The sequence below is a fragment of the Spirillospora sp. NPDC047279 genome (genome assembly GCF_040643285.1).
Taxonomy (GTDB): Bacteria; Actinomycetota; Actinomycetes; order Streptosporangiales; family Streptosporangiaceae; genus Spirillospora.
Genome location: NZ_JBEYUA010000022.1, coordinates 57,672 through 159,172 on the forward strand (window position 1 = coordinate 57,672; position 101,501 = coordinate 159,172).

Consider the following 101,501-nt stretch of genomic DNA (forward strand, 5'->3'; position numbering starts at 1 on the left):
CGTTGTTCATCGTCGCCTCCAAGACGTTCGGCACGCTGGAGACGCTCACCAACGCCAAGGTCGCCCGGCAGTGGCTCGTCGGCGCGCTCGGTGACGAGAAGGCGGTGTCCAGGCACTTCGTCGCGGTCTCCACCAACGCCGAGCGGGTCGCCGGGTTCGGCATCGACACCGACAACATGTTCGGGTTCTGGGACTGGGTGGGCGGCCGGTACTCCTTCGACGGCGCGATCGGGCTGTCGATCATGATCACGGCGGGGGACGAACGTTTCCGCGAGATGCTCGCCGGGTTCCACGCGATCGACGAGCACTTCCGCACCGCGCCGTTCGAGCGGAACATGCCGGTCCTGATGGGCCTGCTCAACATCTGGTACAACGACTTCTTCGGCGCCCAGACCCACGCGGTGCTGCCCTACAGCCAGCGGCTGGCGCGCTTCCCGGCCTACCTGCAGCAGCTGACGATGGAGTCGAACGGCAAGTCGGTGCGCGCGGACGGCGCGCCGGTGGTCGCGCAGACCGGCGAGATCTTCTGGGGCGAGCCGGGCACCAACGGCCAGCACGCGTTCTACCAGCTGCTCCACCAGGGCACCCGGCTGGTGCCGGCCGACTTCATCGGGTTCGCCGAACCGTTCGAGGACCACGCGGCCGACGGCCCCGGCATGCACGACCTGCTCGTCGCCAACCTGCTCGCGCAGACCTCGGCGCTGGCGTTCGGCAAGACCGCCGAGGAGATCGCCGCCGAGGGCGCCCCGGCCGAGGTCGTCTCGCACAAGGTCATGCCGGGCAACCGGCCGACCAGCACGATCCTGGTGCCAAGGCTGACCCCGTCGACGCTGGGCCAGCTGGTCGCGCTGTACGAGCACATCGTGTTCGTCGAGGGCACGGTCTGGGGCATCGACTCCTTCGACCAGTGGGGCGTCGAGCTGGGCAAGGTGATGGCCAACGACCTCACGCCCGCGCTCACCTCGCCGGAGCCGCCCGCCTCGGCCCCCGACCCGTCCACGGCCGCGCTGGTGCGCCGTTACCGGGAGCTGCGGGGCCGCGCGGTCTGACGCTTAAGGGGCACATGACAAGGCCCGCCGGATCGGGTCAGGATCCGGCGGGCCTCGTCTCTGTCATCAGGCGCCGATGAGACCCCGTGTCGTGAGCAGTTCCCGGAGCTCGGGGAAGGAGATGAAACCGTCCCGATCCGTGTCGGCCTTTTCGAAGTAGTCCTGCACTTCATGCCGTGCCCACGACAGTCCCAGGCTCTCCAGGACCATCGTGAACTCCATCAGATCGAGCTTGTCATCACCGCCGAGGTCCGCGCGCGTGAACACGGTTTGAAGATCGTCCTCGGACGGAGTGGTGGTCATCGCGCTCCTCAATTCAGTGCATTCTGTCCGCATCATGACATAAATGCGGGACGCGATCCGGTGAGAAACGCCACGTACCGTCCAGGGAACGAAATCATCCTTCGGTCTCGCCCGCCGCCGCTTCGTTCTCCCTGTCAGACGGTCGGCGGCCGCAGGTCGAGTTCGAGCCGGTAGCGGTCGCCGCGGTAGAGCGAGCGGACGTACTCCAGTGGCCGGCCCCGCTCGTCCCGGGTGACGCGCTCGAAGAGGAACGCGGGCGTGTGCACCGGCACGCCGAGTTCGGCGGCCTCCTCATCGGTGGTGACGGTCGGCTCGATCGTCTCCGTGCCGGCGGCGATGACGACCCCGCGGGCGCGCAGCAGGTCGTAGAACGAGCTGCCCTCGAGGTCCTCCTTCCGCAGGCCTGGCAGCAGGTCGGCGGGGGTGTAGAGGGTCTCGATGGCCATGGACGAGCCGTCCGCCAGCCGGAGCCGGCGAATGGTAAATACCTCTTGGATCGGCGAGACGGCCAGCCTGCGGCCGATCCTCGCGCCCGCCGAGCCGGTGCGGAACGACAACACCCGGCCGCCCGGCTTCATGCCGCGCCGGATCATGTCCTCGCTGAACGAGGTCATGGTGAGCGGCACCGCGATCCGCGGCTCGGCGACGTAGGTGCCGCTGCCGTGCCGCCGGTCGAGGAGCCCCTCGGTGACCAGTCCGTCGATCGCCGCGCGCAGGGTCGGCCGGGAGACGCCGAGCGTCTCGGCGAGCCTGCGCTCCGACGGCAGCGCGTCGCCGACGTCGAGCCCGTCCAGCATCGCGAGAAGCTCCCGGCGGACGGCCCGCCGTTTGGTGTTCGCAGCGCCATCGTCACCAGCGGATGTCATGCCGTTCACCTCCCGCGACGCCGTCCGGTCGGCGCAACGCTAGAGCCAGAGGGAGCCACTGGTCAATACCACTTTGTGAAGATCTGTTCTGGTGCGATCGGGGGCGCGTGGGTTAGCGTCGCGAACGATTCTTCTTGATCTTCGCAGCGCCACCTGAGGAGATGACGGAGAGATGACAGTGCTGACGCGAGGCGTCGCGGCGCTCGCCCTGCCGCTGGTCCTGGTCGCCGCCCCGGCCGCCGCGCAGGCGGCCCCCGGCCCAGGCCGGGACGGCTGGCGGCTGGTCGCCGCGGAACCCTTCAACCGGCACGTGGACGACCGGCACACCCCCTGGTCCAGGGACGACGACGGCCCGTCCAGCCCCTACGACGTGGACGTCTACGACAACGACGGCGCGTTCTTCGAGACGGTCGGCGGGCCCGCGTTCCGCGAGCAGCTGGCCAGGACGCGCACCTACCGCAAGTCGTTCGGCTTCGGCGCCGGCGGCTGGCTGACGGCCGAGCTCGCGGCCCGCGACGAGGACGGCGACGGCAGGCCGGACGCGCCGCCGACCCTCACCACGGGCAAGGGCGTCGCGCGGATGGACGAGCCGAGCCACAAGGGCGGCGTCATCGTCCGGTCGACCAGGGCGCTCCCGGCCGAGTACCGCGTCGAGATGACCCTGCGCGGCCTGGACTTCGGCGGGCAGCGCGGCGGCGCGTGGGACTACCCGGACGGGAGGATCAACGGGTACTCGCCGGAGGGCTGCAAGACCAACCATCCCTGGGCGTCCGGCGGCGACTTCGCCAGGCCCGAGTGCGAGTGGTTCGACGTCCGCACCGACGCCAACGGGTTCTACTACCTGGGCATCATGGACTACGACCGTCCCGCGCCGCACAACAACGTGTTCATCCACACCCACCGCAAGGTGGCGATGGACTCCTACAACCGCTACAAGTACACCGGCACCGGACTGCGCGTGTGCAACCCGATGACCGGGCAGTACGAGGGGTACGGCGCGAGCACCGGCAACGGCGTCAACGCCATCTTCATGACCGACGACCGGCGCTACGCCAACCAGCCCGGCACCGAGTACCTCATGGAGAGCGAATGCGGCTTCGCCAAGGGCAAGGCGATCGTCTCCCAGGTCGACCTGAAGCCCGAGCTTCTGCCTGACGAGCCCTACAGGTTCGCGGTCGAACGCCGCGACGGCGCGTACACCATGGAGATGTCGGGCGATTTCGCCCACGTGGGGCAGGCGACGTTCCGCTACACCCGGGCGTTCGTGCAGGACGGCGAGCCGATCTGGCACTACAACCAGAAGCCGGAGGAGTACGACGGCCGCTTCAACGGTGAGTGGACGTGGACCGGGCCCGGGGGAACGCTCGTCGACAAGGACGTGTGGCCCGCCGGCTCCGCCTATCCCGACCACTTCATCATCGGCGACCCGCACATGAACTTCTACGAAGGGAACGCGCGGATCGACGACGTGCGCCTCTACGTCCCGCGCGGGTAGCGCGCCGGGACGATCCTCACGGCGGCGCCGCGGCGGCGCGCTCGCGGAACTCCTGCGGGCTGACGCCGCGGACCCGCTTGAACGCGGTGCTGAGCGCGAACGCGTTGCTGTAGCCCACCTTCCGGGCCACCGCCTCCAGGGTGCTGTCGGTCTCGCGCAGCATGTCGGCCGCCTGCGCGAGCCGCAGCCCCGTCAGGTAGGCCATCGGCGGCTCGCCGACGAGCTTGCCGAACCGCTGCGACAACGCGGCCCGGGACACGCCGATCTTGGTCGCGAGCGCGGCGACGGTCCACGGGTGCGCCAGGTCGTCGTGCAGCAGTTGCAGGGCGGGGCCGACGACCGGGTCGCCGTGCGCCCTGAACCAGCCCGGCGCGTTCGCCCCCGGCCGGTTGAACCAGGCGCGCAGCGACGAGATGATCAGCAGGTCGAGCAGCCGGTCGAGCACGACCTCCTGGCCCGGGTCGTCCTTCACGATCTCCTGGGCCAGGAACGGGATCAGGGCGTTGTCCCAGGAGTCGGAGGGGATCACCAGCAGTGGCGGCAGGGCGGCCAGGAGCCGCTGGGTGACCTCGCCGCGCAGCTGGTAGGTGCCGACGAGCATGACGTCGCGGCCGTCGGCGCTGTTGCCCCACGTCCGCACGCCGAGCGACATCTTCTCCTCGAGCGGCTCCCCGTACAGCGTGGTGCAGCGGTTGCCCGGGTGGATGACCACCTGGGGCTCGGTCTCGCGCGCGTCGGCGAACGTGTAGTGGTGGGGCCCGCGGAAGATCGCGACGTCCCCGGCCGCCAGCCGCACCGCGTCGCCCTCGGCCGGGACGACCCAGGTGTGGCCCCTGACGATCGCGACCAGGCACAGCGGGGCCTCGTCCTGGATGCGCATCGCCCACGGCGGGTCGAGCATCGTCCGCAGCATGAAGGCCCCGCGGGCCCGGGGCCCGTCAAGAAGATCGGTGAGCGCGTCCATGAGCACAGGTTAAGCGCAGACCGGGCCGTCGCGCCGACCGTGGACGCCCGCGTATGCGGTCGAGCGTCCCGGCCATGCCCCCGGCGCCCGCGGCCCGGTTGACTCGGGAGCATGGAGATCACACGCAACCTCGTCCTGATCGCGAGCACCGTCACCCTCGGCATGATGTGCGGGCTGTTCACGAGTTTCTCGTACGCCATCATGCCCGCGCTGAAGCGGACCGACGACCGTACCTTCGTGCACGCCATGCAGCGGATCAGCGTGGCGATCCTGAACGGCTGGTTCGCCGTCGGCTTCGGCGGCGCGCTGGTCTTCACCGCGATCGCCGCCGTACTGCACCTGGGCGACCCGGCGCTGCCGTGGATCGTCGCGGCGCTCGTCCTCTACGCCGCGACGCTGGCGGTGACCTTCGTGCTGCACGTCCCGCTCAACAACGCGCTGGTGGCCGCCGGGGACCCGGACGGCATCGCCGACCTGGCGGCGGTCCGGGCCGGGTTCGAGCCGGTCTGGGTGCGCTACAACGTCGTCCGCTCGCTGACCAGCACCGCCGCGCTGGCCTGCGCCGCCGTCGCCCTGATCCAGGCGGGATGACGCCGCCTCAGTCGCAGCCGAGGGTCGACGCGGCGTGCAGGACGTCGGCCACGACGGCGGGGTCGCCGTCGGACTCGTGCGCGAAGGTCGCCGGGGTGCGGCGCCCGGCGAGCAGGCGGCAGAAGTCCTCGGCGTCCGCGGTGATCGTGATGTCGGGCGAGCCCGGCTCGCCGCCGAACGCCAGTGGCACCGACCACACGCCCGCCCCGGGGCCGGTGAGCACCAGCCGGGCGGTCAGGCCCGGCCGTTCACGGCCGAGGAACCGCAGCGCGCGGGGCAGCAGCCCGGTGCCCAGGTCGACGATCAGCCGAAGGTGCTCGGGCGGCGGGGGCACCGCGGGGCGTCCCGCGATCGCGCGGATGTCGTCGGCGTGCGTCCACGTCTCGAACGTGCGCTGGACCAGGGCCGACCGGCCGGGCGCGCGCACCTCGCGGGCGCCCGCCAGCGACGCGTCCCGCTCCAGCAGGGCCACGCCGCCGGTGGAGACGCCCTCGACGATGGCGCGGGCCTGGGTGTTCCACGCGATGTGCGGCCCGTACTGGGCGATCGCGGGCCGCGGCAGGCCGACGTCGGCCGCGAAGACCACGTCGTTGCCGGTCAGGTGCGTGACGAGGTCGAGCACGGAGCCGTAGCTCTTCAGCGGCGCGCGCCACAGGTCGAGGGTGAGCGACATGAGCAGGTCGTCCATGAGGTCGACCTGCGCGGCGTAGGCCGCGGCCGGCTCGGTGACCGGCCCGGCCAGGGCCCCCGGCGCACGGCGGCGCCGGGCGGCGGCCAGCACCTTGGAACGCAGGGCGGGCGGAGGCGGTGCCGCGGTGGCGGTGGCCAGCAGGGACGTGGTGTCCTGCAGGCGGGCGGCCTCCCGCGCGCACCGCGCGCACTCGGCCAGGTGCGCGGCGACGCGGGCCGCCTCGTCCGCCGGGCAGGCGTCGAGCGCCCATGCGGCGAGAGACCCGTTCACGTCGAGATGCCCTTCCTCGCTCATCCCCTCAGACGGTACGCCCGAGAGGTCCCGGGCAAAAGCCCGCTAATCATTCGTCCGCGAGGGCGCCGTGGATGGCCGAAGGCGCGGTTCGTTCTCCGTTTCCCTCACCGTTCCCTCGAGCCGGTCGGCGGGGTAGTGCGGGTAGGACTGCTTGAAGACGCCCTGGTGCAGGAGCACCTCGGCGACCTTGGCGCCGGTGGACTCGGCCGTGACCGTGGTCAGGATCCAGGCGGACTCGGTGCGGCGGCTCTCGCCCAGCGCGACGACGCGGCGTTCGAGCACGTACGGCTCGTCGACGAAGACCGGCCCGGCGATCATCTTGATCTCCAGGTCGAGGAAGAGGCCCACCGACGGCTCGGCCTTCCGCAGGCCGGACTCGCCGAACGTGGCCATGGCCAGCACGCTGACCATCTCGACCGGCACGACCGGCCGGCCCCACGGCGTCTCCGCCGACTCGTACCAGGGGCTCGGCTCGGTGATCGAGCCGAGCTTCCGGCGGAGCGTGAACGGATAGAGGTCGCCCATGTGGGTGTCGAAGCCCATCCGCACGTGCTCGGGGGCGGCGCCGGTGCGGCCGGGCTCCCAGCCCGCGTAGATCACCGGCTCGCCGGCCGGCGGCCTGGCCCTGGCGAGGCGTTCGTCCAGCGCCGTCGGCCCGGCGTCCGCGCCGAGCGTGGCGGTGCCCGACAGGACGACGGTGGCGTCCGGCTTCTCGGTGCGCAGGTGCACGCGGACGGGCTCGGGCCCGTCCATCGTCACCAGCGCGCGGGTCTCCTCGCCCTCCACGCAGATCGCCTGGAAGTGGGCGCTGAGGCAGCCCTCCTCGAACCAGCGCCGCCCCCACAACGCGGCGAGCAGCGGGTCGAACTGGCTGAAGTGCGTCGGCCCCTCGATGGCCGCGCCCGCGACGCCGAGCCGCTGGGCGGTCGTCTCGTCGTGGATGCTCGCGTGGTCGCCGTAGGTCTGCTCGGCGAGCAGGTTGCGCGGCGCGCGCGACGGCCCGGACAGCTCGATCGGGGTCCCGAACAAATTGACACCTCCATGTGATCGTGGTCATGCTAAGCGAGCGCTTAGTAACCTCACAAGTGCCGAACTCCCCGAAGGACGAGCCCGTGACCCATTACCGCAGCAACCTGCGCGACCTGCACTTCAACCTCTTCGAGGTGCTCGGCGTCGACCGCCGCCTCGGCACGGGCGAGTACGCCGACCTGGACGCCGGCACCGTGCGGGACATGCTCGGCGAGGTCGAGCGGCTGGCCTCCGGGCCGGTCGCCGAGTCGTACGAGGAGTGCGACCGCGTCCCGCCCGTCTACGACCCGGCCACGCACGGCGTCACGATGCCCGCCGCGTTCCACCGGTCCTACCGGGCCTACGCCGAGGCCGAGTGGTGGCGCCTGGACCTGCCGGTCGAGATGGGCGGCACGGCGGCGCCGCGCACGCTCTGGTGGTCGATCATCGAGATGATCCAGGGCGCGCACGCGCCGGTCTACATGTTCGGCAGCGGCCCCGGCTTCGCCGGCCTGCTGCACGGGCTGGGCACCGACGAGCAGCGCCGGATCGCGCAGATCATGCTGGACCGCCGCTGGGGCGCCACCATGGTGCTCACCGAGCCGGACGCCGGGTCCGACGTCGGCGCGGGGACGACCAGGGCGGTCGAGCAGGCCGACGGCTCGTGGCACATCGAAGGCGTCAAGCGCTTCATCACCTCCGCCGAGCACGACCTGGAGGAGAACATCATGCACTTCGTGCTGGCCCGGCCCGAGGGCGCCGGACCCGGCACCAAGGGCCTGTCGATGTTCCTGGTGCCCAAGTTCCGGTTCGACCCCGAGACCGGCGAGCCCACCGCGCGCAACGGCGTCCACGCCACCAACGTCGAGAAGAAGATGGGCCTCAAGGTCTCCACCACGTGCGAGCTGACGTTCGGCCAGCGGGAGCCCGCCGTCGGCTGGCTGGTCGGCGGCGTGCACGACGGCATCGCGCAGATGTTCAAGGTCATCGAGTCGGCGCGGATGCAGGTCGGCGTCAAGGCCATCGCCACGTTGTCGACCGGCTACCTCAACGCGCTGGAGTACGCGCGCACCCGCGTCCAGGGCGCCGACCTCACCCGGGCGGCCGACAAGACCGCGCCGCGCGTCACCATCGACCGGCACCCCGACGTGCGCCGCATGCTGATGCTGCAGAAGGCCTACGCCGAGGGGCTGCGGGCCACCTACCTCTACACGGCCGACTGGCTGGACGCCGCCACCGAGGCGCGCGCGGCCGGCGACGAGGCGGGGGCGCGGCTGGCCGAGAGCGTCAACGACCTGCTGCTCCCGATCGTCAAGGGCGTGGGGTCCGAACGCGCGTACGAGCAGCTCACCCTGTCGCTGCAGACGTTCGGCGGCTCCGGCTACCTCCAGGACTACCCGCTGGAGCAGTACATCCGGGACACCAAGATCGACTCGCTGTACGAGGGCACCACCGGCATCCAGGGGCAGGACTTCTTCTTCCGCAAGATCGCCCGGGACCGCGGGCAGGCGTTCGGCGTGGTGACCGGCGCGATCGAGGAGTTCCTCGCCGGGGTCGAGGGCGAGCCGCGGCTGAAGGCCGAGCGGGTGGCGCTGGCCGCCGCGCTCGCCGACGTGCGCGGCATGGCCGCACGGCTGAACGGCTGGCTGCGCGACTCCGCCGGCGACCCGGCCGAGGTCTACAAGGTCGGCCAGAACACCACGCGGCTGCTGATGAGCGTCGGCGACCTGGTGATCGGCTGGCTTCTCGCCCGGCAGGCGGCCGTCGCGCTGGCGGCCCTGGACGCCGGCGCGAGCGGCGCCGACGCGGAGTTCTACGAGGGGAAGGCGGCGGTCGCGCGCTTCTTCGCGGCCACCGTCCTGCCCGAGATCGGGGCGCGGCGCGCCGTCCTCGACGCCACCGACAACGCCCTCATGGAGATCCCGGACGGCGCCTTCTGAGGGACGTGCCCAGGGAACGTGGCTCAGGGAACGCGGCTCAGGGAACGCGGCGGACCAGGCGCCAGGCGAGGTCGGCATAGAGGCCGCCGATCTCCTCTGGCGCCCACCGGCCGGACGCCCGGTACCAGCGCGCGACGTCGATGGCCAGCGACAGGACCGCCAGCGTGGTGCCCGGGACGTCGGGGACGTCGAACACGCCCTGCCGCGCCCCGTCCTCGATGACGTCCTGCACGATGGCGGAGATCTCGTGGCGCATGGCGGCGACCTCGGCCCGGTGGCCGTCCTCCAGCGAGCCCAGCTCGTACTCGATGACGCGCCCGGTGGTGTGGTAGCGCGCGCCGCGCACGACCAGCGAGCCGACCACCGCGCGCAGGCGCGACTCCGGGTCGCCGGGCGCGCCCGCCACCGCGCGCCGGACGTGCTCGAGGCTGTCGCGGGTGCCGGTCAGCGCGATCCGGTAGAGCAGCTCTTCCTTGGACCGGTAGTGCACGTAGAGCCCGCCCGGGCTCAGCCCGGCGTGCTCGGCGATGTCGCGGGTGGTCGTCGCGTGGTAGCCCTTGGCCGCGAACGCCGTGACGCCCGCGATGAGCAGCCGCCGCGCGGTGGCGGGCTCGACGTCGGACCAGGCCTCCTCGAGGTCGCGGAGCTCCTGGTCGTCCGCCGCGGCGCGGGGGATCTGCGTGGTCCGGCCGGCCATGTGCCCCCTCTCGGCGCCCGGGTGGAGGCGGTCCCTCCGTCCGCGCCCAGCATACTGAGTGAGCGCTTAGTCAGCACGCTCCGGGCCGGTCCGGAGACCGTCCAGGAACAGGTCGGCGTAGTGGCGCCCGATCGCCTCCGCCTCCAGCCGGCCGGCGGCGTTGTACCAGGCCGGGATGGCGTGCACCGCGCCGAAGAAGAAGTGCACGGCCAGGTCGGCCGGCTGCGAGGCGCGCAGCGCGCCGGCCCGCTGGCCTTCCTCGACCAGCGAGCGGAAACGGTCGTGGTAGCGCCGCCGTTCCTCGCGCACGGCCTGCTGCCGCGCGGGCGAGAGCATGTGCATCGACCGCCAGAACACGGTGAAGTCGTCGAGGTGCAGGAAGCTGGTGGCGAGCACGTCCAGCGCCGCCGCGCGCAGCCGCTCCTCCGGCGAGCCGGGGCCGTCGGCGATGCGCTCCAGCCGGCCCATCTGCATCGCGAGCAGCCGGTGGTAGATCTCGTAGAGCAGGTCGTCCTTGGCGCCGAAGTAGTGGTACATCGCGCCCTTGGTGACGCCCGCGGCCTCGACGATCTCCTGGACGGACGTGCCGGCGTAGCCCTTGCCGGCGAACATCCGGGTCGCGACGGCGAGCAGCCGGTCGGGGATCGGCAGCCCCGCCACCGGCCCCGTCTGTGTCCCCGTCACAACCAACCTCCGCCGCCTTTGGGCGATCAGCCTACCGGGGGCGGTCCCCGATTGACGCTGTCCGGGGCCCGGCCTACTGTACCGACCAGTCGGTATGTGCTGTTGAAGACGACGTCACCCCCGGAGAACGGTCATGATTTCCAGCACCATGCAGGATTTCCCCCTGTCGATCGCCGCGATCCTGCGCCACGGTTCACGCGTGCACGGCGGGAGCGAATGCGTCACCTGGACGGGTGAGGAAGCCCGGCGCGTCACCTACGCGCGGACCGCGGAGAACGCCGAGCGCCTCGCCGCCGCGCTGACCCGCCTGGGCGTGCGCACCGGAACGCCGGTGGCGACCTTCTGCTGGAACCACCAGGAACACCTGGAGACCTACTTCGCCGTGCCGTCCATGGGCGCGGTCCTGCACACCCTCAACATCCGCCTCTTCCCCGACCAGCTCACGCACATCGTCAACCACGCCGAGGACGAGGTCGTCATCGTCGACGACAGCCTGGTGCCGCTTCTGGCCCGCGTGGCCGACGACCTGCAGACCGTCGAGGCGTTCGTCGTGGTGGGAGACGGGGACGCGTCGCCGCTTGAGGCCAACCGCCGGGGCGTCCCGGTGCTGCGGTACGACGACCTGCTCGCCGCCGAGGAGCCCGGCTACGCGTGGCCCGAGATCGACGAACGCGCCGCGGCGTCCATGTGCTACACCAGCGGGACCACCGGGGACCCGAAGGGCGTGGTGTACTCGCACCGCTCGACCTTCCTGCACGCGCTGGCCGTCCAGTCGGCGTCCCTGGAGGGCATCACCGCCGCCGACCGCGTCCTGGCCATCGTCCCGATGTTCCATGTGAACGCGTGGGGGCTCCCGTACGCGGCGTTCCTGTCCGGGGCCACCCTGCACATGCCCGGGCGGTTCCTGCAGCCCGACCACCTGACCGCGTTCATCGCGGCGGAGCGCACGACGTTCGCCTCCGCCGTGCCCACCATCTGGAGCGCGATCTACGAGTACGGCGCCGCGCACGAGATCGACCTGTCCTCGCTGCGGGCCGGCACCTCCGGCGGCGCCGCCGCGCCGCGCGCGCTGCTGGAGCGGTTCGAGGAGCGGCACGGCCTCCGCATCGTCCAGGGCTGGGGCATGACCGAGACCAGCCCGCTGGGCGGCATGGCGATCCCGCCGCCCGAGGTCGAGCAGGGCACGCCGGCCGACCTGGACTGGCGGCTCAAGTCGGGCCGCGTCGCGGCCGGCGTCGAGATGCGCATCGTCGGAGACACCGACGAGGAGCTGCCGTGGGACGGCACGTCCGTCGGCGAGATCGAGGTCCGCGGCCCCTGGATCACCGGTGCGTACCACCGGGACCCCGCGCCGGAGAAGTTCCACGACGGCTGGTTGCGGACCGGCGACGTCGGCACCATCGACGAGCGCGGCTTCTTCCAGATCACTGACCGGGCCAAGGACGTCATCAAGTCCGGCGGCGAGTGGATCTCCTCCGTCGAGCTGGAGAACCACCTGATGGCGCACCCCGCCGTCCTGGAGGCCGCCGTCATCGGCATCCCCGACGAGCGCTGGGACGAGCGGCCGCTGGCCTGCGTCGTGCTGCGCCCGGACGCGGCCCCCGTCACGGCCGGCGACCTGGCGGCGTTCCTCGACGGGAAGGTCGCCCGCTGGCAGGTCCCCGACAGCTGGGCCTTCCTCCCCGAGATCCCCAAGACGACCACCGGCAAGTTCGACAAGAAGCCGCTGCGGGCGGAGCATCGGGAGGCCGCCCTGGAGATCGAACGCGTCGAACGGGCGGAACGCGCCGCGCGCTGAGCGCGCCTCGCCGGCGCCCCCACAACTCCATCCACCCTCCGGAGACTGATCTCCCACCCCAAGGAGAGCGTCATGCCCCGACGCCGACGCAGGTTCCTCGTTCTCCTCGCCGGACTCGCGCTCGCGGCCGGCACGGCCGTGGCTCCGGCCGCCGCGCCCGCGGTGGCGGCCGGCGACCGGGTACCGGACGACCAGCCGCTGCCCGGCTACACGATCGTCAACCCGCCGCTGGCGCCCGCCCTGGTGGACGGGCGGCCGTCCCGGGTGCTGCAGGGCGTCCACCGCCACGCCGCGTACGACATCGAGATCCCGCCCCGATGGAACGGCGAGCTCGTCATGTACGCGCACGGCTACGCCGGCCAGGGCAAGGTGCTCACCGTCCAGCCGCCGGGGTTCGGGCTGCGCCAGCGGCTCCTCGACCAGGGCTACGCGTGGGCGGCCTCGTCGTACTACGCCAACGGCTACGACGTGCGCGCCGGGGTCACCGGCACCCACGACCTGGCCGTGCGATTCGGCGACCTCGTGCGCGAGCCGCGCCGGACGTACATCGTCGGCGTCTCGATGGGCGGCCACGTCACCGGCCGCTCGCTGGAGGAGTACCCGCGCTTCTACGCCGGCGGCCTGCCGATGTGCGGGGTGCTGGGCGACAACACGCTGTTCGACTTCTTCCTCGACTTCCACCTGGTGTCCCAGGGCCTGTCGGGCGTGCGCGCCTACCCGCCCGGCGACGACTACCTGGGCGTCACCGTCCCCAAGATCCAGGAGGCCCTCGGCATCGACGGCCTGACCCCCGGCTCGACCGAGATCTCCAGCCCGCTGGGCAAGCAGTTCCGCGCGGTCACGGTGAACCGCAGCGGCGGCCCGCGCCCAGGCGCCGACAGCGCGTTCTCGGTCTGGAAGGACTTCCTGTTCTCGCAGGGCGGCCCGGCAACGGGCACGGTGGCCGAGGACCCCGGCCAGGTGGCGGCCAACGCGGGCACCCGCTACACGCCCAACACCCCGGTCGCCATCGACCGCGTGGTCCAGCGCGTCCGGCCCGAGAACCCGCGGGCGCGCTACTCCCCGTTCCTCACGCAGTCGCCGCAGATCTTCGGCGTGCCCCGGGTGCCGGTGCTGAGCCTGCACAACCTCGGCGACCTCTTCGTGCCGTTCTCCATGGAGCAGGCCTACCGCGACGACGTCGCCCGGCACGGCCGGACCCGCCTGCTGGTGCAGCGCGCGATCCGCGCCACGCAGCACTGCGAGTTCTCCGCGGCCGAGGTGGGCGCCGCGTGGGACGACCTGAGCCGCTGGGTGCGCGACGGGAGGCGCCCGGCCGGTGACGACGTGCGCGACCCGGCGACCGTCGCCGCGGCCGGTTACGGCTGCCGTTTCAGCGATCGCGCAGCGTATGCGGCCGGAAGCGGAACCCGCCGGCTGTACGCGCCATGTGAGTAACCGGGCGGTGGCCCAATGTGGCCGATGACGCTTTGGGCCACCGTATTGCCCTGTAACAGTGCTTTGCATTGAAATGTTGCCCCATTCGGAGCGTGACGCGTCGCTCACCTTGAGCTCGCCGAGCGCGCGCGTCCCGCCGCCTTCAGGCCCCGCAGGGAGCAACGCATGCAGACATCTGTACAGCTCCGGCTCCACCGTCCGGGTGAGGGCCCGGGCACGCTCGCCAAGGCCGCCCGGGCCGGCGCGGTCACGGTCCTGACCGCCGGCACGGTCGGCCTCGGCGCCGCACCGGGCTCGGCCGCCCCGTCTCAGGGATACGTCCGCCTCGCCCACCTGTCCCCGGACACCCCCGCCGTCGACGTCTACCTCTACTCGGGCAAGGGCGCGCTCGACCGGCGCCACCAGCGGCTCGTCCTCCGGCACGTCGCCTACGGCGCGCTCTCCCCCTACCAGCGCCTCAACGGCGGCACCTACACGGTCGCGATGCGGCCGGCCAACGCGGCGGCGTCGAGCAAGCCGGTGTTGTCGGCCGAGGTGCGGGTGCGCGACGGCGCGGCCTACACCGTCGCCGGGATGGGCCCCTACAAGGGCATCAAGCTGCAGGTGGTCGACGACTCGGTCGACCTGCCCGCCGGGTGCGCGGCGGTACGGGTCATCGCCGCCTCGCTCAAGGTCCCGAGCGTCGACGTCAGCCTCGGGGGCACGCGGCTCGCCAGCGACCTGCGGTTCGCCTCCGTCGCCCCGTACGAGATCGTGCCCGCCCGGACGGCGCAGGTGCGCGTGCGCGGCGAGTCGGGGCAGCGGGCGGGCACGCGGGTCGCGTTCGGCGCGGGCTCGGTGCACACGGTGGTCGTCCTGGACGGCAAACCCGGCCTCAAGCTGCTGTCGCTCGTCGACGTCGCGCAGGGTTCGCAGACGCCGACCGGCGGCGTGAACGCCGGGCTCGGCGGCATGGCCGGACGCGCCGGAACGAGCGGCACCGGCGGGGCGGGGGAGACCGGCGACGGCGGCCGGACGGCCTGGACCCTGGCGGGGCTCACGGTCGTGGCCGCGGGCGCCGGCGCGGTGGTGCTGGTCAGATCGCGCCGCCGTGCCTGACCTGCCCCGTGCCGGAGCCGTGCCTGACCTGCCCCGTGCCGGAGCCGTGCCTGACGTGCTCCGTGCCGGAGCCGTGCCTGACGTGCTCCGTGCCGGAGCCGTGCGCACGCTCTCGTTGTGCCTGGTCCTGGCCGCCTCGGCCGCGGGTTGCGGGGGCGGCGGCCCGGAGCGGCCGGCGTCCGGGCCCACGCCGGGCTGGTCCGCGGTACCCGGCCAGGCCGCGCGGGAGTCGGCCCGGCCGAGGTACGCGGGCATCGGCGACCCGGTCGAGCTGCGCGTCCCGTCCATCGGCGTCCGGACCTCGCTGGAACGGCTGCGGATGGGGCCGGACGGCGAGCTGCGGTCGCCGGTGGACCCGGCCCGGGCGGGCTGGTTCGCCGGCGGCGTGCGGCCCGGCCGGCCGGGCCCGGCCGTCGTCGTCGGGCACGTCGACTCCACGACGGGTCCGGCGGTCTTCGCCGGGCTCGGCGGGCTGCGCCGCGGCGCGACCGCGCAGCTCTCCGATGCGCGCGGCAGGAGGGCGGTCTTCCGGGTGGAAGAGGTGCGCTCGTACGCGAAGGCGGGCTTTCCGACCAGGGAGGTGTACGGCCCGACGCCCGATCCGCAACTACGGCTCATCACCTGTGGCGGCGGTTTCGACCATGCGACGGGGCACTACAAGACCAACGTCGTGATTTATGCCGTCTTGGACCATTGAGTCAGCTCACCAGAATGCGTGATCCTTGAGGCACTCGCATTCGATGGGTCGCGCGTCACCGGAAGGCGGGCTTCCCCATGACCGAGAAACCCGGTCAGCTGGTCGCCGGTCAATACCAGCTCGTCGCGGAGATAGGCCGCGGCGGGTTCGGCGTCGTGTGGCGGGCCCGGCACGAGCGCCTCGGCCGGGACGTCGCGGCCAAGAAGCTCTTCCTGGTCATGCACACCGGCGTGCTGCCCGCCGACCAGTGGCAGGAGCGCAGCCGCCGCACGTTCCGGGAGGCCAGGTCGGCGGCGCGGATCGTCCATCCCGCGGCGGTCCGGATCTACGACGTGGTGGAGCACGAGGGCGACCCGTGGATCATCATGGAGCTCGTCGACGGCCGGTCGCTCAACGCCATCGTGCGAGGCGAGGGGCCGCTGCCGCCGCGCCGGGTCGCCGAGGTCGGGCTCCAGATCGTGGGCGCCCTGAACGCGGCGCACAAGGCGGGCGTGGTGCACCGCGACGTCAACCCCGCCAACGTGCTGATCGGCCGGCGCGGCGCCGTGCTGACCGACTTCGGCATCGCCGTCATCCAGGGCGACCCGTCCCTGACGCACACCGGCGTCGTGATGGGCGCCCCCGCCTACACCGCGCCCGAACGGGCCCGCGGCGAGCAGGCGGTGCCCGCCTCGGACCTGTGGTCGCTGGGCGCCACCCTCTTCTACGCGGCCGAGGGCGGCCGTCCCTTCCCGGGGCCCAACGCCAACGCCGTCCTCTACTCGATCCTCACCAGCGAACCGCCGGCGCCGCGCCTCGCCGGCCCGCTGAGCCCGATCATCAGCGGGCTGCTCCACCGGGACGCGGCCGAACGGCTCACCGCCGACCAGACGTCCGCCATGCTCGAGAACCTGCTCCAGGACGACGCCGTGTGGGACGCCGCCCCGCCGCCCGCGATGGACCGGAGCGGCACCGGTGGCGACCAGCGCGTCATCGTGACCGACCCGATCCGCGACGAGGGACCGCCGCCCGCGCGGCACCGGCTCCTTCCCGCCCGTGCCGCGGGAGGGCGGCGCCGCGTCCTCGCGCTGTCGCTCGTCCCCGCCGTGCTCCTCGCCCTGCTCATCGGCCTGTCTCAGCGCGACGGCCCTCCGGCCGCAGGGCAGGACCCGCAGGGCGCCACCTCCGGTCCGGGCACCGCGCAGACGCCGCGGATGCTGGCGGCCCTGGCGGGCCGGCGCGTCTACACGCTCGCGTTCAGCCACGACGGGCGCACGCTGGCCGCCGGGGGAGACGGGCAGGCCGTCCGCCTCGTGGACGTCGCGGGCCACCGGCAGCGCGGCGAGCTGCGCGGGCAGAAGTTCGCGGTGTTCAGCGCCGTGTTCAGCCCGGACGACCGCACCCTCGCGGCGGGCGCCTACGACGGCGAGGTGATCCTCTGGAACGTCGCCGACCGGCGCCGCAAGACCACCTTCGAGGCGGCGGGCACCAGTGTCGGGTCGCTGGCGTTCAGCCCCGACGGCAGGCTGCTGGCGTGCGCCGACACCGACCAGGTGCGGCTGTGGAACACCGCCGACAAGGACTGGAGCACGCTCAGGAGCGCGGAGGAGGGCACGTTCACCGTCGCGTTCAGCGGGCACGGGCAGCTGGCGGTGGCGGGCAAGGAGACGATCCGGCTGGTGAACGCCAGGTCGGCCGCGGCCAGGAGCGTGACCCTCACCCGGATCGAGTCGCTGGTGTCGAGCCTGGCGTTCGACCGGGCCGGCACCACCCTCGCCGCGGGCGGCTACGACGGGCGGGTGCGGCTCTACGACACGGTGAGGCGGCGGGCGATCCGCACGCTCGGCGGCCACGTCGAGAGCGTCAACGCCGTCGTCTACAACCCGCGCGCCCCGACGGTCGCCTCGGCGGGCGGCGACACGGTCCGGCTGTGGGACGCGGCGACCGGCAGGCTCACCGCGACGCTGCGCAACGACGGCTCCGTGGTCAACGCCCTGGCGTTCAGCCCCGACGGGCGCACGCTGGCCTCCGGCGGCGAGGACGGCACCGTCCGGCTGTGGGCGATCACGCCCTAGTTATCCTGGGGCGCATGAGCCGTTACGGTGCGCAGTTCGGCCCGGACATCACGTTCCTCGGCGTCGGGCGCTGCGACTGGGCCGAGCCGTCCACCTACGCCGGCGCCGACGTGGTCATCCTCGGCGCGCCGTTCGACGGCGGCACCTCGCACCGCGCGGGCACCCGGTTCGGGCCGCAGTACATCAGGCAGGCGTGCTACCTCCCGCAGGACGGGTCGCGGCCCTCGCTCGCGCTGCGCGTCGACGCGCTCGGCGACCTGAAGGTCTACGACGCCGGCGACGTCGAGATGTTCTCCGGCGACGCCGAACGTTCCGTCCGCGACCTCCAGGAGGCCGTCCACGCGGTCACCGCGGCGGGCGCGATCCCGCTGGTCCTCGGCGGCGACCACACCATCGCCTGGCCCGACCACGCCGGCGTGGCGCGGCACCTGGGGCAGGGGCGCGTCTCGATGATCCACTTCGACGCGCACGCGGACACCGGCGACACCGAGTTCGGCTCGCTGGTCGGGCACGGCACGCCCATGCGCCGCCTCATCGAGTCGGGCGCGCTGCGCGGCGACCGGTTCCTGCAGATCGGGCTGCGCGGCTACTGGCCCGGCCCCGAGATCCTCGCCTGGATGGCCGAGCGGGGCATCCGCTCGTACGAGATGACCGAGATCGTGGCCCGTGGCCTCGACGCATGCCTCACCGAGGCGTTCGCCACCGCCACCGACGACTGCGACGGCGTCTTCCTGTCGGTCGACATCGACGTCTGCGACCCCGGCCACGCGCCCGGCACCGGCACGCCCGAGCCCGGCGGCCTGAGCGCCCGGCAGCTGCTCGACTCCGTGCGCCGCGTCGCCTACGAGCTCCCCGTGGTGGGCATCGACGTCGTGGAGGTCTCGCCGCCCTACGACCACGCCGACATCACCTCGCTGCTCGCCAACCGCGTCGTCCTGGAGGCGCTGTCGGGCATCGCCCGCCGCCGCCGCGACGCCGCCGGGGGCACCGCCTGGGACCCCCCGGCGGCCGCTGCTCGACGGCCGCTGACCCGCCCGCGCCGGCTCAGGCGACCGACTCGCCCGATCCCGCCGGCGCCTGGGTGAGCAGCCCGTCGCGCTGGACCGCGTCCAGCGACAGGGTCTTGTAGCCCTCGTCCTCGAAGAGGACGGTGATCCGGTCCGGCTCGGTGCGCATGACCGTGCCCGGGCCCCACGAGACGTGGACGACCTCGGAGTGCAGGGGGAACGGGCCGCGCTCCTCGGCCGCGACCTCGACGGTGCCCGCGCCGCAGTTGTCGCAGGCGCCGCAGGAGGGCGGGCACGCCTCGCCGAAGTACTCCAGCAGGTAGCGGCGACGGCAGCCGGTTGTCTCGGCGTAGCCGCGCATCATGTCGATGCGCGTGTCGTCCACCCGGCGCCGGCTCTCGTCGAGCTCCACCGCGCCGGCCACGGCCTTGTCCGGTTCGGGCCCGTTCTCGGCGTAGCGCAGGCCGCCCCGCTCGTCGATCTCGATCGCCTCGGCGTACTCCAGCAGGTTCACCAGCCCGGTGAGCTTGGACGGGCCGATGCCGAGCGTCGTGCGCAGCTCCTTGGGCTCGACGGTGCCCCGGTGGGCGTGCACGAGCACGGCCACCCGGTGCAGCATCTCCTCGTCGGCCTTGCCGGCCGCGAAGAAGCGGCGCAGGCCGAGATCCTCCGACCGGTAGTACAGGACCGCCTCGGCCGGCTCGCCGTCACGCCCGGCGCGCCCGATCTCCTGGTAGTAGGAGTCCGGCGACTCCGGGGGCGCGGTGTGCAGGACGTACCGCACGTTGGGCTTGTCGATCCCCATGCCGAACGCGGACGTGGCGACCACGACGTCGAGCCCGTCGCCGGTGAACAGCCCGTGCACCCGTTCCCGGGCGGACGCCTTCATGCCCGCGTGATAGGCCTCCGCGCGCATCCCCAGGCCCGCGAGCTCCGCCGCGTAGGTCTCCGCGTCACGCCGCGTCGCCACGTACACCAGGCCGAGCCCCTCGCGGGAGGCCGCGTCCTGCGCGAGCGCCCGCCGCTTGGCCCCGTCGTCGGCGAAGCGGCGGACCTTCAGCGAGATGTTGGGCCGGTCGAACCCCCGGATGACCTGCCGGACGTCGCGCAGCCCGAGCGCCGCGACGATGTCCTCGCGGACCGGCGGCGACGCGGTGGCGGTCAGCGCGATGACCGGAGGGTGGCCGAGCCGTTCGATGACCCGGCCCAGCTGGAGGTAGTCGGGCCGGAAGTCGTGGCCCCAGGCCGAGACGCAGTGCGCCTCGTCGACCGCGATCAGCGACGGCCTCGCCGCCAGGAGCCGGTCCACGACCTCGGGTTTGGCCAGTTGCTCGGGAGCGAGGAAGACGTACTCGGCCTTGCCCGCCCGCACCTGCTCCAGCGAGTCCGCGCTGGAACCGGCCGGCTGGGCCGAGTTGACGGCGACCGCGCCGCCGGCGTTCCGCCGGGCGAGCACGAGCATCTGGTCGCGTTGCAGCGCGATCAGCGGAGAGATCACGATCGTCGGGCCGTCCAGCAACTGGGCCGGCACCTGGTAGGCCGCCGACTTGCCGCTGCCGGTCGGCATCACCACCAGGACGTCGCGCCCCCGGAGCAGGTGCTCCATCGCCTCGCCCTGGCCCGGCCGCAGCTCCCGCCAGTCGAAGACCTCCCTGGCGACGCGGCGGATCCGCCGCCGGCCGGTGAACCTGCCCCATCCATCTCGAACGCCCATCGATCACCTCCGTGGTGCGCGCTGTGTTACCCCGAGGCCGTGGACTTAGTCCGTCAGCCGTCGGCGGGCGCGACGGGAAGGTAGACCGTGCCGCCGGAGGCCTGGAACTCGGCCGATTTCTCGCGCATTCCGGCGGCGAGCGCGTCGGCGCCGGTGAGGCCGTTCTCGTCCGCGTACCTGCGCACGTCCTGGGTGATCTTCATCGAGCAGAAGTGCGGACCGCACATCGAGCAGAAGTGCGCGGTCTTGGCCGGGGCCGCGGGCAGCGTCTCGTCGTGGAACGAGCGGGCGGTGTCCGGGTCGAGGGAGAGGTTGAACTGGTCCTCCCAGCGGAACTCGAACCGGGCGTCCGACAACGCGTCGTCCCACGCCTGGGCGCCCGGATGCCCCTTGGCGAGGTCGGCGGCGTGCGCGGCGATCTTGTACGCGATCACGCCGGCCTTGACGTCGTCGCGGTCGGGCAGGCCCAGGTGCTCCTTGGGCGTGACGTAGCAGAGCATCGCGGTGCCGTACCAGCCGATCATCGCGGCGCCGATGGCCGAGGTGATGTGGTCGTAGCCGGGCGCGATGTCGGTGGTCAGCGGCCCGAGCGTGTAGAAGGGCGCCCCGCCGCACCAGTCCTGCTGGAGGTCGACGTTCTCCTTGATCTTGTGCATCGGGACGTGCCCCGGGCCCTCGTTCATGACCTGGTTGCCGTACTCGGCGGCGATCGCGGTCAGCTCGCCCTGCGTGCGCAGCTCGGCGAACTGCGCCTCGTCGTTGGCGTCGTGGATCGACCCGGGGCGCAGGCCGTCGCCCAGCGACCAGGTGATGTCGTACGCGGCGAAGATCTCGCACAGCTCGCGGAACCGGGTGTAGAGGAAGTTCTCCTGGTGGTGGGCCAGGCACCAGGCCGCCATGATCGAGCCGCCCCGGGAGACGATGCCGGTCTTGCGGCGGGCGGTGAGCGGCACGTACGGCAGCAGCACGCCCGCGTGGACCGTCATGTAGTCGACGCCCTGCTCGGCCTGCTCGATCACGGTGTCGCGGAAGACGTCGAACGTGAGCGCGGCGGGGTCGCCGCCGACCTTCTCCAGCGCCTGGTAGAGCGGGACGGTGCCTACCGGGACGGGGGAGTTGCGCAGGATCCACTCCCGGGTGGTGTGGATGTCGCGGCCGGTCGACAGATCCATGATCGTGTCGGCGCCCCAGCGGGTCGCCCAGGTCATCTTCTCCACCTCGTCCTCGATGGAGGACGCCACCGCCGAGTTGCCGATGTTGGCGTTGACCTTGACCAGGAAGTTCCGGCCGATGATCATCGGCTCGATCTCGGGGTGGTTGACGTTGGCGGGCAGCACGGCGTGCCCGGCCGCGAGCTCGGCGCGGACGAACTCCGGCGTCACGCCCTCGCGCAGCGCGACGTACTCCATCTCCGGCGTGATGTCACCCCGGAGCGCGTACGCGCGCTGGGTGACCGGCCCGCCGGACGCCCTGCGCGGGCGGCGCGCGGCGAACGCGGCCCGGTCGCGCAGCGGGTCGGCCGGCTTGCGGCCGTCGTCCTCGGGACGCGCGGGACGGCCCTCGTACTCGGCCGTGTCGCCCCGCTCGGCGATCCACCCGGCGCGCAGTGCGGGCAGCCCGCGCCGCACGTCGGTCTCGTACGCGGGGTCGGTGTACGGCCCCGAGGTGTCGTACAGGACCACGGCGTCCCCGTTGGTCAGCGGCACCTCGCGCATCGGCACCCGCAGGTCGGGGCGCGAGCCCTGGAGGTAGGTCTTGCGGGAATGTGAAACCACGGTGTCGTTCATGACGACTCGATCTCTCCCTACGCCGGCATTACCCGGTCAGGTTCCAGCGGTCAGCGGCCGTCCCAGCCGCTATCTCAGCCCGGTTCGCCGGGCCCCCGCGATCTGTCGTGCCCGACGTTAACCCGGCGGACCCCGGTTGCCGCAACCGCGTCCGGCGCGGTATTCGCGTGCGCGGCGACGGGGTATCAGCCGTCACGGGGGGTAATCAATGTCGACCGACGCAGTGGCCGGGCTGGACGAGATCCGGCCCGCCCTGACCGATCTCTACAAGGATCTCCACGCGCATCCGGAGCTCTCGTTCGCCGAGCACCGCACCGCCGGGGTGATCGCCGAACGGCTCACCGGGCTCGGGCTGGAGGTGACGACCGGCGTCGGCCGGACCGGGGTGGTGGGGGCCCTGCGCAACGGCGCCGGGCCGATGGTGCTGCTGCGCGCCGACTTCGACGCGCTGCCGGTCACCGAGCGCACCGGGCTGCCGTACGCGAGCGAGACCGACGGCGTGATGCACGCGTGCGGGCACGACATGCACGTGACCTGCCTGCTCGGCGCGCTCGACCTGCTGAACGGGGCGCGCGACTCCTGGTCGGGCACGGTGCTGGCGGTCTTCCAGCCCGCCGAGGAGATCGGCGCCGGTGCCCGCGCGATGGTCGACGACGGGCTCTACGACCGGTTCGGCCGGCCGGACGTCGTGCTGGGCCAGCACGTCGGGCCGTTCCCCGCGGGCTGGCTGGGCGCCCACGCCGGGCCGGCCTTCGCCGCGACGGACGCCCTGGACGTGCGGATGTACGGGCGGGGCGGGCACGGCTCGCGGCCGGAGACCACGATCGACCCGGTCGTCATGGCGGCCGCGACCGTCATGCGCCTGCAGACCGTGGTGTCGCGCGAGGTCTCGGGCAACGACACCGCCGTGGTGACGGTGGGGGCGATCCAGGCGGGCACCAAGGACAACATCATCCCGGACGAGGCCGAACTCAAGATCAACATCCGGACGTTCACCGAGGCCGTGCGGGGCAAGGTCCTGGCGGCGGTGGAGCGCGTCATCAAGGCCGAGGCGGCCGCCTCCGGCGCGCCGCGCGGCCCGGAGATCGGCACGGAGTACACCTTCCCCGTGGTGACCAACGACCCCGCGGCCACCGAGCGCACGATGGCGGCGTTCCGCGACCGCTTCGGGGCCGACCACGTCATCGACCCCGGGCCGGCGACGGGCAGCGAGGACGTCGGGCACTTCGCCACCTCGGCCGGGGTGCCGATCTGCTACTGGCTCTTCGGCGGCTGCGACCCGGAGACGTTCCTGACGGCGCTGAAGAACGACCGGGTGGAGCAGGACGTCCCGTCCAACCACTCGCCGGGGTTCGCCCCGGTCATCGAGCCGACGGTGACCGCCGGCGTGACCGCGATGGTCACCGCCGCGCTCACCTGGCTCGGCCCCGCGGCGGGCTGACGGCCGGCACCCTCGGGACACACCGCGACGGGCACCCGGCCGGAGGTCAAGGGAGGGGTCGGCTACGGTATTGGCGTGGTGAGCGTGCGCGGGATGCGGCCGGAGACGGTGGACGGCCTGATCGCTGCCGTCCTGGCGGGCGCGGCGCTGGCGGTGACGCTGGCCTGGCCCGACGAACGGACCCTGGACGCCGGCGGGCTGGCCCTGCTGATCGGGATGCACGTGCCCCTGGTGTGGCGGCGGCGCGTGCCCGGCGTCGTGCTGCTGGCCTTCCTGGTGCTCGTGCTCCCGTTCCACGTGCTCGGCTACCAGCACCACGCGGTGGTGCCCGCCACGATGCTGGCGCTCTTCACCTACGCCCTGATGGGACGGCGCGTCCGGGCGGCCGTGACGTGCGGGGTCGTGCTGCTGGCCATCTGCGCGGTCACGTTCGCGATGCGGGCGGGCGGCAGCAGCGGCATCGAGCAGATCGGCGCGCTGGAGGCCATCGTCGCCGCGATCATCGCGGTGCAGGGCTGGCGCGTCTACAAGGCCCGGCTCGCCGCCATCACCGAGCGCGCGGAGCGGGCCGAGCGCACCCGCGAGGAGGAGGCGCTCCGGCGCGTCGCCGAGGAGCGCCTGCGCATCGCCCGCGACCTGCACGACCTGCTCGCCCACACCATCACCGTCGTCGGCGTCCAGGCGGGCGCCGCGGCCCACCACGTGGCGGGCGGCCGGCCCATCGACCGCGACGAGCTCGCCGGGACGCTCCGCGGCATCGCCGCCACCTGCCGGGACGCGCGCGCCGAGGTCCACGCGACGCTCCAGGTGCTGCGCACCACCGACACGCCCGGGATCCCGGGTCAGACGGCCGTCGGGCTCGACGGCCTCGGCGACCTGGTCGCCGCCGCGCGCGCGGCGGGGCTCGACGCCGTGCTGGACGACGGCGGCGACGGCGAGCCCGAGGCCGCGATCGGCATCGTGGCGCACCGGATCGTGCAGGAGGCGCTGACCAACGTCATCAAGCACGCCGGGGCCACCGCGGTCGAGGTCCGGGTCGAGCGGGACGGCGGTGAGCTCCGGCTGACCGTGACCGACGACGGCCGCGGGGCCGGGGGACCGCCCGGGGCGGGGTTCGGGATCGTCGGCATGACCGAGCGGGCCCGCAGCGTCGGCGGGACGGTCCGCGCCGGATCGGCCGGCGGCCGCGGCTTCGTCGTGGCCGCCGTCCTGCCGATGACGGTGGAGGACGTCACCCGAAGCGGTGCGTCTCGACTTCCTTGAGATAGGCGCGGCGCTCCTCGCCGGAGATGAACGCGGCCTCGAACGAGTTGGCCGCCAGCCGCCGCAGGTCCTCGTCGCCCAGGCCGGCCTCGGCGCGCAGCGCGTCGAAGACGTCGCCCGCGTACCCGCCGAAGTAGGACGGGTCGTCGGAGTTGGCCGTCACCAGCAGCCCGGCCGCCGGCATGCGCGGCATCGGGTGGTCGGCGAGCCGGTCGACGACGCGCAGCCGCACGTTCGACAGCGGGCAGGCGGTCAGCGGCACCCGGTCCCGGACGAGCCGCTCCACCAGCCGCCCGTCCTCCAGGCTCCGGACGCCGTGGTCGATCCGTTCGGCGCCGAGCACGTCCAGCGCCTCCCAGACGTACTCCGGCGGCCCCTCCTCGCCCGCGTGCGCGACGCGTCGCAGCCCCGCCTCGCGGGCCCGGTCGTACACCTCGCGGAACTTCGACGGCGGGTGCCCGGCCTCGGCCGAGTCCAGCCCGACGCCGATGACCAGGCTTCCGAACCAGGGCCGGGCGCTCTCGAAGGTCTCCAGCGCCGACTCCGCGGGCTCGTCCCGCAGGAAACACATGATCAGCCGGGTGGTGATCCCGTGCCGGGCCGGGGCCGCCTCCAGGGCGCGGCCGAGTCCGGCCAGAACGGTGCCGATCGGCACGCGTACGCCGCGCGCAGCTCGTCCGCCGAGCCGTAGGGCAGATCGACCCCGTTCCTCGCGGCGAACGCGAACGCCTGCTCGGGCTCGAGCGTTCCCTCGATATGCAGATGGAGTTCCGCTTGGGGAACGGGGGCGGTCATCCGGCGCCTCCGGCGGCGAGATACAACAGAGCCGCCATGGTAGAAGCTTGTCCGATATGCCCCTGCCCGGCCAGTTCGCGGACCGACGACAGCGGGACCCACTCGATCCGCTCGGCCTCGACGTCGGTGGGCTCGCCGACGCGCACCGCCCCGTCCGCGCGGAAGATGTGATGAACGCCATCATGGATGCCGGGCGAGGGGCGGACGTCGAGCAGGTGCCGGATCGGCCCGGCCTGCCATCCGGTCTCCTCGACCAGCTCGCGCGCGGCCGCCTCGGCGGGCTCCTCGCCCAGCTCGACCCGGCCGCCGGGTATCTCCCACCCCCACTGGTCGGTGATGAACCGGTGCCGCCAGATCAGCAGCGCCCGGCCCGCCTCGTCCACCGCGACCACCCCGGCGGCGGGCCTCACCCGCAGCAGGTGGTGGTCGAACCGGCGCCCGTCGGGAAGCTCGACGTCGGCCAGCCGTACATCCATCCAGGGGCTCTCGTACAGGGCCCGCTCGCCGTGCAGCGTCCATCGCATAGCCGGACGCTATCGGGGGCTTTCAAAATCCTTACCGGTAGGGTCAGGATCATTGGTGCAGGGAGGGAGCAGACCGCCGGTGAGCGCTGAGGTCGACAGGGAACCGGGCGCCGGGGATCCGCGTGGCGCGGTCGCGGCCGCCGGGACGGGCGGGCCGCCGGACCGGATCTGGACGGTGCCCAACATCCTGAGCTTCGCCCGGCTGGCGGGCGTGCCGCTCTTCCTGTGGCTGGTCCTGATCGAGGCCGACTGGTGGGCGCTGGGGCTGCTGGTGTTCGCCGGTCTCTCGGACTGGCTGGACGGCAAGCTCGCGCGGGCGCTCGACCAGACCAGCAGGCTCGGCATCGTGCTCGACCCGGCCGCCGACCGCCTCTACATCCTGGCCACCCTCATCGGGCTGACCGTGCGCGAGATCATCCCGGTCTGGCTGATCGTGCTGCTGGTGGCCCGGGAGGTCGCGATCACGCCGATCGTGCCGATCATGCGCCGGCTCGGGTACACGGGCACGCTGCCGGTGCACTTCACCGGCAAGGCGGCCACGATGTGCCTGCTGTACGCCTTCCCGATGTTGCTGCTGGGGGACCACGACGGGGGAGTGGCCACGACGGCGAAGGTCGTCGGCTGGTCGTTCGCCATCTGGGGCACCGCCCTCTACTGGTGGGCGGCCGTCCTCTACTGGGTGCAGGTGCGGCAGTTGGTGTCGGCCGGCCGTGCCTCGCCCCCCGATCCTGATCCCGATCCGCCGGCCGGCGCTCAGAAGGGAGCGGAGACCCCCCGATGAAGGCCGTCGTGATGGCGGGTGGCGAGGGGACGCGGCTGCGTCCCATGACCGCCAACCAGCCCAAGCCACTGCTCCCCGTCATCAACCGGCCGATCATGGAACACGTGCTGCGCCTGCTCAAGCGGCACGGCCTGACCGAGACCGTCGTCACCGTGCAGTTCCTGGCGGCGCTGATCCGCAACTACTTCGGCGACGGCGAGGAGCTCGGCATGTCGCTGAGCTACGCCACCGAGGAGATGCCGCTCGGCACCGCGGGCAGCGTCAAGAACGCCGAGGAGGCGCTGCGCGACGACCGGTTCCTGGTGATCTCCGGGGACGCGCTCACCGACATCGACCTGACCGACATGGTGCGCTTCCACGAGGAGAACGGCGCGCTGGTCACCATCGGGCTCAAGCGGGTGCCCAACCCGCTGGAGTTCGGGATCATCATCGTGGACGACGGGGGCCGCATCCAGCGTTTCCTGGAGAAGCCGACCTGGGGCCAGGTCTTCTCCGACACCGTCAACACCGGCATCTACGTCATGGAGCCGGAGGTCCTCGACCACGTCGCGGCGGGCGAGCCGGTCGACTGGTCCGGCGACGTGTTCCCCAAGCTGCTGGCCGAGGGCGCCCCGCTGTACGGGTACGTGGCCGACTGCTACTGGGAGGACGTCGGCACCCACGAGAGCTACCTCAAGGCCCAGGCCGACATGCTCTCCGGCAAGGTCGACGTCGACCTCGGGGCGTTCGAGGTGATGCCGGGCGTGTGGATCGCCGAGGGCGCCGAGGTCGATCCCGAGGCCGTCCTCAAGGGGCCGCTCTACATCGGCGACTACGCCAAGGTCGAGGCGGGCGTGGAGCTGCGCGAGTTCACCGTGCTGGGCAGCAACGTCGTGGTGAAGGAGGGTGCCTTCCTGCACCGCGCGGTCGTCCACGACAACGTCTTCGTCGCCCCCTCGACCAACCTGCGCGGCTGTGTCATCGGCAAGAACACCGACATCATGGCGGGCGCCCGCGTCGAGGAGGGCGCCGTCGTCGGCGACGAGTGCGTCATCGAGGCCGAGGCGTACGTGTCGAGCGGCGTCAAGGTCTACCCGTTCAAGACGATCGAGGCCGGGGCGGTCGTCAACACCAGCGTGATCTGGGAGTCGCGCGGGCAGCGCAACCTGTTCGGCCCCCGGGGCGTGTCCGGGCTGGTCAACGTCGAGATCACGCCCGAGCTCGCGGTGCGGCTGGCCAGCGCCTACGCCACCACGCTGCGCAAGGGCACCACGGTCGTCACCGGCCGCGACGCCTCCCGTGCCGCGCGCACCCTCAAGCGCGCGGTCATCAGCGCGCTCACCGCCAGCGCCATCAACGTCCAGGACCTGCAGGCCACCCCGCTGCCGACGGCCCGGTTCGAGACCGGCCGGGAGGACTGCGCGGGCGGCATCTACATCCGCACCACCCTCGGCGACCCGCAGGGCGTCGACATCCTCTTCCTCGACGCCGACGGCGCCGACCTCTCCCTGGGCGCCCAGCGCAAGCTGGAGCGCGTCTTCGGCCGCCAGGAGTACCGGCGGGCGTTCCCCGGCGAGATCGCCGAGCTGACCTATCCCGCGCGCACCGTGGAGACCTACACCCGCGACCTGCTGCGCCGGGTCGACATGACGGGCGTCCGCGAGGCCGAGCTCAAGATCGTCCTGGACTGCGCGGGCGGCACCGCGTCGCTCGTCCTGCCCACCCTGCTGGGCAAGGTGGGCGTCGACGTCCTGACCCGCAACAACAGGCTCGACGAGGCGAACCCCACCGAGACCCTCGCCGAGCGCATGCGCGACCTCCAGCGCCTGGGCGAGCTGGTCTCCTCCTCCCGCGCCGCGTTCGGCGTGCGGTTCGACCCGGTCGGCGAGCGGATCTCGCTGGTCGACGAGAACGGCGAGCTGATCAGCGACGACCGGGCCCTCCTGGTCTACCTGGACCTGGTCGCGGCCGAGCGCCGCGGCGGGCGCGTCGCCCTTCCCGTCACCACCACCCGGGTCGCCGAGCAGGTCTGCCGCTTCCACGGCGTGCGCGTGGAGTGGACCTCGACCTCCCAGGACGTGCTCACCAAGACCGCCGCCGACCCCGACATCATCTTCGCGGGCGACGGGCGCGGCGGTTTCGTGATGCCCGAGTTCAGCACGACGGTCGACGGCATCGCCGCGTTCGTCCGCCTCGTCGGGCTGGTCGCCCGCACCCGCCTCACGCTGTCCCAGATCGACCGGCGCATCCCCGAGGCCCATCTGCTGCGCCGCTCGGTGCCGACGCCCTGGGCGGCCAAGGGCAGCGTGATGCGGCACGTCGTGGAGGCGGCCGGGGAGCGGACCATCGACACCACCGACGGCGTCCGCGTCGTCGAGGAGGACGGCCGCTGGGTGCTGGTCCTGCCCGACCCCGCCGAGGCGGTCACCCACCTGTGGGCCGAGGGCCCCGACGAGGACGCCGCGCAGGCGCTGCTGGAGGAGTGGGCCGCCGTCGTCGAGCGCGCCGGGTCCTAGATGTAGTAACCCGCGGGTTACTACATCTGGCGCCCGTTCGCGGGGATCAGTCGGCGAGGGTGTCCTCGGGGGCGCCGCGCGCGATCGACCCGAGGACTCCGAGCGCCCGGGCCAGGGTCTCGGGCGGCGGCGAGGCGAGGCCGAAGCGCACCGCGTGGGGAGCGCTCCCTGAGCCGACCGCGAACGCGGCGGCGGGCGTGACGGCGATGCCCCGGCGCGCGGCCGCGGCCACGAACGTCTCGGCGCGCCACGGCGCCGGCAGGTCCCACCAGCAGAAGTAGGAAAGCGGGTCGGTGCGCAGCTCGAAGCCGGTGAGCGCGCCGGCGAGGATCCGCTGGCGTTCCCGGACGTCGTCGCGCTTGAGCCCGGTGATCCGGTCGATGGTGCCGTCGTTGATCCATCCGGTCACCGCGTCCAGCGCGAACCCGGCCGGCAGCCACGCGCCCGCCCGCACGGCGGTCGCGACGCGGGCGGTCAGGGCGGCCGGCACCACGGCGAAGCCCGCGGTCAGCCCGGGGGCCACCCGCTTGGAGACGCTGTCGACCATGATCGTGCGGTCCGGGGCGACGGCGGCGAGCGGCGGCGGGCCGCCGGTCGGCAGGAAGGCCCAGATCGTGTCCTCGACCGCGTGCAGATCGTGCCTCCGCAGGACGCCGGCCAGCTCGGCGCGGCGCCCGGCGGGCATCGTTGTGCTGAACGGGTTCTGCAGGGTCGGCTGGAGGTAGACCGCGCGCAGCGGCGTGAGGCGGTGGGCCTCCGCGAGCGCCGCGGGGGACAGGCCGTGCTCGTCGGTGGCGATCGGCACCAGGCCGATGCCGAGCCGCCCCGCCAGGCTCTTGATGACCGGATAGGTGAACGCCTCGACGCCGAGACGTTCACCGGCGGGCACCAGGGCCGACAGCGCCGCGCCGATGGCCTGCCGCGCGTTCCCGGCGAAGAGCAGCCGCGCCGGATCGGGCCGCCATCCGTCGCGCGCGAGGAGCCGCGCCACCGCGTCCCGCGCGGCCGCGGTCCCGGTCACGGTCGCCGGGCGCAGCGCCGCGTCCAGGGCCTCGGGGCGCTGGAAGCGGCGCAGGCCCTCGGCGAGCAGCGCCGCCTGCCCGGGGACGGCCGGCAGGGTGAGCTCCAGGTCGACGCGCGCCCCGGTGGGCTCGGACAGCGCGGGCCCGGGAACGGGCTCGGCCGAGCGCACGAAGGTGCCGCGGCCCACCTCGCCGACCACCAGGCCCCGCCGCACCAGTTCCTTGTAGACGCGGGCGGCGGTCGAGCCGGCGATGCCGCGCTCGCGGGCGAACGCGCGCTGGGTCGCCAGCCGGTCGCCGGGGCGCAGCCGCCCGGCGGTGATGTCGGCCGCCACCGCGTCGGCCACCGCCCGATAGTCGTCCATGCGTTCCCCTCATTGCACCGAGTGCAATGGCAAGTATTGCACCGAGAGGGAGTGAAGATCTAGGCTCGGAGCATTCGTCCTGAGATGGGGTTGTGATGGTGGTTTCACTGGCGGCCGTGGCCGGGATCGCGGCGGTGGGGCTCGGCATGGTGATGTCACCCGGGCCCAACATGATCTACCTGGTGTCGCGGACGATCACCCAGGGCCGGCGGGCCGGGATGATCTCGCTCGGCGGGGTCGCGGCCGGGTTCATGATCTACGTCTGCGCCGCCACCGCGGGGCTGACCGCGGTCTTCACGCTGGTCCCCGCCCTCTACACGGCGATCAAGCTCGCCGGGGCGGGCTACCTGCTGTGGCTGGCCTGGCAGGCGGTGCGGCCGGGCGGCGCGTCCCCGTTCGCGCCCAGGGAGCTTCCGGTGGACCCGCCGCGCCGGCTCTTCACCATGGGCCTGGTGACCAACCTCCTCAACCCGAAGATCGCGATCCTGTACGTGTCGCTGCTGCCGCAGTTCGCCGATCCCGAACGCGGCCACGTCGCGCTGCAGATCCTGCTGCTCGGGCTCACCCAGGTCGCCGTGGCGCTGACCGTCAACGCCGTCTGGGTGCTGAGCGCCGGGGCGCTGGCGGCGTTCCTAGCGCGGCGGCCGCTCTGGCAGCGCGTGCAGCGCTACGCGATGGGCACCGTCCTCGGCGGCCTCGCCGTCCACATCGGGCTCGGCCACACCGGAGCGGCGGCGGCCGTCCGCTGACGCGGGGGACGGTGCCACGCGCAGGACCGCCGCCGCCCACCGCGGCAGCCACCAGCTCCACCGGCCGAACAGCGAGACCATCGCGGGCACCAGCAGCGCGCGGACGATCGTGGCGTCCAGGAGGACGCCGAGGCCCAGCCCGGTCGCGAAGATCTTGACCTCGATGATCGGCGCGGCGGCCAGCGAGGCGAACGCCAGGAAAAGGATCAGCGCCGCGCTGGTGACCAGCCGCCCGGTCCGGCCGATGCCCTCCACGACCGCCGTCGTGGTCGAGCCGGTGCGGTCGTACTCCTCGCGCATCCGGGCCAGGATGAACACCTCGTAGTCCATTGACAGCCCGTACAGGAACGCGAACACCATCGCCGGCACGAAGACCGCGATCGACCCGGTCGCCGAGATGCCCCACAGCTGCTCGCTCCCGTACCCGTGCTGCCAGACCAGCACCGTCGCGCCGAGCACGGCCGCCAGCGACAGCAGGTTGAGCAGCACCGCCTTCAGCGGGAGCAGCAGGGACCGGAACGCCCGGGCCAGCAGCACGAACGTGAGCAGGCCGATCAGGCCCAGCATCAGCGGGAACGCCCCGTACACCTTCTCGGTGAAGTCCAGGTCGGCCGCGGTCTCCCCGCCGACCCGCACGCCCGGGGGCACGGCGGCGCGGATCGCCTCGACCGTGTCCTTGCCCGCGTCCGTGCCGCCCTCGCCGGCGGGCAGGACGGTCACCAGGGCCGAGCCGCCCTGCCGCCAGCCGTCGCCGCCGGGCGCGACCACCGCGTGCACCCCGGGCACCGAGCGCAGCGCGGACGCCACCCGGCCGGGATCGGTGCCGGCCGGCACCAGGACGTCCACCGGGGTCAGCACCCCGGACGGGACGCCGCCGCGCCCGAGAGCCGCCAGGCCCTCGTACGCCGGTCCGGACCTGGCCATGGCACCGCTGTGCGCCTCGCCCAGGTTGAGGCCGAGCGCGGCGTACGCCAGGCCCGCCAGCAGCGCCGTGGACAGCAGGACCGCCGCCCAGCGGAACCGCACCACCAGGCGGGTCCAGGCCGTCCAGGCGCGGCTCGGGCCCGTCTCCTCGCGGAGCCTGGGCCGGTCCAGCCACGGGCCCGCGGTGGCCAGCACGACCGGCAGCAGGGTGAGCGTGGCGAGTGCGCTCACCGTCGGGATGATCATTCCGCCGTAGGCGACGCTGCGCAGGAACTCCACCGGGACCACGAGCATGGCGACCAGCCCGATGGCGACCGCGACGGCGCTGAAGAGCACGGCGTGCCCGGCCGTGGCCATCGCCCGGCGTACCGCCTCGTCCCCCTGGTGGCCTCTGGCGCGTTCCTCCCGCCACCGCGTCACCAGCAGCAGCGAGTAGTCGACCGCGACGCCGAGCCCGATCAGCGCCACCACGAACTGCACCATGAAGTTGAGGTCGGTGACGCCGGTGATGCCGTAGACCGCCAGGAACGAGGTCAGGATCGACACCACGGCGACGGCGAGCGGCACCAGGGCGAGGAACGACCCGAAGACGAAGGCGAGCACCACCAGCGCGCCGACGCCGCCGACCACCGTCTCGACGAGCACGCTCGGGCCCTCGCTCCCCGCGCCCGCCTCGAGCCCGTCCATCCCGGTCACCCGGACCGCCGAGCCGGGCGGGAGCGCCGGCTGGAGGGACCGCGCGAGCGGGCCGCTCAGGTCGGGCCCCTCGCCCCCTCCGCCGCCGTCTCCGGGCTCCTGGCGCGGGAAGACGAGGCCGAAGGTGGTCCGCCCGTCCGTCCCGACGAGGCGGCGGTCCCCGGTGCCGGCGTACGAGACGACCCGCGCGTCGAGGCTCCGCGCGGCGGACCCGAACGCCTCGCCCAGGGCCTTCCGGGCCGCGGGCGAGTCGACGGTCTGCCCGGCGGGCAGGGTGATCACGGGGACCAGCGGCGGGTGCGAGCCGCCCGTCCCGTACTCGCGGGCGATCATCTCGTTCGCGGTGCGCGCGGCCGATCCCGGCGGCGCGAAGTCCTCCTTCAGCCGGTCGGTCACCTGCGTGACGGCGAAGGCGCCCGCGCAGGTCGCGGCCAGCCACAACAGCATGACGATCAGTTTGTGCCGCAGCACGAGTCCAGCGAATCCGTCCATGCGGCCCAGTGCAGCGGCCGGATCTTCGGGGCCCGTGCGAGCGCTCTTCGGGATCTCTGTGAATCCGGCTTTCACAGAGATCTCACAGGGGTCTCACACTGCGCCCCGAGCGCCCGGGACGCGAGACTGAGGAACGTGACGAACACCCCCGGGCGGCCCCCCGAGCCCGCCCCCACCCGCGTTCTCGTCGTCGACGACGAGGCCTACCTGGCGGATCTGGTCGCCACCGCGCTCCGGTACGAGGGGTTCGAGGCGGCGGTGGCCGGGTCGGGCGCCGAGACGCTCGCGCAGGTGACGCGGTTCGCGCCCGACCTCATCGTGCTGGACGTGATGCTGCCCGACGGGTCGGGCCTGGAGACCTGCGCCACGCTGCGGCGCGACGGCTGCGAGGCGCCCGTGGTGTTCCTCACGGCCAGGGACGCGACCGAGGACAAGATCAAGGGCCTCACGGTCGGCGGCGACGACTACGTGACCAAGCCGTTCAGCCTGGAGGAACTGATCGCGCGCATCCGGGCCGTGCTGCGCCGCACCCGCCCGCGCGACCGCGACCGGGCCCGGCTGGCGTTCGCCGACCTGGAGATCGACGAGGACACCTACGAGGTGCGGCGCGGCGGCGACCTGGTCGACCTGACGCCGACCGAGTTCAAGCTGCTGCGCTACCTCGTGCTCAACTCCGGGCGGGTGCTGTCCAAGCGGCAGATCCTCGACCACGTCTGGGAGTACGACTTCGGCGGCAGCGACGGCGTCGTCCAGACCTACGTCAGCTACCTGCGCCGCAAGGTCGACGACCGCGACCCCCGCCTCATCCACACCGTGCCGCGCGTCGGCTACATCCTCCGGCTGCCGAGGGAGGCCTGATGTCGCTGCGCAGGCGGATCCTCCTCATCGTGCTGGGGCTGCTGACCGCGGGCCTGGTCACCGTCGGGGCCTCCACCATCGCCGCGATCTTCGACTGGAAGACCTCGACCAACGACCGGCTGATGAGCGAGGTCGGCCGGGAGGCGGCGGACCTCGCGGTCGCGCGGGCCGGCCGCGGGCAGGGGCTGACCCTGCCGCCCGCGACCGACGACCTGCCGCGGTTGTGGCGGGCCGGGAGCCGGCACGGCGGCTTCCCCTCGTTCCTCCAGATCAGGGGGTCCGACGGGCGGGTCCTGCAGACCGTCGCGTTCGCCGAGACCCCTCCGGTGCCCGCCGGTCTCAGGCCGGGCCGGGCGACCGGCGACAACCCGGACGGGGAACGTTTCACCCGCATCGAGGCACGGGTGGCCGGCGATCCCGCCGACTACGAGGGGCCGTTCGGCGAGCGGACGCCCGACTGGCGCATCCGGACCGCGCTGCTCCCCGGCGGCCGCGGCACGCTGGTGATGGCGATGCGCACCACCGAGCAGGACGAGCTGATCGGCCGCACCCTCGGCACGCTGGTCACGGTCATGCTCGCCGTCCTCGGCGGCGTCGCGCTGCTGGCCTGGCGGGCCATCCGGCGGGCACTGCGGCCCCTCGACGAGATCGCCGAGACGGCGGGCGCCATCGGCGGCGGAGACCTCGCCCGCCGCGTCGAGGCGCCGGGCCCGAAGACCGAGGTGGGCAGGCTCGGCGCGGCGCTGAACGCGATGCTCGCGCAGATCGAGTCGGCCTTCCGGGAGCGGGAGGCCTCCGAGGAGCGGCTGCGCCGCTTCATCGCCGACGCCTCGCACGAGCTGCGCACCCCGGTGGCCACCGTGCGCGGCTACGCCGAGCTGTTCCGGCGCGGCGCCGCCGACCGGCCCGGCGACCTCGCCAAGGCGATGCGGCGGATCGAGTCCGAAGCCGAGCGCATGGGCCTGCTGGTGGACGAGTTGTTGCTGCTGGCCCGGCTCGACCAGGGCCGCCCCCTCGACCGCGGGCCGGTCGACCTGGCCGTCCTCGCCGCGGACGCCGTCGCCGACGCCGGCGCGGTGGAGCCCGGCCGCCCGCTCATTCTGGAGGCCACCGGCTCCGTGGTCGTGTCCGGAGACGAGGAACGCCTCCGCCAGGTGCTGGCCAACCTGCTCGCCAACGTCCGGCGGCACACGCCCGCCGGCACGCCCGCGACCGTCCGGGCCGCGCTGGAGGGCGGCCAGGCGGTCATCGAGGTCGCCGACCGCGGGCCCGGGCTCACCGGGGACCAGCGCGCCCAGGTCTTCGAACGGTTCTACCGCGCCGACGAGGCCCGGTCGCGCGACCACGGCGGCGCCGGGCTCGGCCTGTCGATCGTCGCCGCCGTGGCCGAGGCGCACGGCGGCGCGGCCACCGTCCGGTCGGCGCCCGGCGAGGGAGCCTCGTTCCGCGTGGCCTTCCCCGCCGCCGCGCCCGCCGATTCAGCGGCCGCGGCCGCCGGCGCGCCGCCCTGACGTGCGCCGCGATTTGGCGGCGCTTGCCATGATTGGGCGGTGAGCGAACCTCGGCGGGACGGCGAGCGGCGCGGCTGGCGGCGGCCGGACGCCTCGATGTCCCTGCTGTCGGACCTGTTCGCCGGTAAGGTCCTCGACCCCGGATACGCCGAGGCCGCCGCCCGGCGCGCGGCCGCAGGCGAGGAGGCCCCGCGGCGCGGCCGGTTCCGCCACGGCGGCGTGCTGCTCGTCCTGGCGCTGGTGGGCCTGCTGGCCGCGGTGGCGGTGGCCGAGGTCCGGCGCAGCGAGCCCCTCGCGCAGGAGCAGCGGTCCCGGCTCATCGGCGAGATCCGCACCCGGACCGCCGAGTCCGACGCGCTCCAGCGCCGCCTGGACCGGCTCCGCGCCGAGACCGAACGGCAGCGGGTGGCCGCGCTGGCCCGCAGCCAGGCCGGCCGCGAGGCCCGGCAGGACCTCGCCGCCGCGAGCGCCGCGGCGGCGGCAGCGCCCGCCTCGGGCCCCGGGCTGGTGCTGACGCTCGCCGACGCCGAGCCCAAGGACGGGCCGCGGCGCCGGGCCGACGACGGCCGGGTCTATGATCAGGACCTCCAGGTGCTGGTGAACGGGCTGTGGGCGGCCGGCGCCACCGCGATCGGCATCAACGGGCTGCGGCTGACGCCCACCACCGCGATCCGGACCGCCGGCGAGGCGATCCTCGTCGACTACCGGCCGCTGACCGGCCCGTACGAGGTCACGGCCCTGGGCGACCGGGACCGCGTCGCGGAGGTGCTGCGCGGATCCGCCGCGGGCCGCCGGATGCGGGACCTGAAGGAGCGGTACGGGATCCGTTACGACGTGCGCGGCACCCGCTCCGCCCGGCTGCCCGCCGCCGGGGCGCTGCAACTGCGCCACGCGCGCCCGCAGGGCGAAGGGACCCGGCGGCCATGAACGGGGGAGGGGGACACCGAACGTGATCGCGCTGATCGGCCTGGTGATCGGGGTGGTCCTGGGGCTGCTGTTCGAGCCCACCGTGCCGCTGTGGCTGCAGCCGTACCTGCCCATCGCCATCGTGGCCGCGCTGGACGCCATGTTCGGCGGCGTCCGGGCCCGGCTGGAGGGGATCTTCGACGAGAAGGTCTTCGTCGTCTCGTTCGTCAGCAACACCATCATCGCCGCGCTGATCGTCTTCCTGGGCGACCAGCTCGGCGTCGGATCCCAGCTGTCCACCGGCGTCGTGGTCGTCCTGGGCATCCGGATCTTCTCCAACGCGGCGGCCATCCGGCGGAAGTTGTTCGGCGCATGAGCGACGACGACGCGCGCCGCGACCCGCCCGAAGAGCCGCCCGAAGAGCAGCCCGAGGAGCCGCCCGGGAAGTCGGCCGAGGAGCCGCCGGGGATCATCGACCTGCTGCGGCCCCGCACCACCGCGGGCCAGCTCATGGGCGGCCTGCTGTGCGTCCTGCTGGGCTTCGCGCTGGTCACCCAGGTCAGGTCCAACCAGCGCGACACCGCGTTCTCCACCGCCCGGCAGGACGAGCTGGTGGGCATCCTGTCCGACCTGTCCCAGCGGTCCGAACGGCTGCGCGGGGACCTGCGCGACCTCGAGGCCACCAAGGCCGAGCTCGAACGCGACGTCCAGGGCGGGACGGCCCTCCAGGAGGCGCGGCGGCGGGCGACCACCTACGGGCTGCTTGCCGGCACCCTCCCGGCCGAGGGCCCGGGCATCGACCTCCAGATCGGCGACCCGGGCGGCGCGGTGCGCTCGGTCAACCTCCTGGACGCGCTGCAGGAGCTGCGCGACGCGGGGGCCGAGGTGATCCAGGTCAACGACGTGCGCGCCGGGGTCGACACCCACTTCCTCGACGCCGCGGGCGGCATCGTGGCCGACGGCCGGCCGTTGCGGGCGCCCTACCGGTTCCTGGCCATCGGCGACCCGCACACCATGACCACGGCGCTCAACATTCCTGGCGGCGTCGTCAGGTCCTTGCGGAGCGCCGGGGCCACCGCCACGATCACTTCGCACGCGCGGCTCACCGTGAGCGCGATACGGTCTCGGTGAGGGGCCTCGGGGGAGGCGATCGGGGGCCGTCCGCGCGGCGCCGTAGACCTGCGATCATTATCGAAGGTAGCTTGAGGGAAGTCGGCTCCCCGATCCAGTTGACCCCTCGGGCACTACCCGCGTAAGTTGCGGCAACCGTCGTGTTGGTGGGCGGGAGTCGGACCGTGGTCGGGGGCGGTTCCCCGGCGTGGGTTGGTAAAGGATGCGCGTGGCGCAGGGGTCCCGTGAGAGCGAGGGCCCGCGCGGGCACGCCGATGGTAGGAGGCCGAGCCGATCGATGCCGAGCGTCTACTGCACGCAGTGCGGTCACGCCAACCCGGATGATGCCCGCTTCTGCTCCAACTGCGGCACTCCGCTGACGCGGACCGCCACGCCGCCCATGCCGCCGGCCTCGCCCCAGCAGCCTCCCTACCGGGAGTCGCCGGGCGAGTCGACGTCGACGATCTCCATCGGCGGGTTCGAGGCCCTCGACGGCGACCAGAGTGCCGAGGAGCCCGTAGGCCCCGACCAGGTGGCCGTGGAGGCGCTGCCCCCCGGCACCGCCCTGCTCGTGGTCAAGCGCGGGCCCAACGCCGGCAGCCGCTTCCTGCTCGACAAGGAGCGCACGTCGGCCGGCCGCCACCCGGAGAGCGACATCTTCCTCGACGACGTGACGGTGTCCCGCAGGCACGCCGAGTTCGCCCGTGAGGGCGGCGTGTTCTCGGTCCGCGACGTGGGCAGCCTCAACGGCACCTACGTCAACCGGCAGCGGATCGACTCGGCGGGCCTGTCCGGCGGCGACGAGGTGCAGATCGGGAAGTTCCGGCTGGTGTTCCTGACCAACCCGCAGCACGGCTGAGAGGGGACGCGCCACGGGGACGAGTGAAGCGGCCATGAACGCGCAGCCGGCCCGCGCCCTGATGACGATCGGGGACGTCCTGGGGCTGCTCAGCGCCGATTTCCCGGACGTCACCATCTCCAAGATCCGTTTCTTGGAGTCGGAGGGTCTGATCGAGCCCCAGCGCAGTCCCGCGGGCTACCGCAAGTTCTGCGACGCCGATGTGGAACGGCTGCGGTACATCCTCACCGCTCAGCGTGACCACTATCTGCCACTGCGGGTGATCAAGCAGCACCTGGAGGCGCGGGACCGCGGCGAGAACGTGCCGCCGCTGGAGTCGGTCCGCCGCGGCCCGGCCCAGCGGCCGCGCACCCTGGTCGCGGCCGACGCCGAGGCGCCCGACCCCGCGGTGCGCCTCACCCGGCGCCAGCTGCTCGACGGCGCCGGGATCGACGCCGAAACGCTCGACAGGCTCGAGGAGTACGGCCTGGTCACCCGGGCGGGCCGGCACTACGACGGCGAGGCCCTCACCATCGCCCGCACCGCCGCGGCCCTCGCCGAGTTCGGGGTCGAGGCCCGCAACCTGCGGGCGCTCAAGGCGGCCGCCGACCGGCAGGTGGGCCTGATCGAGCAGGTGGTCGCGCCCCGGCTGCGCCGCCGGAGCCCCGGCGCGCACGAGGAGGCGGCCGAGACGGCGCGTGAGATCGCCGCGTTGTCGGTTCGGCTGCACACGGCGCTGCTGGCCACAGGCCTGCGTGAAAGCCTTGACCCCTGATCATGGACGCTCCGGAGGTTATTGCCGGACCGTCCGCCCGTCCCGGTGTCGGGGGTCGGGTGTACGTTGGCTACAGGGTTCGGTGAGAAGTCGATCAGGGCAAGCGGTGATCGAGACGGTGAGGACCAGCAGGGAGCCGCAGTGAAGCAGATGGAGGTCGTCGGCGTCCGGGTCGAGATGCCCTCCAATCAGCCGATCGTCCTGTTGAAGGAGACGGACGGGGATCGGTACCTGCCCATCTGGATCGGGGCAGTGGAGGCCACTGCGATCGCCTTCGCCCAGCAGGGCGTGCTGCCCGCGCGGCCGCTCACCCACGACCTGTTCCGCGACGTCCTCGACGCCCTCAGCGTCCAGTTGCGGACGGTCAACATCATCGCGCTGCGCGACGGGATCTTCTTCGCCGATCTGGTGTTCTCCAACGGCGTCGAGGTGAGCGCCCGCCCCTCCGACTCCATCGCCCTGGCCCTGCGCACCGGAGCCACGATCTTCGCCAGCGAGGACGTCCTGGAGGAGGCCGGCGTGGCCATCCCGGACGAGCAGGAGGACGAGGTCGAGAAGTTCCGCGAGTTCCTCGACACGATCTCGCCCGAAGACTTCGGCAGGGCCGGGTAGCGGCCGCGTCCCGCGGATTCCGCGAGGTATGCCGTGTGCAAAATCATGCTCGGTGCCGAGTGGGCTTGCATCCCGGTCGCGGGCACTGTTTCCGCAGGGTAATCACCGGGGTAGGAGTGCTGTGGGAGCCAAGGTGCGCAGTTTGCCCACGTGAAGCCGGTTCATCCGGGCATGCGACGCGCCGACGGCGAACGTTGACCACACCCTGACCGGCACCTACCGTGCTGGTGGAACACCCGTGGTGTAATTCGTCAAACCCCCTTGACGGAGCGCGGCGGGCTGATAGAAGCCGGAGGTCCGCGTGGCGGTGAGCAGCGGCGAGGGCAAGGCGACCCCCGACAGGCGCATGGCCTCTCAGCGTGCCGGGGAGCAGGGACTGCTGTTCGACACCGCGGTGTCGGCGCCGCCCGAGGATGTCGGCTACCGCGGGCCCACCGCGTGCTCGGCAGCGGGGATCACCTACCGGCAGCTCGACTACTGGGCGCGCACCGCGCTCGTCGAGCCGAGCGTGCGGGCCGCCCACGGGTCGGGGAGCCAGCGCCTCTACAGCTTCCGCGACATCCTGGTCCTCAAGGTCGTCAAGCGGTTGCTCGACACCGGCGTCTCGCTCCAGCAGATCCGCACGGCGGTCACCCATCTGCGCGACCGGGGCGTCAACGACCTGGCCCAGATCACCCTCATGAGCGACGGCGTCAGCGTCTACGAGTGCACCTCGGCCGACGAGGTGGTGGATCTGCTGCAGGGGGGCCAGGGCGTCTTCGGCATCGCCCTGGGGCGGGTCTGGCAGGAGGTCGAGGGCAGCCTCGCGGAGCTGCCGGGGGAACGGGCCGCGGTCGACGTCGATGACGACGACGGCCACCCGCACGACGAGCTGGCGCACCGGCGCCGCCGCCGGACCGGCTAGACCGGGTCCCTCGCCTCAGCCACAGGCGGCCGACCCTGGATGTACGGCTAGATCGCTTCCTTGCGCTGGAGATAGGTGAACGCGGCCCAGCCGGGCAGCACCGGCAGCCAGAGCGTCAGCAGACGGTAGAGCAGCACCGCCGAGGTCGCGGTCTCGGCGGTCAGCCCGGCGAGCGTCAGCGCCAGCGTGAGGGACGCCTCGACGGCACCCAGGCCGCCGGGTGTCGGCGCGGCGGAGCCGACCGCGTTGGCCGTCAGGAACACCACGATCACCGCGGTGAGCGGCAACGTTCCGCCGAACGCGCGGATCGAGGCGTCCAGGCACACCACGAACGCCGCGCTGAGCAGCAGGATGCCGCCCATCCCCATGATCATCTTCTTGGGCGACTGGAGCACGTCCATCAGCCGCGGGACGACGCCGGAGAACATGCTCTTGAGCCGGGTCGTGACGAACCGCCGCACCTTGGGGATCGTCAGCGCGACGCCCGCCAGGATCGCCAGCGTCAGCAGGACGATGACGATCATGCGGGACGGCGCGAGGTCCTTGGTGGCGTTGTTGGTCGACCCGGTGATGAAGCCGAACATGATCAGCAGCAGGATGTGCGTGACCATGCCCATCAGCTGCGACGCGCCCACGCTGGCCACCGCGGGCCCGGGCCGCACGCCGGACCGCTGGAGGTAACGGGTGTTGAGGGCCACGCCCGCCACGGCGGCGGGGGCGACGAGCTTGACGAACGACGCGGCGAGCTGGACCAGGACCGTGCGCCACAGCGGCAGCCGTTCGGGCACGAAGCCGATCAGCATCCAGGCGGCGGCCACGTAGGTGACGGCCGCGGCGGCCAGGCCGATCCCGGCCCACCACCATTCGGCCGAGGACGCCAGCTTGACCAGGTCGACGCTGCTGAGCTGCGGGAAGATGATGTAGGCCGCGAACGTCAGCGCCACGATGCTGACGATCGTGCGGGGGCGGAAACGCTCCAGCCTGATCGGCGGCGCCTCGCTCTCGGGCTCCAGGCGCAGGATCTGCTCGCGGATGCGGGTCAGCAGGTCCTTCTCGTGCCGGAGCGCGGTGCGGGTGTTGCGGGTGAGGGCCACCCGCTGCAACATCGGCACCACGGCGGCGAGCGTGCTCTTGCCGAGGACGGGGGAGGCGGTCGCCACGGCGCGTTCCGCGCTCGTGCGCAGCGCCAGGGTGGCCAGCAGCTGGGCCAGGTCCAGGCGCAGCGCCAGGTCGCCGGCGGCGGTCTCGCCGGCGCGCAGGTCGGTCAGGTGGGCCCGGCCGTCGTCGGAGACCAGGACGGCCTCGGCCTCCAGCCGGCGGTGGGCGAGCCGGCCCGCCTGGAGGCGCTGGAACTGCCGCCAGACGTCGGTCAGCAGGTCGTCGGTGATCTCGTCGTCCGGCAGGGCCTCCAGCCGGCGGCCGGGGACGTGCTCGTAGGCCAGCAGGGCCGCCTCGGTGCCGACCTCGGCGGTGCCCATGAGGCGCGGGGTGCGGGCGCCCGCCGCGTGCACCGCGTACGCCATCAGCGACTCCTGCTCCAGCGAGCGGCGCAGCGAGCGCAGCGCCCGGCGCGGCGTCGCGGACCGGAGCCGGAGCAGCCGCCACACCCGGTAGAGCAGGCCGGCGGTCTGCTGGTCGCGGTCGAGCACGTTGACGCGCAGCTGCCAGTCGCCGGTGGGCAGCGGGTGTCCCGACTCGTGCTCCACCGCCACGTCGTACGCGCGGGGCTCGTCGGCCGCGTTCTCCACCCGGCGGGCGCGCAGGGGGGTGAACCCGAGGCGGCCCAATCCGGCCATGACCGCGGATCCGGCCGGCCGCGGGTTGGGCGTGCCGACCGCGTAGAGCGTTCCGTAGCCGATGGTGCGGCCGAGGAAGTAGGTGGCCGCCAGCGCCGCCACCGAGGCGTACGAGGCGGTCAGGCCGGTCAGCGCGGCAAGGCCGATCATCGTCCAGGTGACGGCCTGCCAGCGGGCCCGGCCGGCCATGCCGACCGCCGTCACGAACGCGATCACCGGGGTGATGTCGGTGTGGACGGGGGCGGTGTCGGTACCGCCCCAGATGAGGGAGTCGAGCACGCCGCCCGGAGCCGCGGGCACCACCCAGTCGTCCAGGACGATGGTGAGGCCGAACGCGATCACCGCGGCCAGCAGGGCGATGGCGACCCGCACGCCGTCCTTGTGGAACAGGCGTTCGATCGCGAACGCCACCGGGACGGCCAGCACGCCGAAGCTGGAGACCAGCGTGGCCAGCGTCAGCAGGAACCTGGGCGCGTGCGCGGTGCCCTCGACGATGTCGGTCTGGATGCCGTGCGTGGTGCCCTTGGCGATGGACACCAGCAGCAGGACCGCCGCCAGGCCCAGGATCGCGCCGACGAACCGGAACGCGTCGGCCGGGCGCCGGATGCGGTCGGGGCGCGGCGGCTCGTCGACGGGCACGCCGAGGCCGGCGCCGAGCCTGGGCTCGGGCGCCTCGCTCCGGATCTCGGGAGCGCCTTCCGTGGTGTCGTGCGTCACACCTTGAGACATGCCGCACCGCCGTCCGAACCTGTCACCGCGATCAGCGTCCCAGACGACGCGCCGCCGCGTCGAGCGGGGCCCGGCAACTCGCCCCGCGCGGCCTCACCCGACATTCGTGCCCTTCTCCGCCCCTGGCCCCCGCTCCGTGAGCTGTGAATATCGTACTTGGGCCGCTCCCGCGGGCCGATCATGGGCCCCGCCCCGGGCGGGGCGCCGCGATCGTTTCCGGCGTCCTTTGGATAGAGTTCCCAGTGGACATGCCGTCGACCCTGTGCGGGAGAGACTCCACGCCGCCAGCGTGGAGCGCCGAAGGGGCAACCCTCCCCGGAACCTCTCAGGCAAAAGGACCGCTGGGCGAGGCACCTCTGGAAAGCAGGCGCCGTCTCCTCGAAACGGGGGAGGGGCCTCACCGAAGGGGAAATCCCGTTCCGCGCGGGCGAATCTCTCAGGTGCCCATGACAGAGGGGGAGACAAGCCATCGGCCCAGCGGGGCCGCTGGTGGCCCTGAGCGACCGCAGCAGCCCAGGAGGCTCCCCAATGACCGCCCAGTTCTTCGCACCGGTGGCCTCACCGCAACATCCGCGGACCACGTTCGCCGACCGGCACATCGGCCCGTCCCCCGACGACCAGGCCCGCATGCTGGCGGCGATCGGCTACTCGAGCGCCGACGCCCTGATCGACGACGCGGTGCCCGCGGCGATCCGTACCGGCCGCCCCCTCGACCTGCCCGCCGGGCTGAGCGAGCCGCAGGCGCTGGCCCGGCTGCGCGAGCTGGCCGACCGCAACACCGTGGTCCGGTCCATGATCGGGCTCGGCTACCACGGCACCCACACTCCCGGCGTGATCCTGCGCAACGTCCTGGAGAACCCCGGCTGGTACACCGCCTACACGCCCTACCAGCCCGAGATCTCCCAGGGGCGCCTGGAGGCGCTCCTCAACTTCCAGACGGTCGTGAGCGATCTCACGGGGCTGCCGGTGGCCAACGCCTCGCTGCTGGACGAGGGCACCGCCGCCGCCGAGGCGATGGCGCTGGCCCACCGGGTGTCCAAGCGCAAGGACCCCGGCGCGTTCCTGGTCGACGCCGACGCGCTGCCGCAGACCATCGAGGTCATCCGCACCCGCGCCGTCCCGCTGGGCATCGAGGTCGTGACCGCCGACCTGTCCGGCGGCCTGCCCGAGGGCGACTTCTTCGGCGTCCTGCTCCAGTACCCGGGCGCCTCCGGGGCGGTGCGCGACCTGGCGCCGGTCACCGCGGCGGCGCACGAGCGCGGCGCCCAGGTGGTCGTCGCCGCCGACCTGCTCGCGCTGACCCTGCTGCGGCCGCCGGGCGAGTCCGGCGCCGACATCGTCGTGGGGTCGGCCCAGCGGTTCGGCGTCCCGTACGGCTTCGGCGGCCCGCACGCCGGCTACATGGCCGTGGCCGAGGGCATCCAGCGGCAGCTTCCCGGCCGCCTGGTGGGCGTGTCGGTCGACGCCGACGGCGCCACCGCCTACCGGCTCGCGCTCCAGACCCGCGAGCAGCACATCCGCCGCGAGAAGGCCACCAGCAACATCTGCACCGCCCAGGTGCTCCTGGCCGTCATGGCGAGCATGTACGCGGTCTACCACGGCCCCGAGGGCCTCGCCGCGATCGCCGGGCGCGCCCACCGGCACGCCACCGAGATCGCCGAGGGCCTGCGCGCCGGCGGCGTCGAGGTCGTGCACGGGACGTTCTTCGACACCGTGCTGGCCCGCGTCCCGGGACGGGCGCGCGACGTCCTCGCCAAGGCCCTGGACAACGGCCGCAACCTGCGGCTGGTCGACGCCGACCACCTGGCGATCGCCTGCGACGAGACCACCGGGGACGACGACGTCGCCGCGGTGCTGGCCTCGTTCGGCCTCGACGGGGCACCGCCCGAGCCGTCCGGCGAGGCGATCCCCGCGGAGCTGCGCCGCGAGAGCCCCTACCTGACCCACCCGGTCTTCCACGCGCACCGCTCCGAGACCGCGATGTTGCGCTACCTGCGCCGGCTCCAGGACAAGGACATCGCGCTCGACCGGTCGATGATCCCGCTCGGCTCCTGCACGATGAAGCTGAACGCGACGACCGAGATGGAGCCGGTCACCTGGCCGGAGTTCGCCGACATCCACCCGTTCGCGCCGGTCGAGCAGGCCCAGGGCTACGTCGAGCTGATCGGCGAGCTGGAGGGGTGGCTGTCGGAGATCACCGGGTACGCCCGGGTGTCGGTCCAGCCCAACGCCGGCTCCCAGGGCGAGCTGGCCGGGCTCCTGGCCATCCGCGGCTACCACGCCTCCCGCGGCGACGAGTCCCGCACGATCTGCCTCATCCCGTCCTCCGCGCACGGCACCAACGCCGCCAGCGCCGTGATGGCCGGCATGAAGGTCGTCGTGGTCAAGTGCGACGACCAGGGCAACATCGATCTCGACGACCTGCACGCCAAGATCGACAAGCACCGTGCGCAGCTGGCCGCGATCATGGTCACCTACCCGTCCACGCACGGCGTGTTCGAGGAGACCATCGCCGACGTGTGCAAGTCCGTGCACGACGCGGGCGGCCAGGTCTACGTCGACGGCGCCAACCTCAACGCGCTGGTCGGGCTGGCCCGGCCGGGCGAGTTCGGCTCCGACGTCTCGCACCTCAACCTGCACAAGACGTTCTGCATCCCGCACGGCGGCGGCGGTCCCGGCGTGGGCCCGGTCGGCGTCCGCGAGCACCTGGCGCCGTTCCTGCCGAGCCACCCGCTGCGTCCCGAGGCCGGACCGCGGGAGACCGGCGTCGGGCCGATCTCGGCGGCACCGTGGGGTTCGGCGGGCATCCTGCCGATCTCGTGGGCCTACATCGCGATGATGGGCGCGGACGGCCTGCGCGAGGCCACCGAGAGCGCCATCATCGGCGCCAACTACCTGGCCGCCCGGCTGGCCCCGCACTTCCCGGTGCTCTACGCCGGGCGCAACGGGCTGGTCGCGCACGAGTGCATCATCGACCTGCGCAAGATCACCAAGGACACCGGGATCACCGCCGAGGACGTGGCCAAGCGGCTCATCGACTACGGCTTCCACGCGCCGACCCTGTCGTTCCCGGTCGCCGGCACCCTGATGATCGAGCCGACCGAGAGCGAGGACCTCGCCGAGCTCGACCGGTTCGCCGACGCGATGGTGGCGATCCGGCGCGAGATCGAGCGGGTGGCCGACGGCGGCCACGACCGCGACGACAACCCGCTCAAGAACGCCCCGCACACCGCCGCCAGCCTGATCACCGAGGACTGGAAGCACCCCTACGCCCGCGAGGAGGCCGCCTACCCGGTGCCCTCCCTGCGGGAGGGCAAGTACTGGTCACCGGTGCGCCGCATCGACCAGGCCTACGGCGACCGCAACCTGGTGTGCTCGTGCCCGCCGCCGGAGGCGTTCGAGGACTGAGCGGCCACCCGGGTCCGGCCGCGGCAGTGATCGTTCTTGGCCGGATCCGGGTGTCGTCCCGGGACGGGGAGGGCCCCCGCTCGATAGGGTCGGGGGCACCTACTCGACCCCCAGAAGGCTGCCGCATGAGCAAGACGCCAGACGACCCGGCCCGCCTGTGCGACGAGGCCCGGCGGCTCGCCGAGAACGGTGAGGCCGACCGGGCCGCCCGGCTGTTCGAGCAGGTGCTCGCGCTGGGCGACACCCCGGCCCGCGCCCAGGCCGCGCTCGGCCTCGCCGTCGTCCTCGACGACGCCGGCGACGTCGCGGCGGCCCGTGAGGCCGACCGCACCGCCATCAGCACCGAGGACCCCGAATACGGTCCGCGCGCCGCCTACCACCTGGCGCTGACCCACGAACGCGCCGGCGAATACCAGGAGGCGGGCCCGGCCTGGCAGGTCGTGGTCGACTTCGGCAACGCCGCCTACCTGCCGCCCGCGCTGCTCGCGCTGGGCCGCCTGGCCGACGACGCGGGCGACTTCGACGCCGCCCGGGGCCGCTGGGAGGAGGCGATCGCGACCGGCGACCCCGAGTACGGCCCGGTCGCCGCCCACGACCTCGCCCAGCGGCTGCTCGAACGCGGCGAGCCCGCCCGCGCCCAGCGCGTCCTCACCGCGGGCCTGAGGCTCATCGACCGCGAGACCGCCCCGTACGCCTACGCGCGGCTCGCGGTCTCGCTCGGCATCTCCTACCTCGACCAGGCCATCGGGGCGTTCGGCGCCGCGCTCGGCGACGGCGACGCCGCGGCCGACGCCGAGGTCGGCCCGCTCGCCACCGAGCTGCTGGCCCGCACGCTCCCGCTGCGCGGCCGCGGCGAAGAGGCGCGCGAGGTCTGGCGCCGGGGCCTGTCCGATCCCGGCGTCTCGGGCCAGGTGCGGGCCCGGCTGCGGCGCGACTTCGGCGACGAGGACGGTGACCCCGCCGACCTGTGGTGGGAGCCGGTGGTGGAGTCGGCGGTCGCCGACGGCGCGCTGCCCGCGGTCGCGGGCGAGGCGTTCGGCGCCCTCGACCACATGTACGCGCTGCTCGCCGTCCGCTACGCCGAGGACCCCGCCGCGGAGCGGGCGCCCGGCGAGACCCACGACCTCCTCGGGCAGGCCGTCCGGGTGCCCAGCGACTACCTGTGGGGCCCGCTGCTGCACGAGAGCTTCGCCGAGCGGTTGCGCCTGGCGACGGGCGCCACCGCCGCGTCGCTCCCGCCCGGCTGGCCCGACGGCCGCGAGCCCTGATCAGCCCGCGACGGCACGTTCGGCGACGACCTTGCCGATCTTGACCCGGACGAGGTACTCGCCGGGGACCGCGTTGCGCTCGCCGAACTCCGCGGCGCGGTCCTCGCCCATGTAGCGGCCGCCGATGGCGGTGGCCCAGGTCCGCATCTCGTCGATGTCGTCGGACAGCTCGGCCTCGCCCTTGACGATGACGAACGAGAACGGCGGCTCCTGATCGTCCACGCAGATCGACACCCGCGGGTCGCGGCGCAGGATCCGGCCCTTGAGGCTGTCCTTGCCGGTGTTGAACACCAGGTCGCCGCCGTCCAGGACGAACCAGATGGGCGTCACGTGCGGCGAGCCGTCCTTGCGGGTGAGGGCGATCTTGCCGGTCCGGGTGCCCTCCGACACGAAGGCGCGCCACTCACTCTCTGTCATCTGTTCCATGGGCCAAGTCTGCCCTACCGGGACGCGGCGGCTACGGTGGGTCACATGGAGATCGTCACGGCCCACGGCCCTGCGGAGGTCACCGTCGACGAGGTGGCCGACCCCGCCTTCCTGCTGGTGCTGACGCACGGGTCGAACGGGGGAGTGGAGGCCGCCGACCTGCTGGCCGTCCGGGCGGTCGCGCTCGGGCTCGGCGGCGCGGTGGCCCGGGTGATGCAGCCGTTCCGGCTGGCGGGACGGCGCGCGCCGGGGCCGGCGGTGAAGCAGGACGAGGCCTGGCTGGAGATCCTCGGGGTGGTCCGCGAACCGTTCGGCGACGTGCCGCTGGTGCAGGGCGGGCGGAGCAACGGGGCGCGGGTGGCGTGCCGCACGGCGCGGGCCGCGGGCGCGACGGGCGTGGTCGCGCTGGCGTTCCCGCTGCACCCGCCGGGCAGGCCGGAGAAGACGCGGGTCGAGGAGCTGCGCTCGGCCGGGGTGGAGGTGCTCGTGGTCAACGGGGACCGTGACCCGTTCGGCGTGCCGGACGCGGGCGACGCGGCGGAGGTCGTGGTGCTGCCCGGCGAACGCCATGACCTCGACAAGGACCCGGACGCGGTCGGCGCCGCGGCCGGGCCGTGGCTGCGCAGGTGGGCGAAACGAAAGACGCCCGCCTGAGCGGGCGCCGGAGTGTCGTCGTGGGCCGCCGGACCTGGCCGGTCCGATGGCCTCGGTCGGGTGGGCCGTGCCCCCGAGGATGATCACCCGTTCGGACTAGTCCCCCGTGCCGGGGGCGGGGCCCCGGGAAGGAGGCAGTCAGGCGGCGGACGGAGCGATCAGGTCCGTCGGCCGGTGCGGTGCGATGATTCCCCCGTTGGGCAGCAGCTCACCGGTGTCCTCGAAGAGCACGACGCCGTTGCACAGAAGGCTCCACCCCTGCTCGGGGTGGTGGACCATCGTACGCGCGGCGTCGCGGTTCGGTCCGTCAGGAGAGGGACAGGATGGCTGGTGCGGGCACATCGGCGTGCCTCCGGTCTGTGGTGCGGTCTGTTGTCATTCTTTGACGCTCCCCAGTGTGATGCGGTTCGCATCTTCGCGGCCATAGCCCGTTGGGACGGTTGTGATCTGGTACCGCGGTACCGGTGGGCTGTGACCCGCCTCACTCTGAGGTGCCACGCATAATGTGCCCCGAGATCGATAACGGGTGAAGAACGACACGCCGTCAGATGGGAAAACGATTCCCCCCGTTTTGCGAACCGCCCCTCCCGCGGCCCGGAACCGGCCAGAAGTCTGCGATCGTTCCGCCTGTCCGCCGTGGCCGCGACTCCTACGATTACTCCTTGTACTCCTCGGAGCAGGGGCACGGACACGGGGGAGGAGGCGCCATGCGCGTGCGGCTGTTCGTCGCCTGCTTCAACGACGCGCTGTTCCCGGGCACCGGGCGGGCCGTCACCGAGCTTCTCGAAAGACTCGGCCACGAGGTGGAGTTCCCGGTGGAACAGACCTGTTGTGGCCAGATGCACTGGACGACGGGCTACCACCGCGAGGCGGCCGATCTGGCGCGGCGCTTCACCGGCGTGTTCGGCGCCGACGTGGTGGTGACGCCCTCGGCGTCCTGCGCGGCCACGGTGCGTGACGCCTACCCGCGGCTGGCTCGGTCGGCGGGCGACCCCGCGCTCGCCGAGGCCGCGGCCGGCCTGGCGGTCTACGAGCTGTCGGAGTTCCTGGTCGACGTCCTCGGCGTGGTGGACGTGGGTGCCTACTTCCCGCACCGGGTCACCTACCAGCCCACCTGCCAGTCGCTGCGGAGCCTGCGCGTCGGCGACCGGCCGCTGCGCCTGCTGCGCGCCGTCAAGGGGCTGGAGCTGGTCGACCTGCCCGCCGCCGACGAGTGCTGCGGCTTCGGCGGCGCGTTCGCGATGAAGAACGCCGACCTGTCGGTGGCGATGGTCGCCGACAAGGTCCGGCACATCCGCGACACCGCCGCCGACGTGGTCTGCGCGGCCGACAACTCCTGCCTCACCCACATCGGCGGCGCGCTGTCGCGGCTGCGCGGCGGCGTCCGGGTGATGCACCTGGCGGAGATCCTCGCCGGTACGGAGCGGCGATGACCCCCGTGCCGCTGGGCATGCCCAAGTTCGCCGCCGGGGCCAAGGCGGCCCTGTCCGACACCGGGCAGCGCCGCAACCTGCGGACGGCCACCGGCGCGCTCCGCGACCGCTCTGCGGCCGCCGCCCGGGACGCGCCCGACTGGGACGACCTGCGCGAGGCCGGCGCCGCCATCAGGGACCAGGCGCTCCTCAACCTCGACGGCCTTCTGGAGGAACTGGAACGTGCCGTCACCGAGGCGGGCGGCACCGTGCACTGGGCCGTCGACGCCGCCGAGGCCGGGGACATCGTGACCCGGCTGGTGCGGGAGACCGGCGAAGGCGAGGTCGTCACGGCCGGCTCGGCGCTCACCCGCGAGATCGGCCTGGACGAGGCGCTCGGCGCGGCCGGCGCGACGGCCCGCGAGACCGAGATCGGCGAGCTCGTCGTCCGGCTCGGGCCCGATGGGGCGTCCCACCTGACCTCGCCCGCCGCGCACCGCAACCGGGCGCAGATCCGCGACCTGTTCCTGAACGGGCTGCCCGGCGCGGGGCCCGGCCTGTCCGACGACCCCGAGGCCCTCGCCGCCGCCGCGCGCACCCATCTGCGCCACCGGCTCCTCACCGCCCGGGTCGCGGTGTTCGGCGCCGACTTCGCGGTCGCCGAGACGGGCACGCTGGTGGCGCTGGAGACCGAGGGCGGCCGGCGGATGTCCCTGGCGCTGGCCGGGACGCTGATCTGCGTCGCGGGGATCGAGTCGGTCGTGCCCACCTGGCAGGACCTGGAGGTGCTGCTGCAACTCGTCCCGCGCTCCTCCGCGGGAGATCCGATGAGCCCGTCGGTCTCGGCTTGGACGGGGGTCACGCCGGGCGACGGTCCGCACGCCCTGCACCTCGTCCTGCTCGACAACGGGCGCAGCGCGGCGCTCGCCGACGAGGTCGGCCGGACGGCGCTGCGCTGCGTCCGCTGCGCGGCCTGCCTCAACGTCTGCCCGGTCTACGAGCGGGCCGGCGGCGGACCCTACGGGCCCGTCCTGCCCGGTCCCATCGGGGCGATCCTCACGCCGCAGTTCCGGGGCGTCGAGGGCGCCTACGAGGCGTCGCTCCCGTACGCCTCCACGTTGTGCGGGGCCTGCGCGGACGTGTGCCCGGTCAAGATCGACATCCCGGACGTGCTGATCCACCTGCGCGGCAAGGTCGTCGAGTCGCGGCGCCGCCGCCCGGTCCCCAACCCCGAGATGCTCCTCATGCGGACGGTCGCCTGGACCATGGGCGACCGCCGCCGGTACGAGGCGTCCCTGCTGCGCAGCACGCGGTGGGCGCGGCTGCTGTCGCGCGGCGGCCGCATCCGGCGGCTCCCGGGCCTGCTGGGCAAGTGGACCGACGCCAGGGACCTGCCCACGCCGCCCGCCCAGAGCTTCCGCGCCTGGTGGCGCGACCGGCCGCCGAGGAGGTTCCGGTGAGCTCGCGCGAGGAGGTCCTCGGCCGGGTGCGCGGCGCGCTCGGCGCGGCCCGCGGGACGGCGGCCGCCGTCCCGCGCCTCTATCGGCGCCGTCTGGGCGCCGAGGAGGCCGAGACCCGCGCCGACGTCGTCGCGCTGTTCACCGAACGGGTCGCCGACCTGCGTGCGACGGTCCGGCACGTCAGCGCCGACGAGCTGGGCACCACCATCGCCGCGGCGTTGTGGGGCCGCGAGGCCAAGCGGATCGTGGTCCCCGCCGACCTGCCCTACGGCTGGCTCGCCGAGCTGGAGGGGGTGCGCGCCCTCGCCGACTCGGCGGTGACCGACGCCGCCACGCTCGACGCCGTGGACGGCGTGGTGACCGGATGCGCGGTGGCCATCGCGCAGACCGGCACGATCGTCCTGGACGGCGGGCGCGCCCAGGGGCGCCGCGCGTTGTCGGTGGTGCCCGACCACCATCTGTGCGTCGTGCACGCCGACCAGATCGTGGGGACCGTCCCCGAGGCCGTCGCGCGGCTCGACCCCTACCGCCCGCTCACGTGGATCAGTGGCCCGTCGGTCACCACCGCGGTCGAGCAGGCGCGGGTGCCCGGCGGAAACGGCCCGCGCAGCCTCGAGGTCCTGGTCGTCGACGAGTGAGCCGCCGTGCCCCGGCTTCCGGGGCCGGTCCTGGACGTGGACGTTCAGGCCGCGGGCGTCAGGGGTTGACGGCGTTCAGCACGAGGGTGAGCCCGCCGTTGAACCGGGCGTCCCAGTCCACCGTCTCGCCCGAGCCCTCCGGGACGCCCCGCACCTCCAGCGTCGTGTGCCCGATGACGTACGACAGCAGGGTGTGGGCCGCGACGGCGGCGGACGCCTCGGGGATGCCGCCCAGGCGCATCGCCTCCTGCAAAGACGCGGTGGTCGTGGCCAGCGCGGCGGGGTTGCGCCGGGTGACGATGAGCGGCAGCACGCCGGCGTGGTCGAGCAGGCGGGCCCGGTAGCCGCGGGCCCAGCCGCGCAGCGCCTCGCGCCAGCCCGCCGTGCCGCGCGTCTCGGCGGGGGCGATGGCGACGTGCGCGACGAGGCCGTCGAGCAGTTGCTCCTTGCCGCGGGGGAGGTGGTGGTAGATCGCCATCGCCTCGACCTCGAGCGCGTCGCCGAGCCGCCGCATCGTCAGGCGGCCGAGCCCCTGGCCGTCCACGATCTGCAGGGCGGCCTCGATGATGCGCTCGATGCTCAGCGGCGTGCGGTTCTGGGCGTTGATCGCCGGCTGTCGGACCATGAGCTGACCTTACTGCGTAAAGGGCGCGACTTCGGTGTCCTGAGCCACGACACGCCGGGGCCGGGGCGTACGCTGGGCACCGAGTTGGATCTAGAACGGAACGTGAAGGAGCACCCCATGTCGCTGGGCCGCCGGGTCAGCAAGGACGTCAGTGAGCTGTACGAGGCCGACCAGCGGCTGGCCGGCGAGTACCGCGAGCGCCTGGCGCGCGCCGAGCAGGCCGAGGGCGAGCTGCGCGCGGCCGAGGCGGGGGAGGGCCCCGCGGACGGGCGCCGGGAGCTCGCGATCGCGTTCGACGTCGCGCTGACCGGCGTGCTGCTCACCGCCGAGGCCGCCGAGCGGGCCGAGGCCGGCCCCAAGAGCTACGCCGCTCCCTCCGCCGACGCCAAGGCCCGCCGCGACGCCGAGATCGCCTACCGCAAGGCCAAGGCGCGCCCGGCCGTGCGCCCGTGGACCGACGAGGTCGACCGGATCCGCACCGCGCGCGAGGTCCACCGGATGACCTACCGCACCAGCCCCGCCGTCGCCGTCTGAGCCGGGCCTGAGCCGGGGCCGGGGCCCGCGACTTCGCGACACAGCGTCGTCACCGAGTGGCACCGGCCGCCGAGTTCTGAGAATCTACCCTCTCGGGGAAGGCCGGGGGGCTCCTCGCATCGCACGTCGCGGGGGGACCGCGCGGCGCCGCGGGACCGCCCGGCGACAGGGTTGCACGACATCACGGTGCTCTGACCGCGGGGGGACATTCACGTGGAGCGCACGCCGCCTGATCGGCATCGCGTACTCGAGTCCTATGAGGACGGAGTGCAGGCGATCCGGGCGCTGGCGGCCCAGGTCGGCGACTGGGGGGTGCCGACCCCGTGCGCGGACTGGCAGGCCCTCGATCTGGCCGGCCATCTCCGCTGCGTCGCCGAGAACTACCTGGAGTACCTCCAGGACTCGCCCGACAGCCGGCTGGCCAAGCTGTTCGCGCAGGACGCGGCCACCGCGGTGCTGATCCGGCAGCAGGCCCGGCAGAACGCCACCGAGCTGGCGGTGCTGCCGCCCGAGGCCGCGCCCTCGCGCATCATGGCGTTCACGGTGTCGGCCGGGGCGTACGCCGACCTGATGCCCGAGATGTGGGACCGCACGCACCTGATCTACCGCGGCACCAAGTACACCGTGGGCGACCACGCGGGCGCCGCGTGCGTGGAGTGGCACCTGCACGCCTGGGACCTGGCCAAGGCGATCGGCGCCGACTACCGGCCGGACGACCCCGAGCTGCTGGTGTCCGCCTGGCACTGGGGGGTGCCGCACCTGCCGCTGGTCGCGGGCGACGCGTGGGAGGCCGTGCTGCGCTCGTCCGGCCGTTCGCCCGACTGGCCGGACCGCACGGCGCCCGCGGCCGGTTCGCTCGCCGGCGCGCGGAGCGGACGCGACGCGCCGGCCGCCCCCGGCCGTCGCCGGGTGCGCGGCCGGCGCGCCTGATCGGGGTCCGGGGGCCGGGTCAGACCCCGGCCAGCTTGCGGCCGTGCGTGCGGATGTAGACCAGGTAGGTCAGCACGAAGCACAGCGCGTAGAAGGCGATGAAGGCGATGTAGGCGCCGTCGCCGGTCTTGGTGGTGAGGAACGACTGGCGGAAGGCGATGTTGACCAGCACCCCGCCGAACGCGCCGACGGCGCCCGCGATGCCGATCAGCGCCCCGGCCAGCCGCCGCGCCTCGGCGTCGGCGCGCACCGGGTCGCCGCCGTTGGCCACGCCCAGCTCGGCCTTCGCCCGGAAGATGGCCGGGATCATCTTGTAGGTCGAGCCGTTGCCGACCCCGCTGAAGACGAAGAGCAGGATGAAGCCGGTCAGGAAGAGCGGCAGCGACTCCTGCGTCGAGGCGGCGAGCACCACGGACGCGGCCGCCGCCATGGCGACGAAGTTCCAGAAGGTCACCTTGGCGCCGCCCAGCTTGTCGGCCAGCCAGCCGCCCACCGGGCGGATCAGCGAGCCCAGCAGCGGGCCGAGGAAGGTCAGGTAGGCCGCCTTGATCGGCGTGTCGAAGTCGGCCTTGAACTGCACCTGGAGCACCTGGCCGAAGGCGAAGCCGAACCCGATGAACGAGCCGAACGTGCCGATGTAGAGGATCGACATGATCCACGTGTGCGCGTCCCTGCTCACGTCCCGCAGCGCGCCCTTGTCGTTGCGCGCCTGGCTGAGGTTGTCCATGTAGAGCGCCGAGCCGAGCGCGGCCAGCACGATGAACGGGATGTAGACGCCGGCGACCAGCCCGGGGCTGCCGTTGCCCGCCGTGGCCAGCACCAGCAGGCCGACCAGCTGCACCACCGCCACGCCGAGGTTGCCGCCGCCGGCGTTGATGCCGAGCGCCCAGCCCTTGAGCCGCTGCGGGTAGAAGGCGTTGATGTTGGCCATCGAGGAGGCGAAGTTGCCGCCGCCGACGCCCGCCACGGCCGCCAGGATCAGCAGCGTGCCGTAGGAGACGCCCGGCTCGATGAGGAAGGCGGCCAGCACCGAGGGCACCAGCAGCAGCGCCGCGCTGAAGATGGTCCAGTTGCGGCCGCCGAACCTGGCCACGGCGAAGGTGTACGGCAGCCGCAGCACCGAGCCGATGAGGGCGGGCACCGCGGTCAGCATGAACTTGCCGGCCGGGTCGATGTTGTACGCGGGGCCGAGGAACAGCACCAGCACCGACCACATCGTCCACACCGAGAAGCCGATGTGCTCGGAGAAGATCGAGAAGATCAGGTTGCGGCGGGCGACCTTGGCGCCGCCGTTCGCCCAGAACTCGGGCTCCTCGGGCCGCCAGTCGTCGATCCAGTGGCCCTTGAGGCGGGTGAGCGGCCGCCCGCGGCCTCTCTGCTTGACGTCGGTGGTGACGGTCATCGGGACTCCTCGTCGGTCGCTGTGGCGTCGCCGACGCTAGGAGTCCCGGATTTCGCCGGTGTGTTTCGCGTAATGCGGCAGTGATAACTCCGCTGCACCGCACCCGGTGCGAGGTGTGAGCGCCCGGAGCCCGTGCGCGTTCGTCAGCCTCGGACCAGGCGCGGACCAGGCGCGGGCCAGGCGCGGGTCAGGCGCGGGTCAGGCGCGGGTCAGGCGTTGGCCTTCTCGCACGCGCGGCCCTGGGTGACGTGGTCCACGACCAGGTCCGCGCGGCCGTGCTCGGCGGCGCGGGCGCAGTGCGCGGAGCAGTACCAGTGCCGGTCGACCTCGACCCCGTGGCCGACGACGCGGCACTCGCAGTGCTCGCAGATCGGCGCCATCCGGGTGATCGCGCATTCGAACGAGTCGAAGGTGTGCACCGCGCCCTGCGCGTGCACCTCGAAGCTCATCGCGTAGTCGTTGCCGCAGACTTCGCAGGCTGCCATGGACGGTTCCCCCGTTTTCTCCACCCGTCGCCGTCGTACGCGATCTACCCACCCGGGGCCGGGTTCTATCCCGGTCACCCGGAGTGACTCTCCCCGGCGTCGCCCAGGGCGCCGTCCACATGATCGCCCAGGGCGATGAAGGAGGGCTCGCGGCCGTCCTCCAGGTAGATCGCGCGGTGCTCGGCGATCCCGCGCAGGCTGGGTTCCATGCGGCGGGCGATGTGCGGCGGCGCCAGCTCGGGCACCTTCTCGACGGCCACCATCACATGGTCGGAGAGCTCGTCGGGCGGCAGGCGGATCGCGCCCACCTGGGCGGCGGTGACGGCGCCGGCGAACACGAAGACGTTGACCGCGTCGACGCCGTCGCGGGGCGAGCCCCAGTCGACGCAGACCAGCCCGTCCAGGCGCGGGACGAAGCCGAGCTCCTCCTGGCACTCGCGCACGCAGGCGGTGAGGGGGGACTCGCCCTCTTCGATGACTCCGCCGGGCAGGAACCAGCCCTCCTTGTAGGTGGGCTTCACCAGCAGGACCCGCCCGAGGTCGTCGAGCAGGAGGGCCGCGGCGGCACCTCGCGTGCGCGGCAGCGAGGCGTAGTAAGCAAGGTCCGGCATGCTCCGAGGTTAGGCGCAGCAGAAGGAGATTCGGTGCGGTCGTATGAGGTCGGGCACCTATTCCGTGCGCCGGATCGCGGGGGTACCGCGAATCCGTTCGGTACCGCGCCCGGCGGCGCCGAATGGGCCCTGACCGGGTCCGACAACGCTCGACACGTGATCGCACTGCGGCGGTGAAGTCCGCCATACCACCCTGACCTTGGACAATGAGGCCGCGTGAGCGGCATTTAACATCCGGGTCACAAGCGGGACGCAACCGCGAAATCCCCCCCGAACACTCTCGGAACATGACCGAGACCCCGACGCACTGTCCCTACTGCGCCTTGCAGTGCGGCATGACCCTGAGCGGGACGCCCGTCCGGGTCACCCCGCGCGAGGACGTGCCCGCCAATCAGGGGGGCCTCTGCCAGAAGGGCTGGACGGCCGCGGAGATGCTCACGGTCCCGGACCGGCTGACCACCCCGCTGATGCGCGCGCGGCGCGGCGGCCCGCTCGAGCCGTGCGGCTGGGACGAGGCGCTGGACCGGATCACCGCCGGGATCGAGGACCTGTGGAGGCGGCACGGCAGGGACGCCGTCGCGGTCTTCGGCGGCGGCGGCCTGACCAACGAGAAGGCCTACCAGCTGGGCAAGTTCGCCCGGATCGCGCTGCGCACGTCGCAGATCGACTACAACGGCCGGTTCTGCATGTCCTCGGCCGCCGCGGCGACCAACCGGGCGTTCGGGATGGACCGCGGGCTGCCGGGCCCGATCACCGACCTGGGCCTGGCCGACACGATCCTGGTGGTCGGCGGCAACGTGGCCGAGACCATGCCGCCGTTCATGCGCCACCTGACCGGCATGCAGGACCGGGGCGGCGCCCTGATCGTGGTCGACCCGCGCCGGACCGGCACGGCCAAGCAGGCCGACCTGCACCTCCAGCCGACGCCTGGCACCGACCTGGCGCTGGCCAACGGGCTGCTGCACCTCGCCCTCACCGAGGGCCTGGTCGACGCGGACTACATCGCCGCCCGCACCGGCGGCTTCGAGGCCGTGCGCACGCTGGTGAACGGCTACTGGCCGGAACGGGTCGAGCGGATCACCGGCGTCCCGGTCCCGCACATGCGGGAGACCGTGCGCCTGCTGGCCCGTGGCCGGCGGTCGCTCATCCTCACCGCGCGCGGCGCCGAGCAGCACGCGCGCGGCACCGACATGGTGACCGCGTTCATCAACCTGGCGCTCGCGCTGGGGCTGCCCGGCCGGGAGGGCTCCGGCTACGGGTGCCTGACCGGGCAGGGCAACGGGCAGGGCGGGCGCGAGCACGGCCAGAAGGCCGACCAGCTGCCCGGCTACCGGAAGATCGACGACCCGGCCGCGCGCGAGCACGTCGCCGGCGTGTGGGGCGTCGACCCGGAGACCCTGCCGGGTCCCGGGCGTTCGGCCTACGAGTTGCTGTCGGCGCTGGGCACCGACGGCGGGCCGAAGGCGATGTTGCTGTTCGGGTCCAACCCGGTGGTGTCGGCGCCGCGCGCCGCCGCCGTCCAGGAGCGCATCGGCGCCCTCGAACTGCTGGTCGCCGCCGACTTCGTGCTCTCCGAGACCGCGCAGATGGCCGACGTGGTGCTGCCGACCGCCCAGTGGGCCGAGGAGTCCGGCACCATGACCAACCTCGAGGGCAGGGTGCTGCGCCGCCGGCGGGCCGTCGAGGCCCCGGACGGGGTGCGCTCCGACCTGGAGATCATCGCCGCGCTGGCCGACCGGCTGGACGCGCCGGGCAAGTGGAGCACCGAGCCGGCCGAGGTCTTCGACGAGCTGCGCGCCGCCAGCGCGGGCGGCCTCGCCGACTACTCGGGCATCACCTACGAGCGGATCGAGGCCGAGGGCGGCGTGTTCTGGCCGTGCCCCGGCGAGGGGCACCCGGGCACGCCGCGGCCGTTCCTCGACCGGTTCGCCACGCCGGACGGCCGGGCCCGCTTCACCGCCGTCGAGCACCACGGCGCCGCCGAGGACGTCGACGGCGAGTACCCGGTCTACCTGACCACCGGCCGCGTCCTGGCCCAGTACCAGAGCGGCGCGCAGACCCGCAGGGTGCGCCCGCTGGTCGACGCCGCGCCGGAGGCGTTCGTCGAGATGCACCCCGACCTGGCCGACCGGCTGGGCATCGAGGAGGGCGTCGACGTGCGGGTCGCGAGCCGGCGCGGCACCGCCACGGTCCGGGCGCGGCTGACCGACGCCATCCGGCCCGACACCGTCTTCATCCCCTTCCACTGGGCGGGGGACGGGCGCGCGAACCTGCTCACCAACCCGGCCCTCGACCCGATGTCGCGCATGCCGGAGTTCAAGGTGTGCGCCGTACGTCTCGAGCCGGCGGCGTCCGCCGCACCGGCGACACCGAACGGAGCGAAGCTGTGAGCATCGTCGTCATCGGCAACGGGATGGCCGGATCGCGGTTCGTCACCGAACTGCGCGACCGGGACCGCGAGACGCCCCTGACGGTGTTCGGCGCGGAGCGGCAGCAGCCCTACAACCGGGTTCTCCTGTCGAACGTGCTGGCCGGCGTCTCCGGGCCCGACCAGATCGGCCTGGTGGACCCGGCCTGGTACGAGCGCAACGACGTCGACGCGCGGCCGGGCGTGGAGGTCGTGCGGATCGACCGCGCGGCGCGCACCGTGCACGCCTCCGACGGCAGCGTCACCCCGTACGAGACCCTCGTGATCGCGACCGGCAGCACCTCGTTCGTGCCGCCGATCCCGGGCACCGAGGGCGGGCTGCCGCCCGGCGCGGTGGCCTTCCGCACGCTGGACGACTGCAGCGCGATCCTCGACGCCGCCGCGAACGCCCGCACCGCCGTGGTGGTCGGCGGCGGGCTGCTGGGCATCGAGGCCGCGCGCGGGCTCGCGGGCCGCGGGCTGGAGGTGACCGTCGTCCACCTCGCCGGTCACCTCATGGAACGCCAGCTCGACCCCGGGGCCGGGAAGGTGCTGGCGCGGACCCTCCGCCGCCTCGGGATCCGCGCCCTCCTGGAGGCCAACGTGACCGGGCTGCGCGTCGGCGAGGACGTCCCCCATCCCACGGCCACGCCGTGCGGGGGGCGTGGGGGGTCGTCCCCCCACGAGTCGCCGAGCGTGCGGGTCACCGGGGTCGAGCTGGCATCCGGCCAGACGATCGAGGGCGACGTCGTCGTCATGGCGTGCGGGGTGAAACCCGAGGTGGGCCTGGCCCGCGCCGCCGGGCTCGAGATCGACCGCGGCATCGTGGTGGACGAGACCCTGACCTCGGTCACCGACCCCCGCGTGCGCGCGATCGGCGAGTGCTCGCAGTACGGCGACGTGGTGTACGGCCTGGTCGCGCCCGCCTGGGAGCAGGCGACGGTGCTGGCCGACGTGCTCACCGGCGCGGACGGCGCGGCCCGCTTCACCGGCGCGCGGCAGATCACCCGGCTGAAGGCGGCCAGCGTGGAACTGGCCGCGATGGGGGAGACCCACCACGGCGACGACGACCCCGACGTCGAGATCATGCAGTTCGCCGACGCGAGCCGCGGCACGTACAAGAAGGTCGTCATCAGGGACGGCCGGGTGATCGGCGCGATCCTGCTCGGCGAGACCAGCACCGCCGGCACGCTCACCCAGCTGTACGACCGCTCGTCGCCGCTGCCCGCCGACCGGCTCAGCCTGTTCTTCCCGGGGATGGGCGGCGCGCAGGCCGCCGATTCGCCGGTGCGGATGCCGGACGCGGCGACGGTCTGTCACTGCAACAACGTTTCCAAGGGACAAATACGTGCGTGCTGGGAGAAAGGTGCGCGTTCGGCGGCCGAAGTGGTCGCCGGGACCAGGGCGAGCACCGGGTGCGGAGGCTGCCGTGACGCCCTGGAGGGCATAGTGGCCTGGCTGGATGAGCAGGAGTCCGCACCCGTCGGCTGAGCCCGCCGGGACGCCCGAAGTCCACCGAACCCCGTCGCGAGAGCGGCGGGGTTTTGTGTTCGCGAAAGAACGTCATTGATTTCCGGTTTCACGATTGCGGGATGACCACGATTCGATTTCAACGTGAGCGTCTTTTAACACGCCGGTGACAAAGGGGACGCAACCGCGAAACCGCTCCTGCTGAGGATCGGCCCCATGGGTGATGGAGGAGACGAGCGTATGAGGGTGGTCGTCGTCGGTCACGGGCCGACCGGGCACCGGCTGGTGGAGGCGCTGCGCGAGCGCGACACCGCGGGCGCCTGGCGGGTGACGGTGGTCGGCGAGGAGATCCGCACCGCCTACGACCGGGTGGCGTTGACCTCCTACCTGACGGAGGACGCGGAGCTGGCCTACCCGGCCCACGACGCGGACGTGGAGATGGTCACCGGCGACCCGGTCGCCGGGATCGACCGCGAGGCCCGGGTCGTGACGACCGCGGCCGGGCGGGAGATCGGTTACGACGCGCTGGTGCTGGCCACCGGGTCGGCGCCGTTCGTGCCGCCGGTGGAGGGCAGGGACCTGCCGGGCGTCTTCGTGTACCGGACGATCGACGACCTCGAGGCGCTGCGGGCGCACTGCGCGGACCTTACTATGTCAAGGCCCGGGGCCGGTGGCGTCGTGGTCGGCGGCGGGCTCCTCGGCCTGGAGGCCGCCCGCGCCCTCCAGGGGCTCGGCGTCGGCACCCACGTGGTCGAGGTCGCGCCCTGGCTGATGCCGCGGCAGCTGGACGAGGGCGGCGGCGCCATGTTGCGGCGCCACATCGAGGCCCTCGACATGAAGGTGCACGCGGGGACGCCGATGGCGGGCCTGGAGGCCGGCGACGACGGCGCGGTCGCGAAGGTCGCGTTGTCGGACGGCTCGGCGATCGACGCCGGCGTCGTGGTCTTCTCCGCGGGCATCCGGCCGCGCGACGAGCTGGCCCGGGCCTGCGGCCTGCCGGTGGGGGAGCGCGGCGGCATCGTCGTGGACGAGAGCTGCCGCACCGCCGACCCGGCGATCTACGCGGTGGGGGAGTGCGCGCTCGTCGGCGGCCAGGTGTACGGCCTCGTCGCGCCCTGCTTCAGCATGGCCGAGGTCGTCGCCGACCGGCTGCTGGCGCTGGCGGGCGGGGGCGGCAGCCAGGCGGCCTTCGCCGGCGCCGACCTGTCGACCAAGCTCAAGCTGATGGGCGTGGACGTCGCCAGCTTCGGCGACCCGTTCGCCGGCCCCGAGCAGGGCGCGCTCGACATCACCTACACCGACCCGGTCGCCGGGATCTACAAGAAGCTCATCGTCAGCGACGACGCGCGGACGCTGATCGGCGGCGTGCTGGTCGGCGACGCCGAGGCGTACCCGACCCTGCGGGCCTACATCGGCGCGGAACTGCCCGGCACGCCCGAGCAGGCGCTCTTCGGCGGCACCGAGGCGGCCGGCGGCGACCTGCCCGGCGCCACCGTCATCTGCAGCTGCAACAACGTCGACGCCGACCACATCCGCTGCTCGATCCGCGACGAGGGCCTGACCGACATCCCGGCCGTGAAGGCGTGCACCCGGGCGGGGTCCAGCTGCGGCAGCTGCGTGCCGCTGGTGAAGAAGATCCTGGACGCCGAGCTGACGGCGGCCGGCATCGAGGTCAGCAAGGCGATCTGCGAGCACTTCGACTACAGCCGCGCCGAGCTGTTCGACATCGTGCGGGTGCGCGGGATCACCACGTTCACCCAGCTCATCGACCAGCACGGGCAGGGGCGCGGCTGCGACATCTGCAAGCCGACGGTGGGCTCGATCCTGGCCAGCCTGGGCAACGGGCACATCCTCGACGGCGAGCAGGCCGCGCTGCAGGACACCAACGACCACTTCCTGGCCAACATGCAGAAGAACGGCACCTACTCGGTGGTGCCGCGCATCCCCGGCGGCGAGATCACACCGGAGAGGCTCATCGTGATCGGCGAGGTCGCCCGTGACTTCGGCCTCTACACCAAGATCACCGGCGGTCAGCGGATCGACCTGTTCGGCGCGCGCGTGGAGCAGCTGCCGCTGATCTGGAAGCGGCTGGTGGACGCCGGGTTCGAGTCCGGGCACGCCTACGGCAAGGCGCTGCGCACGGTGAAGTCGTGCGTCGGGTCCACCTGGTGCCGGTACGGCGTCCAGGACTCGGTCGCGATGGCCATCCTGCTGGAGCTGCGCTACCGCGGCCTGCGCGCCCCGCACAAGCTCAAGTCCGCGGTGTCGGGGTGCGCGCGCGAGTGCGCCGAGGCGCAGAGCAAGGACTTCGGCGTCATCGCCACCGAGAAGGGCTGGAACCTCTACGTCGGCGGCAACGGCGGCATGCGCCCCCGGCACGCCGACCTGTTCGCCACCGACCTGACCGACGAGGAGCTCGTCCGTTACATCGACCGGTTCCTGATGTTCTACATCCGCACCGCCGACCGGCTGCAGCGCACCGCGAGCTGGCTGGAGGCCCTCGAAGGCGGCCTCGACTACCTGCGCGAGGTGGTCATCGAGGACCGTCTCGGCATCTGCGCCGAGATGGACGCGGCGATGGACCGGCATGTCGGCTCGTACGCCGACGAGTGGAAGGACGCGATCGAGGATCCCGACAAGCTCAGCCGCTTCGTGTCCTTCGTCAACGCTCCCGGAACCCCCGATCCCAGCATCGTCTTCGAGAACGAACGCGACCAGATCAAGCCGGTCCTGGTGACCGGGCCACACCTGGAGGTGGCCGCACGATGACCACGACACCCGACCTCACGTTCCCCACCGCTCCCGTGACGCTCCCCCTGACCACCGCCCGCTGGGCGGACGTCTGCTCGTACACCGACCTGATCCCCGAGCGCGGCGTGTGCGCCATGGTCGCCGGGGTGCAGGTGGCGATCTTCAAGACCTTCGAGGGCGAGCTGTTCGCGGTCTCCAACTTCGACCCGTTCAGCAGCGCCTACGTGATCTCCCGCGGGATCCTCGGCAGCCGCGGCGGCACCCCGACGGTGGCGTCGCCGATGTACAAGGACGTCTTCGACCTGCGGTCCGGCGTGTGCCTGGCCGATCCCGAGGTGGCGCTGCCCACCTTCCCGATCCGCCGGAACCCGGTGGGAGACCGTGTGGAGGTGGCGCTGTCCCATGGCGACGACCGAGGACCAGATGAGCACCGAGAGTGAACCGCTCGCCGGGTTCGCGGTCGGGGTGACCGCGGACCGGAGGCACGAGGAACTGGCCACGCTGCTGGAGCGGCGCGGCGCGCGGGTGGTGCACGCCCCGGCGATCCGGCTGATCCCGCTGTCGGACGACGCCGACCTGCTGCACGCCACCGGCGACTGCATCGAACGGGAGCTGGACCACGTCGTCGTCACGACCGGGATCGGCTTCCGCGCCTGGCTGGAGACCGCGGACGGCTGGGGGCTGCGGGACGCGCTGATCGAGCGGCTGTCCCAGGTCGACATGCTGGCCCGGGGGCCCAAGGCGCGCGGCGCGATCCGTTCGGCGGGCCTCCAGGAGGTGTGGTCGCCGGAGTCGGAGAGTTGCGCCGAGGTGCTCAAGCACCTGCTGGAGAAGGACCTGAACGGCACCCGCATCGCCGTCCAGTTGTACGGCGAGCAGCTGCCCGAGTTCACCGGGGCGTTGCGGGCGGCCGGCGCCGAGGTGATCGAGATCCCGGTGTACCGGTGGTCGCGGACCGACGACTCCACGCCGCTGCGGCGGCTGGTGGGGCAGGCGGTGGCGGGAACGGTGGACGCCATCACGTTCACCAGTTCGCCCGCGGTCGCCGCGACGCTCGCGGTCGCCGCGGAGGACGGCCTGGAGGAGCCGCTGCTCGACGCGCTGCGCACGCACGTCGTGGCGGCCTGCGTCGGGCCGGTGACCGCGCAGCGGCTCACCGAGAAGGGCGTGCCGACCGTCCAGCCCGAACGCGCCCGGATCGGCGCGATGGTGCGGGCCCTGGTGTCGGACCTGCCGCAGCGCAGGTCCAGGCGCCTGGAGGTGCGCGGCTTCTCCCTCGAACTGCGGGGCCACGCGGTCGTCCTCGACGGCCAGCTCAAGCCGATCGCGCCCGCGCCGATGGCGATCCTGCGGGCGCTGGCACGGCGCCCGGGGCACGTGGTGTCGCGTGCCGAGCTGTGCGGTGTGCTCCCGAGCCGGCTGATGGTGGGCGGCGCCCCCTGGGGCAGGGACGGGCGGCCGCAGGCCGACGAGCACGCGGTGGAGATGGCCGTGGCGCGCCTGCGCCGGGGCCTGGGCCGGTCCGGCATCGTCGAGACCGTGGTCAAGCGCGGATACCGGCTGGCCTGCGACCCGCGAATGATCGACCCGATGCGAGCGGAGATGAGTGGCTGAGGTGAGGGACGAGCAGGCGACGCTGCTGGCGGTCGCGCACGGGACCCGGGACCCCGACGGGCCCGCCACGGTGCGGGCGTTGCTGGACCGGGTACGGGCGCTGCGCCCGTGGCTGCGGGTGGACGAGGCGTACGCCGAGATCGCCGAGCCGGGTCTGGAGGACGCGCTGGGCGGAATCGGCGGGCCGGTCGTCGCGGTGCCGCTGATGCTGGCCCGCGGCTACCACGCGCTGATCGACATTCCCGGCCGCGCGGAACGGCTGCACCCCGAGGTGGTGACAACGCCCCCGCTCGGCCCGCACGGCATGCTCGCCGCCGCCATGCTCGACCGCCTGCGGGAGGCCTTGGCCGAGGGGCCGGCGCTGCGCCGCGAGGACGCCGTGGTCCTCGGCGCCGCGGGGTCGTCCGACCCGGCGGGCGTCACCGACGTCCGCGCCGCCGCCCGCATCCTGTCGCGCAGGCTGCGCCGGCCGGTGCCGATCGGGTTCGTCGCCGCCGACGGCCCGGCGCTGCCGGAGGTCGTCGCCGGCTGCCGCCGGTCCGGCGCCGGACGCGTGGTCGTCGCGTCGTACCTGCTGGCCCCGGGCCTGTTCCACCGCCGCATCGTGGACGCCGGCGCCGACGCGGCCAGCGCCCCCATCGGCGCCCACGACGCCGTGGCCCGCCTGATCCTCCACAGATTCGACCAGGCGAGACTCCGCCTCAACAACGCCCTCCCCGTAGCCTGACAGCGCGGTCCCGGCGTCCTGCCGTGAGAGAAATTCGTGGCGTGGGCTTGGGGAGGCTCTTACGTTGGTCATGACGCTGAGGAGGGCGCATGGCGAACGGGGAGCCCGCTGTCGCGGTGGACGGCCTGGTCAAACGGTTCGGCGAGATCGAGGCGGTGCGGGGGATCGAGCTCCGGGTGGAGCCGGGGGAGATCTTCGGGTTCCTGGGGCCGAACGGCGCGGGCAAGTCGACCACGATCAACATGCTCTGCACGCTGCTGAGACCGACCGAGGGGGCGGCCCGGGTCGCGGGGTTCGACGTGGTGTCGCAGCGTGACGACGTGCGGCGCAACATCGGGCTGGTGTTCCAGGACCCGACGGTGGACGGCTACCTGACGGGCGAGCAGAACCTGCGGTTCCACGCCGAGCTGTACGGGGTGCCGCGGGGGCTGGTGGGCGACCGCATGCGGCAGGTCCTGGAGATGGTCGGGCTGTGGGACCGGCGCGGGGACCGGGTGGAGACCTACTCGGGCGGCATGAGGCGGCGGCTGGAGATCGCGCGGGGGCTGCTGCACTCGCCGCGGGTGTTGTTCCTGGACGAGCCGACGGTGGGCCTGGACCCGCAGACGCGCGCGTCCATCTGGGACTACATCCGGCAGCTCAAGGACGCCGAGGAGATCACGATCTTCATGACCACGCACTACATGGACGAGGCGGAGTTCTGCGACCGGATCGCGATCATGGATCAGGGCACGATCGTCGCGCTGGACACCCCCGAGGCGCTCAAGGCGGGGGTGGGCAAGGACCGGGTGCAGATCCAGACCGAGGACGACGCGGCGGCGATCGCGGTGCTGCGGGAGCGGTTCGATCTGGACGCCACGGTCGCCGAGGGGGCGGTGACGTTCGCGGTGCCGTCGGGTGAGGAGTTCGTGCCGCGGTTGTTCGCCGAGCTCGGCCTGCCGATCAGATCGGTGAGCGTGTCGCGGCCGTCGCTGGACGACGTGTTCATGTCGTTCACCGGCAACACGATCCGCGACGCCGAGGGCACGGCGCACGACTGGATGCGGCTCGCGGCGCGCGGGAGGCGATGATGGGGACCTCGGTGACGGCCAGGCCCGGTGTGGTGCGGGTACGGGTGCCCGAGCGCAGCGTGCGGCACGACCTGCGCGCGGTCAGGATCGTCCTGCACCGGGAGCTGATCCGGTTCTGGCGGGACAAGATGCGGATGGTCTCCGGGCTCATCCAGCCGGTGTTGTGGCTGCTGGTGATGGGGACCGGGCTGTCGACCCTGATGGCCAGCGGGGGAGGGCCGGCGGGCGACGTCGACCTCAAGACGTTCATCTTCCCCGGCGTGTGCGCGATGTCGGTGATGTTCACCGCGATGTTCTCGGCCGGGTCGATCGTCTGGGACCGCGAGTTCGGGTTCCTGCGCGAGATGCTGGTCGCGCCGGTCAGCCGGGCCGCGATCGTGATCGGCAAGTGCGTCGGCGGCGCCACGGTCGCGACGTTGCAGGGCGTGGTGATCGTGCTGCTGGCGCCGCTGGCCGGGGTGCCCTACCACCCGGTGCTGCTGCTGGAGATGCTCGGGATCATGTTCCTCGGCGCGTTCGCGCTGACCGGGTTCGGCGTGATGGCGGCGGCGCGGATCAAGACCATGCAGTCGTTCTTCGGCCTCATGCAGATGGCCATGATGCCGATGATGTTCCTGTCGGGGGCGCTCTACCCGCTGAGCGGGCTGCCGACGTGGCTGAGCGTGCTCACCCGGTTCAACCCGCTGACGTACGCGGTGGACCCGCTGCGGCAGGCGGTGTTCGCGCACCTGGACGTGTCCCCGGAGCTGGAGAAGACGTTCAACCCCGGGGTCACGTGGAACGGCTGGGTCGTGCCGGTGTGGCTCGAGCTGGTCATCGTCGTGGTCATGGGCCTGGGGCTGATGGGCGTGGCGATCTGGGAGTTCCGCCGCGGCGACTGACCGGTCCTCCTAGGTGGCGGTGGCGGCCGCCGCGGCCCGGCCAGCCTGGCGGCCGGAGAAGAGGCAGTTGCCGGGGAACGTGCCCTCCAGCGAGCGGTAGCCGTGGATGCCGCCGAGGGTCTTGCGGGTGAGCGTGGTGAGGGAGGTGCCTGCCGGGTCCATCTGCCTCCTCGAGGGGTGGCGGGTCGTGAGGGAGGGCCGTCGGGCGGGTCTGAAAACCCAGATATTCAGATGTGGTTACTGGATGGTAGGCAGGTGGTGCGCGTGTCACACGACCCGAGTGCCGAAAGAGTGAGCCCCGCCCGGCCGTGAGGCCGGGCGGGGCTCGTGTGCGCGCGGGGGTGAGGCCTACGGGCCGGAAGGCCGGCCGGTCAGACCGCGAAGTCCAGCAGGGGCTGGGCGTTGCTGGGGTGCCGCAGCTTGGACAGCGACTCCTTCTCCAGCTGCCGGATGCGCTCGCGGGTCAGGCCGAGCGCCTTGCCGATCTCGTCGAGCGTGCGCGGCGTCCCGTCGTACAGCCCGAACCGCATCGCCATGATCTTGCCCTCGCGCGGGTTGAGGATGTCCAGGGTGCGGCGCAGCTGCTCGGCCATGAGCTGGCGGTCGACCAGGTCCGAGGCCTCGGGGCTGTCGGTGTCCTCGATCAGGTCGCCGATGCGGGTCTCGCCGTCCTCGCCGATGGTCGAGTCGAGGCTGATCGGCTGCCGGCTCGTGCGCAGCAGCTCGCGTACCTGCTCCGGGCTCTTGTCGAGCTCCACCGCCAGCTCCTCGGGGGTGGGCTCGCGGCCGAGCCGCTGGTGCATGTCGCGCTCGACGCGGCTCAGCTTGCTGAGCATCTCCAGGACGTGGACGGGCAGCCGGATCGTGCGGGCCGAGTCGGCGAAGCCGCGCTGGATAGCCTGGCGGATCCACCACATGGCGTAGGTGGAGAACTTGTAGCCCTTGGAGTAGTCGAACTTCTCCACCGCGCGGATCAGGCCCAGGTTGCCCTCCTGGACGACGTCCAGCAGCGACAGGCCGCGGTCGGAGTATTTCTTGGCGACCGACACCACCAGGCGCAGGTTGGCCTCGAGCATGTGCGACTTGGCGCGGCGGCCGTCGGCGGCCACCCACTCCAGGTCCATGCGGCGCTGCGGGCTGATCTTGGTCTGGGTCTCCAGGAGGTGCTCGGCGTACAGGCCGACCTCGATGCGCTTGGCCAGGTCGACCTCCTGCTCGGCGGTGAGCAGCTGCCGCCGCCCGATCGCCTTGAGGTAGGTGTGCACCGAGTCGCCCATGGCGGTGGAGGTGTCGTCCAGGTCCGCGGGCGAGGCGACCTCGACCTCGGTCACCTCGAACGTGCCGTCGTCGCCCTCGTCGTCGGCCAGCTCCGCGGCGGCGGGCTCGCGGTCGTCGACGGCCTTGACGGCGCCCTTGGCCGCGCTCTTGGCGGTCGGCCCGGACGCGGTGGTCTTCCTGGCGGCCCGCTTCCTGGCGGGAGCCTTGGTGACGTTGGTCACCTCGGCCCCGTCCGCGTCGCCGGCGGCGCCGGTGGCCGCGTCCGTGGGGGCCTCGGCGGTCTTGGCCCGGCCGCCCCTGGCGGTCTTGCCGCTCTTGGCGGCGGCGGTCTTCTTGGCGGAATCGCTCTCGCTGGCTAGGCTGATGCCGGCCTCGGAGAGCTCCCGCAGGATCGAACGTCCCTGCGACGGGCTGATCCCGGCGGCCTCGAAGGCCTTGCGCACCTCGCCGAGCGAGAGGCGCCCTTGATCGCGGCCACGCTCGAGGAGGTCGGCGAGCGCCGGGCTCGTCAACTCCGTGAGCGGGGTCTCGACAGCGGTTCGCGGCATGGGGGCACCCCTCTCCCTTCACTGTGTGGATGCGCGGAGGCTGGGTTCGCTACTGACGCGCGCACTTATCGGAACGCGGCACGGACGCCCTGTTGTTCCCGACGCCAGCGTCCGAAACCCCTTTCGGGGTAATCGGGGACACGGAAACCCCTGCCTGGACGATACTTCCGCGAATCCGAAAGATTTTCAGGATACGGGTGGCGCGGTGGGCGGCTTCGGCGGCCCGTAGCGGGCGATCACCCGCTCGCGAAGCTCGGGATCGTCGCGCGGCACGGGCTCGATGAAGACCTCGTCGATCTCCTCGTGCGCCTCGCGGAGCTCGTGCGACATGCGCACGCACGCGTGCTCGACCTCGCCGGCGGTCAGCGTGTCGCGGAAGTCCAGCCGGGCGCACACGAGCACGCGGTCGGCGCCGACCGTCATCGTGACGATGTCGACCACCCAGTCGATCTCGGGGGCGGCGCCCAGCAGCTCCCGGACGCTCCGCACGAGCCGCGGGTCGGCCTGGGTGCCGATCAGCAGGTTGAGGTTGATGCGGCCCAGGACCAGCGCCACCGCGGTCAGCAGCACGCCGATCATCACCGAGCCGACGCCGTCCCAGACGGCCGACCCGGTGAGCTGGTGCAGGCCCAGGCCGGCGAACGCGAAGATCAGGCCGAGCAGGGCGGCGGAGTCCTCCAGCAGCACGCTGATCGAGGTCGGCTCGTCGGTCCGCCGGATGTACCCGATCAGGGAGAGGCCCTCCTCGCGGGCGTCTCCGCGGACCTGCCGGAGCGCCTGCTGCCAGGAGATGCCCTCCAGGACGAACGAGACCGCCAGCACGACGTAGCCGACCAGCGGGTCGGCCTCGTCCTCCCCGCGATGCCCGAGCAGCGTCTCCACGCCCTGGTAGAAGGCGAACAGGGCGCCCATCCCGAAGATCGCGACGGCCACCAGGAGCGTCCAGATGTAGCGCTCCTTGCCGTAGCCCAGCGGGTGCCTGCGGTCGGCGGGACGGCCGCTGCGGCGCAGCCCGACGATCAGCAGCACCTCGTTGAAGGTGTCGGCGATCGAGTGCGCGGCCTCCGCGGCCATCGACGCCGAGCCGGTCACCACCGCCGCGATGATCTTCGCGATGGCGATGCCCAGGTTGGCGCCGAACGCCAGCATCACCGTCAGCGTGCCCTCCGGCTGCTCCTCCGCCATGATCGAACCCACCCCCGCGGACCAGCCTGCCACGCGGCGCCCCGGTCAGCGGGGAGCGGGGCGCCGGAGAGTCTCCAGGTCGGGCTTGCCTGAGGGCAGGAGGGGGAGCGCGGCTACCAGCTCCAGCTCGCGCGGCGCCGCGGCGGCGGGCAGGGACTCGCGGACCCAGCCGCGCAGCCCGTCCAGGTCCGGGACGGCGTGCCCGGGCGCGGGGACGACCACCGCGGTGACCCGCTGCCCCCACTCGGCGTCCGGCCGCCCCACGACGGCGACGTCCGCCACCCCCGGATGGCGGGACAGCGCCGCGGCGACCTCGCCCGCCACGACCTTCTCCCCGCCCGTGATGATCACGTCGTCGGCCCGGCCGCGGACGCGCAGCCGCCCGTCCGCCGTCAGCTCGCCGAGGTCCTGGGTGACGAACCAGTCGCCGTCGCGCACCGACGCGGTGAGCCGGGGGAGCAGGCGGTAGCCGCCGAACAGCACCGGCCCGGCAAGCCGGATCCGCCCGTCGCCGCCGACCGACGCCCGGACCCCGTCCAGCGGCAGCCCGTCGTAGACGCAGCCCCCGCTGGTCTCGCTCATGCCGTACGTGGTGAACACCCGCGCGCCGCGGGCGCGGGCCTCGTCGAGCAGGTCCGGGGGAGCGGCGGCGCCGCCCAGCAGGACCGAGCGGAACTTCGACAGCTCGACGCCGGCGTCCAGCAGCCGCCTGAGCTGTGTCGGGACGACCGAGAGGTGGGCGGCGTCGGCGCCGCCCACCGCGGTGACGTCGAACCGCGGCTGGATCACCGGCTCGGTGCCGGCGACCAGAGACCGGACCAGCACCTGGACGCCCGCGATGTGGCTGGTGGGCAGGCAGCACAACCAGCGGTCGCCGGGCTCGGCGCCGATGCGCGCGAACGTGGCGGCCGCGGAGGCGCGCAGCGCGTCCCCCGCCAGCTCGACGATCTTGGGGGTACCGGTGGAGCCGGAGGTGGCGATCAGCACGGCGGTCCCGTCCGCCACGGGGATGCCGGCGACCGGCGCGCAGGCGCTGCGGGGCCGGAAGGGCGTCACGCCGTCGGCGGTCTCGACCGCGTGCGGGGCCAGGGCGTTGAGCAGGTCCGCCAGCGCGGGCCCCGGCAGGTCGGGGGAGATCGGGCAGATCGCCGGGCCGGTGCCGTCCAGCGCCGCGGCGAGCGCCGCGTACAGGCGCGGGCCGGACGGCAGGACGACGGCGTGCAGGCGGTGGCGATCCATGATGCGATCAGCCTAATCGACCCCACTGAACACGTTCGAAACCGGGAGCCTGTTGAATGGTGCCGAGCGAGCGACTGGAAGAGGAGCACATGGTCTCGGAGCTGTTCGACGAGGGCGCCTGGAAGGAAGTCGAGGGCTTCGACTTCACCGACATCACCTACCACCGGGCGGTCGACCAGGGCACCGTCCGCATCGCGTTCGACCGGCCCGAGGTGCGCAACGCCTTCCGGCCGCACACGGTCGACGAGCTCTACCGCGCCATGGACCACGCCCGCATGTCCGGCGACGTCGGGTGCGTGCTGCTCACCGGCAACGGGCCCTCTCCCCGCGACGGCGGCTGGGCCTTCTGCTCCGGTGGTGACCAGCGCATCCGGGGCAAGGACGGCTACCGGTACGCCGAGGGCGAGACCGCCGACAGCATCGACCCCGCCCGCGCCGGACGCCTGCACATCCTGGAGGTGCAGCGGCTGATCCGCACGATGGGCAAGGTCGTGATCTGCGTGGTGCCGGGCTGGGCCGCCGGCGGCGGGCACAGCCTGCACGTCGTGAGCGACCTGACCCTGGCCAGCCGCGAGCACGCCCGCTTCAAGCAGACCGACGCCGACGTGGCCAGCTTCGACGGCGGCTTCGGCTCGGCCTATCTGGCCCGCCAGGTGGGGCAGAAGTTCGCCCGGGAGATCTTCTTTCTCGGCGATACTTACGACGCCGAGGCCGCCCACCGGATGGGCATGGTCAACGCCGTGGTGCCGCACGCGGAGCTGGAGCGCACGGCCCTGGAATGGGGCGCGAAGATCAACGGGAAGAGCCCGACGGCGCAGCGCATGCTGAAGTTCGCGTTCAACCTCGTGGACGACGGACTGGTCGGCCAGCAGGTGTTCGCGGGGGAGGCCACGCGCCTGGCGTACGGGACCGACGAGGCGGCCGAGGGGCGCGACTCGTTCCTGGAGAAGCGCGACCCCGATTGGTCGCGTTTCCCGTGGTACTACTAAATATTCTCGGTGCAGAGCAGGGGGTCACGGGTGCGGGTCTACTCCATCCCGATGCGGACGCGGTTCCGCGGCATCACGCAACGGGAGGGCGTGCTCATCCACGGCCCGGCCGGATGGGGTGAGTTCTCGCCGTTCGCCGAGTACGGCCCCGCCGAGTGCGCCCGCTGGCTCGCCGCGGCCCGCGAGGCCGCCTACGACGGGTGGCCCGCGCCGGTCCGCGGCAGCGTCCCGGTCAACGTGACGATCCCCGCGGTCGGCCCCGAGACCGCCCACGCGATGACCGCGGAGTCGGGCTGCCGCACCGCCAAGGTCAAGGTCGCCGAGCGCGGCCAGGACGACGCCGACGACATCGCCCGCGTGGAGGCCGTGCGCGACGCGATCGGCCCCGGCGGCCGGGTCCGGATCGACGTCAACGGCGCGTGGGACGTCGACCGGGCCGTCCGGATGATCCGCACGCTGGACCGCCACGGGCTGGAGTACGTGGAGCAGCCCTGCGCGGCCCTGGACGAGCTGGCCCGGGTGCGGCGGCAGGTCGACGTTCCGGTGGCGGCCGACGAGTCGATCCGCCGGGCCGAGGACCCGTTCAAGGTGCGGGCGGCCGAGGCCGCCGACATCGCGGTGCTGAAGGTCCAGCCGCTCGGCGGCGTGGCCCGGGCGCTCAAGATCGCCGAGGCGTGCGGCCTGCCGGTCGTGGTGTCCAGCGCGGTGGAGACCTCCGTCGGCCTGGCCGCCGGTCTGGCCCTGGCCGCCGCGCTGCCCGAGCTGCCCTACGCCTGCGGCCTGGCGACGTTGTCGCTGCTGGACGGCGACGTCGTGCGCGACCCCCTGGTGGCCGAGGACGGCGAGATCCCGGTCCGTCGGCCGGAGGTGCACGAGGACGCCCTCGCCGTCTACGAGCTCGCCGACGCCGCCCTGCAGGCGTCCTGGCGGCGCCGCGTCGCCGACGCCCAGGCCCTGATGGACGCGCCACCGGTGATCGGGGTGGCGCGATGAACCCGGCCACCGCGCTCGCCACCGTCCTGGTGGACGAGCTGCTGCGCTGCGGCATGACCGAGGTGGTGCTGGCGCCCGGCTCCCGGTCGGCGCCGCTGGCGCTGGCGCTGCACGAGGCGGTCGAGGCCGGCCGGGTCCGGCTGCACGTGCGCATCGACGAGCGGTCCGCGTCGTTCCTGGCGCTCGGCATGGCCAAGCGGTCAGGCCGCCCGGTCGCGCTCATCTGCACCTCGGGCACGGCCTCGGCCAACTTCCACCCGGCCGTCGTCGAGGCGCACGAGTCCAACGTGCCGCTGATCGTGCTGACCGCCGACCGGCCGCCGGAGCTGCGCGACACCGGCGCCAACCAGACCATCGACCAGGTCAAGCTCTACGGCACCGCCGTGCGGTGGAGCTGCGAGGTCGGCGTCCCGGAGAACCGCCCCGGCATGGTGGCCTACTGGCGGTCGCTGGTGAGCCGGGCGTGGGGGCTGGCGCTGGCGCCCGACCCGGGCCCGGTGCACCTCAACGTGGCGTTCCGCGAGCCGCTGATCCCCGACGGCGACGCCACCTGGTGCGAGCCCCTGGACGGCGACGCCACCGGGGCCTGGACCAAGGTGCGCGCGGCCACGCCCGGCTCGGTGCTGCACGTGCCGCCGACCCGCCGCGGCGTCCTGGTGGTGGGCGACGGCGCCACCAACGTCAAGCGGTACGTGGCGGCGGCGTCGATGGCGGGCTGGCCCGTGCTGGCCGAGCCCAACGGCAACGCCCGATACGGCGACCACGCGCTGTCCTCGCACCACTTCCTGCTGGGCGTGCCGGAGTTCGTCGAACGGCACCGCCCCGAGGTCGTGGTCACCCTCGGCAAGCCGGGCCTGTCGCGCCCGCTGCTGTCGCTGCTGCGCCGCGCCGAGGAGCACATCGTGCTCTCCCCGAACCTCACCCGCTGGCCCGACCCGGTGCGCTCGGCCACCCAGGTCGCCCAGGACGTGGAGATCCCGGTCGTCTCCGGTGACGACGCGTGGCTGAAGTCCTGGCGGGCCGCCGACCTGACCGCCGCCGCGGCGGTCGACGGGGTCCTGGACGCGGTGCACGAGGTCAGCGAGCCGCGCCTGGCCCGCGACCTGGTCGCGGGCCTGCCCGGCGGCTCGCTGCTGTTCACCGCGGCGAGCATGCCCATCCGCGACCTCGACCAGGTGATGCGGCCGCGGCGCGGCATCCGCATCATGGCCAACCGCGGCGCCAGCGGCATCGACGGGCTGGTCTCGACCGCGATGGGCGCCGCGCTGGTGCACAGCGGCCGCGCCTACGCGCTGCTCGGCGACCTGGCCTTCCTGCACGACCAGAACGGGCTGGTGCTGGGCCCCGAAGACCGCCGTCCCGACCTCGCGCTCGTCGTGGTCAACAACCAGGGCGGCGGGATCTTCTCGCTGCTGCCCCAGGCGGCGCTGCGCGACCCGTTCGAGCGGGTCTTCGGCACCCCGCACCGCGTCGACTTCGAGCACATCGCGGCGGCGCACGGCATCCCGTACCGGCGCCTGGAGGCGGCCGCCGACCTGCCCAAGGCGGTCGCGGGGGAGGGGCTGCGCATCGTCGAGGCCCGCACCGACCGCGACGCCAACGCCGTCCTGCACGGCGAGATGCGCAAGGCCGCGCACGAGGCCGTCCGCGAGTTCCTCGCCCGCTGACCACCGTGCCGACCACCGCACCGCCCGGCCCGCGGCCTCGGGCCGGGCGTCGGCGAACGCCCGGCCCGGTGTCGTTCAATCCTTAACTTACTATGTAAAGGACGTGGGCCGGACGCTGCGGCACGACGTTCTAGAGCCGCGTCATCGTCGAGTCGTAGCCACCACCGCCCGGGTACACCCAGGCGCCGGTGAGGACGTCGCCGGCCGCGTCGAAGGTGCCCCTGAAGTAGGCGGGGGAGCCGACCTCGCCGCCCCAGATGGTGAGCGTGCCGCCCTCGAGCTCGTAGACGTAGTCGAAGGTGGCGCCCTGGTGGCCGTAGTAGCGGGACTTGATGTCCTTGCTCGGAGCGTCGGCGCCGAAGGGGAGCTCGCGGCCGATGACCTCCAGCCCCCGCTGGGTCTCGCCGTCCTGGGTGAGCTCGACGTCCTGGAGGAGGAAGAAGCCTCCCTCCAGCCAGCGGTAGGTGACCTCGCCCTCGGCGCCGCCGGTCACCTTCCAGCGGCCCACCAGGCGGTCGAGTTCGGCCAGCTGCGGGTCGGGGGTGTGCTGCTCGGTCATGGCGAGTTCCTTTCGATCGTGTCGTGAGCCTGTATGACCGGGCCGCGGCGGGAAAGGAATCGGTCCGGGGAGGAATTTCCTCTCCGGGGGAGCGGGCGTTGGCCCGGAGGCGTACGCCCGTGGGCGTCCGGCGGGCCGTCAGGAGTGGACGCCGGGCCGACGCGCGGGCGGGGGCGTCGCGCGCCGCCGCGTCGGCGGGTTCTCGCTGGGGATGAGGCAGCGCCCGGGCATCGCCGCCGCGCTGCTGGGGACCCGCCCGTCCTGCTCTTCGACGAACCGCTCAACGGCCTGGACCCCGAGGGGGTGTCGTGGCTGCGCGGGCTGCTGCGCGCCGAGGCCTGGACGACCCTGGTCTGCTGGGCGCTGGCCGGGGTGATCACCGCGATCGTGGTGATCAGCGTCCGCGACGTCTGAACGCCGGAATCCCGCTCCTCGACGCAGAGGTCCCCGCTCCTTGAGGAAACGTAGCTTCCTCAAGGGGTTCTAGCGTGCGGGGCAGGACGAAGGGAGCGGGACATGACGCAGGACGGGATGCGGTTCACGGACGCGGCGGCGTGGGAGTCGTGGCTGGCCGAGCACCACGGGGACGAGGGCGGGGTGTGGCTGCTGATCGCCAAGAAGGGCGGGGGAGGGGAGTCGATCACGATCCGGGAGGCGCTGGACGGGGCGTTGTGCTTCGGCTGGATCGATTCGCAGCGCAAGGCGTACGACGAACGTTTCTACCTGCAGCGCTACTCGCGGCGTCGTAGGGGCGGCCCGTGGTCGCGGGTGAACGTCGAGCGGGTGGGGGAGCTCACCGCGGCCGGGCGGATGCGGGCGCCCGGACTGGCGGAGGTGGCGGCCGCCGAGGCCGACGGGCGCTGGGAGGCCGCGTACGCCGCACAGCGGAACGTGACGGTGCCGGACGACCTGGCCGAGGCGCTGGCGGGGAACCCCGAGGCCGCCGAGCGGTTCGCGGAACTCGACAAGACGGGGAGGTACGGCCTGATCCTGCCGTTGCTGAAGGCCAGGACCGAGGCCGGCCGGGCGGCCCGGCTCGAGCGCGCGATCGCGGCGCTGACGAGCGCCTCCCGATGACCGTCCACCCTTGAACTTACTTTGTAAAGGCGCTGGGCGAGGGAGCCGGTCCGACCTCCAGCCGCACAGGCTCCCGCAGCCGACGGGCGACCAGCCACGCCGCCGCGGGGAAGAGGGGGAGGAGGCCGAGCGCGGCGTGCAGGGAGGTCGCGTCGGCCAGGGCGCCGAGGGCGGGCGCGAAGACGCCGCCGACGCTCACCGCCAGGCCGAGGGTCACGCCGCTCGCGGTGCCCACCCGTCCCGGGAGGTAGTCCTGGCCGAGGGTGATGTGCAGCGAGAACGGCACGTACAGCGCGATCGCCGCGACCAGCACGAAGCCGTAGAGCGCGGGTCCGGGCACCAGCGCCACGCCCGCGACCGCCGGGACTGCCACGGCGTAGGCGCGGCGGATCGTCCGGATGCGGCCCCACCGCGCCGCCAGCCGGCCGCCCAGGACGGTCCCGGCCGCGCCGCCGGCGAACAGCAGGAAGAGCGCGGCGCCGCCGGCGGTGTCGCCGGGGTGGACACGTTCCTGAACGAAGAGCGCGAGGAACGAACTGAGCCCGACGTAGGCGATCGAGCGCAGGATGACGACGGCCGACAGGAGGCGGAACGCGGGCCAGTCGTCGCGGCCGGGGCGGGCCGTGGCTCCGGTGGCGGTGCGCCGGCCGAGCAGGGGCAGGGTGACCAGGGTGCCGAGCAGCGCGGGCACCACCAGGACGGGGGTGGCGGCGAGGCCGCCCGCCGCGAGTACAGGGGTGGCGATGACCGGTGCGAGGGCGAATCCGACGTTGCCGCCGAGGGAGAACCAGCTCATCCCGACGTGGTCGCCGCGGGTGACGGCGCGGGCGAGGCGGGCGCCCTCGGGGTGGTAGGCGGCGACGCCGAACCCGGTGAGGGCGATCGCGGCGAGCGTCAGCGGGTAGGTGCCGGCGACGCCGATGAGCGCGACGCCGAGCCCGGCGGCCAGGGTGCCGGCGGGGACCATCCACGGCAGGGACCAGCGGTCGGTGAGGACGCCGAACAGCGGCTGGACGACCGAGGACAGCAGGGAGGCGGCGAGCACGAACCCCGACACCGCCAGGTAGCCGTAGCCGCGTTCGGCGACCAGGAACGGCACCAGCACCGGCACGACGCCCTGGTACAGGTCGACGCTCGCGTGGCCGGTGGACAGCAGCAGCCTGTCGTTGGTTCGCATGCCGTCAACGATCGGTCAGGGAGGGCCGTGGCGGCTTCCGATAAACTGCCAGGAAATGTCGAATCCCCGCCATATGCCGGTCGCGCCCACGGGGCTGCGGCGGCTGGCCGCCGGGGCCGGGATCGACGCCCACCATCACGACGAGCACCAGATCGTGTACGCGGCGCGCGGGGTGGTGTCGGTGACGACCGGCGAGGGCCGGTGGATCGCGCCGGGCACCCTGGCGATCTGGGTGCCGGCCGGGACCGTGCACGAGCATCGTGCCTATGGCCGGACGGAGCTGCGGCTGGTGGGGCTGCCGGTCTCGGCGAATCCGCTCGGCCTGGACGGGCCGGCGGTGCTCGCGGTCGAGCCGCTGCTGCGCGAGCTGATCATCGAGTACTCGGGCGGCGCGGGTTGTGGTCCCGGCGCCGATGTCGAGGCGGATGCCGTGGCCGACGATCCCGAGCGGGCGCGGCTGCGCGCCGTCCTGCTGGATCGGTTGCGGCACTCGCCCCGGCATCCGGTGCGGTTGCCGACGCCGCGTGATCCGAGGCTGGCGGCGGTGTGCGCGCTGCTGAACGAGGATCCGGCGGACGGCCGGACGCTGGGGGAGCTCGGGGCGGAGATCGGGGCCGGCGAGCGGACGTTGTCGCGGCTGTTCGGGGCGGAGCTGGGGATGTCGTTCCCGCAGTGGCGGACGCAGCTGCGGTTGCACCACGCGCTGATCCTGCTCGCCGGGGGAGTGCCGGTGACGGTGGTGGCGCACCGGTGCGGCTGGTCGTCGGCGAGTGCGTTCATCGACGTGTTCCGGGCCGCGTTCGGGCGGACGCCGGGTCGCAGCCGTTGAAACTTACTTTGTCAAGGTGCCGGACGTTGATCAACGTCCGGCACCTTGAAGATCAACCACCCAGCAGGCGACCGCGGAGGGCAGCGGTGTCCTCGTCGTCCCATCCGTGGGAGGTGAGCCACTCCAGCGGGCCGCCGAACCTCTCGTCCACGCGGGCCAGGAACTTCTCCATGATGTAGGCGTGCGGCATGTGGCTGTCGGCGGGGCGGGAGTCCAGGTCGTCGGCGTAGGTGCCGCTGGCGCGCAGGCGGGTCAGGATCGCGTCGAGGCGGTCGCCGGTCTGGGCGTAGTCGGCGACGACGGCCTCCCGGGTGACGCCGGCGACGTCGAGGGCGAACGCGCAGACGACGCCGGTGCGGTCCTTTCCTGCGGCGCAGTGCACCAGGGCGGATCCGGTGGGCCGGGTCATCACGCGCAGTGCCGCCACGATGGAGTCTGGGCGGTCCTCCAGGTAGCCGAGGTAGTGGCTGATCGGACGGTCCTGTGCGGGCGCGTTGTCGGGGCGGGTCTGCCAGGGCAGCACCTTGTCGATGTCGATGCCGTCGGTGCCTTCGGCGGGCTGGTCGGCGGCGACGTCGGTGTACCGGCCGCCCTCGGCGAACAGTGACAGGCCGTGGACGGTGACCGAGGGGGTGCGGGTGAGCGGGCCGGGGCCTTCGAGGCGGACCTCGGCCTCGCTGCGCAGGTCGATGACGTCCCTGAGCTCGTAGTCGTCGACGAGGGTGCGGATGTCGGCGACGGTCAGGTCCTGGAGGTTGTCCGAGCGCAGCACCCGCCCTCGCCGAGTCGTGCCGCCGTCGGTGGTGGGGAGTCCACCCAGGTCCCTGACATTGACCGCACCGTCCAGATCGATCCAGCGAGAGCGTGCATTCATGGCCTATGACCCTATATGGCCGGTCTGTCGTTTCTTTGTCGCGGGGGAGCTGACTCCACCCCTCCCGCGGGTGACAGGTCCCCGCCGGAAGAGAGGCCAACGTCCGTGTGCGCGCGGCCCGCAGCGGCCAGACTTGGCCACGAACGCCGCGTCCACGTGCGGTTAGGCGCCTGGTGAGACCTGCGAGCCAGGTCGCACATGGCTCCGTAGCGGGTGCCCAACAGGTCGCCCGGCTGCATAACGTGGCAGGCGGTCACCGCCCGTGCCCCCGCCTCGAATGGAGATTGTGATGCCCGACACCCTGCAAGCCACTCCCCAACGTCGTGCCGGTGGCAGCGACTTCGCGCCGCTGGCACGGCAGGTCCGCGACAGCGGGCTGCTGGAGAGGCGGCGCGGCCACTACGCGTGGCTGATCGGGGTGAACGTGGCGGCCACGGCCGGCCTGTGGGGCGCCGTGGCGTGGGCGGGTGCGTCCTGGTGGGCGGTGCTGCTGGCCGTTCCGCTGGCGCTGGTGTCGGCGCGTACGGGGTTCCTGGGGCATGACGCGGGGCACCGGCAGATCGCCCGGTCGCACCGCGCGAACCGGATCCTGGGGTTGCTGCTGGGCGATCTGATGCTGGGGATGGGTTACGGGTGGTGGAACGACAAGCACAACCGGCACCATGCCAATCCCAACCATGTGGGGAAGGACCCTGATGTCGGTGAGGGTCCGCTGGCGTGGACGCGGGAGCAGGCGGTGGGCCGGCGGGGGGTGCTGGGGTTCCTGGCTCGGCATCAGGCGTGGTTGTTCTTCCCGCTGCTGACGCTGGAGGGTTTCAACCTGAAGGTGAGCAGCCTGCTGTACCTGCGGCGGGCGACGCGGCGGGAGCGGTGGATCGAAGGGGTGCTGCTGTCGGCCCACCTGGTGGGCTATCTGGGCATGGCGTTCATGTTCCTGTCGCCGGTGCAGGCGGTGGTGTTCATCCTGGTGCACCAGGCGTTGTTCGGGGTGCATCTGGGCTGCTCGTTCGCGCCCAACCACAAGGGCATGGACATGCCGGAGGACTGGACGCGCTGGGATCATCTGCGGCGGCAGGTGCTGACGTCGCGCAACGTGCGCGGCGGGCCGGTGACCGACTACATGCTGGGCGGCCTGAACTACCAGATCGAGCATCATCTGTTCCCGAGCATCCCGCGGCCGAACCTGCGCAAGGTGCAGCCGCTGGTGCGCGAGCACTGCGCGCGGGTGGGGTTGCCGTTCGTGGAGACGGGGCTGCTGGAGTCGTACCGGCAGGCGCTGGGGCACATGCGTGATGTGGGTGAGCCGTTGCGGTCGGGTGCGGAGCCCGGTCCGGTGGACGGTCAGCCGGAGGGTCCGGAGGCCCGGGTGTAGAGCTCGGCCGCGTTGGCGGTGGGGAGCGGGTCCCGGGGGTGAGCCGAAAGGTGGGCTCGCCCCCGGCGGGCGCTCTATCCTTGGGGCACGATGCCTGAGGGACATACGATTCACCGTCTGGCCGCCGAGCACATGCGGATGTTCGGCGGCCGTCGTTTGCGGGCGGCGAGCCCGCAGGGCCGGTTCGACGAGGGTGCCCGGCTGCTGGACGGGCAGGTGCTGAACGAGGCGGACGCGCACGGCAAGCATCTGCTGCTGCGGTTCGAGGACGAGCGGCTGCTGCACATTCATCTGGGCCTGTACGGGACGTACACCTTCGGGCGGGTGCCGGCGCCCGCGCCGCAGGGGCTGGTGCGGTTGCGGCTGGTGGGCGAGTCGGAGTTCGCCGATCTGCGCGGCCCCAACGCGTGTGAGCTGCTCGAGCCGGGTGAGGTCAAGGTGCTGCACGACCGGCTGGGGCCCGATCCGCTGCGCGGCGACGCCGACCCGGGTGAGGCGTGGCGGCGCATCGCGCGCAGCCGCACCAGCATCGCGGCGCTGCTGCTGGACCAGGCGGTGGTGGCGGGCCCGGGGAACGTCTACCGCGCCGAGGTGCTGTTCAGGCAGGGCATCGATCCGTCGACGCCGGGCCTGGCGCTGGACGAGGCGCGGTGGTCGGCGATCTGGGCCGACCTGGTGCTGTTGATGCGCGAGGGTGTGCGGACGGGCCGGATCGACACGGTGCGTCCCGAGCACACGCCCGAGGCGATGGGCCGTCCGCCGCGCGTGGACGACCACGGCGGTGAGGTGTACGTGTACCGGCGTGCCGGCATGCCGTGTCTGGTGTGCGGCACCCAGGTGCGCACGCAGCGGCTGGTGGGCCGCAACCTGTTCTGGTGCCCCGTCTGCCAGCCCGCCACCTGACCTGCCGCGCCGTGATCGGGCGGCCGCCCTGTGAGCGGGCGTGGGGTCAGCCGACGAATTCGCTGTCGCCGTAGCGGAGCGTCGCCTGGGTCCAGTCGCCGCCGATGGTGGTGACGAACCGGTGTGCGAGCGGGGCCGCGGCCGGGTGGCGGTGAGTCATCGGTGATCCCCCAGGTGGTGGTCGGTGCCGGTGCGGTCCGATGGTCCAGCCTCGCGCCGCGGACCGGGGTGATCACGTTGGTGGCCTGCTTTGGCCGTCGGGAATATTGGGAATAGGCGGGGTCGTCACTCGCCGGCCGGGGCCCGGTGGGTCCTGCGGTGCGGGCTCGCCGAAGCGGGCCAGCGCCAGGGTGCCGGTCAGGGCGAGGGCGAACCCGGCCACCGCCAGCGGCACCAGGCCGTCGCGGGTGTGGTCGCCCAGCAGCCAGATGCCCACCGCGGCGGGCACGACGGTCTCGGCGACGACCATCGCGGCCGTGGTGGCGGTGACCGAGCCCCGCTGCAGCGCGGTGGCGTAGAACAGCAGTGCCCCGGCGCCGGCGGCGGCCAGCGCGTAGGCGGCCGGGTCGCGTACCAGGTCCAGCGGCGCCAGGCTGGTCAGGACGCGCGCGGCGACCGCCACGACGGCGAAGCCCAGCCCGGCGACCAGGCCGAGCGCCACCGAACGCGCGGCGCCGCGCAGCCGTCCCGCGGCCGCGCCCAGCGCGTACAGCAGCACGGTCGCGGCCGGCAGCGCCCAGTGGAAGCCGGCCGAGACGTGCGCGGGCCCTTCGCGCCCGGCCGAGACGCCGAGCAGTGCCAGCCCCGCGCACACCACGGCGACGGCGGTCCACTCGGCGCGCGACGGCCGCACCTTCAGGATCGGCCCGGCGGCGATCGCGGTGACGGCCAGGGACGCGGCGATGACCGACTGGACGACGAACAGCGGCAGCGCCCGCAGGGCCGCCAGCTCCAGCGCGAACCCGGCCAGGTCGAGGGTGATCCCGGCAAGGAAGGGCAGTTGCGTGGCCAGGCGCAGCAGCAGCCGCGGGTCGACGGTGTCGGCGGCGGGCGCGCGGCGCGCCGAGACGGCCTCCAGCACCGTGGCCAGGCCGAAGCACACGCTGGCGGCCAGGGCTCCGAGCAGGCTCCAGATCACCCGTTCACCGTACGTAACCGCCGGTGGCGTGCGGGTGAGCGGGGTCAGCCCTCCAGGGCGTACTGCATGGCGCGGAACTTGGTCTGCGCCTCGGCCAGCTCGGCGGCCGGGTCGGAGTCGGCGACGATGCCGCAGCCGGCGAACAGCCGTGCGGTGGTGCCGTCCAGCTCCGCGCAGCGCAGCGCGATGCCCCACTCGCCGTCGCCGCGCGCGTCGACCCAGCCGACCGGCCCGGCGTAGCGGCCGCGGTCCATCACCTCGAGCTCGCGGATGAGGTCGAGCGCGACGTCGGTGGGCGTGCCGCACACCGCGGGCGTGGGGTGCAGCGCCGCGACGACGTCCAGGACGGAACGTTCGCCGCGCAGCCGGCCGTGCACGGGGGAGGCCAGGTGCGTGACGTTGGGCAGCGTCAGCAGCTCGGGCTCGTCGGGGACCGTCAGCTCGGCGCACAGCGGGGCGAGCGCGTCGCGGACCATCTCGGCGGCGTAGGCGTGCTCCTCGCGGTCCTTGGCGGAGGACGCCAGCCGCGCCGCGCGGGCGGCGTCCTCGGCGGGCGTGGTGCCGCGTGCGGTGGTGCCGGCCAGGACCAGCGAGTCGACGCGGTCGCCGGAGCGGCGGATGAGCAGCTCGGGGGTGGCGCCGACCAGGCCCGCGACCGAGAAGGTGTAGCAGGCCGGGAAGCGGCCGGCCAGGCGGCTCAGCAGGACGCGGGCGTCGATCGGCTCGGCGGCCCGTGCGCGCAGGTCGCGGGCCAGCACGACCTTGCCGAGGCGGCCGCCGCGGATGCGGTCGACGGCCGCGGCGACGGCCTGCTCCCAGCCGGGCGCGGTGAGCGTGCCGTCGCTCCAGTCCAGGCGGGTCGGCGCAGCCGGCGGCCGGACGAGCGCGAGCGGGTCGGCGTCACCGCCGATGGTGGTCAGCCAGGCCACGCCGTCGCGGCGGCCCAGGATCCAGCGCGGCACGATCAGCACCGAGTCGGGCGACTTGGGGTCGAAGCCGAAGCTGCCGAACGCGACCGGGCCCGAACCGGGCACCTGGACGGCGTCGTCGATCTCGGCCGAGCCGAACAGGTCGCGCAGCCAGCGGTCGGCGGCGGCGAAGCGGTCCTCGCCGCCGGGCAGCACCAGGCGGGCCGCCTCGCCCCAGCCGACGATGCCCTCCCCGTGGCGGACCCAGGCCAGCGCGGCGGGATGCGGAAGTCGCGAGACGAGGTCGCCGGGGTCGGCGACCCGCTCGGTGCGGACGGTGAGTCGGTCCGGTGCGGTCACGGCGAGCTTCACGGGAGCCACTCTACGGGAGAGTTGAACCCGTTCAAACGGTAGGGGCGGGCCCCGGTGGTGAGGCGTGCGCCACACCGGCCGGGGTCAGCCGGAGGTGGTGCCGCGCCCCGTTCCGGCGAGCTTCCACGCCGCGGGCAGCAGCGCGGCGGCCAGCAGCACCTTCAGCGCGTCGCCGGCCAGGAACGGCACCAGGCCCAGGTCCAGCGCCTTGCCCAGGTCCACGCCCAGCGAGGCCATCAGGTACGGGACACCGACCGCGTAGATGATCGCCGTGCCCAGCAGCATCGTGCCGACGGTGCGCAGCGGCGTGCGGTCGCCGCCCCGCCCGGCCAGGCGGCCGACGGCGGCGGCCGCCACCACGAACCCGATCACGTAGCCGAGGGTGGGCAGGCCCGTGCCGGACTCGCCGTCCACGAACCACGGCAGGCCCGCCATCCCGGCGAGCAGGTAGATCACCATGCCGAGGGCGGCGCGGCCCCAGCCGAGCGCGGCACCGGCCAGCAGCACCGCGAACGTCTGCCCGCTGACCGGGACCGGCGTGCCCGGCAGCGGCACGGCGACCTGGGCCGCCAGGCCGACGAACACCGCCGACCCGGCGACGAGCGCGGCGTCGCGGGCCAGGGAGCCGGGGAGCAGGTCGCCCAGGACGCGGGGGCGCCGGGCCGCTTGCACAGTAGTCACAAAACCCTCCACAAAGTCTGTGTCAGGTCGAAACCTAGCGAATCGCCGCATGCGGTCCGATCACCCGGGGCACAGATTCGGGTCCCCGATCTTTGTCCGGCCCCCGCATGGACGAGCCGCACCCCACGTCACTGGCGTCCGCGGCGCGGGTGCGGCGGGCGGGTGAGGGTTGCGGCTCAGGGATGAGGGTCAGGGGCGGGCGAGGTAGACGATGTCGGGCTCGCCGCGCGGGACGGGCACCGGCCGTGTCTCCACCCGCCCGAACCGCTCGCGCAGCAGGGTCTCGAACGCGGGCGCGGCGCCCGCGCTCCACACCGCCAGGACGCCGCGGCCGGTGAGCCGCGCCGCCAGCAGGTCCAGGCCCGCGGGTCCGTACAGGCGGGCGTTGCCGGGGGTGACGGTCCAGTGCGGGCCGTTGTCGATGTCCAGGCAGATCGCGTCGTACCCGCCGCCATCGCTGCCGCCACCGCCGTCGCGCAAGTGGTCGAGGAGGTCGGCGTTGGCGAGGAGGACGCGCGGGTCGTCCAGCGCACCCCCCGAGAAACGCCGCAGGTGGGTGGCGTGCCAGCCGATGACCGCGGGCTCGATCTCCACGACGGTGACCGCGGCGACTCCCGGCAGCGCGACGGCCTCGGCCAGGGAGAAGCCCACGCCCAGGCCGCCGATCAGCACCCGCGCCGGCGGGCCGCCCGGGCCCAGCGCCGCCACCGCCGCGCGCACCAGCAGCCGTTCGGACTCGCCGTTGCGGGTGTCCATGAGGAACACCCCGTTGCTGATGATCTCGAAGTCGTCGCCGGCGCGCCGCAGCACCAGATCGCCGCCGCTGCGGCCGGGCGCGCGCTCGAGCGTGGCCGGCTCCCCGATGACGTTCACCCGGGCAGCCTAACCGGGAGACGGGCGGGACGCCGGTTAAGGTGGACGCGTGGGGTGACGGCGGTGGGGCTCGCCGAAATCCGCGGACTCCGGCCCGCCAACGGTCCCTGGAACACGAGGGGAGACCGATGGCGCGGCCACGCACACCGGCGCACACGCCAGACCACCCACCTGCACGCCCGGCACGCCCGCCAGCGCCCGCGCGGACGCGCACCCGGCGGGCGCTGATCCTGGCGGCCATCGCCGCCGGAGGCGGGCTGGGCAGCACCGCCCGCCACCTGATCGAGACCGCGATGCCCGCCGCGCCCGGCGCCGTCCCCTGGGCGACCCTGCTGATCAACGTCACCGGCTGCCTGGCGATGGGGGCCCTCATGGTCGGCGTCCTGGAGGCGTGGCCGCCCAGCCGCTACGTCCGCCCGTTCTGGGGCATCGGGTTCCTCGGCGGGTTCACCACCTTCTCCACCTACGCCCTGGAGCTGCGAGACCTGGGCGGCGGCGGCGCGTGGAACGCCGCCGCCGGGTACGCGCTGGGCAGCATCGCGGCCGGGATCGCCGCGGTCTGCGCGGGCACCGTCGCCGCCCGTGCCCTGGCCCGGCGGCGGCGCCCGGCGGGGGAACGGCACACGTGACGCTGCTGCTGGTGTTCGCCGGCGGCGCGATCGGGGCGCCCGCACGGTACGTCCTGGACCGGCTGATCATGCGCCGGCGGCGCGGCCCGTTCCCCTGGGGCACCCTCGTGGTGAACCTCGTCGGGTCGGTGATCCTGGGGGCGCTGGCGGGCGCGCAGGTGTCCGGCGCGGCCGCCTCGCTCGTCGGGGTCGGGTTCTGCGGGGCGCTCACCACGTTCAGCACGTTCGGGTACGAGACGGTGCGGCTGGCCGAGGACGGCCGGACCGCCGCCGCGGCCGGCTACGCCGCCGCGAGCCTGCTGCTCGGCGTCACCGCCGCCGCCACCGCGTACGCCGCCGCCTCCTGGCTGCTGTGACCCGGCCGCAGTGACCCGGTCGGCTCCCGGCCTCGCCTCCCATCCCGCAGCCCGGCCCGCGCGGGGGGAGGCCGCCGCCCGCGGGTCCGATCTTGGGTCTGGGCGGCCCGGCGGGCCGCGGGCTAGCGTCACCGCCATGGCTGAAACCCGTCTCCTGCCGGGCCGCCGCATCCTGGTGGTCGGCGCCGGCACCCGCCCCAGCGACGACCCCGGCGCACCTCCCGGCAACGGCCGCGCCATCGCGGTGACCGCCGCCCGCGAGGGCGCCGCCGTGGCCTGCGCCGACATCGACGAGGCGGCCGCCGCCGACACCGCCAAGCTCATCACCGAGAGCGGCGGCGCCGCGCACGTGCTGGCCGGCGACGCCGCCGACCCCGACGCCTGCGCGCGGATCGTCACCGCCGCCGTCCAAGCCCTGGACGGCCTGGACGGCGTGGTGTTCAACCCCGGCATCGGCGTCGGCTACGGGCTGTCCGGCACCGAACCCGCCGACTGGGACCGGGTGCTCGCGGTCAACCTGCGCGGCCCGTTCCTGACCAGCAAGGCCGCCATGCCGCTGCTGGGCGAAGGCGCCGCGATGGTGTTCGTCGGATCGCTGGCCGGGACCAAGCCCGGCACGCTGTCACCCTCCTACGACGCCTCCAAGGCCGGGCTGACCGGCCTGGTGCGGCACGTCGCCGCCGAGGGCGCACCGCGCGGCGTCCGCGCGAACGTGGTCGCGCCCGGCCTCATCGACACCGTCATGGGCCGGGCGGCGTCCGCCGGCAACTCCGCCCGCGACCGCGCCGCCAAACTCGTCCCGCTCGGCCGGCAGGGCACCGCGTGGGAGGTCGCCGAAGTCGCGGTGTTCCTACTGTCGGAACGCGCGAGCTACGTCACCGGCCAGGTCATCGGCGTCGACGGAGGCCTGTCCACCCTGCGCTGAACCCCGGCCCGCCGCACACCCTCAGGGGATTACGGATTCACCTTCCACGGTTACCGTGTAACGATGTAATCATCGGGAGGTGAGATGAGCCCAGAACCGATCTCCGACCCCATCCCCGACCCCCGCGACTCCGATCCCCGGGACGCAGACCCCCTCGACTCAGACCCCCTCGACTCAGACCCGCGCGACTCAGACCCGCGCGACCCGGACGCCTCCGGCACCCCCGTGCCCGGCGAGGCCGGCGGAGCCACCGAGCCGCTCGACGCCTACTCGCGGGCGGTGTCGGCCGTCGCCCGCGAGCTCACCCCGCGCGTGGCGAGCCTGCGGGTGGGCCGCCGCGGCGGCGAAGGCGCCGGGTCGGCCGTCACCTTCACCGCCGACGGCTTCCTGCTCACCAACGCCCACGTCGTCGGCGGCGCCCGCGGCGGGCAGGCCGCGTTCTCCGACGGCACCACCACCTCGTTCACCGTCGTCGGCACCGACCCGCTGTCGGACCTGGCCGTCGTCCGCGCCGACGGCGACACCCCCGGCCCGGCCACCCTCGGCGACAGCGACACCCTGGTCGTCGGCCAGCTCGTCGTCGCCGTCGGCAACCCGCTCGGCCTCGCCGGATCGGTCACCGCCGGCGTCGTCAGCGCGCTGGGCCGGTCCCTGTCCACCCGCAGCGGCGGCACCGTCCGCGTCATCGAGGACGTCATCCAGACCGACGCCGCCCTCAACCCCGGCAACTCCGGCGGCGCCCTCGCCGACGCCCGCGGCCGCGTCGTCGGCGTCAACACCGCCGTCGCCGGCATCGGCCTCGGCCTCGCCGTCCCGATCAACGCCACCAGCCGCCGCATCATCGGCGCGCTCATGCGCGACGGGCGGGTCCGGCGCGCGTTCCTCGGCCTGGTCGCCAACCCCGTCCCGGTCCCGGCCCCGCTGCGCGAACGGCTCGGCCGGCGCGACGCGCTGCGCGTGGCCGACGTCGTGCCCGGCAGCCCCGCCGAGCACGCCGGGCTGCGCCGCGGCGACCTGGTCCTGACCGCCGGCGGCGAGCCCGTCAGCCACGCGCAGAGCCTGCAACGGCTCATGTTCGCCGAGGCCATCGGGCGCCCGCTGCCCATCACCGTCCTGCGCAACGGCGCCATGGTCGACGTCATCGCCCAACCCACCGAACTGAACGCCGAACACGCCTGACCCCGGCCACCCCAGCGCGGCCACCCAGCGCCCCACCTCAGCCCGGCGCCGCCTCAGCCGGCCGCGGCGGCGAAGCGGGCGCTGTGCTCGCCGGCCAGATGCCCGGCGGGCAGGCGCCGGCCCGCCAGCACCATCAGCAGGTCCTGCGCCGCGCCCGTCACCGGCGTGCCCGACCCGTACGACCAGTCCATGTCGTCGGCGGCCAGCCGCACCCCGTCCAGGTCGGCGCCGAAGTACCTCACCCCGCGCGGCGTGGCCATCCCCTCCAGCACCACCCGCAGCCGCTCCTGCGGAACGCGGCGCTCCAGGCCGAGCGCGACCGTGATGTCCAGGCCGTGCACGACGTCGTGGGTGAGCGCCCCCGCGTAGCCGCCGCCCGGCGGCTTCCACGGGTGCGTGGTGTTGTCGCGCAGCGCCGCGTGCAGGTCGGCCGCCGGGATCGCCGCGGCGTCGCGCCGCGCCATCTTGTCCAGCACGCGGTTCATGCGGCCGCCGCCCTTGGCCAGCTCCCACAGGAACCGTGCCCCCGACGAGCGGTAGGACGTGGTGATATGCGCGGCCACCTCCCGCACCCGCCACCCCTCGCACAACGACGGCCGATCCCAGTCGGCGGGCTCCAGCGCGCCCAGCAGCGCCGCCAGCGCCCCGCGTTCCGCGGCGATCTCGGTCCTGAGCTCCGACTCGTTCATCTGCCTGCCCTCCTGCCGGTGGATACGCTTGCACCCCACCGACGAACGGCACCCGCCCCCACGGACACCCGCCCCCGGGCACCGGCCCGAAATGTCTCCCAGGTCACGCGCCGCCGTTCACCTCGGCGAGGCGGCGCTCCAGATAACGGCGGTCAGAACCCGCCGACGCCAGCTCCAGCGCCTCCCGGTAGGCGTGCGCCGCCTCGGCGGCACGGCCCAGCCGGCGCAGCAGATCGGCGCGCACCGCGGGCAGCAGGTGATACCCCGCCAGCCGTCCCGACGCCGTCAGCTCCCGCACCAGCGGCAGCGCCGCGGCCGGGCCGTGCGCCATCCCCACCGCGACCGCCAGGTTCAGCTCGACCACCGGCGAGGGCGCCAGCCGCAGCAGCTCCCCGTACAGGGCGGCGATCTGCGGCCAGTCGGTGTCGGCGGCGCGGGCCGCCGTCGCGTGGCAGGCGGCGATCGCGGCCTGCACCTGGTACGGGCCGGGACGGCCGCGCCGCAGCACCCGCTCCAGCAGCGCCGTGCCCTCGCCGATCTCCGCCGCGTCCCACCGCGCCCGGTCCTGATCCTCCAGCAGCACCAGGTCACCCGAACCGTCGAACCGTGCGGCGCGGCGCGCGTCGTGCAGCAACATCAGCGCCAGCAACCCCACCGCCTCCGGCTCGTCGGGCATCAGCCGCGCCAGCACCCGGCCCAGCCGGATCGCCTCGCCGCTCAGCTCCACCCGCACCGGGTCGGCTCCCGCCGACGCCGTGTACCCCTCGTTGAACAGCAGATACAGCACCGCCAGCACCGCAGGCGTACGTTCGGGCAGCAGATGCGCGGGCGGCACCCGGTACGGGATGCCGGCATGCCGGATCTTCTGCTTGGCGCGCGTCAGCCGCTTGGACATCGCCGGCTCGCCCACCAGGAACGCCCGCGCGATCTCCGCGGTGGTCAGCCCGGCCAGCGTCCGCAGCGTCAGCGCCACCTGCGCCTCCAGGCCCAGCGCCGGATGGCAGCAGGTGAACATCAACCGCAGCCGGTCATCGGGCACCCCCGCGTCGCCGGCGTCGAAGCCGCCGCCCGCACCGGTGCCAGGATCGGGATCGGGATCGGGATCGGGATAGAGCATGGCCGCCTCCCGCAGCCGGGCCGCGCCGACCGCGGCGCGGCGGAGCCGGTCGGTGGCGCGGTTGCGCGCCGTCGTCGTCAGCCACGCGCCGGGCCGGTCGGGCACCCCGTCACGCGGCCAGGTGCGCAGCGCCTGCGCGAACGCCTCCTGCGCGCACTCCTCGGCCAGGTCCCAGTCGCCGGTGACGCGGATCAGCGTCGCCACCACCTGGCCCCACTCGTCCCGGAACGCCCGCTCCAGCGCCGCTCCCGTACCCGCGGGAACGCCGGCAGGCTCCACGCCGCCGGTCACTGCGGCCAGAGCGGCCGGATCTCGATCGTGCCGTACCCGGACGCCGGATGCCTGGCCGCGATCTCGATGGCCTCGTCCAGATCGGCGCACTCGATCAGGCAGAACCCGCCGATCTGCTCCTTGCTCTCGGCGAACGGCCCGTCGGTCAGCAGCACCTGGTCGTCGCGCACCCGCACGGTCGTCGCCTCGCTCGGCGGCCGCAGCCCGCCGCCGCCGACCAGCACCCCGCGCCCGGCCATCTCCTCGCTCCAGCCGCCGCAGCCGTCGTCGGCGTGCTCGGCCGCGGACTCGTCCCCGGCGATCAGCAACATGTACTTCACGATTCCTCCGTATCAGGACCCCGGGCAGGGCCCGCCTCCTACCCACCCGACGAACGCCCCCGCCCCCATCGGACCACACCTTGATAGGTAGGGGAAATCCTACGTATCATGGTGGCCATGACGATCACACGCGTACAGCGGCTGTCCCTCCCCGTCACCGACCAGGACCGCGCCAAGGACTTCTACACCGGCGCCCTCGGCTTCCAGCTGCTCGGCGACACCCCCGTCCCGTTCGGCGACGACGCCCGCTGGCTGGAGGTCGCCCCGCCCGGCGCCGCCACCAGCCTGGTCCTCACCACCTGGCTGGAGATGGAGCCCGGCGGCGTCACCGGCCTCATGCTGGAGACCGCCGACCTGGACGCCGACCTGGCGCGCCTGCGTGACGCCGGCGTCACCGCGCACGGCCCGACCGACACCCCGTGGGGACGGCAGGCCACCTTCACCGACCCCGACGGCAACGGGTTCGTCCTCGCGCAGGCGTGACCGGCACCGTCGACGACCTGTTCGGCGCGCTGGCCAGTCCCGTCCGCCGCGAGCTGCTGCGGCTGCTGCTGGAGGGCCCGAGCACGGTCAACGCGCTGGCCGCGCACTTCGCCATGGCCCGGCCCAGCGTGTCCGAGCACCTGAAGGTGCTGCGCGACGCCGGCCTGGTCGCCGAGACCCGGCACGGCCGCGAACGCCACTACCGGCTGGAGGCCGGCCCGCTGATGGAGCTGGCCGACTGGCTGCACCCCTACGAGCGGTTCTGGCGGCAGAAGATGGCCGACCTGCGCGACCTGCTGGACGAGGAGGACTCATGACCACCACCGGCGACGACCTGCGCACCATCCACGTCGACCAGTTCCTGCCGCACCCGCCCGCCCGGGTGTGGCGGGCGCTGACCGACCCCGAGCTGCTGGCACGCTGGTTCATGCCGTGCGACTTCCGGCTCGAGATCGGGCACCGCTTCACCCTCACCACCCAGCCGCGCCCCAACGTGCGGTTCGAGGGCGTGTGCCACTGCCAGGTGCTGGAGTTCGAGAACGAGAAGATGCTGCGCTACAGCTGGCGCGACCCCGGCCAGGACAACGGCCTGGACTCCACCGTCACCTGGCGGCTGGAACCCGAGGGCACCGGCACCCGCCTGTTCCTCGAACACGACGGCTTCGACCCCGACAACCCCAACCAGCAGATGGGACGCCGCATCATGGGCGGCCCCGGCGGCTGGGCGGGCATCCTGCGGCGCCTCGACGGCACCCTGGACACCGGCCCCGCGGCCGGCGCGGAGGAGTGACCGCAGGGAAGGCGAAGGGCCCCGGTCCGCCTTCGGGAGGCGGGCCGGGGCCCTTGGGTCGCCGTCGTGCGGGTCAGGCGGCCGCCGCCGCGGGCAGCGGGGTCGGCTCGGGCAGCACCGTCAGGTCGCGGACCGGGTGCACGCGGCTGCCGACCATCATCTTCAGCACCCGCCAGCCGTCCCGCCAGGTGTTGAGGTGCGACTCGCCGAACAGCCGGTCGCTCTCGAAGCTGGCGACCTCGGCGATGCGCAGCCCGGTGGTGACCGCGTTGACGCACATCTCGGTCTCGATCTCGAACCCCGACGACTGCAGCTGCAGCCGCCCGACCGCGCTGCGGCGCATCGCGACGTAGCCGTAGCACAGGTCGGTCCACGAGGTGCGGTAGAGCGTGTTGGCCATGCGGGTCAGCCACTTGTTGCCGGTCCGGCGCAGGAACGTCAGGTCCTCCGAGCCGCCGCCGCACGCGTACCGCGAGCCCTTCACGAAGTCGAAGCCGCGCGCGACCAGCGCCACGAACGCCGGGATCTCCCGCGGGTCCATGCTGCCGTCGGCGTCGAGCATCACGATGACCTCGCCGGTGGCGGCGGCGAACCCGGCCTGCAGCGCCGCGCCCTTGCCGCGCGGCGGCTGGCTGATGACGACCGCGTCGGGACGCAGCGCCGCGGCGAGCTCGGCCGACCCGTCGGTGGACTCCCCGTCCACGATGACGATCTCGTCGACACCCGTCAGCCGCGGCAGCAGCCATCGCAGGTTGTCGGCCTCGTTCAAGGTCGGGATGACGGCCGTGACCGTCGGCGCGGGGCTGGACATGCGGCTCAGGTCTGCGGTGGCGTTCATCGTCGGCTCCGTGACTGTGTGTTGGCGACGTTCTGTTAGATGTGACGACGGCCACCAGATGTTTGAAAAAATCTTGACGGTGTCCTTATGTCCTCCACAGAGCCACTTACATGTCCCGGCGCCGCATCCGGCCCGGGCGTCACAGCAGGCTCAGCTGCTCGGGCCCGGCCGCCGCCGGCCGCTCCCGTTCCCGCCTCCGCTCACCGCGCCGCCCGCCGCGCCGCCCGATGCCGTACCGCTCGGCCAGCTCACGCACCCGCGCGCTGATCTGATCCTGGTAGTCCCTGGGCGCGTACGCGCCGCCCCGGTACAGCCGCGCGTACGGCACCACCAGGTCGGGGCGGTGCTCGCGCAGCCACGCCAGGTACCACTCGCGCGCCCCCGGCCGCAGATGCAGCGTGATCGCGCCGATCGAGGTGGCGCCCGCCTGCGCCGCCTGCCGGACCACCTCCTCCAGCTGCCGCGGCGAGTCGCTCAGGTAGGGCAGCACCGGGCCCATCAGCACGCCGCAGTCCACGCCCGCGCCGTTCAGCGCCGCGCACACCTCCAGCCGCTTGCCCGGCGAGGGCGTGCCCGGCTCCACCTGGCGCCACAGTTCCCGGTCCAGCGATCCCACCGACACCATCGTGCCGACGTCGGCGCGTTCGGCCGCCTCGGCCAGCAGCGGCAGGTCGCGCAGGATCAGCGACCCCTTGGTGAGGATCGAGAACGGGTTGGCCGCGTCGCGCAGCGCCTCGATGATCCCCGGCATCAGCCGGTAGCGGCCCTCGGCCCGCTGGTAGCAGTCGACGTTGGTGCCCATCGCGACGTGCTCGCCCCGCCACCGCGGCGCCGCCAGCTCGCGGCGCACCAGACCGGCCGCGTTGACCTTCACCACGACCCTGGAGTCGAAGTCGGCGCCGGCGTCCAGGTCCAGGTACTCGTGGGTCTTACGCGCGAAGCAGTAATTTGCAGGCGTGGGAGCAGCCCCGGTACGGGTTGATGGTCCAGCGGAACATCATCCGCGACGCCGGCGGCACCCGGTTGATGATCGAACGGGCCTGGATCTCGTAGAACGTCATGCCGCGGAACTCCGGCGTGGCGAACGTCCGCGCCACCGCGGTGCGCTCCAGCAGCGGCAGGGCCGGGCCCTGCGCCTCCTCGGCCGGCCGCAGATGATCCCACCGCATGCGAACCCCTCCTTGATCGAACGCCAGCACGATAGTCGTGTTCTGCGCAGTCTTGAACATGTGTTCGAAGAACGCAAGCCGAGGTCAGCGTGATTTCGGGCGAGGGTGGGCGGTTCGGGCAAAAGCACGGCAACGAGTAAGTAACAATGGGCCGCTATGGCATGGCACTTTGGGGCGAGAGCGAGGGCATCGGCGGCGGCGCTGGCGGCCGCCGGGCTGCTGACGGCGTGCATCCCGGCGATCGGCGACAGCGGCGGCAGCGGCGGCGAGGCCGGCGGCACCGCCGAGCGGGCGCAGGCGCCCGACGCCGGCCGCGGCGAGTGCGCGGTCAAGGCGCCGGCGGGCGACTCCAGGCAGCGGCAGGTGCGCGCCATGTGGATCGCCACCGTCGCCGGCATCGACTGGCCGCGCGACCCCAAGAAGCCCGCCGCCGTCCAGCAGGCGCAGTTCCGCAAGCTGCTCGACACCGCCAAGGCGATGAACTTCAACGCCGTGTTCGTGCAGATCCGGCCCAACTCCGACGCGTTCTACCCCTCGCCCTACGAGCCGTGGTCCAAGTGGCTGACCGGCACCCCCGGCAAGAACCCCGGCTACGACGTCCTCGACTTCATGATCAAGGAGTCGCACGCGCGCAACCTGGAGTTCCACGCCTGGTTCAACCCCTACCGGGTGAGCCGTGACAACGACCTGAAGAAGCTGGCGCCCAACAGCCCCGCCCGCCAGAACCCCGGCTGGGTCCGCCAGTACGGGACCGGCCTGTGGTACGACCCGGGCCTCCCGCAGGTGCGCGACCTGGCCACCAAGTCGGTCATGGACGTCGTGCGCAAGTACGACATCGACGCCGTGCACTTCGACGACTACTTCTACCCCTATCCCGAGGGCGGCAGGGACTACCCCGACCAGGCCACGTTCAAGGCCTACGGCAAGGGCATGAGCAAGGCCGACTGGCGGCGCCAGAACGTCGACACGATGGTCCGCGGCCTCGCACAGAAGATCGGCGAGGCCAAGCCGTGGGTGCGGTTCGGCATCAGCCCGTTCGGGGTGTGGCGCAACTCCACCTCCGACCCGTCCGGATCCAAGACCAGGGCGCTGCAGAGCTACAGCGACCAGTACGCCGACACCCGCAAGTGGATCAAGCAGGGGTGGATCGACTACGTCACCCCTCAGCTGTACTGGCCGATCGGCGACCCGCGCGCCGACTACGCCGGGCTGGTCGGCTGGTGGTCCAGGGAGGTCGCCGGCACCAAGGTGCAGCTGACCATCGGGCAGGCCGCCTACCGCGTCGGCGAGGACTCCACCTGGAAGAACCCCGCGGAGCTGTCACGCCACCTCGACCTCAACAAGAGGTACCCGGCGGTCAAGGGCGACGTGTACTTCAGCGGCAAGGACCTGGCCTCCAACCGGCGCGGGTTCGCCGAACGGCTGCGCAAGGACCACTACGCGCGGCCCGCCATCCCGCCCGCCGCGCCCGGCGGCAAGGCGCCCGCGCCCGCCCGCGGCGTGACGGCGGAGCGTGACGGCAGCGGCGTCAAGGTGCGCTGGCAGACCACCAGGGACGCCACCGCCCACGCGGTCTACCGCGTCGACGGCAAGCGGCCCGGCTGCGCGCCGGTCGACGCCGGGACCCTGCTGGCCAGCGTGCGCGGCGGCGGCATCGTCGACCCCACCGCCAAGCCCGGCGCGACCTACACCTACTACGTCACCGCCCTGGACCGCCTCCACCACGAGAGCGCCCCGTCCCGAGGCGCAACGGTTACCGTCCGGGGCGGATAAAGATCTTGCCTCCGGGGGAGGAACACAGCACTTGCACGCCCCCCGGAGGTATGGCATGGCGCTGTCGATGGAAGAGCAGCGGATCCTCGCCGAGATCGAGATCCAGCTCCGTGAGGACGACCCGCGGCTGGCCCATCGTCTGTCGAGACTCGGCCAGGAGCGGCGCAGCCGCCGGATCCGGCTGATCGCGGCCATCGTGGTGGCCGCGGTCGGCGTGGTGACGGCGATCGCGGCCGCGATCATCACCGCGTTGTCCTAGGAGGGCGGGTGCCGCGGGCGGCCGGCCCGGCCGCCCGCGGGACGCGCTCTCCGCACCTTTCCAGGGCGCGCACTCGCGCGGCGCACCGGCCCGAACTCCGCCGCGGCGGCTACGGATGCCGGTGGAACGCGATCAGGCCGAGGGACTCGGCCGCCTCTGACACCCCAGCATGGCCGCCAACGATGACGCCGGCGTTACCGGCGGGTTCCAAGTAAGGGAGTCCGTGACGCCCGGCCACGGGCCGGCGCCCCGGCGACGCCGAAGGCCCCGGTGAGGGTTTCCCTCTCACCGGGGCCTCCGACGTCAGGCCGGTGTGGTGGTCGCCTCACGGCGAAAGGCACAACGTAGCTCCAGCCCGGTTGCCCGGCGGTATTCCACGAAGGCTTTGTGTAGAGCCCGGGGGACACATGCCACACCGACACCGACCACCATAACGGCATCCGGGCAGTGCCCGTTCCATCCGGGGCCCCGAAACGCGATCACCTGACTGGAAAGTGAGGATTATGTACGAACGTGCACCCGTGTCCCCGGCGGGGCGTCCTCACATGTGATGGGCGCGGGTAAGCGATGAGCCGAGACGGATCGACAAGGCCGGCGGCGCCCCCAGCGCGGGGCGCAAGGGCGGGCGGGTGCGTGCACCCTGGCCGCCGCCGGTACGGGGAACTCCCGGTTCGGCCAGATCTGGAGGCAGGGCCCTATCGCGCGGCGCCTACCGGGAACATGCCCTGTGGGTGCTGACCTGCGGGGGACCGGCAGAGGTGAGGAGTTCGGGGCATTGAGTACAAAATGGCTCGGGATCGAGGGACGCACGGGGGTCGGCGAGCGGGCGGCGGTCTGGGATCTGGCCGCGGAAGCCCGCGCCGCGTCCCACGCCCGCGCGCTCACCACCGAGACCCTGCGAGCGTGGCGGGTCACCGACCCCGCCGACATCGACGACATCGTGCTGATGGTCGACGAACTGGTCACCAACGCGATCGTGCACGGTGACGGGCCGGTGAGCCTGCGCCTCCGGCTGGAGGCGCACCGCCTCGTCGGCGAGATCAGCGACGGCAACCCCGAGAAACCCGGCGGCCCCACCTCGCCGCCGCTCATGGACTGGGCCGAGGCCGGCCGCGGCCTGCTGCTGGTCAGCGCACTGGCCACCGACTTCGGCTGCCGCCCCGAGGGCGACGGCAAGACCGTCTGGTTCGCGCGCCTCCTGCACGGCGCCACCAACGGCGCCACCTGCACCCGGCCGACCGCGACCGCCGACACCGCCGACACCGCCGACACCGCCGACACCGCCACCGGCATCTCCGCCGAGATGCCCGCCACCTTCACCGACCCCGCCCCCGCCGCCGTGGCGGCCCAGGCCGACACACCCCTGGACGCGGGCCCCCTCGCCGTCGCCGACATGGACGCACCGGCGGCCGGCCCGCCCGCCCGCGGCCCCGGCCCGGCCCTCCCAGGCCCCACCGGCCCCGGAGAGCCTCCCACCGGCTACCTCTGACCGACGACGCCGACCGGACCGGCGCCGTCGCCGGGCCCGGTCAGGCAGGGGCGGTCAGGTGGTGCAGGAGCTTGCGCGCCAGGGCGTCCAGGGTGGTCAGTTCTTCGGGTGTCAGGCAGTCCAGCAGGGCGGTGACGTTGGCGGTGTGCCGGGTCATGGCGGCGTCGACGGTGGCGTAGCCCTGGTCGGTGAGGCGGATCTGGAAGCTGCGCCGGTCGGCGCGGTCCAGGGAACGTTCGATCATCCCGGCCGACTCCAGCCGGTCCAGCCGGTTGGTCATCCCCGCCCGCGACAGCATCAGCAGGTCCGACAGGCGTGAAGGGCTGAGGGCGTACGGGGCGCCCGAGCGCCGCAGCGCCGCCAGGACGTCGAACTCGCCGCGTTGCAGCCCGAACTCGGTGAACACCCGCTCCTGGGCCGGGCCCAGGAGCAGGTTCACCCGGCCCAGCCGGCCGACGGCCGCGATCGCGGCCAGGTCCAGGTCCGGCCGTTCCCGCTGCCAGGCGGCCACCACAGCGTCCACAGCGTCGGCGGCGTTCACGGCGTCCACGGCGTTCACGGCGTCGGCGGAGGCCGCCGGATCGCCGGCGGGCGGGCTGGGAGCGGGGGCGGGTGAGCCGGAGGCGGGGGCGTGGTCATGCGGGTTCGCGGCACTCATGCCCCCATCATAGTTCGAGGTCAAATACCGATAGCACCGTATAGTTTGACGTCGTACTATCAGACGTGGAATCATCTCCGGCATGAGCGGAACACGACCCCCGGGGACGGCCCCGGACCAGCGGACAGCGTTCAGTCCCCTGGTGGTACACGCACAGGACGCCGAGTTCCTCGGCGCCGGATCGAACACCATCGCCCTGCTGGCCGACGCCTCGGCCACCGGCGGCCTGCTCGGAGCCAGCCGCACCACGCTCGGCCGGGGCAAGGACGGCGCGACCCCGCACTATCACCGCGGCTCGGCCGAGCTGTTCTTCGTCCTGGACGGGCGGCTCCAGGTGCTGGCGGGCGAGGAAGTGGTGGAGGCCGAGGCCGGCGCCACCCTCGTGGTCCCGCCGCACACCGTCCACGCCTTCGCGGCCGCACCCGGATCGGGCGCCGACCTGCTGATCATGATCACCCCGGGCGTGGAGCGGTTCGACTACTTCCGCCTGCTCGACCGCGTCCGCCGCGGCCACGCCGACCCCCAGGACCTGCTGGCCGTCCAGGACCGCTTCGACACCCACTTCGTCGACAGCACCCCCTGGCACGCCACCCGCGCAGCCGCCTGACCTCACCCCCGACAACCGCCTTCGACGCCCGCCCCCCGACCACACCCACTCTCACTCTCACTCTCACCGGCACCAGGCCGCACACCCCCCAGGGAGACATCATGCGAAAGATCATCGCCTCCACCTACGCCACCCTCGACGGCTTCATCGACGACCCCCACGAGTGGTCCCTGAGCTACAACAGCGAGGACGCCATGGCCTACGCCTTCGCCCTGACCACCGGCTGCGACGCGCTGCTGCTGGGCCGCGTCACCTACGAGGGGATGGCCCAGGCCTGGCCGAACATGGGCGGCAACCCCTACTCCGACCACGTCAACGCCATGACCAAGTACGTGGTGGCCTCCCAGCCGGTCGACACCGCCGCGTGGAACCCCACCGTGGTCATCCCGGGCGACGACCTCACCACCGAGATCTCCAAGGTCAAGGAGCAGGACGGCGGCGACATCCTGATCTGGGGCAACGGCCGCCTCACCGACCACCTGGCCACCGCCGGGCTGCTCGACGAGTACCGGGTCTGGATCTACCCCGTCCTCAGGGGCCAGGGCGAGCCGCTGTTCCGCCCCGAAAGCGTCACCGGCATCGAACTCACCGGCACCACCACCTTCACCTCCGGCGTCACCGTCCTCACCTGCAGGCCCACCTCCGTTTGAACGCCGCAGGCGTTCACCGCCGGGGGCCGCGCCAGAAAGGAAGTTAACACGTGTGAAATCAAAACACCCGACTCGGAATCACGG

General features: G+C 73.3%; 96 protein-coding genes, 2 pseudogenes and 3 riboswitches (1 of these 101 only partly in view). Of the genes and pseudogenes, 60 read left to right on the forward strand and 38 right to left on the reverse strand.

All coding sequences use genetic code 11. From position 1 onward, the window contains the following. A protein-coding gene (pgi, locus tag ABZ810_RS40280; protein WP_358412185.1) for a glucose-6-phosphate isomerase crosses the window boundary here: on the forward strand, positions 1–1,049 show its 3' portion. 595 nt of this gene lie to the left of the window's left edge; 1,049 of the gene's 1,644 nt are visible here — the last part of the coding sequence; the start codon falls outside the window, past its left edge; it ends in the stop codon at positions 1,047–1,049. A 66-nt stretch (positions 1,050–1,115) separates the two neighbouring features. Here the strand turns inward: pgi and ABZ810_RS40285 are convergent, their stop codons facing one another. Together ABZ810_RS40285 and ABZ810_RS40290 are read right to left on the reverse strand one after the other, a co-directional pair. Further along, positions 1,116–1,352: an EF-hand domain-containing protein gene (locus tag ABZ810_RS40285; RefSeq protein ID WP_358412186.1), complete on the reverse strand. Its 237-nt coding sequence runs from the start codon at positions 1,350–1,352 to the stop codon at positions 1,116–1,118. Between the two features lie 134 nt (positions 1,353–1,486). After that, positions 1,487–2,218: a GntR family transcriptional regulator gene (locus tag ABZ810_RS40290; protein WP_358412187.1), complete on the reverse strand. Its 732-nt coding sequence runs from the start codon at positions 2,216–2,218 to the stop codon at positions 1,487–1,489. 172 nt (positions 2,219–2,390) lie between these two features. Between ABZ810_RS40290 and ABZ810_RS40295 the strand changes: the two genes are divergently transcribed. Next, positions 2,391–3,713: a hypothetical protein gene (locus tag ABZ810_RS40295; protein ID WP_358412188.1), complete on the forward strand. Its 1,323-nt coding sequence runs from the start codon at positions 2,391–2,393 to the stop codon at positions 3,711–3,713. A 16-nt stretch (positions 3,714–3,729) separates the two neighbouring features. On the opposite strand, the gene ABZ810_RS40300 is transcribed toward ABZ810_RS40295, so the two are convergent. Beyond that, the gene (locus ABZ810_RS40300; RefSeq protein WP_358412189.1) at positions 3,730–4,677 is read right to left on the reverse strand and encodes an AraC family transcriptional regulator; all 948 of its coding nucleotides are present in this window, start codon (positions 4,675–4,677) and stop codon (positions 3,730–3,732) included. Between the two features lie 111 nt (positions 4,678–4,788). Here ABZ810_RS40300 and ABZ810_RS40305 point away from each other — a divergent pair, with 111 nt between their 5' ends. After that, a complete protein-coding gene (locus ABZ810_RS40305) occupies positions 4,789–5,268 on the forward strand; it encodes an anthrone oxygenase family protein (RefSeq protein WP_358412190.1) in 480 nt (159 codons plus the stop codon). Positions 5,269–5,275: 7 nt separating this feature from the next. On the opposite strand, the gene ABZ810_RS40310 is transcribed toward ABZ810_RS40305, so the two are convergent. Further along, positions 5,276–6,253 carry a maleylpyruvate isomerase family mycothiol-dependent enzyme gene (locus ABZ810_RS40310; protein ID WP_358412191.1) on the reverse strand — a complete coding sequence of 326 codons (978 nt, stop codon included), beginning with the start codon at positions 6,251–6,253 and terminating at the stop codon, positions 5,276–5,278. Between the two features lie 42 nt (positions 6,254–6,295). Further along, positions 6,296–7,282, reverse strand: a complete 987-nt coding sequence (locus ABZ810_RS40315; protein ID WP_358412192.1) for a hypothetical protein — start codon at positions 7,280–7,282, stop codon at positions 6,296–6,298. Positions 7,283–7,365: 83 nt separating this feature from the next. On the opposite strand from ABZ810_RS40315, the gene ABZ810_RS40320 reads away from it, so the two are divergent. After that, positions 7,366–9,201: an acyl-CoA dehydrogenase gene (locus tag ABZ810_RS40320; protein ID WP_358412193.1), complete on the forward strand. Its 1,836-nt coding sequence runs from the start codon at positions 7,366–7,368 to the stop codon at positions 9,199–9,201. A 37-nt stretch (positions 9,202–9,238) separates the two neighbouring features. Here the strand turns inward: ABZ810_RS40320 and ABZ810_RS40325 are convergent, their stop codons facing one another. Both ABZ810_RS40325 and ABZ810_RS40330 read right to left on the reverse strand, forming a co-directional pair. After that, complete coding sequence (locus tag ABZ810_RS40325) at positions 9,239–9,898, reverse strand: TetR/AcrR family transcriptional regulator (protein WP_358412194.1); 660 nt, start codon at positions 9,896–9,898, stop codon at positions 9,239–9,241. A gap of 66 nt (positions 9,899–9,964) precedes the next feature. Next, the gene (locus ABZ810_RS40330) at positions 9,965–10,582 is read right to left on the reverse strand and encodes a TetR/AcrR family transcriptional regulator (protein ID WP_358412195.1); all 618 of its coding nucleotides are present in this window, start codon (positions 10,580–10,582) and stop codon (positions 9,965–9,967) included. A 133-nt stretch (positions 10,583–10,715) separates the two neighbouring features. Here ABZ810_RS40330 and ABZ810_RS40335 point away from each other — a divergent pair, with 133 nt between their 5' ends. From ABZ810_RS40335 to speB, 6 genes are all read left to right on the forward strand, one after another. Beyond that, entirely contained in the window at positions 10,716–12,380 is a 1,665-nt protein-coding gene (locus ABZ810_RS40335) for a long-chain fatty acid--CoA ligase (RefSeq protein WP_358412196.1), read from the forward strand. Between the two features lie 72 nt (positions 12,381–12,452). Then, positions 12,453–13,817 (forward strand): hypothetical protein, encoded by a 1,365-nt coding sequence (locus tag ABZ810_RS40340; protein WP_358412197.1) that lies wholly within the window; start codon positions 12,453–12,455, stop codon positions 13,815–13,817. Positions 13,818–13,982: 165 nt separating this feature from the next. After that, entirely contained in the window at positions 13,983–14,915 is a 933-nt protein-coding gene (locus ABZ810_RS40345; protein WP_358412198.1) for a DUF4397 domain-containing protein, read from the forward strand. Between the two features lie 73 nt (positions 14,916–14,988). Then, a complete protein-coding gene (locus tag ABZ810_RS40350) occupies positions 14,989–15,612 on the forward strand; it encodes a class F sortase (RefSeq protein ID WP_358412199.1) in 624 nt (207 codons plus the stop codon). Positions 15,613–15,689: 77 nt separating this feature from the next. Further along, positions 15,690–17,666, forward strand: a complete 1,977-nt coding sequence (locus tag ABZ810_RS40355; RefSeq protein WP_358412200.1) for a serine/threonine-protein kinase — start codon at positions 15,690–15,692, stop codon at positions 17,664–17,666. Between the two features lie 14 nt (positions 17,667–17,680). After that, positions 17,681–18,751, forward strand: coding sequence for an agmatinase (speB, locus tag ABZ810_RS40360; protein ID WP_358412201.1), 1,071 nt, complete (start codon positions 17,681–17,683; stop codon positions 18,749–18,751). Here speB and ABZ810_RS40365 read toward each other — a convergent pair. Both ABZ810_RS40365 and thiC read right to left on the reverse strand, forming a co-directional pair. Beyond that, positions 18,711–20,387, reverse strand: a complete 1,677-nt coding sequence (locus tag ABZ810_RS40365; protein WP_358412202.1) for an ATP-dependent DNA helicase RecQ — start codon at positions 20,385–20,387, stop codon at positions 18,711–18,713. The two genes, speB and ABZ810_RS40365, sit on opposite strands and share 41 nt — an antisense overlap. A 53-nt stretch (positions 20,388–20,440) precedes the next feature. After that, positions 20,441–22,174, reverse strand: coding sequence for a phosphomethylpyrimidine synthase ThiC (gene thiC / locus ABZ810_RS40370; RefSeq protein ID WP_358412203.1), 1,734 nt, complete (start codon positions 22,172–22,174; stop codon positions 20,441–20,443). Next, positions 22,170–22,283, reverse strand: a riboswitch (TPP riboswitch). Its footprint overlaps the gene before it by 5 nt. Positions 22,284–22,382: 99 nt before the next feature. Between thiC and ABZ810_RS40375 the strand changes: the two genes are divergently transcribed. Together ABZ810_RS40375 and ABZ810_RS40380 are read left to right on the forward strand one after the other, a co-directional pair. Then, entirely contained in the window at positions 22,383–23,615 is a 1,233-nt protein-coding gene (locus ABZ810_RS40375) for an amidohydrolase (protein ID WP_358412204.1), read from the forward strand. Positions 23,616–23,690: 75 nt separating this feature from the next. Further along, a complete protein-coding gene (locus tag ABZ810_RS40380; RefSeq protein ID WP_358412205.1) occupies positions 23,691–24,878 on the forward strand; it encodes a histidine kinase in 1,188 nt (395 codons plus the stop codon). Here ABZ810_RS40380 and add read toward each other — a convergent pair. Both add and ABZ810_RS40390 read right to left on the reverse strand, forming a co-directional pair. Continuing rightward, positions 24,847–25,673, reverse strand: a pseudogene (add, locus tag ABZ810_RS40385) (adenosine deaminase). The gene ABZ810_RS40380 and the pseudogene add sit on opposite strands and share 32 nt — an antisense overlap. Further along, positions 25,670–26,197 (reverse strand): NUDIX hydrolase, encoded by a 528-nt coding sequence (locus ABZ810_RS40390; RefSeq protein WP_358412206.1) that lies wholly within the window; start codon positions 26,195–26,197, stop codon positions 25,670–25,672. Before ABZ810_RS40390 ends, add begins: the two are co-directional and overlap by 4 nt. Positions 26,198–26,363: 166 nt before the next feature. On the opposite strand from ABZ810_RS40390, the gene ABZ810_RS40395 reads away from it, so the two are divergent. Both ABZ810_RS40395 and ABZ810_RS40400 read left to right on the forward strand, forming a co-directional pair. Then, complete coding sequence (locus tag ABZ810_RS40395; protein WP_358412292.1) at positions 26,364–26,978, forward strand: CDP-alcohol phosphatidyltransferase family protein; 615 nt, start codon at positions 26,364–26,366, stop codon at positions 26,976–26,978. Beyond that, the gene (locus tag ABZ810_RS40400; RefSeq protein WP_358412207.1) at positions 26,975–29,473 is read left to right on the forward strand and encodes a mannose-1-phosphate guanyltransferase; all 2,499 of its coding nucleotides are present in this window, start codon (positions 26,975–26,977) and stop codon (positions 29,471–29,473) included. Before ABZ810_RS40395 ends, ABZ810_RS40400 begins: the two co-directional genes overlap by 4 nt. 46 nt (positions 29,474–29,519) lie before the next feature. Here the strand turns inward: ABZ810_RS40400 and ABZ810_RS40405 are convergent, their stop codons facing one another. Beyond that, positions 29,520–30,860, reverse strand: coding sequence for a PLP-dependent aminotransferase family protein (locus ABZ810_RS40405; protein WP_358412208.1), 1,341 nt, complete (start codon positions 30,858–30,860; stop codon positions 29,520–29,522). A 95-nt stretch (positions 30,861–30,955) separates the two neighbouring features. On the opposite strand from ABZ810_RS40405, the gene ABZ810_RS40410 reads away from it, so the two are divergent. Further along, complete coding sequence (locus ABZ810_RS40410) at positions 30,956–31,609, forward strand: LysE family translocator (RefSeq protein WP_358412209.1); 654 nt, start codon at positions 30,956–30,958, stop codon at positions 31,607–31,609. Here the strand turns inward: ABZ810_RS40410 and ABZ810_RS40415 are convergent. Beyond that, positions 31,493–33,721, reverse strand: a complete 2,229-nt coding sequence (locus ABZ810_RS40415) for an MMPL family transporter (protein ID WP_358412210.1) — start codon at positions 33,719–33,721, stop codon at positions 31,493–31,495. The genes ABZ810_RS40410 and ABZ810_RS40415 overlap by 117 nt on opposite strands. Positions 33,722–33,856: 135 nt before the next feature. Between ABZ810_RS40415 and ABZ810_RS40420 the strand changes: the two genes are divergently transcribed. The 9 genes from ABZ810_RS40420 (at position 33,857) to ABZ810_RS40460 (ending at position 41,235) form a co-directional block, all read left to right on the forward strand. Then, positions 33,857–34,579 (forward strand): response regulator transcription factor, encoded by a 723-nt coding sequence (locus ABZ810_RS40420; protein ID WP_358412211.1) that lies wholly within the window; start codon positions 33,857–33,859, stop codon positions 34,577–34,579. Then, the gene (locus tag ABZ810_RS40425; protein WP_358412212.1) at positions 34,579–36,090 is read left to right on the forward strand and encodes a HAMP domain-containing sensor histidine kinase; all 1,512 of its coding nucleotides are present in this window, start codon (positions 34,579–34,581) and stop codon (positions 36,088–36,090) included. Before ABZ810_RS40420 ends, ABZ810_RS40425 begins: the two co-directional genes overlap by 1 nt. 39 nt (positions 36,091–36,129) lie before the next feature. Beyond that, entirely contained in the window at positions 36,130–37,017 is an 888-nt protein-coding gene (locus ABZ810_RS40430) for a DUF881 domain-containing protein (protein ID WP_358412213.1), read from the forward strand. Positions 37,018–37,039: 22 nt separating this feature from the next. Beyond that, a complete protein-coding gene (locus ABZ810_RS40435; RefSeq protein WP_358412214.1) occupies positions 37,040–37,372 on the forward strand; it encodes a small basic family protein in 333 nt (110 codons plus the stop codon). Beyond that, positions 37,369–38,127 carry a DUF881 domain-containing protein gene (locus ABZ810_RS40440; protein WP_358412215.1) on the forward strand — a complete coding sequence of 253 codons (759 nt, stop codon included), beginning with the start codon at positions 37,369–37,371 and terminating at the stop codon, positions 38,125–38,127. Before ABZ810_RS40435 ends, ABZ810_RS40440 begins: the two co-directional genes overlap by 4 nt. Before the next feature lie 277 nt (positions 38,128–38,404). Then, on the forward strand, positions 38,405–38,965 hold the full coding sequence (locus tag ABZ810_RS40445; RefSeq protein WP_358412216.1) for an FHA domain-containing protein: 561 nt from the start codon (positions 38,405–38,407) through the stop codon (positions 38,963–38,965). Positions 38,966–38,999: 34 nt separating this feature from the next. Further along, complete coding sequence (locus ABZ810_RS40450) at positions 39,000–39,719, forward strand: MerR family transcriptional regulator (RefSeq protein WP_358412217.1); 720 nt, start codon at positions 39,000–39,002, stop codon at positions 39,717–39,719. Positions 39,720–39,860: 141 nt separating this feature from the next. Beyond that, positions 39,861–40,331: a bifunctional nuclease family protein gene (locus tag ABZ810_RS40455; RefSeq protein ID WP_358412218.1), complete on the forward strand. Its 471-nt coding sequence runs from the start codon at positions 39,861–39,863 to the stop codon at positions 40,329–40,331. Between the two features lie 301 nt (positions 40,332–40,632). Beyond that, positions 40,633–41,235 (forward strand): MerR family transcriptional regulator, encoded by a 603-nt coding sequence (locus tag ABZ810_RS40460; RefSeq protein WP_358412219.1) that lies wholly within the window; start codon positions 40,633–40,635, stop codon positions 41,233–41,235. 47 nt (positions 41,236–41,282) lie between these two features. Here ABZ810_RS40460 and ABZ810_RS40465 read toward each other — a convergent pair whose 3' ends face one another. Further along, entirely contained in the window at positions 41,283–43,760 is a 2,478-nt protein-coding gene (locus ABZ810_RS40465) for a lysylphosphatidylglycerol synthase transmembrane domain-containing protein (protein WP_358412220.1), read from the reverse strand. A 255-nt stretch (positions 43,761–44,015) separates the two neighbouring features. Further along, positions 44,016–44,111, forward strand: a riboswitch (glycine riboswitch). Then, positions 44,112–44,222, forward strand: a riboswitch (glycine riboswitch). Positions 44,223–44,288: 66 nt separating this feature from the next. Here ABZ810_RS40465 and gcvP point away from each other — a divergent pair. Both gcvP and ABZ810_RS40475 read left to right on the forward strand, forming a co-directional pair. Next, on the forward strand, positions 44,289–47,168 hold the full coding sequence (gcvP, locus tag ABZ810_RS40470; protein ID WP_358412221.1) for an aminomethyl-transferring glycine dehydrogenase: 2,880 nt from the start codon (positions 44,289–44,291) through the stop codon (positions 47,166–47,168). 125 nt (positions 47,169–47,293) lie between these two features. Next, on the forward strand, positions 47,294–48,436 hold the full coding sequence (locus ABZ810_RS40475; RefSeq protein WP_358412222.1) for a tetratricopeptide repeat protein: 1,143 nt from the start codon (positions 47,294–47,296) through the stop codon (positions 48,434–48,436). Here ABZ810_RS40475 and ABZ810_RS40480 read toward each other — a convergent pair whose 3' ends face one another. Then, a complete protein-coding gene (locus tag ABZ810_RS40480; protein WP_358412223.1) occupies positions 48,437–48,862 on the reverse strand; it encodes a PPOX class F420-dependent oxidoreductase in 426 nt (141 codons plus the stop codon). Positions 48,863–48,907: 45 nt separating this feature from the next. Between ABZ810_RS40480 and ABZ810_RS40485 the strand changes: the two genes are divergently transcribed. Next, positions 48,908–49,516, forward strand: coding sequence for an alpha/beta family hydrolase (locus ABZ810_RS40485; protein WP_358412224.1), 609 nt, complete (start codon positions 48,908–48,910; stop codon positions 49,514–49,516). Between the two features lie 138 nt (positions 49,517–49,654). Here ABZ810_RS40485 and ABZ810_RS40490 read toward each other — a convergent pair whose 3' ends face one another. Further along, positions 49,655–49,858, reverse strand: a complete 204-nt coding sequence (locus ABZ810_RS40490; protein ID WP_358412225.1) for a DUF5999 family protein — start codon at positions 49,856–49,858, stop codon at positions 49,655–49,657. Positions 49,859–50,223: 365 nt separating this feature from the next. Between ABZ810_RS40490 and ABZ810_RS40495 the strand changes: the two genes are divergently transcribed. Genes ABZ810_RS40495 through ABZ810_RS40505 form a run of 3 tightly spaced genes read left to right on the forward strand, consistent with a single transcriptional unit; the run spans position 50,224 to position 53,026 of the window. Continuing rightward, positions 50,224–50,949, forward strand: coding sequence for a (Fe-S)-binding protein (locus tag ABZ810_RS40495; RefSeq protein ID WP_358412226.1), 726 nt, complete (start codon positions 50,224–50,226; stop codon positions 50,947–50,949). Further along, positions 50,946–52,388: an LUD domain-containing protein gene (locus ABZ810_RS40500; RefSeq protein WP_358412227.1), complete on the forward strand. Its 1,443-nt coding sequence runs from the start codon at positions 50,946–50,948 to the stop codon at positions 52,386–52,388. Before ABZ810_RS40495 ends, ABZ810_RS40500 begins: the two co-directional genes overlap by 4 nt. After that, complete coding sequence (locus tag ABZ810_RS40505) at positions 52,385–53,026, forward strand: LUD domain-containing protein (protein ID WP_358412228.1); 642 nt, start codon at positions 52,385–52,387, stop codon at positions 53,024–53,026. The genes ABZ810_RS40500 and ABZ810_RS40505 overlap by 4 nt, the downstream gene beginning before the upstream one ends. 58 nt (positions 53,027–53,084) lie before the next feature. On the opposite strand, the gene ABZ810_RS40510 is transcribed toward ABZ810_RS40505, so the two are convergent. Further along, positions 53,085–53,651 (reverse strand): TetR/AcrR family transcriptional regulator C-terminal domain-containing protein, encoded by a 567-nt coding sequence (locus ABZ810_RS40510; RefSeq protein WP_358412229.1) that lies wholly within the window; start codon positions 53,649–53,651, stop codon positions 53,085–53,087. A 117-nt stretch (positions 53,652–53,768) separates the two neighbouring features. Between ABZ810_RS40510 and ABZ810_RS40515 the strand changes: the two genes are divergently transcribed. Next, entirely contained in the window at positions 53,769–54,185 is a 417-nt protein-coding gene (locus ABZ810_RS40515) for a plectin (RefSeq protein ID WP_358412230.1), read from the forward strand. A 267-nt stretch (positions 54,186–54,452) separates the two neighbouring features. Further along, positions 54,453–55,115: a maleylpyruvate isomerase N-terminal domain-containing protein gene (locus ABZ810_RS40520; RefSeq protein ID WP_358412231.1), complete on the forward strand. Its 663-nt coding sequence runs from the start codon at positions 54,453–54,455 to the stop codon at positions 55,113–55,115. Positions 55,116–55,134: 19 nt separating this feature from the next. Here the strand turns inward: ABZ810_RS40520 and ABZ810_RS40525 are convergent, their stop codons facing one another. The 3 genes from ABZ810_RS40525 to ABZ810_RS40535 form a co-directional block, all read right to left on the reverse strand. Beyond that, on the reverse strand, positions 55,135–56,517 hold the full coding sequence (locus ABZ810_RS40525) for an MFS transporter (protein WP_358412232.1): 1,383 nt from the start codon (positions 56,515–56,517) through the stop codon (positions 55,135–55,137). Positions 56,518–56,726: 209 nt separating this feature from the next. Next, positions 56,727–57,002 carry a hypothetical protein gene (locus ABZ810_RS40530; RefSeq protein ID WP_358412233.1) on the reverse strand — a complete coding sequence of 92 codons (276 nt, stop codon included), beginning with the start codon at positions 57,000–57,002 and terminating at the stop codon, positions 56,727–56,729. A gap of 74 nt (positions 57,003–57,076) precedes the next feature. Beyond that, positions 57,077–57,613: an NUDIX hydrolase gene (locus tag ABZ810_RS40535; RefSeq protein WP_358412234.1), complete on the reverse strand. Its 537-nt coding sequence runs from the start codon at positions 57,611–57,613 to the stop codon at positions 57,077–57,079. Between the two features lie 287 nt (positions 57,614–57,900). Here ABZ810_RS40535 and ABZ810_RS40540 point away from each other — a divergent pair, with 287 nt between their 5' ends. The 8 genes from ABZ810_RS40540 to ABZ810_RS40575 all read left to right on the forward strand — a co-directional run bounded on the left by ABZ810_RS40540 (position 57,901) and on the right by ABZ810_RS40575 (position 68,533). Beyond that, a complete protein-coding gene (locus tag ABZ810_RS40540) occupies positions 57,901–60,003 on the forward strand; it encodes a molybdopterin oxidoreductase family protein (protein ID WP_358412235.1) in 2,103 nt (700 codons plus the stop codon). Further along, complete coding sequence (locus ABZ810_RS40545) at positions 60,000–61,511, forward strand: FAD-dependent oxidoreductase (RefSeq protein WP_358412236.1); 1,512 nt, start codon at positions 60,000–60,002, stop codon at positions 61,509–61,511. The genes ABZ810_RS40540 and ABZ810_RS40545 overlap by 4 nt, the downstream gene beginning before the upstream one ends. Before the next feature lie 219 nt (positions 61,512–61,730). After that, positions 61,731–64,259, forward strand: coding sequence for a nitrite reductase large subunit NirB (gene nirB, locus ABZ810_RS40550; protein ID WP_358412237.1), 2,529 nt, complete (start codon positions 61,731–61,733; stop codon positions 64,257–64,259). Further along, on the forward strand, positions 64,256–64,681 hold the full coding sequence (gene nirD / locus ABZ810_RS40555) for a nitrite reductase small subunit NirD (RefSeq protein WP_358412238.1): 426 nt from the start codon (positions 64,256–64,258) through the stop codon (positions 64,679–64,681). The genes nirB and nirD overlap by 4 nt, the downstream gene beginning before the upstream one ends. After that, entirely contained in the window at positions 64,665–65,855 is a 1,191-nt protein-coding gene (locus ABZ810_RS40560; RefSeq protein WP_358412293.1) for a uroporphyrinogen-III synthase, read from the forward strand. The genes nirD and ABZ810_RS40560 overlap by 17 nt, the downstream gene beginning before the upstream one ends. Continuing rightward, the gene (locus tag ABZ810_RS40565; RefSeq protein ID WP_358412239.1) at positions 65,848–66,582 is read left to right on the forward strand and encodes a sirohydrochlorin chelatase; all 735 of its coding nucleotides are present in this window, start codon (positions 65,848–65,850) and stop codon (positions 66,580–66,582) included. Before ABZ810_RS40560 ends, ABZ810_RS40565 begins: the two co-directional genes overlap by 8 nt. A gap of 89 nt (positions 66,583–66,671) precedes the next feature. Then, entirely contained in the window at positions 66,672–67,652 is a 981-nt protein-coding gene (locus tag ABZ810_RS40570; RefSeq protein ID WP_358412240.1) for an ATP-binding cassette domain-containing protein, read from the forward strand. Then, positions 67,652–68,533 carry an ABC transporter permease gene (locus ABZ810_RS40575; RefSeq protein ID WP_358412241.1) on the forward strand — a complete coding sequence of 294 codons (882 nt, stop codon included), beginning with the start codon at positions 67,652–67,654 and terminating at the stop codon, positions 68,531–68,533. Before ABZ810_RS40570 ends, ABZ810_RS40575 begins: the two co-directional genes overlap by 1 nt. A 9-nt stretch (positions 68,534–68,542) precedes the next feature. Here ABZ810_RS40575 and ABZ810_RS40580 read toward each other — a convergent pair whose 3' ends face one another. The 4 genes from ABZ810_RS40580 to ABZ810_RS40595 form a co-directional block, all read right to left on the reverse strand. Next, positions 68,543–68,695 carry a hypothetical protein gene (locus ABZ810_RS40580; protein ID WP_358412298.1) on the reverse strand — a complete coding sequence of 51 codons (153 nt, stop codon included), beginning with the start codon at positions 68,693–68,695 and terminating at the stop codon, positions 68,543–68,545. A gap of 209 nt (positions 68,696–68,904) precedes the next feature. Continuing rightward, complete coding sequence (locus ABZ810_RS40585) at positions 68,905–70,359, reverse strand: RNA polymerase sigma factor (RefSeq protein WP_358412242.1); 1,455 nt, start codon at positions 70,357–70,359, stop codon at positions 68,905–68,907. A gap of 186 nt (positions 70,360–70,545) precedes the next feature. Beyond that, positions 70,546–71,544, reverse strand: coding sequence for a cation diffusion facilitator family transporter (locus ABZ810_RS40590; protein ID WP_358412243.1), 999 nt, complete (start codon positions 71,542–71,544; stop codon positions 70,546–70,548). A 45-nt stretch (positions 71,545–71,589) separates the two neighbouring features. Continuing rightward, the gene (locus tag ABZ810_RS40595; RefSeq protein WP_358412244.1) at positions 71,590–72,783 is read right to left on the reverse strand and encodes an AMP-binding protein; all 1,194 of its coding nucleotides are present in this window, start codon (positions 72,781–72,783) and stop codon (positions 71,590–71,592) included. A gap of 89 nt (positions 72,784–72,872) precedes the next feature. On the opposite strand from ABZ810_RS40595, the gene ABZ810_RS40600 reads away from it, so the two are divergent. From ABZ810_RS40600 to menD, 3 genes are read left to right on the forward strand one after another with little or no spacing between them, the layout of a single operon-like run. Continuing rightward, on the forward strand, positions 72,873–73,772 hold the full coding sequence (locus ABZ810_RS40600; protein WP_358412295.1) for a 1,4-dihydroxy-2-naphthoyl-CoA synthase: 900 nt from the start codon (positions 72,873–72,875) through the stop codon (positions 73,770–73,772). Positions 73,773–73,802: 30 nt separating this feature from the next. Further along, positions 73,803–74,765 (forward strand): o-succinylbenzoate synthase, encoded by a 963-nt coding sequence (locus tag ABZ810_RS40605; RefSeq protein WP_358412245.1) that lies wholly within the window; start codon positions 73,803–73,805, stop codon positions 74,763–74,765. After that, positions 74,762–76,432 (forward strand): 2-succinyl-5-enolpyruvyl-6-hydroxy-3-cyclohexene-1-carboxylic-acid synthase, encoded by a 1,671-nt coding sequence (gene menD, locus ABZ810_RS40610; protein WP_358412246.1) that lies wholly within the window; start codon positions 74,762–74,764, stop codon positions 76,430–76,432. The genes ABZ810_RS40605 and menD overlap by 4 nt, the downstream gene beginning before the upstream one ends. A gap of 130 nt (positions 76,433–76,562) precedes the next feature. Here the strand turns inward: menD and ABZ810_RS40615 are convergent, their stop codons facing one another. Continuing rightward, positions 76,563–76,991 carry a hypothetical protein gene (locus tag ABZ810_RS40615; RefSeq protein ID WP_358412247.1) on the reverse strand — a complete coding sequence of 143 codons (429 nt, stop codon included), beginning with the start codon at positions 76,989–76,991 and terminating at the stop codon, positions 76,563–76,565. A 175-nt stretch (positions 76,992–77,166) separates the two neighbouring features. Here ABZ810_RS40615 and ABZ810_RS40620 point away from each other — a divergent pair. Both ABZ810_RS40620 and ABZ810_RS40625 read left to right on the forward strand, forming a co-directional pair. Further along, positions 77,167–77,321, forward strand: a pseudogene (locus ABZ810_RS40620) (ATP-binding cassette domain-containing protein); the annotation flags it as partial. Positions 77,322–77,507: 186 nt separating this feature from the next. Further along, complete coding sequence (locus ABZ810_RS40625) at positions 77,508–78,068, forward strand: YdeI/OmpD-associated family protein (RefSeq protein ID WP_358412248.1); 561 nt, start codon at positions 77,508–77,510, stop codon at positions 78,066–78,068. A 16-nt stretch (positions 78,069–78,084) separates the two neighbouring features. Here ABZ810_RS40625 and ABZ810_RS40630 read toward each other — a convergent pair whose 3' ends face one another. Further along, positions 78,085–79,245 carry an MFS transporter gene (locus ABZ810_RS40630; protein WP_358412249.1) on the reverse strand — a complete coding sequence of 387 codons (1,161 nt, stop codon included), beginning with the start codon at positions 79,243–79,245 and terminating at the stop codon, positions 78,085–78,087. A 55-nt stretch (positions 79,246–79,300) separates the two neighbouring features. Between ABZ810_RS40630 and ABZ810_RS40635 the strand changes: the two genes are divergently transcribed. Next, on the forward strand, positions 79,301–80,074 hold the full coding sequence (locus ABZ810_RS40635) for a helix-turn-helix transcriptional regulator (protein WP_358412250.1): 774 nt from the start codon (positions 79,301–79,303) through the stop codon (positions 80,072–80,074). Between the two features lie 52 nt (positions 80,075–80,126). On the opposite strand, the gene ABZ810_RS40640 is transcribed toward ABZ810_RS40635, so the two are convergent. Further along, the gene (locus ABZ810_RS40640; RefSeq protein WP_358412251.1) at positions 80,127–80,948 is read right to left on the reverse strand and encodes a tyrosine-protein phosphatase; all 822 of its coding nucleotides are present in this window, start codon (positions 80,946–80,948) and stop codon (positions 80,127–80,129) included. A 289-nt stretch (positions 80,949–81,237) separates the two neighbouring features. Here ABZ810_RS40640 and ABZ810_RS40645 point away from each other — a divergent pair, with 289 nt between their 5' ends. Beyond that, positions 81,238–82,320 (forward strand): acyl-CoA desaturase, encoded by a 1,083-nt coding sequence (locus tag ABZ810_RS40645; protein WP_358412252.1) that lies wholly within the window; start codon positions 81,238–81,240, stop codon positions 82,318–82,320. 90 nt (positions 82,321–82,410) lie between these two features. Next, positions 82,411–83,223, forward strand: coding sequence for a DNA-formamidopyrimidine glycosylase family protein (locus ABZ810_RS40650; RefSeq protein ID WP_358412253.1), 813 nt, complete (start codon positions 82,411–82,413; stop codon positions 83,221–83,223). A gap of 232 nt (positions 83,224–83,455) precedes the next feature. On the opposite strand, the gene ABZ810_RS40655 is transcribed toward ABZ810_RS40650, so the two are convergent. The 4 genes from ABZ810_RS40655 to ABZ810_RS40670 all read right to left on the reverse strand — a co-directional run bounded on the left by ABZ810_RS40655 (position 83,456) and on the right by ABZ810_RS40670 (position 87,195). Next, positions 83,456–84,361 carry a hypothetical protein gene (locus ABZ810_RS40655; protein WP_358412254.1) on the reverse strand — a complete coding sequence of 302 codons (906 nt, stop codon included), beginning with the start codon at positions 84,359–84,361 and terminating at the stop codon, positions 83,456–83,458. 44 nt (positions 84,362–84,405) lie between these two features. Continuing rightward, complete coding sequence (locus tag ABZ810_RS40660; protein ID WP_358412255.1) at positions 84,406–85,641, reverse strand: isochorismate synthase; 1,236 nt, start codon at positions 85,639–85,641, stop codon at positions 84,406–84,408. Positions 85,642–85,725: 84 nt separating this feature from the next. Continuing rightward, a complete protein-coding gene (locus ABZ810_RS40665; protein WP_358412256.1) occupies positions 85,726–86,322 on the reverse strand; it encodes a biotin transporter BioY in 597 nt (198 codons plus the stop codon). Positions 86,323–86,511: 189 nt separating this feature from the next. Beyond that, entirely contained in the window at positions 86,512–87,195 is a 684-nt protein-coding gene (locus ABZ810_RS40670; RefSeq protein WP_358412257.1) for a spermidine synthase, read from the reverse strand. A 128-nt stretch (positions 87,196–87,323) separates the two neighbouring features. On the opposite strand from ABZ810_RS40670, the gene ABZ810_RS40675 reads away from it, so the two are divergent. The 4 genes from ABZ810_RS40675 to ABZ810_RS40690 all read left to right on the forward strand — a co-directional run bounded on the left by ABZ810_RS40675 (position 87,324) and on the right by ABZ810_RS40690 (position 90,284). After that, complete coding sequence (locus tag ABZ810_RS40675) at positions 87,324–87,824, forward strand: CrcB family protein (RefSeq protein WP_358412258.1); 501 nt, start codon at positions 87,324–87,326, stop codon at positions 87,822–87,824. Next, on the forward strand, positions 87,821–88,180 hold the full coding sequence (crcB, locus tag ABZ810_RS40680) for a fluoride efflux transporter CrcB (protein ID WP_358412259.1): 360 nt from the start codon (positions 87,821–87,823) through the stop codon (positions 88,178–88,180). The genes ABZ810_RS40675 and crcB overlap by 4 nt, the downstream gene beginning before the upstream one ends. Positions 88,181–88,316: 136 nt before the next feature. Further along, positions 88,317–89,105, forward strand: a complete 789-nt coding sequence (locus ABZ810_RS40685; protein WP_358412260.1) for an SDR family oxidoreductase — start codon at positions 88,317–88,319, stop codon at positions 89,103–89,105. A gap of 84 nt (positions 89,106–89,189) precedes the next feature. Next, positions 89,190–90,284: a trypsin-like peptidase domain-containing protein gene (locus ABZ810_RS40690; protein ID WP_358412261.1), complete on the forward strand. Its 1,095-nt coding sequence runs from the start codon at positions 89,190–89,192 to the stop codon at positions 90,282–90,284. 53 nt (positions 90,285–90,337) lie between these two features. Here the strand turns inward: ABZ810_RS40690 and ABZ810_RS40695 are convergent, their stop codons facing one another. From ABZ810_RS40695 to ABZ810_RS40705, 3 genes are all read right to left on the reverse strand, one after another. Next, positions 90,338–90,973 carry a maleylpyruvate isomerase family mycothiol-dependent enzyme gene (locus ABZ810_RS40695; RefSeq protein WP_358412262.1) on the reverse strand — a complete coding sequence of 212 codons (636 nt, stop codon included), beginning with the start codon at positions 90,971–90,973 and terminating at the stop codon, positions 90,338–90,340. A 103-nt stretch (positions 90,974–91,076) separates the two neighbouring features. After that, the gene (locus ABZ810_RS40700) at positions 91,077–92,369 is read right to left on the reverse strand and encodes an RNA polymerase sigma factor (RefSeq protein WP_358412264.1); all 1,293 of its coding nucleotides are present in this window, start codon (positions 92,367–92,369) and stop codon (positions 91,077–91,079) included. A gap of 8 nt (positions 92,370–92,377) precedes the next feature. After that, the gene (locus ABZ810_RS40705) at positions 92,378–92,692 is read right to left on the reverse strand and encodes a YciI family protein (RefSeq protein ID WP_358412297.1); all 315 of its coding nucleotides are present in this window, start codon (positions 92,690–92,692) and stop codon (positions 92,378–92,380) included. Positions 92,693–92,818: 126 nt separating this feature from the next. Between ABZ810_RS40705 and ABZ810_RS40710 the strand changes: the two genes are divergently transcribed. From ABZ810_RS40710 to ABZ810_RS40720, 3 genes are read left to right on the forward strand one after another with little or no spacing between them, the layout of a single operon-like run. Then, positions 92,819–93,184, forward strand: a complete 366-nt coding sequence (locus ABZ810_RS40710; RefSeq protein ID WP_358412266.1) for a VOC family protein — start codon at positions 92,819–92,821, stop codon at positions 93,182–93,184. Continuing rightward, entirely contained in the window at positions 93,181–93,501 is a 321-nt protein-coding gene (locus ABZ810_RS40715) for a metalloregulator ArsR/SmtB family transcription factor (protein ID WP_358412268.1), read from the forward strand. Before ABZ810_RS40710 ends, ABZ810_RS40715 begins: the two co-directional genes overlap by 4 nt. After that, entirely contained in the window at positions 93,498–93,974 is a 477-nt protein-coding gene (locus ABZ810_RS40720; protein WP_358412270.1) for an SRPBCC domain-containing protein, read from the forward strand. The genes ABZ810_RS40715 and ABZ810_RS40720 overlap by 4 nt, the downstream gene beginning before the upstream one ends. A 73-nt stretch (positions 93,975–94,047) precedes the next feature. Here the strand turns inward: ABZ810_RS40720 and ABZ810_RS40725 are convergent, their stop codons facing one another. From ABZ810_RS40725 to ABZ810_RS40735, 3 genes are all read right to left on the reverse strand, one after another. Further along, positions 94,048–94,812: a glycosyltransferase family 2 protein gene (locus tag ABZ810_RS40725; RefSeq protein WP_358412272.1), complete on the reverse strand. Its 765-nt coding sequence runs from the start codon at positions 94,810–94,812 to the stop codon at positions 94,048–94,050. Positions 94,813–94,951: 139 nt separating this feature from the next. Then, positions 94,952–95,689, reverse strand: coding sequence for a radical SAM protein (locus tag ABZ810_RS40730; protein ID WP_358412274.1), 738 nt, complete (start codon positions 95,687–95,689; stop codon positions 94,952–94,954). Between the two features lie 52 nt (positions 95,690–95,741). Continuing rightward, complete coding sequence (locus tag ABZ810_RS40735) at positions 95,742–96,041, reverse strand: hypothetical protein (RefSeq protein ID WP_358412276.1); 300 nt, start codon at positions 96,039–96,041, stop codon at positions 95,742–95,744. Positions 96,042–96,137: 96 nt separating this feature from the next. Between ABZ810_RS40735 and ABZ810_RS40740 the strand changes: the two genes are divergently transcribed. The 3 genes from ABZ810_RS40740 to ABZ810_RS40750 all read left to right on the forward strand — a co-directional run bounded on the left by ABZ810_RS40740 (position 96,138) and on the right by ABZ810_RS40750 (position 99,502). Continuing rightward, the gene (locus ABZ810_RS40740) at positions 96,138–97,754 is read left to right on the forward strand and encodes a family 10 glycosylhydrolase (RefSeq protein ID WP_358412278.1); all 1,617 of its coding nucleotides are present in this window, start codon (positions 96,138–96,140) and stop codon (positions 97,752–97,754) included. A gap of 55 nt (positions 97,755–97,809) precedes the next feature. Then, positions 97,810–98,013, forward strand: coding sequence for a DUF3040 domain-containing protein (locus tag ABZ810_RS40745; RefSeq protein ID WP_358412280.1), 204 nt, complete (start codon positions 97,810–97,812; stop codon positions 98,011–98,013). 775 nt (positions 98,014–98,788) lie between these two features. Continuing rightward, positions 98,789–99,502 carry an ATP-binding protein gene (locus tag ABZ810_RS40750; RefSeq protein WP_358412282.1) on the forward strand — a complete coding sequence of 238 codons (714 nt, stop codon included), beginning with the start codon at positions 98,789–98,791 and terminating at the stop codon, positions 99,500–99,502. Between the two features lie 40 nt (positions 99,503–99,542). On the opposite strand, the gene ABZ810_RS40755 is transcribed toward ABZ810_RS40750, so the two are convergent. Continuing rightward, positions 99,543–100,160: a MarR family transcriptional regulator gene (locus ABZ810_RS40755; RefSeq protein WP_358412284.1), complete on the reverse strand. Its 618-nt coding sequence runs from the start codon at positions 100,158–100,160 to the stop codon at positions 99,543–99,545. Positions 100,161–100,302: 142 nt separating this feature from the next. On the opposite strand from ABZ810_RS40755, the gene ABZ810_RS40760 reads away from it, so the two are divergent. Continuing rightward, a complete protein-coding gene (locus ABZ810_RS40760) occupies positions 100,303–100,767 on the forward strand; it encodes a cupin domain-containing protein (RefSeq protein WP_358412286.1) in 465 nt (154 codons plus the stop codon). A gap of 101 nt (positions 100,768–100,868) precedes the next feature. Beyond that, positions 100,869–101,417 (forward strand): dihydrofolate reductase family protein, encoded by a 549-nt coding sequence (locus tag ABZ810_RS40765; RefSeq protein ID WP_358412288.1) that lies wholly within the window; start codon positions 100,869–100,871, stop codon positions 101,415–101,417. The last annotated feature ends 84 nt before the right edge of the window (positions 101,418–101,501 follow it).

Coding starts and splice junctions, on each gene's coding strand:
- speB (WP_358412201.1), top strand. CDS start 17,681: ATGAGCCGTTACGGTGCGCAGTTCGGCCCGGACATCACGTTCCTCGGC.
- ABZ810_RS40450 (WP_358412217.1), top strand. CDS start 39,000: ATGAACGCGCAGCCGGCCCGCGCCCTGATGACGATCGGGGACGTCCTG.
- ABZ810_RS40300 (WP_358412189.1), bottom strand. CDS start 4,677: ATGGACGCGCTCACCGATCTTCTTGACGGGCCCCGGGCCCGCGGGGCC.
- ABZ810_RS40720 (WP_358412270.1), top strand. CDS start 93,498: ATGACCACCACCGGCGACGACCTGCGCACCATCCACGTCGACCAGTTC.
- nirB (WP_358412237.1), top strand. CDS start 61,731: ATGAGGGTGGTCGTCGTCGGTCACGGGCCGACCGGGCACCGGCTGGTG.
- ABZ810_RS40530 (WP_358412233.1), bottom strand. CDS start 57,002: ATGGCAGCCTGCGAAGTCTGCGGCAACGACTACGCGATGAGCTTCGAG.
- ABZ810_RS40640 (WP_358412251.1), bottom strand. CDS start 80,948: ATGAATGCACGCTCTCGCTGGATCGATCTGGACGGTGCGGTCAATGTC.
- ABZ810_RS40295 (WP_358412188.1), top strand. CDS start 2,391: ATGACAGTGCTGACGCGAGGCGTCGCGGCGCTCGCCCTGCCGCTGGTC.
- ABZ810_RS40325 (WP_358412194.1), bottom strand. CDS start 9,898: ATGGCCGGCCGGACCACGCAGATCCCCCGCGCCGCGGCGGACGACCAG.
- ABZ810_RS40615 (WP_358412247.1), bottom strand. CDS start 76,991: ATGACCGAGCAGCACACCCCCGACCCGCAGCTGGCCGAACTCGACCGC.
- ABZ810_RS40525 (WP_358412232.1), bottom strand. CDS start 56,517: ATGACCGTCACCACCGACGTCAAGCAGAGAGGCCGCGGGCGGCCGCTC.
- ABZ810_RS40305 (WP_358412190.1), top strand. CDS start 4,789: ATGGAGATCACACGCAACCTCGTCCTGATCGCGAGCACCGTCACCCTC.
- ABZ810_RS40695 (WP_358412262.1), bottom strand. CDS start 90,973: ATGAACGAGTCGGAGCTCAGGACCGAGATCGCCGCGGAACGCGGGGCG.
- ABZ810_RS40355 (WP_358412200.1), top strand. CDS start 15,690: ATGACCGAGAAACCCGGTCAGCTGGTCGCCGGTCAATACCAGCTCGTC.
- ABZ810_RS40600 (WP_358412295.1), top strand. CDS start 72,873: ATGGTCTCGGAGCTGTTCGACGAGGGCGCCTGGAAGGAAGTCGAGGGC.
- ABZ810_RS40345 (WP_358412198.1), top strand. CDS start 13,983: ATGCAGACATCTGTACAGCTCCGGCTCCACCGTCCGGGTGAGGGCCCG.
- ABZ810_RS40500 (WP_358412227.1), top strand. CDS start 50,946: ATGACCCCCGTGCCGCTGGGCATGCCCAAGTTCGCCGCCGGGGCCAAG.
- ABZ810_RS40340 (WP_358412197.1), top strand. CDS start 12,453: ATGCCCCGACGCCGACGCAGGTTCCTCGTTCTCCTCGCCGGACTCGCG.
- gcvP (WP_358412221.1), top strand. CDS start 44,289: ATGACCGCCCAGTTCTTCGCACCGGTGGCCTCACCGCAACATCCGCGG.
- ABZ810_RS40625 (WP_358412248.1), top strand. CDS start 77,508: ATGACGCAGGACGGGATGCGGTTCACGGACGCGGCGGCGTGGGAGTCG.
- ABZ810_RS40375 (WP_358412204.1), top strand. CDS start 22,383: ATGTCGACCGACGCAGTGGCCGGGCTGGACGAGATCCGGCCCGCCCTG.
- ABZ810_RS40410 (WP_358412209.1), top strand. CDS start 30,956: ATGGTGGTTTCACTGGCGGCCGTGGCCGGGATCGCGGCGGTGGGGCTC.
- ABZ810_RS40510 (WP_358412229.1), bottom strand. CDS start 53,651: ATGGTCCGACAGCCGGCGATCAACGCCCAGAACCGCACGCCGCTGAGC.
- ABZ810_RS40635 (WP_358412250.1), top strand. CDS start 79,301: ATGTCGAATCCCCGCCATATGCCGGTCGCGCCCACGGGGCTGCGGCGG.
- ABZ810_RS40445 (WP_358412216.1), top strand. CDS start 38,405: ATGCCGAGCGTCTACTGCACGCAGTGCGGTCACGCCAACCCGGATGAT.
- ABZ810_RS40495 (WP_358412226.1), top strand. CDS start 50,224: ATGCGCGTGCGGCTGTTCGTCGCCTGCTTCAACGACGCGCTGTTCCCG.
- ABZ810_RS40515 (WP_358412230.1), top strand. CDS start 53,769: ATGTCGCTGGGCCGCCGGGTCAGCAAGGACGTCAGTGAGCTGTACGAG.
- ABZ810_RS40485 (WP_358412224.1), top strand. CDS start 48,908: ATGGAGATCGTCACGGCCCACGGCCCTGCGGAGGTCACCGTCGACGAG.
- ABZ810_RS40405 (WP_358412208.1), bottom strand. CDS start 30,860: ATGGACGACTATCGGGCGGTGGCCGACGCGGTGGCGGCCGACATCACC.
- ABZ810_RS40735 (WP_358412276.1), bottom strand. CDS start 96,041: ATGTTCAAGACTGCGCAGAACACGACTATCGTGCTGGCGTTCGATCAA.
- ABZ810_RS40475 (WP_358412222.1), top strand. CDS start 47,294: ATGAGCAAGACGCCAGACGACCCGGCCCGCCTGTGCGACGAGGCCCGG.
- ABZ810_RS40650 (WP_358412253.1), top strand. CDS start 82,411: ATGCCTGAGGGACATACGATTCACCGTCTGGCCGCCGAGCACATGCGG.
- ABZ810_RS40480 (WP_358412223.1), bottom strand. CDS start 48,862: ATGGAACAGATGACAGAGAGTGAGTGGCGCGCCTTCGTGTCGGAGGGC.
- ABZ810_RS40440 (WP_358412215.1), top strand. CDS start 37,369: ATGAGCGACGACGACGCGCGCCGCGACCCGCCCGAAGAGCCGCCCGAA.
- ABZ810_RS40740 (WP_358412278.1), top strand. CDS start 96,138: ATGGCATGGCACTTTGGGGCGAGAGCGAGGGCATCGGCGGCGGCGCTG.
- thiC (WP_358412203.1), bottom strand. CDS start 22,174: ATGAACGACACCGTGGTTTCACATTCCCGCAAGACCTACCTCCAGGGC.
- ABZ810_RS40540 (WP_358412235.1), top strand. CDS start 57,901: ATGACCGAGACCCCGACGCACTGTCCCTACTGCGCCTTGCAGTGCGGC.
- ABZ810_RS40290 (WP_358412187.1), bottom strand. CDS start 2,218: ATGACATCCGCTGGTGACGATGGCGCTGCGAACACCAAACGGCGGGCC.
- ABZ810_RS40585 (WP_358412242.1), bottom strand. CDS start 70,359: ATGCCGCGAACCGCTGTCGAGACCCCGCTCACGGAGTTGACGAGCCCG.
- ABZ810_RS40560 (WP_358412293.1), top strand. CDS start 64,665: ATGAGCACCGAGAGTGAACCGCTCGCCGGGTTCGCGGTCGGGGTGACC.
- ABZ810_RS40580 (WP_358412298.1), bottom strand. CDS start 68,695: ATGGACCCGGCAGGCACCTCCCTCACCACGCTCACCCGCAAGACCCTC.
- ABZ810_RS40575 (WP_358412241.1), top strand. CDS start 67,652: ATGGGGACCTCGGTGACGGCCAGGCCCGGTGTGGTGCGGGTACGGGTG.
- ABZ810_RS40400 (WP_358412207.1), top strand. CDS start 26,975: ATGAAGGCCGTCGTGATGGCGGGTGGCGAGGGGACGCGGCTGCGTCCC.
- ABZ810_RS40705 (WP_358412297.1), bottom strand. CDS start 92,692: ATGTTGCTGATCGCCGGGGACGAGTCCGCGGCCGAGCACGCCGACGAC.
- ABZ810_RS40725 (WP_358412272.1), bottom strand. CDS start 94,812: ATGAACGCCACCGCAGACCTGAGCCGCATGTCCAGCCCCGCGCCGACG.
- ABZ810_RS40630 (WP_358412249.1), bottom strand. CDS start 79,245: ATGCGAACCAACGACAGGCTGCTGCTGTCCACCGGCCACGCGAGCGTC.
- ABZ810_RS40710 (WP_358412266.1), top strand. CDS start 92,819: ATGACGATCACACGCGTACAGCGGCTGTCCCTCCCCGTCACCGACCAG.
- ABZ810_RS40365 (WP_358412202.1), bottom strand. CDS start 20,387: ATGGGCGTTCGAGATGGATGGGGCAGGTTCACCGGCCGGCGGCGGATC.
- ABZ810_RS40595 (WP_358412244.1), bottom strand. CDS start 72,783: ATGGATCGCCACCGCCTGCACGCCGTCGTCCTGCCGTCCGGCCCGCGC.
- ABZ810_RS40645 (WP_358412252.1), top strand. CDS start 81,238: ATGCCCGACACCCTGCAAGCCACTCCCCAACGTCGTGCCGGTGGCAGC.
- ABZ810_RS40390 (WP_358412206.1), bottom strand. CDS start 26,197: ATGCGATGGACGCTGCACGGCGAGCGGGCCCTGTACGAGAGCCCCTGG.
- ABZ810_RS40590 (WP_358412243.1), bottom strand. CDS start 71,544: ATGGCGGAGGAGCAGCCGGAGGGCACGCTGACGGTGATGCTGGCGTTC.
- ABZ810_RS40745 (WP_358412280.1), top strand. CDS start 97,810: ATGGCGCTGTCGATGGAAGAGCAGCGGATCCTCGCCGAGATCGAGATC.
- ABZ810_RS40675 (WP_358412258.1), top strand. CDS start 87,324: ATGGCGCGGCCACGCACACCGGCGCACACGCCAGACCACCCACCTGCA.
- ABZ810_RS40285 (WP_358412186.1), bottom strand. CDS start 1,352: ATGACCACCACTCCGTCCGAGGACGATCTTCAAACCGTGTTCACGCGC.
- ABZ810_RS40570 (WP_358412240.1), top strand. CDS start 66,672: ATGGCGAACGGGGAGCCCGCTGTCGCGGTGGACGGCCTGGTCAAACGG.
- ABZ810_RS40425 (WP_358412212.1), top strand. CDS start 34,579: ATGTCGCTGCGCAGGCGGATCCTCCTCATCGTGCTGGGGCTGCTGACC.
- nirD (WP_358412238.1), top strand. CDS start 64,256: ATGACCACGACACCCGACCTCACGTTCCCCACCGCTCCCGTGACGCTC.
- ABZ810_RS40465 (WP_358412220.1), bottom strand. CDS start 43,760: ATGTCTCAAGGTGTGACGCACGACACCACGGAAGGCGCTCCCGAGATC.
- ABZ810_RS40415 (WP_358412210.1), bottom strand. CDS start 33,721: ATGGACGGATTCGCTGGACTCGTGCTGCGGCACAAACTGATCGTCATG.
- ABZ810_RS40310 (WP_358412191.1), bottom strand. CDS start 6,253: ATGAGCGAGGAAGGGCATCTCGACGTGAACGGGTCTCTCGCCGCATGG.
- ABZ810_RS40690 (WP_358412261.1), top strand. CDS start 89,190: ATGAGCCCAGAACCGATCTCCGACCCCATCCCCGACCCCCGCGACTCC.
- ABZ810_RS40490 (WP_358412225.1), bottom strand. CDS start 49,858: ATGTGCCCGCACCAGCCATCCTGTCCCTCTCCTGACGGACCGAACCGC.
- menD (WP_358412246.1), top strand. CDS start 74,762: ATGAACCCGGCCACCGCGCTCGCCACCGTCCTGGTGGACGAGCTGCTG.
- ABZ810_RS40335 (WP_358412196.1), top strand. CDS start 10,716: ATGATTTCCAGCACCATGCAGGATTTCCCCCTGTCGATCGCCGCGATC.
- ABZ810_RS40755 (WP_358412284.1), bottom strand. CDS start 100,160: ATGAGTGCCGCGAACCCGCATGACCACGCCCCCGCCTCCGGCTCACCC.
- ABZ810_RS40685 (WP_358412260.1), top strand. CDS start 88,317: ATGGCTGAAACCCGTCTCCTGCCGGGCCGCCGCATCCTGGTGGTCGGC.
- ABZ810_RS40535 (WP_358412234.1), bottom strand. CDS start 57,613: ATGCCGGACCTTGCTTACTACGCCTCGCTGCCGCGCACGCGAGGTGCC.
- ABZ810_RS40765 (WP_358412288.1), top strand. CDS start 100,869: ATGCGAAAGATCATCGCCTCCACCTACGCCACCCTCGACGGCTTCATC.